78 protein-coding genes, 1 tRNA gene and 1 pseudogene (1 of these 80 only partly in view) are annotated in these 115,343 nt (G+C 45.3%); 56 read left to right on the top strand and 24 right to left on the bottom strand.

Annotation, left to right across the window (positions count from 1 at the left end; genetic code table 11):
- Nucleotides 1–371 precede the first annotated feature (371 nt).
- The 13 genes from DW039_RS08700 to DW039_RS08770 all read left to right on the top strand — a co-directional run bounded on the left by DW039_RS08700 (nucleotide 372) and on the right by DW039_RS08770 (nucleotide 24,076).
- Nucleotides 372–2,381 carry a tetratricopeptide repeat protein gene (locus tag DW039_RS08700; RefSeq protein ID WP_057089245.1) on the top strand — a complete coding sequence of 670 codons (2,010 nt, stop codon included), beginning with the start codon at nucleotides 372–374 and terminating at the stop codon, nucleotides 2,379–2,381.
- 644 nt (nucleotides 2,382–3,025) lie between these two features.
- On the top strand, nucleotides 3,026–5,914 hold the full coding sequence (locus DW039_RS08705) for a DUF6035 family protein (RefSeq protein ID WP_057089242.1): 2,889 nt from the start codon (nucleotides 3,026–3,028) through the stop codon (nucleotides 5,912–5,914).
- 58 nt (nucleotides 5,915–5,972) lie between these two features.
- Nucleotides 5,973–6,371, top strand: a complete 399-nt coding sequence (locus tag DW039_RS08710; RefSeq protein WP_120381868.1) for a hypothetical protein — start codon at nucleotides 5,973–5,975, stop codon at nucleotides 6,369–6,371.
- 165 nt (nucleotides 6,372–6,536) lie between these two features.
- The gene (locus tag DW039_RS08715; protein ID WP_057089238.1) at nucleotides 6,537–8,960 is read left to right on the top strand and encodes a sel1 repeat family protein; all 2,424 of its coding nucleotides are present in this window, start codon (nucleotides 6,537–6,539) and stop codon (nucleotides 8,958–8,960) included.
- Nucleotides 8,961–8,990: 30 nt separating this feature from the next.
- Nucleotides 8,991–9,785 (top strand): ADP-ribosylglycohydrolase family protein, encoded by a 795-nt coding sequence (locus DW039_RS08720; RefSeq protein WP_117866977.1) that lies wholly within the window; start codon nucleotides 8,991–8,993, stop codon nucleotides 9,783–9,785.
- Nucleotides 9,786–10,386: 601 nt separating this feature from the next.
- Nucleotides 10,387–12,978 carry a type I restriction-modification system subunit M gene (locus DW039_RS08730; RefSeq protein ID WP_117866976.1) on the top strand — a complete coding sequence of 864 codons (2,592 nt, stop codon included), beginning with the start codon at nucleotides 10,387–10,389 and terminating at the stop codon, nucleotides 12,976–12,978.
- Between the two features lie 4 nt (nucleotides 12,979–12,982).
- Nucleotides 12,983–14,203, top strand: coding sequence for a restriction endonuclease subunit S (locus DW039_RS08735; RefSeq protein WP_120381870.1), 1,221 nt, complete (start codon nucleotides 12,983–12,985; stop codon nucleotides 14,201–14,203).
- Nucleotides 14,204–14,220: 17 nt separating this feature from the next.
- Nucleotides 14,221–15,225: a virulence RhuM family protein gene (locus DW039_RS08740; protein ID WP_117866974.1), complete on the top strand. Its 1,005-nt coding sequence runs from the start codon at nucleotides 14,221–14,223 to the stop codon at nucleotides 15,223–15,225.
- Between the two features lie 35 nt (nucleotides 15,226–15,260).
- A complete protein-coding gene (locus DW039_RS08745; protein WP_117866973.1) occupies nucleotides 15,261–19,592 on the top strand; it encodes an HsdR family type I site-specific deoxyribonuclease in 4,332 nt (1,443 codons plus the stop codon).
- Nucleotides 19,593–20,015: 423 nt separating this feature from the next.
- Nucleotides 20,016–20,513, top strand: a complete 498-nt coding sequence (locus DW039_RS08755) for an HU family DNA-binding protein (protein WP_117866972.1) — start codon at nucleotides 20,016–20,018, stop codon at nucleotides 20,511–20,513.
- Nucleotides 20,514–20,705: 192 nt separating this feature from the next.
- Nucleotides 20,706–20,963: an OadG family protein gene (locus tag DW039_RS08760; protein ID WP_005826326.1), complete on the top strand. Its 258-nt coding sequence runs from the start codon at nucleotides 20,706–20,708 to the stop codon at nucleotides 20,961–20,963.
- A 39-nt stretch (nucleotides 20,964–21,002) separates the two neighbouring features.
- Nucleotides 21,003–22,841 carry a biotin/lipoyl-containing protein gene (locus DW039_RS08765; RefSeq protein ID WP_005826327.1) on the top strand — a complete coding sequence of 613 codons (1,839 nt, stop codon included), beginning with the start codon at nucleotides 21,003–21,005 and terminating at the stop codon, nucleotides 22,839–22,841.
- Entirely contained in the window at nucleotides 22,841–24,076 is a 1,236-nt protein-coding gene (locus tag DW039_RS08770) for a sodium ion-translocating decarboxylase subunit beta (protein ID WP_005826328.1), read from the top strand. Before DW039_RS08765 ends, DW039_RS08770 begins: the two co-directional genes overlap by 1 nt.
- Before the next feature lie 90 nt (nucleotides 24,077–24,166).
- Here DW039_RS08770 and DW039_RS08775 read toward each other — a convergent pair whose 3' ends face one another.
- The 6 genes from DW039_RS08775 to DW039_RS08800 all read right to left on the bottom strand — a co-directional run bounded on the left by DW039_RS08775 (nucleotide 24,167) and on the right by DW039_RS08800 (nucleotide 34,700).
- A complete protein-coding gene (locus DW039_RS08775; RefSeq protein WP_117703692.1) occupies nucleotides 24,167–25,441 on the bottom strand; it encodes a TolC family protein in 1,275 nt (424 codons plus the stop codon).
- A 34-nt stretch (nucleotides 25,442–25,475) separates the two neighbouring features.
- Complete coding sequence (locus tag DW039_RS08780; protein WP_009036568.1) at nucleotides 25,476–28,505, bottom strand: efflux RND transporter permease subunit; 3,030 nt, start codon at nucleotides 28,503–28,505, stop codon at nucleotides 25,476–25,478.
- A 50-nt stretch (nucleotides 28,506–28,555) separates the two neighbouring features.
- Nucleotides 28,556–29,608 carry an efflux RND transporter periplasmic adaptor subunit gene (locus DW039_RS08785; protein WP_009036569.1) on the bottom strand — a complete coding sequence of 351 codons (1,053 nt, stop codon included), beginning with the start codon at nucleotides 29,606–29,608 and terminating at the stop codon, nucleotides 28,556–28,558.
- Between the two features lie 157 nt (nucleotides 29,609–29,765).
- A complete protein-coding gene (locus tag DW039_RS08790; protein ID WP_005826334.1) occupies nucleotides 29,766–32,084 on the bottom strand; it encodes a family 65 glycosyl hydrolase domain-containing protein in 2,319 nt (772 codons plus the stop codon).
- A gap of 224 nt (nucleotides 32,085–32,308) precedes the next feature.
- Nucleotides 32,309–33,676 carry an MFS transporter gene (locus tag DW039_RS08795; protein ID WP_005826335.1) on the bottom strand — a complete coding sequence of 456 codons (1,368 nt, stop codon included), beginning with the start codon at nucleotides 33,674–33,676 and terminating at the stop codon, nucleotides 32,309–32,311.
- Between the two features lie 19 nt (nucleotides 33,677–33,695).
- A complete protein-coding gene (locus DW039_RS08800; protein ID WP_005826336.1) occupies nucleotides 33,696–34,700 on the bottom strand; it encodes a LacI family DNA-binding transcriptional regulator in 1,005 nt (334 codons plus the stop codon).
- A gap of 225 nt (nucleotides 34,701–34,925) precedes the next feature.
- Here DW039_RS08800 and DW039_RS08805 point away from each other — a divergent pair, with 225 nt between their 5' ends.
- The 15 genes from DW039_RS08805 (at nucleotide 34,926) to DW039_RS08880 (ending at nucleotide 66,386) form a co-directional block, all read left to right on the top strand.
- The gene (locus DW039_RS08805; protein ID WP_243635020.1) at nucleotides 34,926–38,774 is read left to right on the top strand and encodes a two-component regulator propeller domain-containing protein; all 3,849 of its coding nucleotides are present in this window, start codon (nucleotides 34,926–34,928) and stop codon (nucleotides 38,772–38,774) included.
- Nucleotides 38,775–39,048: 274 nt separating this feature from the next.
- Nucleotides 39,049–42,117 carry a TonB-dependent receptor gene (locus DW039_RS08810; protein WP_165853108.1) on the top strand — a complete coding sequence of 1,023 codons (3,069 nt, stop codon included), beginning with the start codon at nucleotides 39,049–39,051 and terminating at the stop codon, nucleotides 42,115–42,117.
- A 36-nt stretch (nucleotides 42,118–42,153) separates the two neighbouring features.
- Nucleotides 42,154–43,752: a RagB/SusD family nutrient uptake outer membrane protein gene (locus DW039_RS08815; protein WP_309401738.1), complete on the top strand. Its 1,599-nt coding sequence runs from the start codon at nucleotides 42,154–42,156 to the stop codon at nucleotides 43,750–43,752.
- Nucleotides 43,753–43,770: 18 nt separating this feature from the next.
- Nucleotides 43,771–44,940, top strand: coding sequence for a SusE domain-containing protein (locus DW039_RS08820; protein ID WP_117703695.1), 1,170 nt, complete (start codon nucleotides 43,771–43,773; stop codon nucleotides 44,938–44,940).
- 28 nt (nucleotides 44,941–44,968) lie between these two features.
- Nucleotides 44,969–46,078, top strand: a complete 1,110-nt coding sequence (locus tag DW039_RS08825; protein ID WP_117703696.1) for a glycosyl hydrolase 53 family protein — start codon at nucleotides 44,969–44,971, stop codon at nucleotides 46,076–46,078.
- Between the two features lie 77 nt (nucleotides 46,079–46,155).
- Nucleotides 46,156–47,331: a glycosyl hydrolase 53 family protein gene (locus DW039_RS08830; RefSeq protein ID WP_117703697.1), complete on the top strand. Its 1,176-nt coding sequence runs from the start codon at nucleotides 46,156–46,158 to the stop codon at nucleotides 47,329–47,331.
- Nucleotides 47,332–47,359: 28 nt separating this feature from the next.
- Nucleotides 47,360–49,837, top strand: coding sequence for a glycoside hydrolase family 2 TIM barrel-domain containing protein (locus tag DW039_RS08835; RefSeq protein ID WP_120381872.1), 2,478 nt, complete (start codon nucleotides 47,360–47,362; stop codon nucleotides 49,835–49,837).
- Nucleotides 49,838–50,556: 719 nt separating this feature from the next.
- Entirely contained in the window at nucleotides 50,557–53,586 is a 3,030-nt protein-coding gene (locus DW039_RS08840) for a TonB-dependent receptor (RefSeq protein WP_057281759.1), read from the top strand.
- A 20-nt stretch (nucleotides 53,587–53,606) separates the two neighbouring features.
- The gene (susD, locus tag DW039_RS08845; RefSeq protein ID WP_009036582.1) at nucleotides 53,607–55,283 is read left to right on the top strand and encodes a starch-binding outer membrane lipoprotein SusD; all 1,677 of its coding nucleotides are present in this window, start codon (nucleotides 53,607–53,609) and stop codon (nucleotides 55,281–55,283) included.
- Between the two features lie 39 nt (nucleotides 55,284–55,322).
- Nucleotides 55,323–56,495, top strand: a complete 1,173-nt coding sequence (locus DW039_RS08850) for a SusF/SusE family outer membrane protein (RefSeq protein ID WP_009036583.1) — start codon at nucleotides 55,323–55,325, stop codon at nucleotides 56,493–56,495.
- A 34-nt stretch (nucleotides 56,496–56,529) separates the two neighbouring features.
- Nucleotides 56,530–57,987, top strand: a complete 1,458-nt coding sequence (locus DW039_RS08855; RefSeq protein WP_009036584.1) for a DUF5115 domain-containing protein — start codon at nucleotides 56,530–56,532, stop codon at nucleotides 57,985–57,987.
- A 100-nt stretch (nucleotides 57,988–58,087) separates the two neighbouring features.
- Nucleotides 58,088–59,188 carry a glycosyl hydrolase 53 family protein gene (locus DW039_RS08860; protein WP_016273191.1) on the top strand — a complete coding sequence of 367 codons (1,101 nt, stop codon included), beginning with the start codon at nucleotides 58,088–58,090 and terminating at the stop codon, nucleotides 59,186–59,188.
- Between the two features lie 69 nt (nucleotides 59,189–59,257).
- Nucleotides 59,258–61,147: a glycoside hydrolase family 13 protein gene (locus tag DW039_RS08865; protein WP_009036586.1), complete on the top strand. Its 1,890-nt coding sequence runs from the start codon at nucleotides 59,258–59,260 to the stop codon at nucleotides 61,145–61,147.
- 727 nt (nucleotides 61,148–61,874) lie between these two features.
- Nucleotides 61,875–63,635, top strand: a complete 1,761-nt coding sequence (locus DW039_RS08875) for an AAA family ATPase (RefSeq protein ID WP_009036587.1) — start codon at nucleotides 61,875–61,877, stop codon at nucleotides 63,633–63,635.
- Between the two features lie 171 nt (nucleotides 63,636–63,806).
- Nucleotides 63,807–66,386, top strand: a complete 2,580-nt coding sequence (locus tag DW039_RS08880; RefSeq protein WP_117703700.1) for an alpha-amylase family glycosyl hydrolase — start codon at nucleotides 63,807–63,809, stop codon at nucleotides 66,384–66,386.
- Nucleotides 66,387–66,398: 12 nt separating this feature from the next.
- Here the strand turns inward: DW039_RS08880 and DW039_RS08885 are convergent, their stop codons facing one another.
- Entirely contained in the window at nucleotides 66,399–67,382 is a 984-nt protein-coding gene (locus DW039_RS08885) for a GNAT family N-acetyltransferase (RefSeq protein ID WP_087332737.1), read from the bottom strand.
- A 93-nt stretch (nucleotides 67,383–67,475) separates the two neighbouring features.
- Here DW039_RS08885 and DW039_RS08890 point away from each other — a divergent pair, with 93 nt between their 5' ends.
- From DW039_RS08890 to DW039_RS08910, 5 genes are all read left to right on the top strand, one after another.
- The gene (locus tag DW039_RS08890; protein WP_005826354.1) at nucleotides 67,476–68,012 is read left to right on the top strand and encodes a nitroreductase family protein; all 537 of its coding nucleotides are present in this window, start codon (nucleotides 67,476–67,478) and stop codon (nucleotides 68,010–68,012) included.
- 2 nt (nucleotides 68,013–68,014) lie between these two features.
- Nucleotides 68,015–68,350 carry a hypothetical protein gene (locus tag DW039_RS08895; protein ID WP_087332736.1) on the top strand — a complete coding sequence of 112 codons (336 nt, stop codon included), beginning with the start codon at nucleotides 68,015–68,017 and terminating at the stop codon, nucleotides 68,348–68,350.
- A gap of 4 nt (nucleotides 68,351–68,354) precedes the next feature.
- Nucleotides 68,355–69,152 carry a Rossmann-like and DUF2520 domain-containing protein gene (locus DW039_RS08900; protein ID WP_087332735.1) on the top strand — a complete coding sequence of 266 codons (798 nt, stop codon included), beginning with the start codon at nucleotides 68,355–68,357 and terminating at the stop codon, nucleotides 69,150–69,152.
- 79 nt (nucleotides 69,153–69,231) lie between these two features.
- A complete protein-coding gene (locus DW039_RS08905) occupies nucleotides 69,232–69,762 on the top strand; it encodes an HAD family hydrolase (RefSeq protein WP_005826358.1) in 531 nt (176 codons plus the stop codon).
- 73 nt (nucleotides 69,763–69,835) lie between these two features.
- Entirely contained in the window at nucleotides 69,836–70,417 is a 582-nt protein-coding gene (locus DW039_RS08910; RefSeq protein ID WP_008663872.1) for a Maf-like protein, read from the top strand.
- On the opposite strand, the gene DW039_RS08915 is transcribed toward DW039_RS08910, so the two are convergent.
- From DW039_RS08915 to pheS, 6 genes are all read right to left on the bottom strand, one after another.
- On the bottom strand, nucleotides 70,414–72,606 hold the full coding sequence (locus DW039_RS08915) for a tetratricopeptide repeat protein (RefSeq protein ID WP_117703701.1): 2,193 nt from the start codon (nucleotides 72,604–72,606) through the stop codon (nucleotides 70,414–70,416). The genes DW039_RS08910 and DW039_RS08915 overlap by 4 nt on opposite strands.
- A gap of 81 nt (nucleotides 72,607–72,687) precedes the next feature.
- Nucleotides 72,688–73,713, bottom strand: coding sequence for a porin (locus DW039_RS08920; protein ID WP_005826362.1), 1,026 nt, complete (start codon nucleotides 73,711–73,713; stop codon nucleotides 72,688–72,690).
- Nucleotides 73,714–73,787: 74 nt separating this feature from the next.
- Complete coding sequence (pgk, locus tag DW039_RS08925) at nucleotides 73,788–75,047, bottom strand: phosphoglycerate kinase (protein ID WP_085929901.1); 1,260 nt, start codon at nucleotides 75,045–75,047, stop codon at nucleotides 73,788–73,790.
- Nucleotides 75,048–75,135: 88 nt separating this feature from the next.
- Entirely contained in the window at nucleotides 75,136–75,810 is a 675-nt protein-coding gene (gene nth / locus DW039_RS08930) for an endonuclease III (protein ID WP_005826369.1), read from the bottom strand.
- Entirely contained in the window at nucleotides 75,807–77,003 is a 1,197-nt protein-coding gene (locus tag DW039_RS08935) for an MFS transporter (RefSeq protein ID WP_005826370.1), read from the bottom strand. The genes nth and DW039_RS08935 overlap by 4 nt, the downstream gene beginning before the upstream one ends.
- Nucleotides 77,004–77,109: 106 nt before the next feature.
- Entirely contained in the window at nucleotides 77,110–78,144 is a 1,035-nt protein-coding gene (pheS, locus tag DW039_RS08940) for a phenylalanine--tRNA ligase subunit alpha (protein WP_016273196.1), read from the bottom strand.
- A 356-nt stretch (nucleotides 78,145–78,500) separates the two neighbouring features.
- Between pheS and DW039_RS08945 the strand changes: the two genes are divergently transcribed.
- The 4 genes from DW039_RS08945 (at nucleotide 78,501) to DW039_RS08960 (ending at nucleotide 87,151) form a co-directional block, all read left to right on the top strand.
- Entirely contained in the window at nucleotides 78,501–81,143 is a 2,643-nt protein-coding gene (locus DW039_RS08945; protein ID WP_117703703.1) for a zinc-dependent metalloprotease, read from the top strand.
- A 43-nt stretch (nucleotides 81,144–81,186) separates the two neighbouring features.
- Complete coding sequence (locus DW039_RS08950) at nucleotides 81,187–84,480, top strand: SusC/RagA family TonB-linked outer membrane protein (protein WP_005826375.1); 3,294 nt, start codon at nucleotides 81,187–81,189, stop codon at nucleotides 84,478–84,480.
- A gap of 19 nt (nucleotides 84,481–84,499) precedes the next feature.
- The gene (locus DW039_RS08955) at nucleotides 84,500–85,837 is read left to right on the top strand and encodes a RagB/SusD family nutrient uptake outer membrane protein (RefSeq protein ID WP_120381873.1); all 1,338 of its coding nucleotides are present in this window, start codon (nucleotides 84,500–84,502) and stop codon (nucleotides 85,835–85,837) included.
- A gap of 117 nt (nucleotides 85,838–85,954) precedes the next feature.
- Complete coding sequence (locus DW039_RS08960) at nucleotides 85,955–87,151, top strand: MFS transporter (protein WP_005826377.1); 1,197 nt, start codon at nucleotides 85,955–85,957, stop codon at nucleotides 87,149–87,151.
- Here the strand turns inward: DW039_RS08960 and DW039_RS08965 are convergent.
- Nucleotides 87,079–88,001: pseudogene (locus tag DW039_RS08965) on the bottom strand (urea transporter). The gene DW039_RS08960 and the pseudogene DW039_RS08965 sit on opposite strands and share 73 nt — an antisense overlap.
- A 94-nt stretch (nucleotides 88,002–88,095) precedes the next feature.
- Nucleotides 88,096–88,169, bottom strand: a tRNA-Ala gene (locus DW039_RS08970).
- A gap of 103 nt (nucleotides 88,170–88,272) precedes the next feature.
- Between DW039_RS08970 and DW039_RS08975 the strand changes: the two genes are divergently transcribed.
- The 7 genes from DW039_RS08975 to DW039_RS09005 all read left to right on the top strand — a co-directional run bounded on the left by DW039_RS08975 (nucleotide 88,273) and on the right by DW039_RS09005 (nucleotide 96,113).
- Nucleotides 88,273–88,578 (top strand): DUF4286 family protein, encoded by a 306-nt coding sequence (locus DW039_RS08975; RefSeq protein WP_005826379.1) that lies wholly within the window; start codon nucleotides 88,273–88,275, stop codon nucleotides 88,576–88,578.
- Nucleotides 88,575–89,144, top strand: coding sequence for a crossover junction endodeoxyribonuclease RuvC (ruvC, locus tag DW039_RS08980; protein WP_005826381.1), 570 nt, complete (start codon nucleotides 88,575–88,577; stop codon nucleotides 89,142–89,144). Before DW039_RS08975 ends, ruvC begins: the two co-directional genes overlap by 4 nt.
- 34 nt (nucleotides 89,145–89,178) lie before the next feature.
- The gene (gene pulA / locus DW039_RS08985) at nucleotides 89,179–91,176 is read left to right on the top strand and encodes a type I pullulanase (protein ID WP_035449519.1); all 1,998 of its coding nucleotides are present in this window, start codon (nucleotides 89,179–89,181) and stop codon (nucleotides 91,174–91,176) included.
- A gap of 10 nt (nucleotides 91,177–91,186) precedes the next feature.
- Nucleotides 91,187–92,659, top strand: coding sequence for an ATP-binding cassette domain-containing protein (locus tag DW039_RS08990; protein WP_034532826.1), 1,473 nt, complete (start codon nucleotides 91,187–91,189; stop codon nucleotides 92,657–92,659).
- Between the two features lie 102 nt (nucleotides 92,660–92,761).
- A complete protein-coding gene (gene fsa / locus DW039_RS08995; protein WP_005826385.1) occupies nucleotides 92,762–93,418 on the top strand; it encodes a fructose-6-phosphate aldolase in 657 nt (218 codons plus the stop codon).
- Nucleotides 93,419–93,533: 115 nt separating this feature from the next.
- Nucleotides 93,534–95,432 carry an LTA synthase family protein gene (locus DW039_RS09000; RefSeq protein ID WP_035449516.1) on the top strand — a complete coding sequence of 633 codons (1,899 nt, stop codon included), beginning with the start codon at nucleotides 93,534–93,536 and terminating at the stop codon, nucleotides 95,430–95,432.
- 3 nt (nucleotides 95,433–95,435) lie between these two features.
- Nucleotides 95,436–96,113, top strand: coding sequence for a phosphatase PAP2 family protein (locus DW039_RS09005; RefSeq protein WP_005826387.1), 678 nt, complete (start codon nucleotides 95,436–95,438; stop codon nucleotides 96,111–96,113).
- Between the two features lie 10 nt (nucleotides 96,114–96,123).
- Here DW039_RS09005 and DW039_RS09010 read toward each other — a convergent pair whose 3' ends face one another.
- Together DW039_RS09010 and DW039_RS09015 are read right to left on the bottom strand one after the other, a co-directional pair.
- Nucleotides 96,124–98,721 carry a carboxypeptidase-like regulatory domain-containing protein gene (locus tag DW039_RS09010; protein ID WP_120381874.1) on the bottom strand — a complete coding sequence of 866 codons (2,598 nt, stop codon included), beginning with the start codon at nucleotides 98,719–98,721 and terminating at the stop codon, nucleotides 96,124–96,126.
- Nucleotides 98,722–98,740: 19 nt separating this feature from the next.
- The gene (locus DW039_RS09015; RefSeq protein ID WP_008663855.1) at nucleotides 98,741–99,607 is read right to left on the bottom strand and encodes a GLPGLI family protein; all 867 of its coding nucleotides are present in this window, start codon (nucleotides 99,605–99,607) and stop codon (nucleotides 98,741–98,743) included.
- 198 nt (nucleotides 99,608–99,805) lie between these two features.
- Here DW039_RS09015 and DW039_RS09020 point away from each other — a divergent pair, with 198 nt between their 5' ends.
- The 3 genes from DW039_RS09020 to DW039_RS09030 are packed head-to-tail and all read left to right on the top strand — an operon-like array spanning nucleotide 99,806 to nucleotide 103,210.
- Nucleotides 99,806–101,260 (top strand): sensor histidine kinase KdpD, encoded by a 1,455-nt coding sequence (locus DW039_RS09020; protein ID WP_035449511.1) that lies wholly within the window; start codon nucleotides 99,806–99,808, stop codon nucleotides 101,258–101,260.
- Nucleotides 101,261–101,298: 38 nt separating this feature from the next.
- A complete protein-coding gene (locus DW039_RS09025; RefSeq protein WP_005826392.1) occupies nucleotides 101,299–101,982 on the top strand; it encodes a response regulator transcription factor in 684 nt (227 codons plus the stop codon).
- A gap of 58 nt (nucleotides 101,983–102,040) precedes the next feature.
- Entirely contained in the window at nucleotides 102,041–103,210 is a 1,170-nt protein-coding gene (locus DW039_RS09030; protein ID WP_008663850.1) for a mechanosensitive ion channel family protein, read from the top strand.
- On the opposite strand, the gene DW039_RS09035 is transcribed toward DW039_RS09030, so the two are convergent.
- A complete protein-coding gene (locus tag DW039_RS09035; RefSeq protein ID WP_005826396.1) occupies nucleotides 103,207–104,265 on the bottom strand; it encodes an endonuclease/exonuclease/phosphatase family protein in 1,059 nt (352 codons plus the stop codon). The genes DW039_RS09030 and DW039_RS09035 overlap by 4 nt on opposite strands.
- Before the next feature lie 39 nt (nucleotides 104,266–104,304).
- Nucleotides 104,305–105,762, bottom strand: coding sequence for an aminoacyl-histidine dipeptidase (locus DW039_RS09040; RefSeq protein ID WP_008663847.1), 1,458 nt, complete (start codon nucleotides 105,760–105,762; stop codon nucleotides 104,305–104,307).
- Between the two features lie 238 nt (nucleotides 105,763–106,000).
- Between DW039_RS09040 and DW039_RS09045 the strand changes: the two genes are divergently transcribed.
- The gene (locus tag DW039_RS09045; RefSeq protein ID WP_005835814.1) at nucleotides 106,001–106,234 is read left to right on the top strand and encodes a hypothetical protein; all 234 of its coding nucleotides are present in this window, start codon (nucleotides 106,001–106,003) and stop codon (nucleotides 106,232–106,234) included.
- Nucleotides 106,235–106,259: 25 nt separating this feature from the next.
- Nucleotides 106,260–106,862: an OmpH family outer membrane protein gene (locus DW039_RS09050; RefSeq protein WP_005835815.1), complete on the top strand. Its 603-nt coding sequence runs from the start codon at nucleotides 106,260–106,262 to the stop codon at nucleotides 106,860–106,862.
- A 136-nt stretch (nucleotides 106,863–106,998) separates the two neighbouring features.
- On the opposite strand, the gene DW039_RS09055 is transcribed toward DW039_RS09050, so the two are convergent.
- From DW039_RS09055 to DW039_RS09070, 4 genes are all read right to left on the bottom strand, one after another.
- Nucleotides 106,999–107,769 carry a copper homeostasis protein CutC gene (locus tag DW039_RS09055; RefSeq protein WP_008663843.1) on the bottom strand — a complete coding sequence of 257 codons (771 nt, stop codon included), beginning with the start codon at nucleotides 107,767–107,769 and terminating at the stop codon, nucleotides 106,999–107,001.
- A gap of 85 nt (nucleotides 107,770–107,854) precedes the next feature.
- A complete protein-coding gene (gene rny, locus DW039_RS09060) occupies nucleotides 107,855–109,393 on the bottom strand; it encodes a ribonuclease Y (RefSeq protein ID WP_005835816.1) in 1,539 nt (512 codons plus the stop codon).
- 125 nt (nucleotides 109,394–109,518) lie between these two features.
- Nucleotides 109,519–109,809, bottom strand: coding sequence for a cell division protein ZapA (locus DW039_RS09065; RefSeq protein ID WP_008663838.1), 291 nt, complete (start codon nucleotides 109,807–109,809; stop codon nucleotides 109,519–109,521).
- A 14-nt stretch (nucleotides 109,810–109,823) separates the two neighbouring features.
- On the bottom strand, nucleotides 109,824–110,117 hold the full coding sequence (locus tag DW039_RS09070) for a hypothetical protein (RefSeq protein ID WP_008663836.1): 294 nt from the start codon (nucleotides 110,115–110,117) through the stop codon (nucleotides 109,824–109,826).
- A 554-nt stretch (nucleotides 110,118–110,671) separates the two neighbouring features.
- Between DW039_RS09070 and DW039_RS09080 the strand changes: the two genes are divergently transcribed.
- The 5 genes from DW039_RS09080 (at nucleotide 110,672) to DW039_RS09100 (ending at nucleotide 113,400) form a co-directional block, all read left to right on the top strand.
- Nucleotides 110,672–111,046: a DUF2141 domain-containing protein gene (locus DW039_RS09080; RefSeq protein ID WP_008663834.1), complete on the top strand. Its 375-nt coding sequence runs from the start codon at nucleotides 110,672–110,674 to the stop codon at nucleotides 111,044–111,046.
- A 15-nt stretch (nucleotides 111,047–111,061) separates the two neighbouring features.
- On the top strand, nucleotides 111,062–111,685 hold the full coding sequence (locus DW039_RS09085) for a hypothetical protein (protein WP_008663832.1): 624 nt from the start codon (nucleotides 111,062–111,064) through the stop codon (nucleotides 111,683–111,685).
- Nucleotides 111,682–112,464, top strand: coding sequence for a hypothetical protein (locus tag DW039_RS09090; RefSeq protein WP_008663830.1), 783 nt, complete (start codon nucleotides 111,682–111,684; stop codon nucleotides 112,462–112,464). Before DW039_RS09085 ends, DW039_RS09090 begins: the two co-directional genes overlap by 4 nt.
- Nucleotide 112,465: 1 nt before the next feature.
- Entirely contained in the window at nucleotides 112,466–112,756 is a 291-nt protein-coding gene (locus tag DW039_RS09095; protein ID WP_005835827.1) for a transcriptional regulator, read from the top strand.
- A 65-nt stretch (nucleotides 112,757–112,821) separates the two neighbouring features.
- Nucleotides 112,822–113,400 (top strand): MTA/SAH nucleosidase, encoded by a 579-nt coding sequence (locus tag DW039_RS09100; protein ID WP_008663826.1) that lies wholly within the window; start codon nucleotides 112,822–112,824, stop codon nucleotides 113,398–113,400.
- A gap of 4 nt (nucleotides 113,401–113,404) precedes the next feature.
- On the opposite strand, the gene DW039_RS09105 is transcribed toward DW039_RS09100, so the two are convergent.
- A complete protein-coding gene (locus DW039_RS09105) occupies nucleotides 113,405–113,764 on the bottom strand; it encodes a YbaN family protein (protein WP_008663825.1) in 360 nt (119 codons plus the stop codon).
- 35 nt (nucleotides 113,765–113,799) lie between these two features.
- On the opposite strand from DW039_RS09105, the gene DW039_RS09110 reads away from it, so the two are divergent.
- Nucleotides 113,800–114,672 (top strand): pyridoxamine kinase, encoded by an 873-nt coding sequence (locus tag DW039_RS09110; protein ID WP_005826422.1) that lies wholly within the window; start codon nucleotides 113,800–113,802, stop codon nucleotides 114,670–114,672.
- A 14-nt stretch (nucleotides 114,673–114,686) separates the two neighbouring features.
- A protein-coding gene (locus tag DW039_RS09115; protein ID WP_008663824.1) for a phosphodiester glycosidase family protein crosses the window boundary here: on the top strand, nucleotides 114,687–115,343 show its 5' portion. It continues 177 nt past the right edge of the window; the window shows 657 of its 834 coding nt (coding positions 1–657); it begins with the start codon at nucleotides 114,687–114,689; the stop codon falls past the right edge of the window.

Below are 115,343 nucleotides of genomic sequence, written 5' to 3' on the forward strand. Positions count from 1 at the left end.
CCCCCCCCCCCCCCCCCCCACACACACACACACACTTCAGAAGGTGTTCTGTGAGGGGATGGACTGTGACGGTTTGATGGCTTGAAGCGGATGTTTTTGGGTTTTGAAATGTTGTTACAAAATGAAATTCGGGGATGTAATTTTCAAAACATTGCTATTCATAGTTTTCTTTCTCTTTTGTATCTACGTTTAATAGAAGAATATCAGATGATGATTTTGCAAGCCTTGCAAAACTTGCTGTTATTTGTTATATTATAGTACCTTTGCTACATTAAAATAAGTAAAGGATTCTACTTCATTGTACAATTTTTAAGATTGTACAATGACTATATGTAGCAGTTCTTTAATTAATTGTATAGGTAGAAATGGGTATGATACAGTTGATAATAGGTGCATGGACACTCCTCATGATATTTGTTTTGTGTTTTGAAGATTGTCGGGCGTATCTGAAGAATATAGTAGAATCTTTAATATACGAATGGAACTCGCTATATAAAGATACAAAAGATGAAAAGGGAATCTGCTTGGCATGTTTCTTGATGTTGTTTATTACTTTAATTCTTTTATTTTGTTGTCTGTTGTTTTTCCCATTGTTGCCTCTTCTTTCTGTATGCTTTGTTTTTAGGAATTTTAGAAACAATGATACGGATGATACATGGTTAAGAGAGCAACAAGAAAGGGAGGAAAACTATCGGCAGAAATGGAATAAGTTCAAGAGGTTTCATTATCCTGGGAAAGTTTCTTTTGAATTTGATGCGGACACTTACATTTATGTAGAAAATCGTTATGACGATAGTTTGAACCAATGTATCCGGGAGAATTTGGATGAAATAAAAGCCATTTTTCGTCAAAACGGTTTTCGTTTTATTTATTTGCCTCAGTGGAAACCTGATACTTCTTTGAATAGTTTGGCTAATTTGACAGAAGAGAGGAATAGGGACATTGAGAATTTTCTGGGTTCAATGACCACAGTGGAATATACAAAATTGCTTTGTAAAGTACTGCATCTTGATTGGGCAGAGATGGAAAGTGGTATCTTTCATTTTGCTTGTTTCATGTATGACTCCACACCCGGCATGTGGAACATAGTGCGAGAGAGCCGTTTCACACTTTATCCAATGCAGGGAATGACAGAGGATGGTTGGGAGACTTTCTTCTTGGACTATTGCGCTTTCATAAAAGAGGATCGGCAAAGGTCTCATGGAGGTCTTTGTATGTCTGTGGTGTCGAATTTGCAGGGAGGAGAACTTTATGAGAGTATAGGAGAACCACAACAAGAATTTGCAGACCATGAATTTCCCATTGTTATGAAAAATATTGCAGAAAACATTAAGAAAGAGATTGAAATTCTGAAAGGTGCAGGCTATTATGAGTTATTGTTGCACACATTAGAAACTGAGACTTTAGATGAGTTGAAGAATGTAAAGGTGATTCCAGAGCTGAGCAGACTTCAGATTACGGATGAATTCAAGATTCGCTTACTTGATTATGATAAGGAGGTGCGGATGACCCCTTTGCAAAAGACACTGTACATATTTTATCTGCGCCATCCGGAGGGAGTAGAGTTTAAAATGCTGTCGGCCTACTATGATGAACTGTTGGCTATTTATAAAGTGCTCTCCAATAGAGAGGATGCTGAAAAACAGAAAGAGTCCATCCGTCGCTTGGTAAATGTAACGGATAATGCGATAAATGAGAAATGTTCACGGATTAAGGAAGCTTTCTTGAAAGTAGCGGATGATTTCATTGCCAGGAATTACTATATCGTATTGGATAGACATGAATATAGAGGAGAAGGGAATAAGAAGAACTCTATATATGTGGAACTTCTGAAGAAAATTATGCTTTCACGCGATTTGATTATTTATCCGAAGGAAATTTCTGATATTGAAGTCTTGGTACCGGAGGAGAGAAAGAAAGTTATAAAAGAGGAATTGGAAGAAATGCGGGAGCAGTATTGCGCATTAAATGGACTGTTCTTCGATAAATCCTATCCTAAAGGTGCGTTGATAGAAAAATATACAGCGTTTATCAATCTCAATCCAAAATATTATGCCGCTTATCGTGACCGTGCCATTCTTTATACACATATCGGTAAATACCGTGAGGCGGTTGCTGATAATCAGTTGTTGATAACGCATAATGAAAGAGTATGGTCGGATGCTATTATCAATAAGGCGGAAGCACTGTTTTTCCTGAAAGATTATGATGAGGCTTTGAAAATTGCCAATCATTATTTTGCAATATGTGAAAAGCCGACAGCAGAATGTTATCGTATCAGAGCGGAGATATTCAGAAAGCTGAAAATGAGTGATGAATATAAAGCGGATATGAGGGAGTCTAAGCGTTTGCGAAAAGAAGAGAAAAATAGAATATGGTAAGTTTGAATGCTGTGTAAGAATGTTTGTATTGGGCGTTGCTGTATAAGTGGTTGGAGTAGTATATTAATAGTTATCAATAAATAGATTGGACGGTGGCTATGATGGTTGTCTCAAGAAAATATTTGTAGGAGCTAAAAACTTACTCTAATTTTCTTTTTCGTGAAAGAAAATGTTTAAGTTTGCGGATGAAGCACATGGTGATGTCCTTCAATGTTTTTTAGAGATAAAATTGTAAGAAGCGTTGTGCTTGTTCTTGTGACTGAAAACCTAGGAAATTTTCAAGAAAACATAAGAATGGCATAGTATGTTTCCTACGCTGATTCAGCGTGGGACTGCTGTCCATCTATTTATGTTTTCAGGTTTTCCTAGGACCTTCAGTTACAGATAGTGGGTACGTAGTTCCACGTTTTTGTTTGTATAAATGTTTTCTTAGGGGCTGGGAAGATGTAAAATCTAATCGTATGAAAGTTAAAAAACTGGTGTTTGATGGTCAAGAACTTGCAATGTTATTTCAAGTATTTGCGAAAAAATGCTTATTGGGTATTGTGAAAGGGATATGTATAGTACTTTATTTTTTTATTTAAATCAGTCTTATAAACAATAGATATATTATTTAAATGGTATAATTTAAAAGGTGGGTGATTATGGCAGACTATATGAAGAATATTGTAATGGGGCTTCTAAAGAGAGTTTTTAAGATTGATATCAAAGGCATTCAGTTACAAAACAAAGTGTTGTCAGATAAAACGAAACAATTGTTGGAGGAAAATGCAACGTTGGAAAACAAAGATAACATTCTAATAAAAGAGAATACTGTATTACAAAATGAAAAAAAACGTTTGTTGGATGAGTTGAATAGTAATATAAATGAATCTCAACAGTTACAAGAAAGTGTTAGTTCATTAAAACAGGAATTGACATTAACAAAAGAAAAAGTTAAATCTTTGGAGTTACAGAGCCAAAACCACATAATAGAAATTGGGAAAAAAGATAATACTATTAAAGAACTGCAAGCAAATATTCAAGCGTTAGAATCTGTAGATGAAGATAATGAAAGAATATCTGATGAACAGATGCAAGACCAAATAGACAGCTTGAAGATGCAATATCAAAATCTCAAAGAGCAATATGACAGTATAAATAAAAAGTATAAGGATTGTAAGGCTGAAATTTGTACTAAAGATGCAATAATTGACATTTTGAATAAAGAGAAAGTCGAATTGCAAAATAAGATTTCTGGATTGAACAAGTCAGTGTCTACGATAGAAAAAGACAATAAGGTAAAAACAGGTAGCGAAGAACAGAAAATAATAGTAGGTGAAGGTTCTATGATAACAATAGGACCAATAGGAAATACAGATTTAGGTTATGTTGATAAAACTAAACGTACCATAGATACTGTTATTGATACTGACACTGGTTTAGAAATAAGTGCAAGAGATTTTTTTGCTCAACCGGAGAACGCGATTTTTAAAGTTAGAACTGAATTGCAAAAATCAATATATTTGAGAAAACCTAAATTAGTATGCAAATATTGTCGTCAGGCAGTTAAAATATCAGGTCGGAAGATAGAACGTGGTAAAGCTAGTTTCTTTTCACATTTTAAAGATAGTGATGAATGTGATTATAAAACAACGACAGGAAGAACAAGAAGGGATATTAATAGAGAAAAATATGCCCGATGTAATGAAGGGGAGCGTCACAAAAGATTAAAAACCAAAATTGCTGAACTCTTGGAAATGACTCCTGGTGTTTCGGACGTAAAAGTAGAAAAAAACATTATAGGAAATCACCCTATACTAAATTGGAAACGTCCTGATATTTTAGCTAGTTTTAGGGGACAAGAAATTGTATTTGAATTGCAATTAAGCACAACCTTTGTCAGTGTAATTGCAGAAAGGGATTTGTTCTATCGGCTAAATAAGAAATTCATTATCTGGGTTTTTAATTTTGATGAACAAGATGAACACGTCAATCTGGATAATATGATGGCAAAAGATATTTATTATAATAATAAAATGAATGTTTTCATTTTTGATAGAGAAGCTCAAAAGGAAAGTGAGGAAAGAGGTGAACTCATTTTAAAGTGCAATTGGTTAAAGGCAGATGGGAGTTGGGAGTACCTGAATGAGAATTCTTCAAATGGTTTGGGTGGAACATTTGTCTGTCTCTCTGATTTACAATATGATAGCACATATAAACCGTATTATTTTGATGCAGAACAGAGATATATTGAAGCGCATCCTGAATTTCAATCGAAAATTTCAGATATTGAGAAAGAGAATAAAAGAGTCCTTGAAGAACTGGATGAATTATGGCGACAAAAACAAGAAGATTTGAAAACAGAAGATAAGTTGGAACGCTTATCAGAAGCATTTGAGTTGGATGCCATAATGAAAAGTACTCAAAGATATGTAATTGGAAAGAAAGATGGAAAATGTGGATTGATTACATTCGATGGCGAAATAAGAATAGCTTTTGAATATGAATTAATTACTCCTCACACAGGATGGTATGAAGGAACGAAAGATGGGTTACATGATTTGTTCGACAATAACTATACTCTTCTTAATGTTGGAATAAGGCGAATAGAAAAATTCAATCCTATAGGTAACAAATATGTAAAGGAGACAGATGGTGCATTACTTTGGGGAATTATGAAAAAGGGGGTTCCTTTAACGCCAGCTTGTTATTCCCAACTGGAGATATGGTCTTCAGACAAAATTATAGCTATGCGTAATGGATTATATTGCATTGTGGATTTTCAAGGGAATGAGATTTTAAGTAATTATGATTATATCAGTGAGTTAAACGCTGATAATATAGCAAATGTCAAATGTGATGGTTGTAATGGTTTTATAGATAGTAATTGTAAGAGCTTGAAGGAGAAGAGTAGAAGATTGGATAATGGAATGGAGAAATTTCTTCAAATGGATAAATGGGGGATTGAACGTGAAGATGGCTCGATAGTTGTTCCCGGTAAGTATGATGAAATAGGTTCCTATAAAGATAGACTTGTCGGGGTTAGTGGTGTCTCTTTTTCTATTATAGATGAAAAGATAGATGCAGATTGCCCCGTAAAAGTTGAATATATATCCAGAAATGACAGAAAGATGTTAATCTTCAAACTTGGTAAACGGGAAGCTCTTATGAATCTTCGTCAACAAAATAAAGCTCGAAATTTGGGATTGCAGCCTCAAAATATGAAAGAATTATATTTTTCATTTGTTAATGTCGAAAGGTCATTGCTATACCTAAGTGCTGTTCCTGTGAGAGGAGAAAAGCAACAAATAAAAATTGAAGATAAAGATATACCATTCGGAACAATTTATACAGGAAGATTCCTTTATAAGAAGAAGGATGGTGTTATCATACGTGCGTTAAATGGGATAAAGATATTTCTGCATAGTTCGAATTTGGGTAAATATACGGTAGAAGAACTTGAAAAGAGTAAATCTATAACACTTAAAAAAATAGGTTATGACCAATTCTATAAGAAACATATTTGGGAAATAATATCAATCCTTTCGTGAGAAGTAAAGACTTAATTTTTAGATATTTAATCATATTAATAAAATAGGAGATATAAAAATGGAAAAACAAAATTTAATTATGGATGATGAAATGGTAATGCACGAAACTATTGCTAATCAAGTTTCTATTAGTGAGCAAGAAGATGCATACGCAGCACTTGAAGCAAAGTATAATAATGTAGAAGAAGGGGTTGAACAAGATTTGTTAAGAGCGCAATTTGATAGGGTAGATGAAGATTTTGAAGGGCAAGATATGCTTGCTGTTCAATTAGATGGAGTAGAAGATATGGTAGGAATTGTTCCTGGATTTGTGGAAGAACTTGAAGATAATGTAATAGAGGAGAATTATATTGAGGAGGATGATTCTGATGGTTGGGGAAGTATTGATGATAATCCTTATTACAATGATAATTTGGATATGGATCAACAATCTCCGGAGTTCTGGGATAATCTTTAAATGTATGTATTAAATATGGATATTGGTGATGTTATAGTTTAACGTGAATTCGAGGTAGAGCAAATCTTTTGGAATCATTACTTTTGTTACAAGATTCTGAATTGGATTGGAATGCATTAGAGGTGATAGGAATTTGCAGAAATTACAAATTTATATAAATATATTATGAATATTTGGTTGACTATAGGCATCGCGTATGTTATTCTTACGTTATCAGCAATAGTATGGATTATTGTAGGACATGTCAAGCATAAGAATGCTAAACGTGTTGATGACGATGATGATGATGATTTATTTGGCAAAACTCCAGCTTTATGGGTAAGAATCTTAATCTCACCTCTATTGCCTCTATTGGTATTGACATTACCTCTTTTTGCAGTAGCATTGCCTTTTATTGCAATAAGCGCATTAAAAAAAAGGTATTATAGAAATCGACCAAAGCCCTTATCTTCGAGAGACAGAAGATTGTATCCGGTTTATGAAGTGCGAGATGTTACTTCAGATAGGGTTGTGACCTTGTCTCAATATAATGAAACTCATAAAACAGCTTTTACTTTGGATGATGTATATGGAAAAGGTTTTGAGGAGAAACGTTCTCAGAAGGATAAGGATGCGATGGAGATAGATAGGCAAGGATTGCTGATTGAAGATTCCTTGCCTAATGATATATATACTGAGATTGCAAAGAAACTTGCGTTTTGCAGATATAATCAGGATTTTTCTACACTAAGGCCTTTCCTATCAGAAAACGTAAAACTTATTATTTATAAGCACAAAGAACTAAGTGGTATTGCTGATTTTGAATCATATTGGATAGATAAGGAAAAGCGGCTAAAGCATGATTGTATCAATGTACGCACAAGTATCAAATTTTGCAATTATTATAGTCATGTAGCAGTGTACGACCAAATAGAGGGTTATAAACCGATGTATATTCTTTTTAGAGTTAAGGATGATATTGTAACCCATGTGGTGTGTGCGCCTAATCCATTACAAGATCCAATAGTTAGGTATTGGAGTTTTAAACGGTTACCGTTTGCGTATGACTATATTATGGATAATGTGCAGGAACAAATACCGGGTGAGCCCAAAAGACTTCCTTGCTTGAAGTGTGGCATTTCATCAGAGGGGCTTGTATGGTATAAAGTAAATATAGACCTTAGTCCACTATCTTATGCCGGTGTTGTGTCTGTATGCGAGAACTGTCGGAAAGTGGTTGAATTCTACCCCGATGTGTCGATTGACAACGGAGAAGTTCAAGGACAAAAGATTGATAAAGTAGAAAATAAGGTTAGACAGGAGGATGTGTTTATTTTGTCTCAGCTCATAACGAGAAACTTGTATTTTGATAATCCGTTAAAAGATACCAAGTATTTTGATAATCTTGATAAAAACTATGTAGTGGATTCAGGGAACAGGGCTTTTGCTGATTTTTCGGTATGTAAACCTTGCAGTCTTGCCGAATGTGCAGGAGATTTTAATGAGTTCATGCTTTCTCATCTCTTCAAAAAGAATATTCAATTTTATAATGACATAAAGGCTTGTTATGTGCAAGCATACAATGATGGAATCTATGAAGTAGCAAACAATATAGGCATTCTTTTGCTGAATTGCGAAAATAATATGGATGAAGGGGTGAGATGGTTACGTCTTGCGGCATCAAATGGTTCTAAGAATGCTATGCAAAATACCTTCAGTGTATTATGGGGCATTGGTGATTTTGAACATGCTATTGAATATCTATTGAAAGTTTGTGAAGAACCTTGCCCTTCTATTCGCTGCTTGTGGAATTTGGCCGTTTTATATATACTTGGAGAACGACAAAAAGGAAACACACTCATTAAAGATGTGGGCAAAGGAATCTCTCTCTTGAATCAGATTATAGAGTATGATGTGTTGGAGAGTGACGAGAAAGAAATCGAGGAGATGCGGATGAAGGCGAAGAGCCTTGTCCGCTTAATCAAAAATAGTAATGAGTATGGTTGGATAGGTTACGCATTTCATAGGTATTTGAAATCTCTGCATGAAGAAACAATGCCGCCTAATGGATATAATCATGACGTTTTATCCATTTTGGACGAACTGACTTTTAATGGAATACTGAAAATATATTTTGCACGGCATGTCAGTATAGGAGATAATTCTTGGTTTTATATTGATACCGGTCATTCAACAAAAGCATTAGAAAAGAGACTTTTAATTGAAAAAGTAGGTGCTACATGTTCAGAAATGAGTGCATGGCAAATATATTTGTTGACAACAGCATCAACGGTTTTGCCAGCTTTTTGGCATGGCAATTATGAGAACAGGCAATATGTCTTCTCAAAATCAGACATCTCTAACCTTTCAGGTTTTTGTCGGGAAAATATATTCTCAAAGGTCGATATTTCGAATATAGCCGATGATATTCTACCAGGGGTTGAACTAATAGGAAACATGGCTAAAGTCAGGTGCTGTTATTGGAATGATTGGAAAGGATTAGTTCGAGAAACAGTGAGCATAAACTTCAATGATAGGAAAAGGATTCGCATTAATAAAGAAGTTGAATCAGAAGTCTTGTACAAATATAATTGTGGTATACGCTTTTGATACATTGGAGGTATAAAAAAGATTGAAGCAATGAATACAGAAGATATTTTGTTAGGAGCTATTGCCGGAGACATAATCGGTTCTGTCTATGAATTCTCGCCCGTAAAAGAGTGGAATTTCCCGTTGTTTACTGAAGCATCGAAATTTACCGATGACACCGTGATGACAATTGCCAATGCAGATTGGCTATTGACGGGCGATAGTCTTTTAGGTATCATGCAGGATTATGGAAACCGTTATCCATTAGCCGGGTATGGTAGTAGTTTCATCCGTTGGCTATGGGCTGATGACCCACAGCCTTACAATAGTTGGGGAAACGGTTCGGCCATGCGTGTCAGCCCTGTGGGGTGGGCTTTTGATACATTGGAGGAAACGTTGGTTGCGGCAAAGCGGAGCGCGGAAGTAACGCACAATCACCCTGAAGGGATAAAAGGGGCGCAGGCTACGGCGGCTTGTGTCTTTTTGGCACGTACGAGCAAATCCAAACAGGAGATAAAGAAGTATGTAGAGGAAACGTTCGGTTATAATCTTGACCGTACCTGCAATGAGATAAGGGCTACTTATAGTTATGATATTTCTTGTCAGGGTACCGTACCGGAATCTATCATTGCTTTTTTGGAAAGTACGGACTATGAAAGTGCCATTCGGCTGACCATTTCTTTAAGAGGAGATGCGGATACGATGGGGGCTATTACGGGTGGCATTGCGGAAGCCTATTATGGTGGTGTGCCTACTGCCATAAGGGAAGAGGTACTTAAAAGACTGCCTGATGAGTTTGTGACGGTAATGAGAGAGTTCTCGATTACAAAATTAAAATGTAAATGATGTCATATTGTAAGGATGATGCAGGCAGATGGCAGGCTGTTTGCCGATGGAGAGACGCTGGAGGGGGTGATTGGAAGCTGCTGAGAATTATAGATTCTTCAAGAATCTCGAAGAATCAAGAAGATTTTAGCTGCACTTTCGTCTGCGAATCAGGCATCACTTTTCGATTAAGGGGCTTGCTTTAGCCTAAAAAGAAACTCGACCACTGAAAATCGGTAGCCGAGCGATTTGAAATATGTATTTCTTTACAAATCAATTGCAAAAAAAGAACGTTTTGCAGTGGGTGTTTGTTTCACTCACTGAACGAACATGATTGAGTCAGGGACTGAAAGGCATTCAGTCCCTGACTCAATGCCTTTCAGTCCCTGACTCATTGTGCCCCCTCTCAGAAGGTGCTCTGAATGGGGTGAGGGAGGTGGGGAATTGGCATGGGACGTGGATGGTAAAAAATGTGGATGTAATTTTTGACTTGCTTTCCCGAAAGCATGAACTGCCGGCGGCTGTTTTATAAAATCGGTCGGCAAAAAGCAACTAAAAATTGCTTTTGTTCCCGTTTATCCGTATTTTTGTTGGTAAAAAAGATAATTAAGACATTGGATATATGAATAAGCAACAGCTTGCAAATAAAATATGGGCCTCGGCCAATAAGATGCGTTCTAAAATAGATGCCAATGAATATAAGGATTACATTCTTGGACTTGTGTTCTATAAATTCCTGTCAGACTATGAAGTGGACTGTCTTCGTCGTATCGGATGGAATGATGATGACATGACGGCTCTTGTAGAGGATTATGAAGACCCGGAAGCAACAATGATGATTGCTTATTGTAAAAATAACATTGGCTATTTTATTGAATATAAATACTTGTTCGGTACTTGGCTGCTACCCAACTCTGATTTCAGTGTGGCAGACCTTAGTGCCGCGTTGAATAGCTTCGACCGACTAATCAGTCCAAACTACAAGCATGTATATGCCAACATCTTCAAGACGCTACAAGCCGGATTGAGTAAATTGGGGGAGAATCCTTCTTCTCAAACCCGTGCTTTGAAGGATTTGATTAAGCTCATTAAAGACATCCCTACCGATGGCAGTCAGGATTATGACGTGCTGGGCTATGTTTATGAGTATCTCATCAGTAATTTTGCAGCCAATGCCGGAAAGAAAGCTGGTGAATTCTATACTCCTCACGAGGTGGCGATACTGATGTCGGAGATTGTAGCAGAGCATCATAAGGATAAACAGCAAATTGAAATATATGACCCGACAAGTGGTTCCGGTTCTCTGCTGATTACCATTGGTAAATCCATTGGCCGCCATATCGCCGATAAAAACCAAGTGAAGTATTATGCTCAAGAGCTGAAGGAGAATACCTATAACCTTACCCGAATGAATCTCGTGATGCGTGGTATCAAGCCAGATAATATTGATACCCGTTGTGCTGATTCTCTGGATGAAGACTGGCCTTTGCAAACCATAGGTAGTGATATTGGCAAACCACTCTATGTGGATGCGGTTGTGTCAAATCCGCCTTATTCGCAGCATTGGGATGCCACGGATCGTGAACTCGATTCTCGTTTCAAGAATTATGGAGTTGCACCTAAGAGTAAAGCCGACTATGCTTTCTTGCTTCACGAACTGCATCATCTCAAACCCGATGGCATTCTCACCATCGTACTGCCTCATGGAGTACTTTTCCGTGGAGATGTGGACGCAGATAGCGAAGGAGAAGGGAAAATTCGCCGGAATCTTGTTGAGACCAATAATATAGATGCCATTATCGGGCTGCCGGCTAACATCTTTTTTGGAACAGGTATTCCTACGCTGATTATGGTCTTGAAGCAGCATCGGGATAGTGACGATGTGCTTATTGTCGATGCTTCCAAAGGATTTGTCAAGGAAGGCAAGAACAATAGACTCCGTGCCTGCGACATAAAGCGCATTGCCGATGCCATTCGTGAGCGTAAGCCTATTCCTGGTTTTTCTCGTCCGGTAAGCCGTGACGAAATCCGGCGGAATGGATATAACCTCAATATTCCCCGTTATGTGGATTCTTCGGAGGCTGCCGAACAATATGATATCTATGCCACTATGTTTGGTGGCATTCCCGAAAGCGAGATAAATCAATTGCAGACCTATTGGGATGCGTTGCCTTCACTTCGTGCAGACCTTTTCCAGCCCAAGGAGGACGGTAGTCCGTATGCCGCGGTGAAGAGTAAAGATGTGGCCGAGATTATTGAAGAGAATGCGGATGTGTGTAATTTGAAGCAAACCTTTGCGAATGCATTCTCCGATTTTAGCAATGTACTTCACAGCCGACTGATAACGAATGTCAGTACTGTAAATGAACAAAATGAGCAAGACGATATAGCCGACGATATATTTAATCGCCTGAAGCCGATTCCTCTGGTGGATAAATACGTCGCTTACCAAGCTCTTTCAGATAATTGGCAGGTGATAGCGGGCGATATAGAGACTATACAAAGTGAGGGAATTGATGCTGTGCGGGTGGTAGAGCAGGCTTATAAACTTGTGAAGAAAGGCGATGAAGAGATAGAAGTGCCCGATGGATTGAAGGGGCGTATATTGCCGTTTGAATTGATACAACATGAAAAGTTTCAAGCTGAACTTGATGCTATCAGTGAAAAGCAAGCGGAAGTAGAGGAAATTGCATCCTTGCTTGAAGAGCTGCGTGACGGCTTCACCGAAGAAGAAGGGCAAGCCTATCTGGATGAAGATGACAATACCAAGTTCAATAAGAATGCCATAAAGGCCGATGCCAAAGCTAAAGGCGATGAAGTGGAACCGGAAACCAAAGCTAAACTGAAAGAGATTGTAAGTTTATGGGATAAAATCACTAAACTCAATAAGAAAATCAAAGAGGATAAAGCTGTATTGGTACAACTTACTATTGATGCCATAGAACATCTAAGCAATGAAGATATAGAGTTCTTCCTGCACAAGAAGTGGATTGACCCGGTGTGTGGCGGCATTAATGGCACATTGTCATCTGTCTTTTCTGCTCTTGAAAAATCAGTCACGGCACTGGAAGCAAAGTATGCCTTGTCATATAATGAAATTGAAAATAATATTGTTGATGCTCAAAAAGAGCTATCGGGATTGATTGGGCAGCTTACGGGTGATGAGTTTGCGGTGAAGGGTTTGCAGGAATTACAGAATAGATTAAAGGATTGAGGAGATGGCAGAACCGAAAATAAGATTTAAGAATCATCATTCTGATTGGGAAAGAACCGTAGTTGATGATGTTTTTGAATTACGAAATGGATATACTCCATCAAAAAATGTAAATCAATATTGGGAAAATGGAGTAATTCCATGGTTTAGGATGGAAGATATACGCGCCAATGGAGGAATATTGTCCGATTCAATTCAACATATCACTCCTCAAGCTGTTAAAGGAGGCGGTTTATTTGTTCCATATTCCATTATTCTTGCGACAACTGCGACAATAGGTGTTCATGCAATGATAATTGCTGATTCGCTTGCGAATCAGCGATTTACGAATTTCTCAATTCGTAAATCGCTGATTGATAAATACGATTCGTATTTCATATACTATGCATTTTATAAGATTGATGAATGGTCTTTGAAAAACACTAATTCAGGAGGTCTGCTTTCTGTTGATATTAAAGGATTATTAAAACAACCATTCCTTACCCCATCTAAAACCGAGCAACAACAAATAGCCTCCTACTTTAAATCATTAGACGTTCTTATCCAATCAACCACGAAGAAAATAGCTTCGCTCAAACAATTGAAATCTGCTTCTCTTATTTCTATGTTTCCACAAGCAGGAGAAACGAAGCCTCGTGTCCGCTTCAAAGGGTTTGAGGGAGATTGGGAGAACATAAATCTATCTGAAGTCTTTATAGAAAGGCATGAAATAAGCACGATTACAGAAAGCTTACCTCAGCTCTCTTTTACTATTGCTGAAGGTGTTATTAAACCAGAAGACCGGAAATCCAATAAACGAGATTTCCTGATAAAGGATATAGATACAAAAAAATATTTGGTAACCTACCGAGATGATATTATTTATAATCCTGCTAATGTTATATATGGTGCAATTCATAAGAATAGCCTATGCAACGGCGTCGTTTCCCCTATCTATAAAATATTCTATACAGATCAAAATGCAGATTTCATGGAATGTATAGTAAGAAAACCTTCATTTATACAAGAAATGACAATCTTTATGGAAGGAACCGTAAAGAAGTTGAAGACCCTAAAGCCTGAGTCTTTCTTGAAAATGTCTGCCTATATATCACCATCTCTTGAAGAACAAAAAAAGATTGGTGACTTCTTCCACTCACTTAATATTCAAATCACCTTAGAGACTCAACGACTTGATAAACTTAAGCAAATAAAGTCAGCCTGCTTGGATAAAATGTTTGTATAACGAAACAATTCAATAAAATGGAAGAAAAGGAAAAGAGCAATATCATCATCTATCAGAGTGAGGACGGACAGACACACATAGAGGTGCGAATGGACGAAGATACCGTATGGTTAACCCAACAACAAATGAGCGACCTTTACCAGACGTCTCGAACAAATGTGGTAGAACATATTAAGCACATTTATGAAGATGGTGAACTTGTAGAAGAAGCAACCTGTCGGAAAATCCGACAAGTTCGGCAAGAAGGAACACGCATGGTTGAAAGAGAAATACCTCATTATAATCTTGATATGATAATATCTTTAGGGTATCGAATAAATTCAATTCAAGCCACTCATTTTCGTCAATGGGCAACGGCACGTCTTAAGGAATATATCATCAAGGGTTTCACTATGGATGATGAACGATTGAAACAAACGGGAGGAGGAGGTTATTGGAAAGAGCTGCTCGACCGCATACGCGACATTCGTTCATCAGAAAAAGTGATGTATCGGCAGGTGCTCGATATTTATGCTACGGCGATTGACTATGACCCACGTTCTGAAGTATCCATCGAATTCTTCAAAATAGTGCAAAACAAACTGCATTTTGCCGCTCATGGGCATACGGCCGCCGAAGTGATTTATGAACGGGCGGATGCAAACCGACACATGATGGGACTGACCTCTTTCAAGGGAGACCATCCTACATTGCGCGATGCCAAAATAGCGAAGAATTACTTAAGTGAAGAAGATTTGAAAGTTCTGAATAATTTAGTTTCCGGATATTTCGATTTTGCCGAAGTGCAAGCCATGAAGCATCGGACTATGTATATGAAAGACTATATTCAGCATCTTGACGCAATCCTTTCTTCTACGGGAGAACAACTCTTGAATGGTTGTGGAACCGTCAGTCATGGGCAGGCCATGGAAAAAGCGGAAAAGGAATATAGGAAGTTTGATGTCCGTACGCTCTCTCCCGTAGAGCAAGCCTATCTGGATAATATAAAGATATTGAACAAAAAAGTTAAAGGAAAGAAATAGTCTTGTATGTATAACCTATAAATGCCCAAAGCTATATGCCAAACGACAATACGCAATTCTTCATCAAAGAAAGTGTTTTTGAACAGGCACTTGTTGATTTACTTCCCCACCACGGCTGGGAGAAGGAGGTAATGATGCAACCCGGTGAAGCAGATCTGATACAAAACTGGGCCAACATAATCTTTGATAATAATAGAGACATCAACCGGCTTGGCAATGCTACGCTCACCACAAGTGAGATGCAACAAGTCATCGACCAAGTGAATAGATGTGACAGTCCGTATGCCATGAACAGACTTATTAATGGCGGGCAGGTATGTATCAAACGTGATAATCCTGCGGATGTGAATAATTGTGGTAAAGAGGTATATCTCAAAATATTCGATGCTCGTGAAATCAGTGCCGGACAAAGCCGTTATCAGATAGTGCGCCAGCCTCGTTTCAGAGCTTCACACCCTTTAGGTGGAGACCGGCGAGGCGATGTGATGTTATTGATCAATGGTATGCCTGTTATCCACATTGAACTGAAACGTTCAAAAGTGGATGTGAGCCAGGCTACTTTTCAGATCAAACGCTACACCCACGAAGGTGTATTTGGCAGTGGCATTTTTAAGATGGTACAGATATTTGTTGCAATGACTCCTGAAGAGACGCTTTACTTTGCCAATCCCGGACTGGAAGAAAACTTCAAACCTGAATATTATTTTCATTGGGAGGACTTCAACAATGCCATCGTCAGTGATTGGCGAAGAGTTGTATCCGATCTGCTAAGTATTCCTATGGCTCACCAGCTTGTGGGATATTACACCATTGCGGACGATAAAGACAAGACGTTGAAAGTACTTCGCAGTTATCAATATTTTGCAGTCAGCAAGATAAGTGATGTGACCCATAAAACCAATTGGGACACGCACCAACATCGTGGAGGCTTCATCTGGCATACAACAGGGTCTGGTAAAACCATGACCAGCTTTAAATCGGCGCAACTGATAGCTAACTCAGGCGATGCGGACAAAGTGGTATTCCTTATGGATCGTATTGAACTGAGCATACAGTCACTTGATGAATATCGTGGCTTTGCCGGAGAATCTGATGTAATACAAGACACACAGAATACTGCCATTCTGGTCAGCAAACTGCAAAGTACTGATAAGGATGACCGCTTGATTGTGACCTCTATCCAAAAGATGTCGAATGTCAACAGCGAACACGGCATTTCACAGGCCGAAATAGACAGCATCGGACGTAAACGATTGGTATTTATCATTGACGAATGTCATAGAAGCGTATTTGGCGATATGCTTATCGACATTAAGAATACATTTCCTCGCGCGTTACTCTTTGGCTTCACCGGTACGCCGGTGTTTGAAGAAAATGCCCACAACGAAATCATGACTGAAACGCTTTTCGGCGATATGCTTCATAAATACACCATTGCCAATGGTATCCCCGACCATAACGTACTTGGATTTGACCCTTATCGCATAAACACCTACGATGAGAACGAACTACGCGAAAAAGCTGCATTTGCTCAGTTAAGAGTGAAGCGCATTGAAGAGATTGAAGGTGATGAGGAGAAAATGGCAATCTACAATAAATTTGTCAATGAGTTGCAGATGCCCAAAACTTACACTGAAGGCGGTGAGACAAAACATGGTATAGAATATTATCTTCCCAACGATATCTATCAACAGCCCATTCATCACCAAGCCGTAGCGGCCGATATTATAAAAAGTCGTAGTCGGCTAAGCAAGAACGACAAGTTTCATGGAATACTGGCTACACAAAACATACCGGAAGCTATAGCTTACTATAAACTATTCAAAGAGCAATATCCCTCGTTGAATGTGGTAACTGTGTTCGACAATAATATAGACAATTCCAATGAAGGAATCGCCAAGGAAGATGCATTGCTGGAAATACTTAAAGATTATAATGATAAATATCACACCTCTTTTCAGCTTTCTACTTACGCTAAATATAAGAAAGATGTGGCTAAACGATTGGCTCACAAAAAGCCTTACCTTGGCATAGAGCATGACCACAATCAGCAGATAGATTTACTCATTGTGGTTACGCAGATGCTTACCGGCTACGATTCAAAATGGGTGAATACGCTCTATGTGGATAAGCTGATGAAGTATGTGGATATCATCCAAGCTTTCTCGCGCACCAACCGCTTGTTTGGACGTGATAAACCTTTTGGCATTATCCGCTACTACACATTCCCATACACTATGCAGCAGAATATTAACGATGCGCTTGAGGTATATGTGGATCGCCCGCTTGGTGTGTTTGTAGATAAGTTGGAAAGTAATTTGGTTAATATCAATCAACGTTTCCTGCATATACGCGACATATTCCAATCACACCGGATAGCCAACTTTGAGCGGTTGCCCGATACTCGTGAAGACCGCAATATGTTTGCTAAGGACTTCAGTCAGATGACTCATCTACTCGAAGCGGCTAAACTGCAAGGATTCTTATGGGATAAAGTCGAGTATGAATTTCAACATGGTGATACTTATACTCATGTAAGAATGGAGCTTGATGAACAGACCTACTTGATTTTGTTACAACGCTATCGCGAATTGTTTGAAGGTAGAGAAGGTGGCGGTGAAGCCAACGATTTCGACTATCCTATCGATACTTATATCACCGAAACCGGTACGGGCACCATAGATGCAGAATATATCAACTCGAAGTTTGTGAAGTTCATCAAAAACCTTTATACCGCCGGTCCTGGCAGCGAACTTACGAAAGAGGCCTTTAAAGAGCTACATAAAACATTCGCCTCACTTTCGCAGAAAGACCAACGAACGGCAATGGTGATACTGCACGACATTCAATCGGGTGATTTGCATCTTGCCCCAGGCAAAACTATCTATGACTATATCGCAGAATATCAACTCCGTGAGCTACACAAGCAGATAATGATTTTAGTAGAAGCTACAGGTATAAATGCCAGTCAGTTGGAACATATCATGAACAGAGGCATTACGGAACAAAACTTAAATGAGTATAGTCAATTTGATAATCTGAAGTTAACCTTGAATATGGCTAAGACTCGTGAGTTCCTTACCAAAACAGAAGGTTCGGAAGTTCCTGCACGCATGGTCATGCCCAAAATTGATAAGATACTTAGAGAGTTTATCCTTGACGGAAGCTGTAGAGAGCGTATCTTAAAAGCTTATCTGAATGGAGATGAAAATTACTCTACTGATACAATCAATCAGGAATCATTAACGGAACAATCCGTTGAGGTTTTAGAAAATTCACAAGAAACCGAAAGAGAGCAATCTTTCGACATTGATGTCGTAAAAGCAAAAATAAAAGATATATTGACAACGACTTTAAGTGGAGTACTTCCGCAAATGCGTCCCATAGAAGAGGTGTTAAATAGCGTATTCTATGTGATTGGCAAAGAATGCGTCGAATCGCTTGACAATGTAGGGTTGTTCATCAATAGGGCTTTTAATAATCTATATGGAAAGAAAGTAACCATAGTAGATAAGTTTGTGGCATTCAATCTGCTTGTGACCAAATATGAAGCCTACCTTAAAAAACTATATTACTTGATGCATAACAGTGATGTACCTGCACGAAACGAAGGTGAGGATGTGACATGGAAAAATGTAATTTATGCTCATAGATGCCTTTGGAACTTGAAATTTAGTACCGATGCAGCTAAACTGCAATTGTATCAATACCTGATGTTGATTAAGGGCTGGCGTAATGATGAATCGCATATTTCGCCTACTGCTTCTGAACAGAAAGTAGATACTGCAATTAGTATAATCATTTCAATGTATTTCTATGTTACAGGAATCTCTATCACAGATTTGGAAATGGCGGGTCATGATGTAAGTGAAATAATTGCACCTGAATCTATATCTATATCACATCATTGTTGTAGACTTTATTCCGTTACTAACGATGGAAGATATTCCGGTATAGCTGCAGAATCTATTGATGTCAGAGAATTGCCGGAAGAAAAGCGAATTAAAATACTCAAGAAATGCATTGTTAAACTTCTGGGATATGATCCTAAGAAATCGGCCTTCTCCAAGCAACGGCACTGGGAGGCTATTTACCGTATAGCAGCTGATAAAGGATTCATTATTGATGGTGATTATGCTTATTTTAAAAGCATTATTGATGGAATGCAATTGTCAAATATTCCTGTACCTTTTAATACGGACTTATTGGAACGATTAAATCAAGGTATTTATGCAAAAAATATTAGAGATTGGTCATCTGAAGGTCTTGACGGGAAAAAACTTCAGGAGTACAAAGACATTAAAAACTGTGCCGATGCGTTCAACAGAGTGGTAGACGAAACTACTCAGCAAAAAGAGAATCTTTAAAAAGACAATGGTAGTGGTTGAAGAATACGATAAAGATTTGAAATATTCATTGTCTGCATTGATTATACAATTATGAATGGTAATATCTTTGTTGTAGAGACTGTCTTGAATGCCACCGTTCACTATCAGTATTTTACGTCCTCTGCCTGTAGAGATTACCACAAAAAGATTGTTTATTTCGCTTTATTGCCTTTTCTTCCTTGTAGAGATGCCGCTTTTGTAATGCCTTGTTTTTAAGTGGTTTATGTAAATAGGTTGTAGATGCCATTTTCTTGTTTTCCCTTGTTTCTCGCCTTAACTTTGCAACATCGAATTTGAGAAAAGCGGATGCTGAATCGTTGAGGCCTCACGACGAAAACCTCCGCTTCTTGGGTGAGACAAGAGAAATCATATATACATTATTAATCATTTAAAAACATTATTATGGCATTTTACAAGAAATTTCAATCAAAACTGAATGATTTGTGGTATCCGAAAGCAATTACTACCGGTGTTCCTATCACTACGGACAAGGTAGCAGACAAACTGTCCGTCCTCTCTACCGTAACCCGCGGTGACACGTATGCCGTGCTGAAAAACTTGGGAGGCGTGATGGCTGACTATATGGCTATGGGACGTACAGTGAAGTTGGAAGGGGTCGGAACATTCTACTATACCGCTGCTACGAACAAGAAAGGGGTTACTACGCCTGATGAGGTAAATTCCGCACAGATTAATGGCATACGGGTACGTTTTATTCCCGAAGTGAAACGTAGCAGCAGCAAGCAGATTACTACCCGTTCGATGGTGGATGTGGATGTCGATTGGACGGATGTAGAGAAACTTGCCAATGGCACTACTACCGGCGGCAATCCCGGCGGTGAGGACACAAACAATCCCGGCGGCAACGACGGCGACCAGGGCGAGAACCCGTTGGGCTGATTCTCCTTCCTTGAAAATAATTGATGACTGACACCGTTTTATGCTAAAAGTTTCCCGTACCGCCTCATTGGTTGTGCGGGAAGCTTTACTTTTTAGCATCTTTTATCATTCTTCTCTGCCTTTCTTTAATGGATTATCGCTAATTTCGAGCGATTTTTCGTAAATTCGGCTGAATAACTAATAATTTATAATATGGAAAACTTGAATACAGCACTTCTGCTGATGGTGGTAGGTATGGCAACAGTCTTCGCTATCCTGCTGATTGTTATTAACTTAGGAAAAGCTCTTATTGCATTGGTGAATAAATATGCGCCCGAAGAGGTGACACCGGCTAAAGCTGCGGCAAATGGTCCCGCACCTGTCCCCGGTAATATTCTGGCAGCTATCAGTGCAGCCGTAACAGTAGTGACACAAGGTAAGGGTAAAGTTGCTAAGGTAGAAAAAATCTGAAATAATAATCTTATATAAAAACACACCGAATAATTTAGTATGAAAAAAGAAATTAAATTCAGCTTGGTATTCAGGGACATGTGGCAGAGTGCCGGAAAATATGTACCCCGTGTTGACCAGCTGGTGAAAGTAGCTCCCGCCATCATCGAGATGGGTTGTTTTGCGCGCGTGGAAACCAATGGCGGAGGTTTTGAACAAGTAAATCTGCTGTTTGGGGAGAATCCGAATAAAGCCGTGCGTGAGTGGACGAAGCCGTTCCATGAAGCCGGTATCCAGACTCACATGTTGGACCGTGCCTTGAATGGTCTCCGCATGAGTCCTGTGCCTGCCGATGTGCGTAAGTTGTTCTATAAGGTAAAGAAAGCGCAGGGTACGGATATCACGCGTACCTTCTGCGGTCTGAACGATACCCGCAATATCATCCCTTCTATTGGCTATGCACACGATGCCGGAATGATTTCCCAATGCTCGCTCTGCATCACCCATTCACCCATCCATACCGTAGAATACTACACGGAGATGGCACTGAAGCTTATCAAGGCAGGTGCCGACGAAATCTGCATCAAGGATATGGCAGGTATCGGACGTCCGGTTTCTTTGGGCAAGATTGTGGCCAATATCAAGGCGGCGCATCCCGATATTCCTATCCAGTATCATAGTCATGCGGGTCCCGGTTTCAATATGGCAAGTATTCTTGAAGTGTGCGAAGCGGGTTGCGACTATATCGACGTAGGCATGGAGCCGCTTTCCTGGGGTACGGGACATGCCGACTTGCTCAGTGTGCAGGCCATGCTGAAGGATGCAGGCTTCCAGGTGCCCGAAGTCAATATGGAGGCATATATGAAGGTACGCGCACTCATCCAGGAGTTTATGGACGACTTCCTTGGCTTGTACATCAGCCCGCGCAACCGCCTGATGAACTCCCTGCTGATTGGTCCCGGACTGCCGGGTGGCATGATGGGCAGTCTGATGGCAGACTTGGAATCCAATCTGGAGTCCATCAACAAATACAAGGCAAAACGCAACCTGCCCTTCATGAAGCAGGATGAACTGCTCATCAAGTTGTTCAACGAAGTGGCATATGTTTGGCCGCGCGTGGGTTATCCCCCGTTGGTGACTCCGTTCAGCCAGTACGTCAAGAACCTTTCCATGATGAACGTCATTGCTATGGAGAAAGGCAAGGAACGCTGGGGTATGATTGCCGATGACATTTGGGATATGCTGTTGGGCAAGGCAGGTAAGCTGCCGGGTCAGCTGGCTCCCGAAATCATAGAGAAGGCCGAACGCGAAGGACGCAAGTTCTTCACCGGCAATCCGCAGGACAACTATCCCGATGCTCTGGACAAGTACCGCAAGCTGATGAAGGAGAACAAGTGGGAACTGGGCGAGGACGACGAAGAGCTCTTCGAATACGCCATGCACCCGGCTCAATACGAGGCTTACAAGAGTGGCAAGGCCAAGCAGGACTTCCTGGAGGATGTGGAGAAACGCCGTGCCGAACGTGACAAGTCTCCGCTGGACGATGCCAAACCCAAGACGCTCACTGTGCAGGTGGACGGTCAGGCTTACCGCGTGACGGTGGCATACGGTGACATCGACCTGCCCGCTTCGGCCACCGAAAAGGTGACAGCTCCCCCCGTAGGCGAAGGTCAGGACGTTCCGGCTCCGCTCGAAGGCAAGTTCTTCTTGACAAAGAATGCGCAGGAAACCCCGTTGAAAGTGGGTGACAAGGTGAAGAGTGGCGACCTCCTCTGCTATATCGAAGCTATGAAGACATACAATGCCATCCGCGCAGACTTTGATGGAACGGTTGTTGCCATCTGTGTCAATCCGGGTGACTCTGTTTCTGAAGATGATGTATTAATGAAGATAGGATAATGGAAGATATATTTGCAAAACTCTATGATATGACGGCCTTCAGCAACATCATTGCTGATCCGTCGTTCCTCGTGATGTATGCCATCGCTTTCATCCTGCTTTATTTAGGTATCAAGAAACACTATGAACCATTGTTGTTGGTACCCATCGCTTTCGGTGTGCTCATTGCCAACTTTCCCGGCGGCGAGATGGGGGTGATTCAGGCAGATGAAAACGGAATGGTCATGGTAGGCGGGGTGATGAAGAATATTTGGGAGATGCCGTTGCACGAGATTGCGCACGACCTCGGACTGATGAACTTCATTTATTATATGCTGATTAAGACCGGCTTTCTGCCGCCTGTTATCTTTATGGGTGTGGGTGCGCTGACAGACTTCGGTCCGATGCTCCGTAACTTGCGTCTCTCCATATTCGGTGCGGCTGCGCAGTTAGGTATTTTCACCGTACTGCTTTGTGCTGTGATGATAGGGTTCACTCCGCAGGAAGCAGGTGCGTTGGGCATTATCGGTGGTGCCGATGGTCCTACGGCTATCTTTACTACCATCAAGCTGGCTCCCCATCTGTTGGGACCGATTGCCATTGCTGCTTATTCTTATATGGCGCTGGTACCGGTCATCATTCCGATGGTGGTGAAGCTGTTCTGTACCAAGAAGGAATTGATGATTAACATGAAGGAGCAGGAGAAGCTGTATCCTTCGAAAACCGAGATTAAGAATCTGCGTGTATTGAAGATTATCTTCCCGATTGCAGTGACTACGATTGTTGCTTTATTTGTGCCCACAGCAGTACCTTTGATTGGTATGTTGATGTTCGGTAACTTGATTAAGGAAATCGGTTCGGATACAAGCCGCTTGTTTGATGCTGCTGCTAATAGTATCATGAATGCAGCTACCATCTTCTTAGGATTGAGCGTTGGCGCCACGATGACCAGTGAGGCATTCCTGAATTGGACGACTATCGGTATTGTGATTGGTGGTTTCCTGGCATTTGCATTGTCCATTACGGGAGGTATTTTCTTTGTGAAGCTGTTCAACCTATTCAGCAAGAAGAAGATCAATCCGCTGATTGGTGCTACCGGCCTGAGTGCCGTACCCATGGCAAGCCGTGTCTGCAATGAAATAGCAACGAAGTATGACCCGAAAAACCATGTGCTGAATTACTGTATGTCCAGTAATATCTCCGGTGTAATCGGTTCGGCTGTTGCGGCGGGTGTGCTGATTTCATTCCTGGGATAAACGGTCAGTAAGAAAAATATAAAGAAACTCCGGTATGGCTTTGTAAAGCTATGCCGGAGTTTTTTTGTATGTTTTTCTTTGAGGGGCATTTCATTCACTAACCACCTTCCAATATTCAGCCATCGCCATCTTCTCCGCCAGATACGCATCAATCAGGTTGGTGTGTGCCTGCGTCCACGAGAGTTGTGCGGACAACACATCTGCCATGCTGGCTTTTCCTTCATTATAAGAGAAGGTGACAAGGCCCAGATTCTCTTCGGCGAGTGTTATATTCTCCCGGGCCGTCTTGACTTGCTGTTCAGTTTCCGTCAGTTTTGTGGTGGCTGCGGAGAGCTCTTCCAGAATATTGTCCGTTACATAGCTTTGTTGCAGCTTCTGTATGCCGATATAGGCTTTCTGTTGGCGGTTTGTCTTGAAGCGGGCTCCCCAACGGAAGATGGGGATGCTGACGTTGACCCCTGCGACGGGAGTATGAGGTACATCCTGCCCCATATAGGCGATTCCCGTATCCCAACCGGTGGCGAGGAACATGCTGACTTGTGGGTTGTAGCGGCTGAGGGCAGCATGCCGTTGCGCTTCACTGCGGGCGATGTTCACGGAGGTACTGGCATATTCTGCCCGGCGGGGCAGCACATCATCCAGGCCCAAAGGGATGATGGGAGCAGTCGGTATATCTATTTCGGCTATGCTGTCTATGGGAGCGTCCGGTTCCGAGCCCATAAGGATATTCAGTTTTTGCAGGGCAAGGGTATGGTTTTGGCGTGCCTTGATGTACTGCAATTCGGCTTCCTTACGTCGGGTGGAAATCATCAGCAAGTCTGTGCGGCTGATGGCACCGTCATCAAAGCGGTCTTGGATGATGTCGTACTGCTGTTGTACAATATCCTGAAAGGTAGCCGCGGCTTTCAGACCGGCACGGGCGGCAGAGGCATTCCAATAGACGGCGTCACTTTGATAGTGTATCTGGTCGAGGGTCAGCTCTGTGGTAAGTTGGTCCAGTGCCTCTTCGGCTTGCGCCACTTTCTTTTGGGCTATTAGGGAACCTCCGGTATAAAGCGGCTGCGTCAAGGTGGCAAGTGCCTGATAGGTATAAGGGTGGTAGTCTCCTTTCGGACTGTTCCATTGGTCCAGATGATTGAGATTGGCGGTACCCTCGGCGGTGATGTCAATCTGGGGCAGGAAACCGGTGGAGGCAATCTTGCGTGCCTCGGTACTGGCGAATGTTTTCAGATGCTGTTGTTTCAGAATCTGGCTGTATGCTTCTACCTTGTCGCGGTATTCTTCGCGGCTCAGATATGCTTGTTGTGCCCCGGCATTCAGTCCTGAGCACAGTAATGATAGAATAAGTATATTTGTTTTCATCATTCAATTGGTAAACTGTAAATTGTTGAATGTTCTCTCACTTGATTTTATGAATGGCGCAATAAGCCACCGGCAGCACGAATAGTGTCAATGCCGAGGCTACCAGCAAACCACCCATGATGGTTGCCGCCATGCCGCCGAACATGGCGTCGAACAATAACGGCAACATTCCCAGGATAGTGGTACCCGATGCCATGGCCACCGGGACAATACGGGTGGTCGTTGCACTGATAACGGCTTCACGCGGTGCTTTTCCGGCAGCGGTTTCCGTATCAATCTGGTCCACCAGCACGATGGCATTCTTGATATTCATTCCAATCAGCCCCAGCAAGCCGAGGATGGAGAAGAAGTCGAATGATTTCCCCAATACCACCAGTCCCAGTACAATACCTATAAAGATAAGCGGCAGCATCAGCAGGATAACAATCGGCTTCCGGTAGCTGCGGAACAGAAACAGCAAGGTGACGAACATAAGGAAGAATGTCAGCGGCAGGTTAGCTGCCAGTGCGGCATTGCTTTCTGCCTGGCTTTCCTGCTCTCCGAAGTATTTCATGGTGTAACCTTCGGGCACATCAATCTCTTCTTGCACTTGCTTCCATATACGGTTGAAGGCGGCAATGGCATTCACACCGCGGCGTGGGTCGGCCTGCGCCATCATCACCATCTGCCGGTTGTAGTCTTTCACATTGGAGAACTTGTACTGGAAGTCGAACCGGCTGACGACTTGTTCCAGAGTGGTTGTTTCGCGTGCAGTGCCGAATACGGGGAGTGTACGCAAGTCGTTGATGCGGAAAGAGTCGATAGTTTTATCCTTCAACAGAACGGGAAGTACCTGGTCTCCTTCCCTGTATTCCCCAAGTGTCATGCCGTTCGTACCGATCTGGATACTCTGTGCCATGCTTTGACGGGAGATACCCAACGGTTGTGCACGCTCCTGACTGTAAACGGGATGCCATACCGGTATCTTATTGCCCCAGGAGTTGCGCACGTTGATAAGTTCGCCGTCACGGTGCATGATGTCCAGAGCCTTGTTGGTCAACATGACCAGCGTATCCGTGTTATTGCCGATGAACCCGATTTCAATGGCGGCATCTACAGCAGGAGAGAGTTTGAACAACATGGTACGGGTGATGGCATTGGGATAGTTGGCCTTCATGTAGGCATCAAGGTTCTCTTCCTGCTTCTTGGTATATTTGCTGTCCGTTACTTCCACCAGGATATTGGCGAAGTTAGGTTTGGGACCGACGGAAGTGGAGGCCAGATAGTAACGCAACGGTGTGCTGCCGAATGTGACGGATACCCGTTTCACTTCCGGCTGCTGCATCAGATGCGCTTCCACCTTTTTCATTTCGGTTTCTACTTCGCGGATGCTGTACCCGTCCGGATAGAATACATCTGCCCGAAAGTAGGGCTTGTCCAGAGAAGGGAAGAAGTTCTGGGGCATCAGCCCCATGACGATGAGGGAGAGGATGAACAGTGCTGTAATGCTTCCAAGGGTCAACGCCTTCTTGCGTATCAGTGTGCTGAGGATGGAGGCGAATTTATGGTAGAAAGGCTTGTCGTATGGGTCCTTGCTACCATCTTTAGCCTTTGCTTTCAGTATGAAGTTGCCGAATGTAGTGGTTTGTGTCAACGCCAGCACCCAACTTAATCCCAGGGAAATGGCCAACACTACGAATAGCGGTTTCACGATTTCGGCTACGGAAGAGGGAGCCAGATACAGTGGCAGAAACGAACAGATGGCAATGAACGTTGCTCCCAGCAATCCCCATTGGGGACCGGTGGCACCGTCTATCAGCGCTTTTCGGCGGTCGATGCCGCGGGCAATGGCAATTTGGGCATTATCTGTCACCACGATGGCATTGTCCACCAGCATTCCCATGGCTATGATGAATCCGGCGAGGGAGGTCCGGTTCAGACCTACGCCAAGAAACGACATAATGAGCAGTGTGCCTCCGATAGAGAATATAAGGGAAGAGCCAATCAGTACTCCTGCACGCATGCCCATCACCAGCATGATGATTACAATCACAATCAGGATGGATTCTATCAGATTGATGATGAACCCGTTGTTGGCTTCTTTGGCAATCACGTTTTCGGGATACAGACTTTCCAGTTCCAGCCCCACGGGGATGAGGGGCATGAGTTCGGCAAGCCTCCGGTCTACCAGTTCACCGGTTTTTACCACATCCTTTGTCGGGTCGGTGGAGATGCCGATACCGATGGCGCGCTTTCCGTTGACGTGCATGATATTGCCGGGAGGTTCCATGTATCCCTTTTCAATGATGGCGATGTCACCCAGCTTGACTTGTCCGCCGGAGGTAGTGATAACCTGGTTGCGGATATCATCGACAGTCGTGTAGGTACCGTTGGCCACAATGCGTAACTGTTGTTCTCCGGCGCTGATTTCACCCGTATTGATAATCTGGTTCTGCGATTGTAGCAGGCTGGCCAGCTGCTTGGGGTCGATACCCATTCCTGCCAGCTTGTTTACGGAGATGAATATATGGATGACCTCTGTCTGTGTACCGAAAAGGGCTACCTTCATCACACCGTCTGCCGTGATGACTTGTGTCTTGATTCGTTCCGCCCAGTTTCTCATTTCTTCATAAGAGAAACCGTCGTCACCCACCAGGCCGTAATAGATGCCGAAAACGTCTCCAAAATCATCCGAGACGGTCGGTACAGAAGAGCCTGCGGGCAGTTGGGGCTGTATATTGAGCACTTTACGCCGCAGTTCGTCCCACTTCTGCGGAATGGATGCGGCAGAGAGTGACGGTTGCAGTTCGAAGGTTATCTTGGAGAGTCCGTACATAGACTCTGACTTTATCTTGTAGACGCCGCTCATCGACTGTATTTCTCGGGAGATGGGTTCGGTGACGAGCCGTTCCACTTCTGCCGGCTCCGCTCCCGGGTAGCGTGTCATGATGACTGCCGACTTGATGACGAAAGGTGCGTCTTCCTTCTTTCCCAACCTGCCGAATGACAGTATACCGCCGATAAGCAGCACAGCCAGAAAGAAGTAGACTATCTTCGTGTTGTCTAATGAATATTGGGCTAGATTCATAATGAATATTTTTTAGATAAATGGGGAATGTAATGTGCCAATGTGATTAATCACATTAGTACCTTTATTGCTTCTCCTTCTGTCAGCTGGTATACTCCGGCCGTCACAACGGTTTCTCCCGGTTCCAACCCTTTAGAAATAAGCAGGTTTGCCTCTCCCGTTGGAGAATAAACGGTCACTTCGCGGCGACTGACTTTATTACCTTCCACCACCCATACATACGTTTTCCGGTTTTCACTGTCGCCAAATACGGCGCTTAACGGTACATTCATCAGCTTTTCTTCCAGAAAGGGAGCGACATCCGATGCCAGCTTTATTTTGCATGTGAATCCCGGTTTTACGTCATAACGTGTACGGTCAAAGTGCGGGTCGTCAATTGTTATTGTCACCGGAATACCCGTCCCTGCTGTGGAGATGTCAAGATACTCTTCCAGTCTGGCATCGAAAGCCTCTGTGGGGTAGCTGTCGAACACCACCTTGAACTTTACGTCCTTGGCACGGAGCAGATAGAGATAATCATCCGGTACGGTGAACTTGATTCGTAGCTTCTGTGTATTTACCAGCTGTACAACCCCTTCTCCTGCATTGACACGCTGATAGTTCTCTACCAGCCGTTTTTCGATGGAACCCTCGAAAGGGGCTGTCAGCCGCGTATCCCGCATATTGTTGCCGGACAACTCGTAAGTGGATTTTGCTTTCTGATAGTTGGCTACGCTGATTTCGTATTCCTGCACGGAGATAGCCTGGCGGCCAAGCAGCCGTTTGTTACGTTCCACTTGTGCGGCAGCTGTTTCGTAGGCAGCCTTGTCGGCTGCATATTGCAGGGAGATGTCGCGTGGGTCGATGGCGGCAATCAGTTGCCCCTTTTTTACCCGCTGTCCCTCTACAACCGGGAGGCTGATGATTTGTCCGCTGACGCGGAAGGCAAGTCTCACATATTCCACGGCTTCCACTATTCCGGAGAAGTCTTTGCGGATAACCGACTGTGAACTGACTTGCGCAGTCTTCACCGGTCGGATAAGGGTATTGCTACCCTTTTGTTTTTGCCCGCACGACGTGATGAGCAACGCCATGACCAGGGCGAAAAGAAACATTTTTTTCATTGGTAAACAAGTATATAGTTATTCGTTCAGGTATATATAAAAACATAAAACCGGGAAAACAACCAAATGTTCTCCCGGTTATAGGATAAATGATGATTTAATGTGCCAATGTGCTAATTGGCTGCGCAATGTTTATGCTGCGCTATCACGCCGCAGGTCATTGGCACATTGGCATATTAATTTTCAATTCCGTCCCCCGTTCCAGCGTATATGGGTGTCCGTAGACTTGTATGTCCACTTTGCTGCCTGCTGTAAGCGAGATTTCGATTTCTTTTCCTACCCGTATGTGAAGTGTGTTTTTCAGATAATTCACCTTGAATGAATAGCTGTCCCATTTTTGCGGTATGACAGGGGAGAAACACAACGTCTCCTTCAGCACCTGCATACCTGCAAATCCGCGTACAATGGCCAGCCAGCTGCCGGGCATACTGGTTATGTGCAGACCTTGGTCTGCTTCGTTGTTGTAGTCGTCCAGGTCAAGCCGTGTGGCATGCAGGAAAAGCTGGTAAGCTTTTTCCACTTTGCCGATGCGTGCAGCCAGGATGGAATGGATGTGGGGAGAAAGGGAGGATTCGTGTACGGTCATCGGCTCATAGAACTCGAAATTGCGGCGGACGGTTTCCGTGTCAAAATAGAAATAATAGAGGTAAAGTCCGAGCAACACGTCACTCTGCTTGATGTAGCAAGAGCGCAGAATGCGGTCCCATGACCAATGTTGGTTGATGGGGCGTTCTTCGGCAGGAATGTTATCTGTACTTTCCAGTACTTTATCCATATAGCCGTCATTTTGGATAAAAATACCCCGTTCCTTGTCTTCCGGCAGATACATGTGTTCGATGATGTCTCTCCACCGGGCACTTTCCTTCACTTGGTCGAGATTGGTGATGCGGCGTATGTGGGCATATTCATCTGGATATTGCTGTGCCACCATTTCCAGAAAACGGAGGGTCATCTTGAGGCACTGTATACAGGAATAGTTAGTGTACCAGTTGTTGTCCACATTGTTTTCGTATTCATCCGGGCCGGTAACCCCCAGTATGACATATTTCTGTTTGGGTTGGGAGAAGGATACCCGTTGTCTCCAGAAACGGCTGACGGCAATCATTACTTCCAGGCCATATTTAGCGATATAGTCCATATTGCCCGTCAGCGCTGCATGCTGAACGATGGCATAGACAATGATATTGTTACGGTGGATTTCCTCGAAGGTTATTTCCCATTCACTGTGGCATTCCTCTCCATTGTTGGTTACCTGCGGAAACAACGCTGCACCGTCCTTGAAACCCAGTTTACGGGCGTTTTCGATGGCTTTGGGAAGCTGGTTGTACCGATATGCCAGCAAGTTCTTTGCAATCTCTTTGGGAGTGGAGAGCAGAAAAAACGGTACACAACACAGTTCCGTGTTCCAATAAGTATTTCCGCCATATTTTTCTCCGGTGAATCCTTTGGGGCCGATGTTTAGGCGCGGATCATCTCCCCGGTAAGTCTGATACAGTTGGAATATGTTGTACCGGATACCTTGTTGCGCTTCCGGGTCCCCTTCGATGACGACATCCGTTTCGTCCCAGATTTCCTGCCAGGCCCTTCGATGCTCTTCTACCAGCGTATTCCAGCCTATGCTCTTGGCTTCGCGTGCCTCGGCCACGGAGTGTTCCACCAATTCACTCCGTTCGTGGTAGAGAGAAGAAGCGATGGCGGTGTATTTGATGAGTGTCACGTTGTCTCCGGGTTTCACGTCGGCACCTACGCTGAAACCGGTCTGCTTTTCCTTTTCTATCCGTATGGGGTTGGCAGTGGTTTCCTTGTTGTTTTTGAAGAATTGGTAAGTCATGGCGTAGCACACTTGTGCATCTTCCCGGCGGGTCTGTGTCCAGAGATAGGCACAGCTGCTGGTAGAACCGGAACGCAGTATGTTCCATATTTTCAGGTTTGGCAGATCGGCATCGTCTACTATATTCCCGTCAAGGATGGGCACGAGTGAGATTCTGCCGGTATAGTTGATGGAAGACACGCTGTACTTGATGAGACAGAGGTTGGGTCTTGCCATATTTGTGATATGCTCTACATGGATGCGGAGCTGGTTTCCACGAGGAGACGTCACCTCCATGTCCCGGTAGGAGATACCTTCCTTCATATCCAGGCGGCGGTTGAAGCTGTCGACATCCCAGCCTGCCAAATCGAGTTCCTCATCGATGAGGCGCAGGTTGATGCGGCTCCAGTCGGCAGCCTTGGGTATACGGGTGTAATATGGTGGAAATCCGTTCTTCCACCATCCTACGCGGGTTTTGTCCAGGAAAGTGATGCCGGCCACAAATGAACCACGGTAACTGTCACTGCTGTAAGGCTCCTCAAAATACCCTCGTTGCCCGAAACGTCCGTTTCCGAGGCTGAATATACTTTCCGACATCCGTTGACGGTCGGGGTGGAATTGGTCTTCGATGATGTTCCATTCATCGGTCTTGAGGTATTTTTTCATGGCGACGTGTTTTCTGTAGTTATCGCCGTAAAGATACGCAATATGCGGAAATAAAAGAGAAAAGTGAGGACAAAAATAGTGAAAGGGGAAGGGAGGGGATTAAAAAAGATAATATAGCACACAGATGACACAGATAAGGCAGATGAACACGGATTATTAGACAAACTTATCCGTGTTCATCTGCCTTATCTGTGTCATCTGTGTGCAGAAGTAGGAGCTTGGTTCTATTTCTCTCCCTTAGTCTCTTTAATTAAATATACACAGAAAGCACCTATTATCAGCATCACTCCTGCCAATACAAGCATATTGATTTCGGGGGGCAGTACTCCTTTGGGAGTAAACAAGGACAGAATACTGCCGCCCAAAGCTGCCGCAATAATCTGTGGAATACAGATGGTACCATTGAAAAGACCTAAGTAGGTACCCATATGTCCTCCGCTCAGTGCATTGGTCAAGATGGTGAACGGCAGTGCCAGCATGGCAGCCCATGCACAACCTATCAGCAGGAAGGAAATGAACAACATATACGGATTGTGCATAAAATAGGTGGAAATGAAACCTATACCTCCCAGAACAAGGCTGAGTGAGTAGACGCGGCGGCGGTCCTTGAACATCGGTATGCAGATGGCCCAAAGCACAGAGCCGATGGCTTGCACGGCAAACAGTACGCCTACCCAGTCGGCGGCATTCTGATATTGCAGGCTCTTGGTGTCGAGTACTACTTTGGTCACACCATCTACCAGGTGCTCTACTGTAGGAGCGTCAAAAGCATTGGCAGCGATGCTGCCGTTGGTATAGGTCCACATGAACATAAAGGCAAACCAGCAGAAGAATTGTACCAGTCCGATAGTCCAGAATGCTTTCGGAGCCTTGATGAGCAGCTTCAGCATGTTGGTCTTTTCATGTTCCTCTTCTTCGGTGATGCCGTGATACTCTGCATATTCGGCAGGCGGCATCTCTTTTACTTTGACCGAAGTGTAGATAACGCAGAAGATAAGGATGGCTGCTCCGATGTAGAATGAGTAAATCACCGAGTCGGGGATTACTCCTTGGGGAGCTGTATTGCTGATGCCAATCCATGCAAAGATGAACGGGAAGAGATAGCCTACCAGGCTGCCTGCATTGCAGAGAAAACTCTGGATGGAGTAGGCGAGCCCTTTTTGTTTCTCATTCACCATGTCACCCACCATCATTTTGAAGGGTTGCATGGCCATATTGATGGAGGTGTCGAGGAACATCAGCGATACCAGTCCGAAAATCATGGCTGTACTTACTGCCATGCCGAAGCTTCCGGCATTGGGTAGCAGGCACATGACGAGTACGGCCACCAACGAACCTATAAACAGATAAGGGATGCGCCGTCCGAAGCGTGTCCAGGTCTTGTCACTGGCGGCTCCCACAATGGGTTGTACAATGATACCTGCCAACGGCGGTAATATCCAGAAATAACTCAAATTATGCGGGTCTGCACCCAAAGTGGAAAAGATACGGCTGATGTTTGCACTCTGCAAAGCATATGCAATCTGTACGCCGAAAAAACCAAAGCTGATGTTCCACAGCTTCCAGAAACTTAAATCGGGTTTTACTTTCATGATGGTTTAATATGTTTTATTATTTCGTAGTTCCTCTTATCACCAGATTGGTACGTACTATCTTGTTGTTGCTTTTCTCTTCTCCCTCCAGCTTTCCGGTCAGAATGCTGAAAGCGCTTTTACCTACTTCCTCGCCATGCTGCTCCACGGTAGTCAGCTTCGGGTCGGTGCTTTGCGCAATGGCTCCGTCGGTGAATCCGCAGATGGATACTTCATCGGGAACTTTTACGCCGACCAGTTTGCAGGCATACAGTATGCCCGAAGCTGTCTCGTCGTTGATGGCAAAGAAACCGTCAGGGCGGTCTTCGCTTTCCAGCAGGTCGGGAGTGATGGAGATGGCACGTTCACGGGTGTCGCACAACAGAATCATGCTGTCGTCCACCGGAATTTTATACTTCTTCATGGCATCCAGGTAGCCGTTCCGGCGATTTTTGGTAATCTCCAGGTGGGGAGCCGCACCATAGAAAAGGATACGCTTGCATCCGGTCTGTATCATGTATTCCACGGCGGCAAAGGAGCCGGCATAATCGTCCACCACCACTCGCTCGGTTTTCAGCCCCGTGCAGATACGATCGTAAAAGACGATGGGAATATCGTTGTTCAGTAGCTCCTGGTAATGGTCGTATTGGGAAGTGTCCTTGGCAAGTGAAGCGATGACTCCGCAGACACGGGCGGCAAGGAAAGAATGCACAATCTTCACTTCCTGCTCGTACGATTCGCTGCTCTGCGCCACTATGATATTATATCCGGCATTTGCCGCCGCTTTCTCAATTCCGCTCAATACGCAGGAAAAGAAGTGGTGTACCAGTTGGGGGACAATGACGCCGATGGTATTGCTGCGGCTTGCGCGGAGATTTACGGCCAGTACATTGGGCTTGTAGTTATGTTCGCGCGCATAGGCATGGACAAGGTCACGAGTTTCCTTGCTGATGTCCGGATTGTCTTTCAGCGCTCTTGACACGGTGGAAGGGGAGACATTCAGCGCCCGGGCAATATCCTTGATGGTAATCTGCGGTTTATTCATGGTATAGTTTTGAGGACAAAGATAAGGTAAACTTCCCTAATCCGATTGCAAAAATAACGTAATATGGTAAATTGTGCTTATTCGTTGAGGTTTATCGGGTTGTAAGTTTGTGCAAACGATTGCGGTTTCTTATCTTTGTCCGGACCTTTAATGAATATAACCTTGAGTATGTACAAATATATTCTTTTTGTTTTTATACTTTTACAGACTGTCCTTCCTTGCCATATGTGGGCACAGAAGCCCGATTACCGGTTGTTTCAGAATATCAGTTTAGGGACAGAGGCATCTGTCATCAGCTGTTTTCTGCAAGATACACAAGGACTGATATGGATAGGTTCGGATAAAGGTCTGTTCAGCTATGACGGCTATTCCACCCAACCGCATTTCATTTTTGGCGAACGTAGCAATACGCGTATTTATTGCGGAGAAGTAGTAGACAGTACCTATCTTTATCTGGGAGCAGACAACGGGTTATTGATATACAATTACCGGACAGATACTTATGAGGAACCGGGAATTGATTTTCCGACGGACATCCGTACACTGGTGATGTACGATGGGTTGCTGTGGTTGGGCACACTGAACGGGCTGTATACGTATCATCCACAGACCCGTGAGATTTCTTCCGTAAAAGAAGGTATCCCTCATCAGACAATTTACTCTCTTATCCATTCTTCAGACCATCAGCTTTACATTGGTACCTATAATGGCTGTTGCCGCTATACATCCGTTACCGGACGTTTTGAAATGATAGAACTACCTGCTAGCAGGAATAAAAGTAATCTGTTTGTAAACTCTTTGTTGGAAGATGCGGTGAGGAAATGTATTTGGATAGGTACGGAAGGATGTCTTTTCAAATATACTCCTGCCGACGGGCAAATACAGAGAATTGATGCTTTTCATGACAATTCTGTCAAATCAATGGCTTTGGATGGATATGGGCAATTGTTGGTGGGGACAGACAATGGACTGTACATATACGGAGAAGATTCACCTTTACAGCATATCGTGCATGATTCGCGGAACCTCCAGTCACTGTCCAACAACATTGTATGGACTGTTTATGCGGATTGTGAACGGAATATCTGGCTGGGGACGGACTATGGCATATCCATGGCACGTTGTAAAGAGACATTACGCTATGTTCCCATATCGCGGATTACCGGGACGGGGGAAGGAAACCAGTTTTATTCCATGTTGCGTGATGTGCATGGTAATTTTTGGTTTGGGGGAACAAATGGACTTATCCGTTTCACGTTTTCTGAGGAGGAAAGGCCGGAAGGCCGGGTGCCGGGAAAGGGCAGGGATGTTACCTGGTACAAGATGGGAGATAAGAATTTTCCTTTGACCCATAACCGGGTACGACAGTTGTATGAAGACCGGGACGGATACCTTTGGGTGGCAACAGACGGGAGCATCAGCCGCTATGATGAGGAAAGCCGCCAGTTTATACCTTATAGTATAGTAGACAGTACCCGCCGCTACAATACTAACTGGGCATATGGCCTTTTCGAAGACAAGAATGGAAAGTTATGGGTAGCTACTTGTTTGGGCGGTATTTTTGTCGTGGACAAACATAAACTGCTGCATGCCTCTACACACCCATATGTAGCCGAAGGAACCTATTCCATACACAATGGTTTGTCGGGTATGTTCATCAACCAGATGGTTCCCGACAGTGAAGGAAATGCACTGGCCCTGCTCAGTAGTGCCAACAGTGTTGAGAAAATAAATTCTTCTACCAATAATATTACCCATATTGCTTCAGGAGAGTTCAAGGAGGGGCAAAGGCCCAATTTTGTCTTGTGTGCCGAGGATGGTTGTATTTGGATTGGCTTTCCCGGTGGAGTAATGCGTGTGGAGCCTTCGGATAATAGGGTAAAGGTTTTGCCGTTCGATGCTTTCAATCATTATGAAGTGCTTTCCATGATAGAGGCTGAAGGAAAGATATGGATATCCACTACTGACGGATTTTGGGTGGCAGACCAGCGGACATTGGAAGTGCGACGCCTGAGTATTGCCGACAAACGTTTTACCAGCTTGTTCTTTGATAGGAAAGAGGGTGAACTATACTTGGGCACAGCGGATGGCTTTGCCATTTCCTCCCCGGATGCATTGCTGGCGGAACATCCGGAACGCCCGTTATTGCTGACAGCCCTTTATGTGAATAACCGGCTTTATTTGCCCGGTTCGGAGAAAAACTGCCGGAGCATCCGTCTTATGGAACAGATAAACTTGGAGTACAACCAGAATAATCTTGCTTTTGAACTGTCGGATTTGCCTTACTCGCTGGAGGAGAAAAGCAGGATTGTATATCGTCTGGAAGGGGTAGAGCGTGAGTGGACTCTTCTGGCTCCCAATACCAACCGCATCATTTATAATAATCTGGATTATGGAAACTATCGGTTAATGGCAAGTAAGCTGGATTCCTATGGCAAACCCTTTGAACAAATATATAGTCTGGATGTCCATATCCTTCCACCATGGTACTATACTTCGTGGGCGAAGGCATTTTATATGCTGTTATGCTGCGCTTTGATTGTTTGGACCATTCACTTTTTCCGTGTGAAAAACCGCTTGAAGCTGGAACATTTGGAAAAGGAGAAGATTTTGGAACAGTCGCGTGCCAAACTGGAATTCTTTACCAATCTTTCCCATGACCTCAAGACACCTTTAAGTATGATTATTGCCCCTATCAGCAGGATGTTGCCGGAAATTAGGAATCAGCAGGAGAAGAAGCAGCTCGAATTGGTTCAGCGCAATGCCATGAAACTGAATTCATTGATTCATCAAGGGCTGGACTTGAACCGGGTGGATAGCGGCAATAGGACTTTATTGATTTTATCACAGATAGAACTGGTCTCTTTTGCACGTGATTTGCTTGCACTCTATACAGAAGGAAAAATGAAGGAAAAACAGCTCGCTTGTGAATTTCGGACGAATCGGGAACAACTATACATTCAGATGGATGCCATCAAGTTGGAGTCTGTTTTGGATAATCTGCTTTCCAATGCTGTAAAATATACGCCGGAAGGCGGAACCGTTACTCTTTCTTTGGATGCTCCCGAAGGTGGGAGGGAGGTGTATATTTCTGTGGCAGATACCGGTACCGGAATACCAGTTCAGGACCAACCGTATATTTTCCAGCGTTTCTTCCAATCATCCAAGACTGCGGGAAAAAATGAGGGAACTGGAATCGGACTTTATTTGGTGAAAACCTATACGGAATTGCATGGTGGCAATGTTCGGCTGATGTCAGAGGAGAATGTTGGTACTACGGTAACCTTGACTTTGCCGGTTGTGAATCAAGAGCAGACAGCTCCGGTAGGGGTACCTGATTCATCACCGGATATTCTTTCACCGGATGCTCCTCTTGTATTGATTGTAGATGATAATGCGGAAGTGGCGGAATTCATTTACCAGATTCTGCATGCCAAATATCGCTGTCGTGTGGCAGAAAATGGCAAATCCGGATTGGAGCTTGCCATGGAATTGCTGCCCGATTTGATTGTTTCGGATGTAATGATGCCTGTAATGGATGGGTTAGAGATGGTACGGCGTTTGAAAAAACATATCCCTACATCCACCATCCCGATCATTCTGCTGACGGCTAAGAGTGATAAGGAGACAGAACTTGAGAGTATACAGTTACACGTTGATACCTTCATAGCCAAACCTTTCGAGCCGGATATCCTGCTCTTGCGGGTAGAGCAGTTACTCTCCAGCAAGCAGACTCATGAGGCCAAGGCGCGTATGGAGGTACTTGCTACTCCGAAAGCGATAGAGGCCGTTTCGTATGACGAGAAATTTCTGGCAAATGTCACCCGCTTGATAGAAGAGCATATTTCGGATTCCGAGTTGAATGTGAATACTCTTTGTGACTGGGCGGCGACCAACAACAAGCAGATGTACCGCAAACTGAAACAGCTGACGGGAATGACCCCTGTGGAATATATCAAGTCCATCCGCATGAAAAAAGCAGCCATGTTGTTGCAGCAGAAAAAGTTTACAGTGGCAGAGGTAATGTATATGGTAGGCTTTTCCAATCACTCTTATTTTTCTAAATGTTTTTAGGCAGAGTTCGGACTTCCCCCTAAACAATACGCGGCGGAATAATGCCGCTTTTACAAGGACAAACCCTCATCAGAATATATCTGGTGAGGGTTTGTCCTTTTTTTATCCTCTTATGTCCGATATCTGCTTTCGGGGAAAATGATGTTGCTCTAAATTTGCCGGTGAAAGGCAAGACTTGAATTTGATAGCGGAAGAATAGACTCCTGGTTACAGATACTTTCTTACGTACAAATATACAGATAATTGATATTGTTAACTTTAATTTATTGAATGCATGAAGCAAGTTAATCTTAGAATCTATCGGATGATTCTGCCCTTAATCCTAGGGCTATTCTTGTCAGTAGGCACTTATGCACAAAGCATCACTGTGAAAGGGCATGTTAAAGATGCCCTGGGTGGAGTGATAGGTGCAAGTGTAGTAGAAAAAGGAAATACCACAAACGGGACTATCACCGATCTTGACGGTAATTTTTCACTGAATGTACCCAAAGGTTCTACTTTGGTAGTTTCTTTTATCGGTTATAAGACTCAGGAGGTGGTTGCAGCTTCCAGTGTAGTCGTGACCCTGCAGGAAGACAGTGAATTGTTGGATGAGGTTGTGGTCATCGGTTACGGTGTGGCTAGGAAAAATGATTTGACCGGGTCTGTAACGGCAATTAAACCGGATGAAATGAACAAGGGGCTGACGACATCTGCCCAAGACATGATGCAAGGCAAGATTGCCGGTGTCAGTGTTGTCAACAATGGTGGTGAGCCGGGTGGCAGTGCCACTATTCGTATCCGTGGCGGTTCTTCATTGAATGCCAGTAATGACCCGTTGATTGTAATTGACGGACTTGCCATGGATAATTATGGAGTGCAAGGAATGTCCAATCCGTTGGCTTTGGTGAATCCGGCTGATATAGAGAGTTTTACTGTGTTGAAAGATGCTTCGGCTACAGCGATTTATGGTTCCCGTGCCTCCAATGGCGTTATCCTGATTACTACTAAGAAAGGACAGAGTAACTCTAAACCTCGTATTTCTTATAATGGTAATGTGTCCGTCAGCATGGTTACGGACAAACTGGATGTACTGAATGCCAAAGAGTTCATGAAACTTGTACAGAACACATATGGTTATTCTGATGAAGAGTTTCTGGCGAGTGCGGAATATCAGGCATTAGGATATACGAATGCTCAGGGCGAGCATCTTTTTGCCGATACCGACTGGCAGGACGAGATTTATCGTACGGCAGTCAGTACCGACCATAATATCACTGTTTCCGGTGGATTGAAAAATATGCCTTATCGTGTTTCCCTGGGCTACACCAATCAGCAAGGTATCCTGAAAACATCAAGTTTTGAGCGTTATACAGCCAGTGTGAATCTTTCCCCTTCTCTTTTTGATGAGCATTTGAAGGTTAACTTCAACGCAAAGGGCATGTATTCTGTGACAAGCTATGCCAATACCGATGCCATTGGAGCTGCCACTTCAATGGACCCTACCAAGCCGGTTTATGGCGGGACGGAATTTTATGATAAAAACTTTGGTGGATATTGGGAATGGCCCGAAGCAGTAGACTGGAAAGATTCTGAATGGGGATACAACATCAATACTTTGGCTACGGCCAATCCCGTCGGGATGCTGAATAACCGTTCGGATAAAGGAAAGTCAAAAGTGCTGATGGGGAACATTGAACTGGATTATAAGATTCATGGTTTCGAGGATTTGCATTTGCATGTCAATGGTGGTATGGATGTGGCAAGCGGCAAGTCCAACAAGAATTACAACCGTTTTGACCTTGACAATTATTATTATGGACGTGTCGGTTGGAATACACAAGATACATACAATTTGTCATTGAACATGTATGCACAGTACATGAAGGACTTCGGGAAAGCGCACCATTTTGATATCATGGCCGGTTATGAATGGCAGCATTTCCACAAAGAGACAGATTACTATTATTATGGAACTTACCCTGATACGAACCTTGAACATGCCGGTGAAATCTATAATCCGTCAGAAAATACACTCTACAAGACGGAGAACTATCTGGTTTCTTTCTTTGGCCGTATGAACTACTCTTTACTCGACCGTTATCTGCTGACCTTCACCTTGCGTGATGATGGCTCTTCCCGTTTCTCCAAAAAGAACCGTTGGGGATTGTTCCCGTCCGTTGCATTGGCATGGAAGGTGAAGGAGGAGGGTTTCTTGAAAGATGTGGATGCTGTTTCCGATTTCAAGTTTCGTGCAGGTTATGGTATCACCGGACAGCAGGAAGGCATTGGCGATTATACCTATTTTGCTTCATATACCCCCAATTCGGAAGGAGCATATTATCCGGTTTTGGGTAATGGCATCACTTACCGTCCGGATGCCTATAATAATGACTTGACCTGGGAAAAGACCACTACTTATAACATTGGGGTTGATTTGGGATTCCTGGACAACAGAATCACTGCCAATTTTGATTATTACTATCGCAAGACGAAGGATTTGATTAATGATGTTTATGTAGCTGCCGGTTCCAATTTCAAGAATAAGGTGACGAGCAATATCGGTTCACTGCATAATAAGGGTTTTGAATTTGCAGTGACATGGAGAGCCATTCAGCAGAAGGATTGGCGTTGGGAGTTGGGATTCAATCTGACACACAACACTAATGAAATAGACGAGCTGGTGAAGAGTACAGGTGACAAATACATCATTCGTCATGGAGGAATTGCCGTTGGTGATAGTGGTTCCAATGGAATCAAGGGATATTCCGTAGGCGAAGCTGTCTCTGCCTTCTACACCTATCAGCAAGTCTATGATGAGAAAGGCCAGCCGATAGAGGGCGAATTTGTAGACCGTGACAATAATGGCATCATCAATGACAACGACCGTTATTTCTATAAGAAATCAGACCCGGACGTATTGATGGGACTTTCCTCGAAATTGATTTATAAAAATTGGGATTTTAGTTTCTCGCTGCGTGCCAGTCTGGGTAATTATGCTTATAATGCTGTTGAATGTAGCCGTTCTGATTTGTCGGTTACCGGTATTTATTCGGGCAATGCATGGCACAATGTGCCTCAAATGTCACTGGCCAAGAACTGGAAGAAAGTGGATGCCTTGGATGCCCTTTCTGATTATTTCATCCAGAATGCCTCTTTCTTGAAGTGTGACAACATTACGCTGGGCCATTCTTTCGACAAATTGTTCGGGCAGAAAATCAGCGGGCGTGCTTATCTCACGGCCCAGAATGTGTTTACGATAACCAAGTACAAAGGTCTGGATCCTGAAATCAACGGTGGATATGATGGCAGTATCTATCCTCGTCCTCTGGTGGGAATTTTCGGACTCAGCCTTAATTTTTAATCCTTTAAAACTAAAAATAGTATGAAATTCAACAATATGAAATCATTAATTCCGGTTGCTGCCTTTACACTTATGATAGGGTTTTCGTCTTGTGTGGGAGATTTGGATGTAAAGCCTATCAATCCGCAGCAAACCATGACTTTGGATCAAAATGCTCTTTTTAACAAGATATATGCAAGTTTCTGTTTGACCGGACAGACCGGCCCGAGCGGTAATGCGGATATTGACGACATGGACGAAGGACGTTCAGAGTTTTTCCGCATGGCATGGAACCTGAATGAGCTCACTACGGATGAGGCACACTGGATATGGCTCACAGATACCGGTATGGATGAAATGCTCCACAATTCTTATGGAGCGAGTGCCGCATTCTCTATCGGACTATATTATCGTCTTTATTTTACTGTCACGTTGTGTAACTTCTTCTTGGAGCAGATTCCGGATGATGGCGGTACGTCTTCCATGCAACGTGCGGAAGTCCGTTTTATCCGTGCTTTACAGTATTATTACATCATGGACTTGTATGGTAACGCAGCATTTACGGAAGAAGTCTCTTCTGAATTGGCAGAACGCTATACACGTACCCAGTATTTCGATTATATTGAGAAAGAACTGAAAGAGTGTGAGGCTGATATGGCAGAACCGGGACAGAATACTTATGGGCGTGTTGACAAGGTGGCTGCATGGAATTTGCTGGCCCGTCTCTACTTGAATGCTGAGGTTTATACCGGTACTGCCCAGTGGCAGAATGCCATGGATTACGCAGAAAAGGTGATAAACAACGGGTATTATCATCTGTGTACGGAGGGAGCTACCAATCCGGTGACCGGTGAGGTTTATTCCGCCTATCAGATGCTTTTCCTGGCAGACAACAATACGAATGGGGCACAGTATGAAAACATTTTTCCGATACTCTTTGACGGGGTTACTACAAAAAGCTATGGTGGGATGAATTTTCTGGTTCTTGCCACTTATAATTCAACAATGGATGTTACGATTCCTTCCGGCACGAATTGCAGCTGGGGAAAGTGCGCCCGGGTCCGCAAGCAATTGCTTGACAAGTTCTATACGGCAACTCCTCCTGCGGGAAAGACGGTTGCGGAAATGACAGCTCCGGCCAATGATGACCGTGCTCTTTTCTATGGTGACGGCTTTTCCGCTTCCATTAAAGACGAAACGGATGCGACTGCAGGTTTTGCATGTGTGAAGTTTCGTAATGTCCGTTCGGATGGACAATCCAATCAGGTGGTCGATTATGTAAATGCAGACCTTCCTTTTTTCCGTGTTGCTGAGGCTTATTTGATTTATGCAGAAGCTTCTACCCGTTTGAACGGGTCTAATGCGGATGCAAAGGAGAAAATCAATGAACTTCGTTCCCGTGCCAATGCTGCCCAGAAGAATCTATATACGTTGGATGATATTTGTGATGAGTGGGCGAGAGAATTCTGGTTTGAAGGCCGCCGCCGCATGGATTTGATACGGTTCAATAAATATGCCGGTCAGGCATCCTATAAATGGGAATGGATGGGAGGCACTTATGAAGGTGCGCAATTCAGCAATATCAGAGCGATTTTTGCGCTTCCTGAAAACGATTTGGCGAACAATTCCAACTTAATTCAGAATCCGGGTTATTAATCAAAAAAAGAACAGAATATGAAAAGATATTTATTCACTTTGTTGTTGGTGGGATTGGCGATGTTCACTGCATGTACAGATGATAGAGACTCCAATCCGACAGTACAGCAACCCAGTACTTTCGAACTGAATATGCCTGCTTTAGGAGGCGGTGTATATGACTTGGCTAACACAGACTCCATTAGGTTGACCTATGAACAACCAGACTATGGTTATACGGCTCCCGTCAAGTATTATGCGCAGATTTCTGTCTCCGGTACCTGGAATGACGCCACTTCTGCAGAAGCGGATGACGCTACATATATCGAAATGGACGGCTCTGTTACAGTATGTGAGTTTGGTGCGGCGGCTGATTTGGTGAACAAAGCTATCATGAAATTGGGCAATTATACTGACCCGAGCCAACTGCCTGCTGAGGGGATATCCTTGTACGTGAGAATGAGGGCAAGGCTGAATGCCGGTTACGAGTGCTATTCAAATGTCATAGAACTTTCTGTTGCTCCCTATTATGTAGCTTTGGTATCAGCTGCTCCGGAACTGTGGTACCTGATTGGAAGCTGTATCGGTGATGGTTCTTGGGGAAGCGAAGTAGGTACGGGAGTCATTCCATTGTCACCGGTGGAAGGTGCCAAGTATGATGATGTGACGGGTAAGGGAGAATTGACCTATACCGGTTACTTCCCGTCCGACAAAGGTTTCAAGATTGTAAGGGTGCCCGGTGAGTGGGATGACCAGTGGGGAGCTGATGGAGGTGACTTCAACAAACCGCGTCTCAAGGATGCCGATGGTGAGGGAAGTGATTTTTATGTTCCTGCCAGTGGATATTATAAGATTTCCTTGAACACGAAAGAGAACACTCTCTCCATCGTTGCCACTGATGAACCGAAAAATGTTTATGATGGATTATTGATTTCCGGTGACTTCAACGGTTGGGGTACTGATACGAAGATGATTCCCGTAAATACGGTTGAAGGTGTGGTCAATCATGTCTGGAAGTATGAGTTGGATGCGACAAGTGGAGATACCACGGCAAAATTCTTATATGCTGGATGGACCCCCAACTGGGGAGCTTCCACTTTCCCATATGGATTCGGAGTGAACGGAGGTGCCAATATTCCGGTAGTTGCCGGCAAATACGTAGCTATCCTGAATGACATTGACGGTTATTATCATTTCTTCAGCAAATAATTAATGAAATAATAAGGTAAGATTCGATATGAAGAAAAAAGTATTGTTTTCAGGAATTCTGCTGGCTTTCCAAGTTTTGTTGGGGCATGCCCAGCAGCGTCTTTTGGGGGGAGATATTTCTTTGCTCCCCTCTTACGAGGCGGCAGGAACTGTATATAGAAATGCAGTTGGAGAGCCGGTTGCTCCCCTTGACTTTTTCAAGGAACAAGGTTGGAATGCTGTTCGTGTACGGCTTTTCGTTGAGCCTTCCAAAGCCTCCGCGGAGCATAAGGGAGAAGGAGTATGCCAGGATTTGGATTACGTAACCAAATTCGGACAACGGATAAAGGATATGGGTTATCAGTTCATGCTCGACTTTCATTATTCCGATACATGGGCTGACCCGGGGAAACAGTTCATGCCGGACTGTTGGCTGGATGCCGAAACGGCCTCATTGCCTGACAGTGTGTACCGATACACTAAAAACACCCTTCGGTCTATGGTGGAAGCCGGTGCATGTCCCGATTTGATACAAGTAGGAAATGAGATAACGAATGGGATGATGTGGCCTGCTGCCAAAGTCGATCCGTTGGGAAGTGATAACTGGGATTTGTTAGTGAGACTTTTGGAAAGTGGCGCCAGGGCTTGCCGTGAAGTCTGTCCCAAAACAAAGATAATTATCCATACCGAGAAAGCCGGCGAATGGAATAAAACCAAGACCTACTACAATCGTCTGCAGCAGCTTGATTATGATATTATCGGACTCAGTTATTATCCTATGTGGCACAAGGCGGTGGGGGTACTTGCCGCTACGCTTGATTCTTTGGCAGTCCACTTCCCGAATAAGGAGGTGATGATAGTGGAGACTGCAGCTTATTATTCGCACGAGAATGACAGATGGGCAAAAAGTGCGGACGAATATTCCGAGTTTTATCCGGTCAGTGCAGAAGGGCAACGTATCTTCACTCGTGAGCTGGTAGCTGAACTGCGCCGTCATGCCAATGTAACCGGGCTGTTCTGGTGGTTTCCCGAGGAGAATGCCAGTGGCAATACTGTGACGGAGGGATGGTTGAACCGTGGACTCTTTGATAACCATACGGGAAAGGTGCTTCCGGCAATGGAAGAGCTCAGACGGTTTGTACAGCCGATTGACCGTTGATTTCAAATTATTGGGAACCTCATCCCTTAGTAAATGTGCTAAATTATTATATTTGCGGAAATAATTAAGATAACGCCATGAAACACATGAAGTTTTTGACTTTCTTTTTTTGTATTGCCTTTGCCGTATTTGCATGCAGCAGCAATAATGAGACAGACCCCAACGCAGGTGGACTTCCCGATAAGGAAGAGCCTCTTACTACGGACTTTGCTAAAGGTGCCGACATAGGCTGGTGCACCGAATATGAATCCAAAGGATACGACTTCTACAATGCTAAAGGCGAGAAGCGTGAATGCACGGCTTTGATGAAGGAGCTGGGACTCAATGCCATCCGCATTCGTGTATGGGTAGACCCGAGCGACAACTGGTGCAACACTGCCGACGTGGTGGTGAAGGCCCAAAGAGCCAAAGCGCTGAATATGGATGTGATGATAGATTTCCACTACAGTGACTGGTGGGCAGACCCCGCCCAGCAGAATAAACCTGCCGCATGGGTTGGTAAGAATCTGGCGGACTTGAAGAAAGCTCTCAGCAACCATACGGTGAGTGTGCTTCGGGAACTGAAGGCGGTCGGTGTCACTCCCAAATGGGTGCAAGTGGGCAATGAAATCCGTCCGGGCATGCTGTGGGATAAAGACAAGGCTTTGAGCGGCGCATCCTATGACGTGAAGGAATCCGACTTGAAAGATGCTCCGGCAAACGCTTCTTCCGAGGTGGTATATCCCATGAATTGGGCCAATCTCGGCGCATTTATCACTACCGGATATGATGCCGTGAAGTCGGTCTGCCCCGATGCCATCGTCATTGTTCACCTGGACAACGGATGGGACAATGGTTTGTTCAACTGGTTTTTCGACGAACTGAAGAAGAACGGAGGCAAGTGGGATATGATAGGTATGTCACTCTATCCTTACTGGTCGCGCGATGCCAAGCCGGAATATACAGCGGCTGATGCCGTTATTACGGACTGCATCAAAAATATCAAAGTGGTAAGTGCGAAGTATAACTGTGATGTGATGGTGGTGGAAACCGGTATGGAGTGTGCCGACGACAAAGGGAACCTGGCAAGTGCTTCCGTACTGGCAGAAGGGAAACGCCAACTGGCCCGTGTCCTGAAAGAGTGCAAAGAGAATACTGACGGACGCTGCAAGGGTGTGTTCTACTGGGAACCGGAATGCAGGCCGAACCAATATCGGCTGGGGGCATTCACTGAAGACGGCCGCCCCACTGTGATAATGGATGCTTTTAAATAATTATATTAACAAAATCTTTTAAAGAAGAATGAGAAAGACAATACTTATCTTTTCCTGCTGCGCCTTTTTTGCCTTGGCGGCAATGGCGCAGCGTACAGAAGCATTGTTGGAAAAGAACTGGAAGTTCACCAAGGGAGATGTTCCCGAAGCAACACAAACAAATTTCGACGACAGTAAGTGGGAAACAGTGACCATTCCTCATGATTGGGCCATCTTTGGTCCGTTCGACCGCAACAACGATTTGCAGGAGGTAGCGGTTACGCAAGACCTTGAAAAGCAAGCTTCCGTAAAGACCGGGCGTACCGGAGGGTTGCCTTATGTGGGTGTCGGTTGGTATCGTACGGCTTTTGATGCTCCTGCCGACAAGCAGGTCACTCTGGTTTTCGATGGTGCTATGAGTGAGGCTCGGGTCTATGTCAATGGGAAAGAAGCTTGTTTCTGGCCTTTCGGATATAACTCTTTTCATTGCGATGTTACCGGTTTGCTGAATGCCGACGGTAAAAACAATGTGCTGGCTGTCCGTCTGGAAAACAGGCCCCAGTCCTCCCGTTGGTATCCGGGGGCGGGATTGTATCGCAATGTCCGCCTAGTTACTACGGAACGTGTCCATGTTCCAGTTTGGGGTACACAGCTCACCACACCGCATGTTTCTGCTGAATACGCTTCCGTGCGTCTGCGTACTACAATACGGAATGCCGGTGATGCGGATGTTCGTATTTCTACTGATATTATTGCGCCGGACGGTAAGATAGTAGCCCGTAAGGATAATAGCCGGAAAATTAATCACGGACAGCCATTTGAGCAGAATTTTCTGATAAATGCTCCGTCTCTGTGGTCCCCTGAGACACCTTATTTATATAAGGCAGTATCTAAGATTTATGTAGATGGCAAACAGACTGACGAATATACCACGCGTTTTGGTATCCGCAGCATTGAGATTATAGCTGATAAGGGATTCTTCCTGAATGGTAAGCACCGTAAATTCCAGGGGGTATGCAATCACCACGATTTGGGCCCGTTGGGTGCGGCTGTCAATGTGGCTGCTCTTCGCCGTCAGTTGACATTATTGAAGGATATGGGATGTGATGCAGTCCGTACCTCCCACAATATGCCTACACCCGAATTGGTGGAACTCTGTGACGAGATGGGCTTTATGATGATGTTGGAACCTTTCGATGAATGGGATATTGCCAAATGTGAGAATGGTTATCGCCGCTATTTCAACGAATGGGCAGAAAAGGATATGGTAAACATGCTGCATCATTATCGGAACAATCCTTGTGTGGTAATGTGGAGTATAGGAAATGAGGTTCCTACCCAATGTAGTCCCGAGGGCTACAAAGTGGCTTCTTTCCTGCAGGATATTTGCCATCGCGAAGACCCTACACGCCCCGTTACTTGCGGTATGGACCAGGTAACTTGCGTGCTTGCCAACGGGTTTGCGGCAATGATTGATGTACCCGGTCTTAATTATCGGGCTCACCGTTATGTGGAGTCTTATGAGACTCTTCCACAGAATATTGTGCTTGGTTCGGAGACGGCTTCCACTGTAAGTTCTCGTGGTGTCTATAAATTTCCCGTACAGAAGGGAGCTAGTGTGATGTATGATGACCATCAGTGCTCCGGTTATGATGTGGAGTGTTGTTCCTGGTCGAATCTTCCCGATGAGGATTTTGCTTTGTCTGATGATTATGACTGGACAATCGGACAGTTCGTCTGGACGGGCTTTGATTATTTGGGTGAGCCTTCTCCTTATAGTACGGATTCCTGGCCCAGCCACAGCTCCGTTTTCGGTATCATAGACTTGGCAAGCCTCCCCAAAGACCGTTTCTATCTGTACCGCAGCCTATGGAACAAGCAGGCAAATACCTTGCATGTCCTTCCGCACTGGACGTGGCCGGGCAGGGAAGGGGAGAATACTCCGGTTTTTGTTTACACCAGCTATCCCAGTGCCGAACTGTTCGTCAACGGAAAGAGTTATGGCAAACAACGGAAACTTACTGCTGATGAAAGCCGTGCTTTGGAAGGTCAGGACTCCCTTGCTTTGCAGCGTCGCTATCGCTTGATGTGGATGAATGTTCCTTATGAACCGGGCGAAGTGAAAGTGGTGGCTTATGATGCTTCCGGCAATCCTGCAGAAGAAAAGGTGATTCGTACCGCTGGCAAGCCCCATCATCTGGAGCTGGTTGCCGACCGCACCCACTTGTCTGCCGATGGTAAGGACCTGGCATATATCACAGTCCGTGTCGTGGATAAGGACGGTAACCTTTGTCCGGCAGACAGCCGCATGGTAAACTTCTCGGTGAAGGGTGCCGGAAAATATCGCGCTGCTGCCAATGGAGATGCTACCAGCCTCGATTTGTTCCATCTGCCCAAGATGCCGGCTTTCAGCGGTCAGCTGACGGCTATTGTGCAGAGTGGCGAGCAAGCCGGTGAGATCGTGTTTGAGGCAAGGGCTAAAGGATTGAAGTCCGGAAAGCTGGTACTTTATACTTCAGAGAAATAAATAGCACTATTTGCTTCCACTCTACCACACCTGCTCTGTAACCCTTTGTTCATCGGTGTTTGAGGTGCGGTGGAAGCAACAGAAAAAGGTGGAAGCAAATTTTGCTTCCACCTCTGTTTTTAGGGCCGACATGATGTTAACTTGTTGTAATGTAACAAGTTAATATCATGTCGGCCATTTTGTTAATATCGTGTTAATGGCATATTAATATTGTGCAGACACGTTATTCATATCCTGAAAGTATGTTGCTTGGTTTATACATGCATGGCATTTCTTCAGTAAAAGCTTTGTGTTTCTTTTGTTTTGTCTTGATGTTGTGTAGTACTTAACGGTCGTAAAGCGATTTGTTGACGGCCGTAAAGCGATCTGCCAACGGCCATCAACAAATCGCCTAACGGTCGTTAGGCGGTGAAAATCTCTGTACTTCAGCAGAATAAACATATATGTTATGTGCAAGAATGCCACATGTAGAGTGGAGAGAAGCGCTGTATTATGATATATCAAGTGATTTTTCTATCTTGTGCAACCGCATGCAATCGTTTGCACTGTTCGTTTCCCACATTTTACACTCTCTTTATACTTTATTAAAGTAATAAAGCATATTTTTGTTGCGTCATGCTTTGGGTACTTGAAAGACGTTAGAAAGCGAAAGTACGAAAATTATTTTTCGAATAATATATATAGGTAATTAATATTGTTAACTTTAATTTATTAAATGCATGAAGCAAGTTAATCTTAGAATCTGTCAAACGATTCTTACCCTAATGTTAGGGTTATTCTTGTCTGTAGGCGCTTATGCACAGAACATCACCGTGAAAGGGCATGTAAAAGATGCTTTGGGTGGCGTGATAGGCGCGAGTATAGTGGAAAAAGGGAATGCTACAAATGGTACTATTACCGATTTGGATGGTAATTTCTCATTAAATGTTCCGAAGGGTTCCACTTTGGTTATTTCTTTCATCGGTTATAAAACTCAGGAAGTGGCTGCGGCTCCCAGTATCATCGTAACTTTAGTAGAAGATAGCGAATTGCTGGACGAAGTTGTTGTTGTGGGCTATGGCCGCACTAAGAAAGATGACTTGACTGGTTCGGTTACTGCTATTAAACCGGATGAACTCAGTAAAGGTATCACCAACAATGCGCAGGATATGTTGGTCGGTAAAGTTGCCGGTGTGGACGTTATCACTGCGGGAGGTACCCCGGGCGCCGGTGCGCAGATTCGTGTACGTGGCGGTTCTTCTCTGAATGCTTCTAATGACCCGCTGATTGTAATCGATGGTTTGACTATCGATAACGAAACTCCGAAAGGCATGAGTAATCCTTTGGCGATGGTCAATCCGAACGATATCGAGACTTTCACCGTTTTGAAGGATGCTTCGGCCACTGCCATCTATGGTAGCCGTGCATCCAATGGCGTTATCATCATTACTACGAAGAAAGGTAAGAGCGGATCTGCTCCCAAAGTATCCTACAATGGTGACATGACCATCTCTATGGTCCAGAAAAAGTATGATGTGCTTGATGGCGATGAATTCCGCGATCTTATTAATAACATGTGGGGCGACAAAGCCGGTGAAGTCGGTATGGGCAAGGCCAATACCGACTGGCAGGACTTGATTTTCCGTACAGCCATCTCTCACAGCCACAATGTATCGGTGTCCGGCGGTTTGAAGAACATGCCTTACCGTTTGAGTGTGGGATATAATTCTTCTGACGGTATCGTCGAAACCTCTTGGATGCGTCGTGCCAATGTCGGCTTGAGCCTTTCTCCCTCTTTCTTTGACAATCATCTCAATTTGAAGATTAATGCCAAGTATATGTACGAAAAAGACCGTTATGCTGATGCAGGCGGTGCGATAGGAGCAGCCCTCTCAATGGATCCTACGCAGCCTGTTTATTTCGACGCTGATGATGAGCGTGCTCCTTTCTTTGGCGGCTATTTCCAGCATACGCAGGCACCCAAGGACCTCAATCCCGAGTGGAAATATACTAATAACCCCAACGCTCCCCAGAATCCCTTGGCTCTGCTGATGCTCAAAGAAACGAAAGCTGTAGCCAATGACTTTACGGGTAATTTTGATGTGGATTATAAGGTACATGGCTTTGAGGATTTGCGTCTGCATGCAAGTTATGGAGGTCAGTACACAGAGAGCAAGCAGGACGATATAACTTCTAAATATGCTTATAGCCCCAACTACTACGGTTGGAACGGCGTGACTCAGACTTATAAATATAGTATCACTGCCAATGCTTATGCCCAGTATGTGAAAGAAATCGGTGCACATAACTTTGACATTATGGTTGGTGGTGAAGAGAGCCATTTCCACCGCAGTGGTTATGACTACGGGCAGGGTACCGACCCTTACAATGGTGAACCTCATGACGCTAAGCTGAGAGAAGAACAGGCATGGGCCACTCACAGTTCTTTGGTTTCTTACTTCGGCCGTTTGAACTATACTTTACTCAACAGATACATGCTTACGGCTACGTTCCGTGCCGACGGTTCCTCTCGTTTCTCTGATGACAACAGATGGGGTTACTTCCCTTCAGTGGCATTGGCATGGAAAATCAATGAAGAGGCATTTATGAAAAAGCTTACCTGGTGGAACGAGTTTAAGCTTCGTCTGGGTTGGGGTATGACCGGTCAGCAGGATATCAAAACTGACTTCGGTTATGAAACTCATTATACTTCAAGCGACTCTTTTGCCCAGTATCCCTTTGGTGATACTTACTATGGTACAATGCGTCCATCGGCTTATAACCCCGACTTGAAGTGGGAGACTACTACTACTTATAATGCTGGTTTCGACCTCGGCTTTTTGAACAACCGTATCACTGCTAATATTGATGGTTACTATCGTGAAACGAAGGATTTGCTGAACTCCATCACTATTCCTGTTGGTATGCAGTTCGGTTCTCAGTTGACCAAGAATATCGGTTCGTTGAAGAATTATGGTGTGGAATTCTCCATCAATGCAAAACCCATTGTTACAAAAGATTTCACTTGGGATGTAAGCTATAATGTCGCTTGGAATCACAATGAGATTACTGACCTGGTAGATGGTGAAGCCGGCTATTATGCATGGGCCGGAGATAAGATCGGTCGTGGTAACAATACTTTGATCCAGGCCAATACGGTAGGTGAATCGACTAATTCATTCTTTGTGTATCAGCAAGTATATGACGAGAATGGCAAACCCATTGAAGGTATGTATGTGGACCGTGATGGTAATGGACGTATTGACAATGGCGACCGCTATTTCTACAAGAAACCCTCTGCCGATGTCATCATGGGCTTTACCACTAAATTCCTCTATAAGAATTGGGATTTGAGCATGTCTTTCCGTGCTTCCCTCGGTAACTATGTTTACTATGACTTTTTGTCCAACCGTGCAGTGGTCAGCCAGTCTGGTCTGTATTCCAACAGTGCTTTGCACAACTCTACTCCCGAAGCTGTGGCATTGGGCTTTACAGGTGTAGGAGCCGGCAACGACAACTATTTGAGTGACTATTTCGTACGTAATGCTTCCTACTTGAAGTGCTCCAACATTACTTTGGGATATTCTTTCCCCGCACTGTTCAAGGTCGCAGGTCATGAAACATGTTCCGGCCGTGCATTCGTTACTACTCAAAATCCATTCATTATATCCAAGTACAAAGGTATCGACCCTGAAGTGGCAAGCGGTATCGACTCCAATCCTTATCCACGTCCTTTCAGTATTCAAATTGGCTTGAGCCTGAATTTCTAATCCGTTAAATGTATATAAAGATGAAACATATATTTTTGAAAACAGCCCTTGCCGCCCTTCTGATAGGTGGAGTGGCAACGTCGTGTATCAACGACTTGAATATTTCGTCCATCGACCCGCAATCCAGTTCGTCTTATGAAGATATGGAATTGCTGGCGAAAGTTTACAGTACGCTGGGCCTGACAGGGCAAAAAGGTCCTGCCGGTAGTGGCGATATCAGTAGTGATGAAGGTGAAAGTGGATTTTACCGTACTACATTCAATTTGCAGGAACTCTGTACTGATGAATGTCTTTGGGCTTGGCAGACTGACACCGATATTCCTCAAATCACCAATATCGACTGGACGGCTTCATCTCCCCGTGTGCAATGGACATTCCAGCGTTTGGCTTTTGACGTGACACTTTGCAACTTCTATCTTACTAACACTGAAGATAAGGCTGATGACCCCAATTACAAACTTTATCGTGCTGAGGTTCGTTTCCTGCGTGCTCTTCATCTGTGGTATTTCCTTGACCTTTGGGGCAAAGCTCCTTTCAAGACTACATACGACATTTACGAGTTGCCGGTAGAGAAGGCCGGTAAAGACCTTTACGACTGGATTGACCAGGAATTGACCGATATAGAACCGCAGCTTGCTGAAGTGGGTGAGTTCAATAATTCCGCCAATTTTGGCCGTGCCGACAAGGGAGCTGCTTATATGCTTCACGCCCGTTTGGCCTTGAACTCGGAGGTTTATACTAAAGGTGCCGTGAAAGATTACCAGAAGGCTATCGACTATTGTAACTTGCTTGATGGAAAATACGAGCTTTCTAAAGCAGAGAAGAATGGCTATACCGGCTACGAACAGGTATTTATGGCCGACAACGATCAGAACGTACAAGCCATGAAAGAAATCATTCTACCCATTCGCCAAGATGGTGCCAAGACAAAGTGTTATAGTGGTGCCAACTATTTGGTAAGTTCCACTCGTATCACCGGAATGCCCTATATAGGTACTTCCAACGGCTGGAGTTGTAACTTCTCTCGTGCTGCTTTGGTTAAGAAATTCTTCTCTACTATCGAGGATTGTCCGCTTGCTACTGAGGCTGCTCCCAAAGATGCTACCGAAGCTGATATTATTGCGCTTGATAAGGCGGCAGGTACTACAACCAAAGATGTGCAGGCGAAAGCGAATGATGACCGTGCATTGTTCTATTCCGGTTGCGGTGGCGGACTCCGCAAATTGCAGGCCGATCAGATTGCAGGCTTCAATTCCGGTCTTTCTATCGTGAAATGGAGCAATATCCGCACAGATGGTGCAGCCACCTCACACAATGAATTCCCTGATGTGGACATTCCTTTGATTCGTTATGCCGAAATGTATCTGACCCGTGCCGAGGCTAAGTTCCGTTTGAGCGGTGACCCACAGCAGGCTCGCGATGATATTAAAGTTTTGCGCGACCGTGCAGGCGCTTCTACTCCAGCCACCATCACCGAACAATATATCATTGACGAATGGTGCCGTGAGTTCTATATGGAAGGCCGTCGTCGCAGTGACTTGATTCGTTTTGGCCTTTTCACAGGTGATGGGTACCTCTGGGATTTCAAGGGTGGTGTAGCCGAAGGCAAGAGCGTGGAAGATTTCTTCAACGTGTATCCTATTCCGGCTGATGACATCAATGGTAATAAGAACTTGACTCAAAACCCGCGTTACTAATAGAATAATTGTCGAATTTATTAAAATCGAAACAATAATATGAAAAAAATATTGTTAAGAATGTTGCTTCCCGTCCTTGCATTGGTGTTGGTCACCTCTTGTGAGAAGGATATAGATAGCAATCCTACATTCCACGAAAATACTACAGGATTTGTATTGAATATGCCTGCCAACGCAGCCAATAATGTATTGGACTTGCTGACTGCCGATGAACTCACTTTTACTACCAGCCAGCCGGATTATGGTGGTATACCTTTGAGCGTTAACTATGATGTGGAGATTTCCTTTGACGATTTTAGCGCAGAAGAACCTGTGTATAAGGTAGTGACAAGTTCCACTTCTACTTCCATCAAAGTGTCGGGCAAGAGAATGAACGATGCTGTAGTTACTATGTTCCAGGATGCTAATGAAGGTGTGGAATATCCTTCTAACGAGGTGAAAGACCTTTATGTGCGTTTGCATGCTAACGTGAATAAGTTGGAGTTGGGCAGTTGCTACTCTAACGTAATCAAACTGCAAGTGAAGGCTACCTATCAGGCCCCGAGCATCACGTTGCCCGAAAAGTTGTTCATTGCAGGTTCTGACATTGGTGAAGCTTGGAAGACTTGGAAGCCGTTTGCCGGTGTGTTCGGTCTGGACGGTAATTATTTTACAGTGGTATATATTGCCGACGGAGGCGCTTTCAAATGGGGTACTTTCGCTGAACAATGGTTGGGCTATGCCGATGTGAAGACTTACGCTGACGAGGCCGGAGCCGGAATCTCGGATGATGGTGGTAACATCAAGTTTGCAAAAGGTGGCTGGTATACACTTTGCTTCAAGGCTAAGATTAACGGTGAAGCCATTGACTATACTCTGACCGTATATCCTGCGGCTCTTTATATCATTGGTAATGCTACCGGTGGATGGGATGAAGCAAGTCCTGCCTTGCAGTTGACGGCTCCTGCCGATGGTAGTGGCATTTGGGTGTCTCCGGCATTTGTAGGCGGAGGCGAAATGCGCGCTTACGTAAAAGCTGGTACGTTCGAGTGGTGGCGCACAGAGTTTACACTCTTCGAAGGTAATGTATTCTGGCGTAATCTCAACATTCCTGACAGCTGGGCCAACGACAAGGGCTCTGATTACAGTGTGGTTCCTGCTGCAGGCCAGAAGCTGTACGTCAAGTTCGGTACTCCGGGTGTAGATGCCAACGAAACGGGTGAGGTGAAATAACCTGAATGATAATCTATTTTAAAAGAAAAACATTATGAAGAAAAATCAAATACTCGCAGGTATGTTCCTTGCCGGAATTACCTTAGGTGCTTGTACGGATGATTATACGGATTGGGCTAACCCCCAATCCAATTCTCCGGAGGATGCTGCTGCCAAATATGAGATTAATTATGCGGCGGGTACTGACGCTGCCATTGTGATGGACGATGTATATGCCAAATACGCTGATGATGCAGAAGGTCTTAAAGTAGATTCGGTTGTGATTGCTTCATTGTCAAGCAGCAATGCGAATATAGCTTCCATTGCCTTCAAAAGCGTAAATGTGAATGGCGTCGCCATTGATGCAGCGTTTAAAGACGGGAAGGTTAAGGTAAACACGTTGGAACTTGACTTGGCTGTTCGAAAAGCTTTTAACAGCCGTGCCCACGTGGAGCGTACTCTGGATGTAAATGTGGATGCCGCAGCCAAATTGACTACCGGTGAGGCTGTATCTACATCGGGTACTGCACAGGTGAAGTTGACTCCGGTTACTACTCCCGCTATCAGTGAGAAGGGATATTGCATGATGGGTGATTTCCAGAAATGGAATGCAAATGAACCTATTGTGATGGAGAAGATTGGGGATGGTCTTTACAAGGCAGTTGTGACAACTACTGCCGAGAAGTCTTGGTTCAAGTTCTATCGTGCTTACGATACAACGAATCCTTCTTGGGACGACGACATCAATCCCGGTGTATTGGGAACTTTCGAAGATGGCGATGTGGCGACTGAAAACTTCCTGACGTGGGTTGGCGATCCTTCTTGCCCCAGCCCACAAGCACCTGCCATTAGCGGCATCAATGATTTTATAGTTACGCTGGATGTTGTCAACATGAGCTTTAAAGTTGCCATCAAGACAATCGACCTCTTTATGACCGGCAGCAACTATGGTTGGGGTGATACATGGAAACAGTTAACTCCGATTCATAGTGCCGAAGGCGAATTCTGGACTATTGTATATCTGGAAGCTGGCGAACAGATTAAGTTTGCTCCGCAAGCCGGTTGGGGAAATGACTTTGGTGGCGAGGCAACGATTAATGACGAAGCCGGTGCCGGCTTGACTGCTGATGGCACCAATCTGTTAGCTAAGAATGCCGGTTGGTACTTACTGCACGTAGTGAACACAACCGACCGCATAGTCAATGTGCTTGCTCCGAATATTTATCTGATTGGCGGTACTGCTGCTGATGGTAAATGGGAGGTTGCAGACGTTAACAAGTTCACCGTTCCTACGGGAAAAGACGGCGAATTCGTTTCTCCCGCCTTTGGCGCTGCCGATGAAGTGCGTATGTGTGTGAACTTTGGCGGTTACGACTGGTGGAAGACTGAATTCATCGTTCTCGATGGAAAGATTGTATATCGTGGTAGTGGTAATGATCAAGAACGAGTAAAGGTTGCTGCCGGTCAGAAAGCTTACTTGAACTTTACTGACGGCATAGGTTCTTTCAAATAATCTTTTTTTTAAATAAGAATAAAGCCCTTTTTCTCGCAATGGAAAATACGAGGAAGAGGGCTTTTATGTTTTCGTTAAACAATCATTTACAGATATTGATATGAAGACTTTTAGATTAATGTCCACTTTGTTTTTTCTGTTTGTATTGTGCTTGGGAATTCATGCACAGCAGCGTCTTCTTGGTGGGGACATCTCTTTGTTGCCAAGTTACGAAGAAGCAGGAACCGTATATCGTGACGAAGCAGGAAAAGCTGTCGCTCCCCTCGAATATTTCAAGGAAGAAGGTTGGAATGCCATTCGTGTACGTTTGTTTGTGGAACCGGACAGGGCTTCGGCAGAGCATAAGGGAGAAGGCGTGTGTCAAGATTTGGATTATGTGATGAAACTGGGGCAAAGAATAAAAAAAGCCGGGTATCAGTTTATGCTTGACTTCCACTATTCTGATACGTGGGCCGACCCTGGCAAGCAGTTCATGCCGTATCGTTGGAAAAATAGCGGTGTAGCATCGCTTCCCGACAGTGTCTATCAATATACCAGAAAAAGCCTTGAAGTGATGGTGAAAGCCGGTGCATGCCCCGACTTGATACAAGTGGGGAATGAGATAACCAACGGGATGATGTGGCCTGCGGCGAAGGTGGAGCCGCTTGGAAAGGATAACTGGGACATACTTGTAAAACTATTGGAGAGTGGTGCCAAGGCCTGCCGTGAAGTATGTCCACGGGCAAAGATTATTATTCATACAGAGAAGGCGGGCGAATGGGACAAGACGAAATCTTATTATAACCATTTGCGACAGCTCGATTATGATGTTATCGGACTTAGTTATTATCCTATGTGGCACAAAGCGGTGGGAGTTCTTGGTGCTACGCTCGATTCTCTCGCTGTAAATTTTCCCGATAAGGAAGTCATGATTGTGGAAACTGCCGCCTATTATTCGCATGAGAAAGACCAATGGGCAAAGAGTGCGGACCAGTATTCTGAGTTTTATCCCATCAGCACTGAAGGGCAACGTATCTTTACTCACGAACTGGTAGCCGAATTGCGCCGTCATGCCAACGTGACCGGCCTATTCTGGTGGTTTCCCGAAGAAAATGCCTGCGGAAATACGGTGACGGAAGGTTGGCTGAATCGGGGGCTTTTTGATAATCGCACTGGTAAATCGCTTCCGGCGATGAAGGAATTCAGTGGGTTTATCCGTTAACTTCATCCAAAGTCGTCAATGGATTGAATTGTATTCTAATTATAATGAACGCGCAAATCTAAAATAGATATGAAAACCAGATATTTTATTGCATTATTCGCTTTATGCTTGTGCCAATGGAGCGCTGCATGGCAAGGTTTATCTTCTGCTGATTTGGTGGAAGTAAAATCCACATCTTCAATAAAAGTAGAACCGGCCTTTTGGTGGTGCGGTATGAAAAATCCCCAACTGCAATTGATGGTTTATGGTGATGATATAGGCGCTTACAAACCTGTCATTAATTATCCGGGAGTTGTGCTGAAAAGTGTGCATCCAATGGAAAGCCCCAACTATCTGGTATTATACTTAGATGTGGAAGAGGCAATGCCGGGGAAGTTCGATATTGAGTTTGTGAAAGGAAAGAAGAAACTGAACTGCTCTTATGAATTGAAACAACGTCAAGGAAATGGTGATGAAAAGGTTGGATTTAATTCTTCTGATGTTGTTTATCTATTGATGCCGGATCGCTTTGCTAATGGCGATGAAAGCAATGACCAAATAAAAATGAATTATCCCTATGCTGTAAATCGTAAAGATGTCAATGCCCGGCATGGCGGTGATTTGGCGGGTATTATGCAACATCTTGATTATTTGGATAGTTTGGGAGTTACTGCCATCTGGACAACACCCGTGTTGGAAAATGATATGGGAGAAGGTTCTTATCACGGTTATGCCGCAACTGATTATTATAAAATAGACCCTCGGTTGGGGACAAATGAAGATTATGTCCGGTTGGCAGAGTGCCTGCATCGGCGTGGAATGAAATTGATAATGGACATGGTCTTCAATCATTGTGGAAGCAAGCATCCTTGGTTGCTTGACCCGCCAATGCATAATTGGTTTAATAATTGGGATAAGGACAAATATGTTGAGACCAATCATGATAAAACCGTCTTTTTTGATCCTTACGCCTCGGATATAGATAAGGAGGAGATGACAGATGGCTGGTTCGTTCCCACAATGCCCGACTTGAATCAGAGGAATCATTTTGTGGCTGATTATTTAATTCAGAATTCAATATGGTGGATTGAATATGCCAATTTGGATGGTGTACGTCAAGATACATATGTATATCCCGATCCGGACATGATGGTACGTTGGTGTCGAGAAGTGTTTGAGGAGTATCCCAATTTCAATATTGTGGGCGAAGTGATGATTCCTAATAATACGGTTGGTGCTGCATATTGGCAACAAGGCAGTTTGGTTAATGAGAAGGCCGATACGGGACTAAAGTCTGTGATGGATTTCCGTTTAAGGGAAGTGGCAAGTAAGGCTTTTCATGAAGAAACCTCCTGGAATACCGGTCTGCAACTCGTTTTTGAACATTTGGCTTATGACTTTTGCTATTCTGATATTAATAATGTGATGCGTTTGCTTGAGAACCATGATTCTGATCGTTTCTTATTGGAAACTCCGAGTTCTTTGGATGCCTATAAGCAGGCAGTTGTCTTGTTATTGACAATTCCTGGCATTCCGCAATTGTATTATGGGCAGGAACTGTTGATGACTGGTACTACAAAAATTGATTTTGGATATATACGTCCGGATATGTCGGGAGGATGGAAAGAAGATGCACTCAGTGTTTTCGAAGAGAGTGGGAGAACGGCTATACAGCAAGAAGCTTTCGGTTTTATGAAAAAGTTACTGCATTGGCGTAAGGGGAATGATGTTATTTCCAAAGGCAAGATGAAGCACTTTATGCCTCGCAACAATATATATGTATATGAACGTTCGTACAATGGGAAAAGTATATTGGTCGTGATGAATGGGGTAAATAAAGAGGTCGATTGGGATTTGGCTCATTATAAGGAGGTAATAGGAAATAAAACCGATGCAAGGAATGTGCTGACAGATACTGATGTGAAGTTAGGAGCAATTATCCGACTACAACCGAAAGAAGTGCTTATGCTTGAATTATGATTGCGTTGCGGATCAAATACTTTGTTTGTCTTGCTTCAGAAGACATTTTCAGGGCCAGCTAAGAGTTGAATGCAGTTTTACCCTCATGCTCTCATAATGTACTGCATCCCTTTATTCATCGGGCATATAGCTATGAGAGTAACCATGAGGGCAAGGCGTTACTATGCTTGATTACAGATGTTTGTTGTATTAAAACACCTTGTATGTCAACAGTTCACTATAGTGAGCGTTATTGTTCACGTAAATGAATAGTTCGGCTTACTGCCGAAAATGTGTGTTTTTGCACAAAACTCATATCAGAAATGTGAGAAAGTTCACGTTTCTGATATCAAAAACGTGAAATGCTATGTTTGGAAGAGAAGTATTTAAGCATCTGTCAGCATGGAAAGCAGACTTTGTGACATCTTTAGAACGACGAAAGATTCCTAACGAATTATCCGGCAATTATCTTTTTTGCATGGAAAAAGAATCAATTCACAGACAACGAATCTGCTGAATATTCCGTTATTCTTGGCAGACAAAACGAAAGAACTGCTTGCCATGCAAATTTTCCGTAACCTTACTGCTGTTTTCCATCTTGTTTATAGCCCTATGTAATCCTTGAGCAGGGCAATGACTCGAAAATCTGATGGCATGAAGAAGATAAAGTTTATTTCTTTTGTTATCTTTGTGTCGTTAACGGCAGAAAAGGACGGATTAAATAGAAAAAATAGCAGGAGGACAGCAGATGGACCCATTGAAATACATAGTACCCGGCAGAAAGAGACTTCCCTACGGCATGATGAACTTCGCGGATATCCGCCAAGACAATTATTATTATGTGGACAAGACCCGCTTCATCCCCATGATAGAGGAGGCGGACCGCTTCTTCTTCTTCATCCGTCCGCGCCGCTTCGGCAAGAGCCTCACGCTGAATATGCTGCAACACTACTACGACGTGCGCACCCGCGACAAGTTCGAAGCCCTTTTCGGTGACCTGTACATCGGGCAACACCCCACGCCGAGCCGCAATAGCTATCTGGTGCTCTATCTCAACTTCTCGGGCATCAGCGGCGAGCTGAACGACTACCGCAAGGGGCTGGACGCGCATTGCGGCATTACTTTCGAGAACTTCTGCAAGATATACGCCGACCTCCTTCCGCAAGATACTCTGGAAGGACTGCGTGCGGTGAGCGGAGCCGTGGAGCAGTTGGATTACCTCTATCAGGCTTGCGCACGTGCCGGACAGGATATGTATCTCTTCATCGACGAGTACGACCACTTCACCAACGCCATCCTTTCCAGTCCCGAAAGCCTGCACCGCTATACGGATGAGACGCATGGCGAAGGCTATCTGCGCTCTTTTTTCAACAAGGTGAAAGCAGGAACTTATTCCAGCATCAAGCGTTGCTTCATTACCGGCGTAAGCCCCGTGACGATGGACGACCTGACCAGCGGTTTCAACATCGGCACCAACTACTCCCTCGCGCCGAAGTTCAACCAGATGATGGGATTCACCGAGGAGGAGGTGCGCGGAATGTTGGCCTATTATTCAGCAAACAGCCCCTTCCACCACAGCGTGGACGAGTTGATAGAGATGATGAAACCGTGGTACGACAACTACTGCTTCGCGCAGGAATGCTACGGTGAAACCACGATGTACAACTCCAATATGGTGCTTTACTTCGTCAAGAACTACATTGATGATGGCAAAGCACCACGCAACATGATAGAGAGCAACATCCGCATTGACTACGAGAAACTGCGTATGCTCATCCGCAAGGACAAGGAGTTTGCCCACGATGCTTCCGTCATACAGACTCTCGTGAGTCAAGGCTTCATCACCGGTGAACTGAAAGACAGCTTCCCTGCCGTCAGCATCACCAATCCCGACAACTTCATCAGTCTGCTCTACTACTTCGGAATGCTCACCATCAGCGGCACGTATAAGGGAAAGGCAAGGCTCACCATCCCCAACATGGTGGTGCAGGAACAGCTCTATACCTATCTGCTGAATACTTACGACGATGCCGACCTGAGTTTCAGCAGTTACGAAAAGAGCGAACTTTCCTCGGCTCTGGCTTACGACGGCGACTGGCAATCCTACTTCGGCTACATTGCCGACTGCCTGCACCGCTATGCCTCGCAGCGCGACAAGCAGAAAGGCGAGTCCTTCGTCCACGGCTTCACCCTTGCCATGACTGCGCAGAACCGTTTCTACCGTCCCGTCTCCGAGCAGGACACGCAGGAAGGTTATGTAGATATTTTCCTCTGCCCGATGCTGGAAATCTACTCCGACATGAAGCACAGCTACATCGTAGAACTGAAATATGCCAAGTATAAGGATTCCGAAACCCGTGTGGAGGAACTTCGCCGGGAAGCCATCGCCCAGGCCGACCGCTATGCCGATACGGAAACGGTGAAGCGTGGCATCGGCGCCACCCGGTTGCATAAGATTGTGGTGGTGTATAAAGGTATGGAAATGCGTATCTGCGAGGAAGTAGGTTGATTGGCTACAAAAGTTTGTCATTCAGCTTTCATAAAACATGGTGGTACGGGAACATTTGCTTGCCATGCAAACGTTTCCGTAAGCTTGCTGCTACTTTTCTCTTGCGTTAATCGGTTTGCCCTTTCTTTTCCGGCTATATTTGTGAAGTGATAACTTTGAATACTTCATATTATGAAAATTATCAATCAACGTAAGATTTCTGTTTTATGGCATTTAATATGCTTCAGTTTAGTGCTGGCATTCACGGCATGTAGTGACGATAAAGAGGAGTTACAGGAGTATTTGACCCCTGCTTCTGGTAGTGAATCAATCTTTGAGCAAGGTTTTAGCTTTGGTGAAGCTGCTTCTTCGCAAAGCGTCAGTTTTGAGGCCGGGCAGCAGTGGACAGCCGAGCTGAGTGGTGAAGATACCGGTTGGTGCAACATCAGTCCGGCAAAAGGTACGTCCGGGAAAGCTACGATTATGGTTTCTGTCGGCAAGAATGAGACAGGGAAAGCGCGGACGGCACAATTGAATATTGTATCCGGTTCGAAGAAGAAAGAAATATCTGTCACTCAGGCTGCCAATGCGATTGTAGCTCCGGATGGTTTGAGTTTTACACCGGCAGCACCGGATGCCGACCAGTCCCTTGTAATTACTTTTAAAGCGGATGCAAAGTCTGCTCTCTATGGGCATAAAGGAGATGTGTATGTGCATATTGGTGTGGTCAGTGAAGGAACTTGGCTGTTCGTTCCGGCAGAGTGGACGGAAAACAAGGATAAATGTAAGATGACTTCAACCGAAGCCAACGTATGGAGCATTACGCTGAGCCCGAATATCCGGGAATGGTTTGGAAGCGGGAAGACACCGGTGAACCGGCTCGGAATAGTGATTCGCAGTGCAGACGGCAATAAGAAAGGGATAGAATCGGATTCCTTTGTTGAGGTGACCGACACAAAATATGAAGGTTTTGTTCCTGGTGAAATTAAAACTGCAGCAGTGCCGGCCGGTATGGTCGAGGGTATCAATGTAGTGGATAATTCTACGGTGACACTGGTACTTTATGACAAAGATGCGAATGGGAATCATAAGGACTTTGCCCATGTAGTGGGCGACTTCAATAACTGGACATTGGGCAATGACGAAAAATCGCAGATGTATCGTGATGATGCTTCCGGATGTTGGTGGATTACGTTGGCGGGGCTGGATGCTGGCAAAGAGTATGCTTTCCAATATTATGTAGGTACGAAGGCGGGTGAAGTGGTTCGCCTGGCTGATGCCTATACGGAAAAGATTCTTGATCCTGATAATGATAAATATATTCCGGCTTCTACCTATAACGAAAGTATGGCTTATCCTGAGGGAGGAGTAGGAATCGTTTCGACCTTCAAGATACAGAAAGACAGTTATAACTGGAAGGTCAATGACTTTAAAATAGCAAATCCTGAGCAATTGGTGATATACGAATTGCATCTACGTGACTTTACCGCCTCCAGCGACATCAATGGTGCAATGGGCAAGCTTTCTTATCTGAAGGCTATGGGAGTCAATGCCATCGAACTGATGCCGGTGCAGGAGTTTGACGGAAACGACAGTTGGGGGTATAATCCTTGCTTCTTTTTTGCGATGGATAAGGCTTATGGCACAAAGGCCATGTATAAGCAGTTTATTGACGCTTGCCATGAGGCGGGTATGGCAGTTATTCTGGATGTGGTCTATAATCACGCTACAGGAAACAATCCGCTGGCTAAACTTTATTGGGATGGTGATAAGACTGCAAAGAATAATCCATATTTCAATGTGGAAGCACCTCATCCTTATAGTGTGTTCCATGACTTCAATCATGAAAGCCCGTTAGTGCGTAAGTTTGTGAAGCGCAATCTGCAATTCTTGTTGAAGGAATATAAGGTGGATGGGTTCCGCTTTGACCTGACGAAAGGATTCACACAGACTTCTTGTACTGAAAGCACGGCATCCAATTACGATGCAAGTCGCATTGCCATCCTAAAGGATTATAATGCTGCCATCAAGGAAGTGAAAGAGGGCTCTTATGTTATCCTGGAGCATTTCTGTGATTCAAAGGAAGAAAATGAACTGGCTGCAGATGGCATGCACTTATGGCGCAACCTGAATAATGCCTATTGTCAGTCGGCTATGGGATATGCTGAAAATAGTTCTTTTAGCAGCCTTTATGAGAAAACACCTGCATGGGTAGGTTTTATGGAAAGTCATGATGAAGAACGCGCAGCTTACAAACAGTCGCAATGGGGTGAAGGTATACTGAAAACCGACCTTGATGCTCGCATGAATCAGTTGGCGCTGAACACTACATTCTTCCTTACTGTTCCAGGTCCTAAGATGGTTTGGCAATTTGGAGAGATGGGATATGACATTTCCATTGGGGAGAATGGACGTACGGGCAGGAAACCGTTGCATTGGGAGTATCTGGAGAATACTGACCGCAAGGAGCTGCACGATGTTTATGCGGATTTAATGAAATTGCGTAACGCCCATCCGGAATTGTTCGATTCAAGTGCCATCTTGACATGGAAGGTCGGAGTTTCTGATTGGGACAACGGTCGTTCATTGTTGGTCGAAAGTGTAACGGGCAAGCAGCTGGTTGTTATGGGCAACTTTACGCATAATGCGGTTGATGTAGCTTTCCCGGCAACAGCTGGTAACTGGACCAATTATTTTACCGGAAAGAGTGAAACAATAAATACACAGGTCAATGTACCGGCTCATGGATATGTAGTCTACACTAATTTCTAATTTCGGTAAAAATCATTCATACATCTTTATCAGCACCCGATTCAGCCAGTTCCAACGGAAACGGAACCAGCGTCGGGTGCTGCTTTGTTTTCCCCCGAAGCGGAGAACGAACTCACGGTAGCCATGCCTGCGGAAGGGAAGTCCCACGTCCATGAACTCTAAGTGGCGGTATCCGCGTTGTTTGGCATCATCCAGTGCTTTCCATACGGCAAGAATCCCCGGATATTGCAGGGCATAAGTCTTGCGCATGCCACCAGAGAACCATAGATAGGCGCTGTCATCTGAATAAATGCATGCGCTGCCACCGATAATCTTCTCCTTATAAATGACGATGAAGATTTTGCTTTGCTGCCCTTTTGTCAACTGGTTTTCGAGATGCTGAAAGAACTTGATGCTGGGGAAGTGGCGCCGTATCTTGGAAGAATATACGTGGCGCAACATCTGGGCAAAACAGAGAATCTCCTCTTTGGTACGTGCTTCCCGTACTTGGGCGCCGTTTTTGAGCCCTTTCTTTATTTGCCGGATACGTGACGGGCTGAAACGCTCTTCCACCTTTTCGACGCTGTGCAGCGAGTTGCGTACCCGCAGCCAATTGATGGCGATGTATTGGTTGTCTCGGAAAGATTTGTATCCGAACATGGCATTTTCCAGGTTGCGGAACTCGATGAGAAAAGAATCGCGCAATGCTTCATTGGTAAGCCTTTGCAGCATGTCACTGAAGATAATCTCTTTGTCTGCCTCGTTATTGAAATATTCTCCCGTACCGTACACCTCACATCTTTTGATGATGCCGGGTGGAAACATGCGGACACTTTTACGTATGGCGGCAAGCAGTTTCGCAACGGGCTTGTCATCTTCGGATGCCACAATGAGTATGGGGGTATACCCCGGAGTTGCCTCGTAGATTCGGAACAACTCTGTGGAATGGAAGGTGTTGGTGCCTGGCAGGTCAGGAACCTTGCTCCCACGGTAATATGTAGTGAGTTTCAAAGGCATGGTCTGCAAATTTAAAAAATAATCTCGTATCTTTGCAAAAATTATTGTTAATGTGTCGATGTGCACATTAGCATATTAGCACATAAAATCATTATGGAAAGTTTCAGTGAATTGATAAAAGCACGCCGCAGCATGCGGAAGTTTACAGAAGAAGAATTGACACAAGAACAAGTCGTTACTTTGATGAAAGCAGCCCTGATGGCACCCACGTCGAAACGCAGCAATGCATGGCAGTTCATAGTGGTGGACGAGAAGGATAAATTGAAGGAATTGTCCTATTGCAAGGAGCAGGCATCGCAGTTTATTGCCGATGCGGCACTGGCAGTAGTGGTTGTTGCCGACCCGCTGGCAAGCGACGTGTGGATAGAAGATGCCTCCATTGCTTCCATCTACCTGCAACTTCAGGCCGAAGATATGGGGCTGGGAAGCTGCTGGGTGCAGGTGCGCGAACGTTTTACGGCTTCCGGTATGCCTTCCGGCGAGTATGTGCACGAGGTGTTGGATATTCCTTTACAGCTGCAGGTGCTTAGTGTTATTGCTATCGGCCATAAGGGGATGGAGCGCAAGCCTTTCAACGAAGACAATCTGCAGTGGGAAAAGATACATATCAATAAGTACGGAGGAAAGTAACAGTGAGTGCAGCAAAAGCAAACAATAACCGTGATACATATAAGGCCACTGCCATCACACTGATTGTATTCGGCATTCTTTACTTGGTGGACAAATTGGTGCATTTTTCTGCAATCGGCTTGCCGTGGGTGATGAATAAGGATAATTTTCTATTGTATACCGCAGTGATTTTTCTGCTGTTCAAGCATGACAAGTCAGTGGGATTGGTATTGATAGGTTTGTGGCTGATATTGAACTTCGGGTTGATAACTGCCTTACTCGGTACGATGTCCGCTTATCTGCTGCCGTTGGCGTTGCTGGTATTAGGGACTATTCTGTATTGGTTGGCAACAAGATAAGCGTATGGCAGGAAGAAGTATAGAAGATACGTCCATTGCCTTTATCGGTGCCGGAAATCTGGCTACTAATCTGGCAAAGGCTCTTTATCGGAAAGGGTTTCGTATTGTGCAGGTCTACAGCCGTACAAAAGAATCGGCGCAGGAATTGGCACAGACGGTGGAAGCTGCATATACCACGGAGCTGCAGGCGGTTACGAAGGAGGCACAGCTTTATATCGTTTCGCTGAAGGACGCGGCTTTTGTAGAATTATTACCCCAGATTGTTTCTGGAAAGGAGAATGCTTTATGGGTGCATACAGCCGGCAGTATTCCTATGAATATTTGGCAGGGGCATGTAGTGCGTTATGGAGTGCTTTATCCGATGCAGACTTTCAGTAAGCAGCGTGAAGTGGATTTTGGACAGATACCGTGTTTTGTGGAAAGCAACTCGGAAGAGGATGTGCAGCTTCTGAAGGACATTGCTTCTGCCCTATCGGAAAAAGTGTATGAAGCAAGTTCTGAGCAGCGCAAAAGTTTGCATCTGGCGGCTGTGTTTACGTGCAATTTTACCAATCACATGTATGTGTTGGCTGCTGAACTGCTGAAAAAGTACGGGTTGCCGTTCGAGGCAATGCTCCCCTTGATAGACGAGACGGCCCGCAAGGTGCATGAGCTGGAACCGCTTGCCGCACAGACAGGACCGGCTGTGCGCTATGATGAGAATGTCATTGACGAGCATCTGCGGATGCTTGCCGATGAGCCGCAAATGCTGGAACTATATCGGGAGATTAGCGAGAATATACATCGGTTGGCAATAAGATAACCGGATGCCGATGCTTGCCTCTTTTGAACTAATGTTTTGCTGCATATAGGTATATTATAATGAACAAGAAAAAAGTGCAATGAGTACCATAAACTATGATTTGAAAAAGATAAAAGCCCTTGTTTTTGATGTGGACGGTGTGCTGAGTGCCAATGTTATCCCTATGAGTTCGGAGGGTGAACCTCTGCGTACGGTCAACATAAAGGATGGTTATTCCCTGCATCTGGCCGCTAAGCAAGGTGTGTTGCTGGGTATAATTACGGGTGGACGTACAGAAGCAGTCCGCAAGCGTTTTACTTCTTTAGGTTTTGAGGATGGAAATATCTATATGGGTTCTTCTGTTAAAATCCATGATTACCATGACTTCCGTGACCGTCATGGCTTGAAGGACGAGGAAATATTGTATGTAGGTGATGATATTCCCGACTTGGAGGTGATGCGTGAGTGTGGTTTGCCGTGTTGTCCTAAGGATGCTGTGCCTGAGGTAAAGGCTGTGGCTCGCTATATTTCGTATGCAGAAGGCGGTTATGGCTGTGGTCGCGACATTGTGGAACAGGTATTGAAAGTGCAAGGGCTTTGGATGGCAGATGAAAAAGCTTTTGGTTGGTAGGATGGCAGGCAAATTAATAATTAAAAATTAATAATTAAAGTGAGGCGGCTCGCTTTTGTAATATAGTAGGCTGATGTTGGATAATCTGAAGAAATATAAGGTGATTCTTGCCTCTAACTCTCCGCGAAGGAAAGAATTGCTGGCTGGTTTGGGAGTGGAATATGAAGTAAGAACTTTGCCCGATGTGGACGAGTCTTATCCCGAAACGTTGCGGGGAGCGGATATTCCTCTCTACATATCCAGGGAAAAGGCAGATGCCTACCGTGATATGATGCATCCGGACGAATTGATGATTACAGCAGATACCATTGTCTGGCTGGATGGACAAGTTCTCGGAAAACCCAAGAATAGGGAAGAAGCTATGCAGATGTTGCGCGACATGTCCGGACGTACCCATGAAGTGTTTACCGGTGTATGCATCACTACCACTGAGTGGCAACGCAGTTTTGCGGCGGCAACAGAAGTGCGTTTTGCCAAACTGAACGAAGAGGAAATTGCCTATTATGTGGACAAATACCACCCCATGGATAAAGCCGGAGCTTATGGTGTACAAGAGTGGATTGGATTCATCGGGGTGGAAAACATATCCGGGAGTTACTATAATATAATGGGGCTCCCCGTACAGAGGCTGTACAGGGAGTTGTTGGAGGTCTAAACCAGATCCATCATTAGAGGGATATCTTTTTCACTGATTCCTTGTCTGACAAGTGTTTCTTTGTCTTTACCGAACATTTCTCTAAAAATCTCCTGCCCGCCATATTCCAAAGCTGCTTTACTGTAAAGTTCTGCAGCTTTTTCTATTTTGCCCGTTCTCCAAGCAACATGTCCGGCATTGAGATAGTCTGCTGCGAGTGGTTTGGAGGCGAGTATCTTTTCGTAATACTTCATTGCTTGCTCATACTTGCCGTTGACAAACGAACACCAGCCTATAGCACGCCATGCTTTGATACAATTGCTTTCGATGAAATCAAGCTTGAAGAAATATTGCAGAGCCTCTTCATATCTTTCCAGTTCGGCAAGGCAGCTTCCGGCGTAGAAAAGGATATTATGGTTTTCCGGCTGGATTGCCTCCACTTTCTTGTAGTATTCCAGTGCAGAGGCAAAGTCCCTTATCTGCCTGTAGCACGTAGCGAGATGGCGGATTGTCCAGACATGGTCGGGCTTTAGTACATCGGCTTTCAGGTAGGCGTCTATCGCTTCCTTATACCTCTTTTCCTTTTGCAGGCAATAGCCAGCCTTTTGGAAAATGTCTGCATTTGCATGGTTCAAGGCTATCAATTCCTTATAAAGCTCCAATGCTTCTGCCGGGTGTTCTTTGCGGAAGTGGAAATCGGCGATGGTAATCAGCAGCTCGGGTTTGCACAGAATCTCTTTGAGTGCCGGGATACGGTGCAGGGCAATCTCTTCCTTGAAGATGTCACGGAACTCGTGTCTGCGCTGGCTTAACTTGAAGAAACGGTATAAGTCGTGGACATACTGGTTGCTGATGACATCCGGTCGTTCGGCATACTGCCGTAAAGCGGAAGATTTGCTTTCGTCCATGAGTGCATCCAAATCCTGGGAAGTCATCTGGCTGAGCATCATCGTACGCTGTGACTGTGGTATATGTGCCATTGTAAAGCAAAGGGAATACTTGTCACTATTGCAGAAGAAACCGGATTGGAGGATAAGGGAGAGGATGGCATTGTCTCCGGTAGGCTTGAATCCGAATTCCTTGATGATGCTGGAGTGATGCATGTCGAACGGATAGAACCAGTTGTACGGTTCCTTAAAGAACGGATAAGTCTTGAGTTGTGCAAACGTACTCATATAGACGTCAGCGCCTTCCAGCTGTAATTCGTTCATCTCCCGTATCTTGTCTCCCAGTCCGGAACTTTCAAAAGCTTTCTCCCAATCCGGATTAAGATCGTTTTCCTCAGGGTTCTCTTCAAAACCGAACTTCATGTTACGCATGATGTTCACATTCCTCATCATCTCCGGAATGATTTCTTCACGCATCTTTTTGTCTATTTTTTCCGTTTCCTGGCTACGGAGTAGCTCGATGTAAATACGGTTCAGTTGCTTGCCGAAACTGCTGTCTTCGTTGAGCAGGGAAAGGCGGGCTGTCAATTCGGGATAAAGCGACAGACGGGTGGGATGAAAAAGAAGTGCGAAAGCGATACCTACCAACGCCCGTTGGTTTACTTGCGTATTTGCATGCGTTACGGCGTCCAGCAACCATGAGAATTTGCGGGTATCGAAGCATTCCATCAGACTGAGCATGACGGCACTGGTGAACAGGCACAAATCATTGACGGGAAGCATTTCTGATTCCAGTAATCCTTTGGCTTGCTGTTCGTCTTCTGCAGACCAGTCACTGTTACTCCATGTGGAAAGGAAAAGAACCTGGGCGGTTTGTTCGTGCCGTTGCAGTACGGCGTCCATGCCTTGGTTATCCGGCATCAGCTGACAAACGGCCAGGTCATCAGGGAAAGATTCCAATACCTTCTGCAGTGCGGCAATATTGTATTCTTTGGGGAGGCGTTCCCGGTTATTGCGCAGGGAATGGTAATAGTGCGTGGAAACTCCGTCAAGGAGAGACAGACGTGCCTGGTCAGCGACTTCCCAAGTTTCGGTCAGAATCTGGCGATATAGTTTCTGTCGTTCAGGATCGTCGATTCCCTGGCGCATGTATTGCAGCATGTACTGATAGGATGTCTGAGCTTGTTCCAAGCGGTTGCGGAGTGTCCAGTCACCGCTGTTCCAAAGAAAGGCTTCCAGTTGGGATTGTGCTTCCTTCAGCCGTTGCTGCTTGAGTAGAGTAACGATATGCTGATATTGTTCTTGTATGGCTTGTTCGTTCATAAATCAGTCTCTTTTTGGGTATGTATCTTATAAAACTACAAAAAGGATGCCAAAAAGTTCATAAATTTCCATTTCCCCAGCTCAGAAACGAACTTGCAACTGTGCTTGAAGCAGGTTTGAGTTTTCTCCTTTATGGCGGTTACAGTATGTATACTGGGCTTGCAGACGGCATTTGGGATAGAACCAATACTGTACACCTGCTACATAATTGGTCTGTTTATCGGAAATAGTTTTATTTTTGTTGAAATAGTCATAAGAGGCTATTACGTCAAATTTGGGAAGCACATGGGCAGATACGGTTGCATAGTAACCGTCACTTTTAACGTGTCCGTCTTTTCCGGCCAAGTATTCTGTACGTACATCTACGGATTTTGTTTTGATGGTGGCACCTGCCGACCAGCGGTTTCGGGTGTAATTCTCTCCTATGGCTATGTCTGGATTAATGGAAGAAACGGCTACGGCGCATCCTTTCCCTTTAACAAAGGAACCGCCGACGGACAACCATTTCAATGGATGTACCATAAGGCTGCCTACAATATCTTTCTGATTGTTTTTATCTTTTAGGTTGATGCCTTGTCCGTTCATGATGGCAAGGTTATAAGTCATCAAAGAGTCGAACAAGTCTCCATAAATTAACAATCCCATATCACGACCGCTTGCAGAGCCATACAACGGATCACTGCCATTGATACCGGCCAGGTAATTGACGGCTTGAGAATAACAGTTTATTAATTCGACAAAGCAGGGAGACATCGGGTTCTCAATGGTATACATGGTTTTGAACTGTCCGATACGTGCTGTGAGTTGAGGGAGAAAGCGGTATTCCGTGTAGGCTTCCAGAATTTTTCCGGTATTGGCAAAGCTGTACATGAAGTAAGCCGACCATTTATCGGTGATTTTACCGCGCGCCATAAAGATAACTCTCTTTATATCGAAAGTATTGCTGGTACCTTCGCCCGCATCATCGTATGTATATCCCACTTGGGCATAGCCGGAGAGTGAAATGCGGTCTTTTAAAGTGTTGACTACATCATTCAGACAAGCATCTTGTGCTTTCAGGATGCATGTGGCTGATAAAAGGATGCAGGATAGTAGAATTCGTCTCATTATAGGGATGGATAGTAGTAAAAAAGGCAACCCTTTTTTCAAAGAGCTGCCTTTGGGTGTTATTTTGCTTGTTTTTATTCGTTGATAGCAGCGATACCCGGAAGGATTTTTCCTTCGATTGCTTCAAGCAATGCACCGCCACCGGTAGATACGTAAGACACGCCGCTTGCCAAGCCGAACTTGTTGACACAAGCTACAGAGTCACCGCCACCTACGAGTGAGAAAGCACCGTTCTTGGTAGCTTCTACGATAGCTTCGCCTACAGCGCGTGAACCGTGAGTGAAGTTCTCGAATTCGAATACACCCGTCGGACCGTTCCAAAGGATAGTCTTGGAGTTCTTGATGACATCTGCAAAGATCTTTTCAGTCTCAGGACCGATATCAAGACCTTCCCAGCCATCAGGAATTTCGTCAACCGGGCAGAACTTGGTGTTGGCATCGTTGGAGAAAGAATCGGCAATCTTGGCATCAACAGCCAAAACAAGGTTTACGCCTTTTTCTTTTGCTTTCTTCACCAGGTCAAGAGCCAAATCCAGTTTGTCATCTTCGCAGATAGAAATACCGATTTTGCCGCCCATGGCTTTGGTGAAAGTATAAGTCATACCGCCGGCAATAATCAGGTTGTCTACCTTGTTCAGCAGGTTTTCAATGATTTCAATCTTGGAAGAAACTTTGGAACCACCCATGATGGCAGTAAACGGACGTTGGATATCGTTCAAAACTTTATCAACAGCCTTTACTTCTTTTTCCATCAGGTAACCGAACATTTTGTTGTCCTTGTCGAAATATTTAGCGATCAATGCAGTAGAAGCGTGTGCACGGTGAGCGGTACCGAAAGCGTCGTTTACATAGCAATCTGCATAAGAAGCCAATTTCTTGGTGAATTCTTTCTGGCTTTCCTTAACAGCAGCTTTGGCAGCCTTCTTTTCTTCGTCTGTAGCATCTTCAGCCAAACCGCGGGGTTTGCCTTCCTCTTCAGCGTAGAAACGGAGGTTCTCGAGCAACAACACTTCACCCGGTTGCAGAGCAGCAGCCTTTACGGCAGCTTCTTCGCCCATACAGTCGTTAGCAAATTGCACCTCAACACCCAACAACTCTTCGAGATGCTTCAGAATGTGCTTCAAGGAGAACTTGTCAGCCGGGCCTTTCGGACGACCGAGGTGAGAACCGATAATTACACTACCGCCATCGGCCAAAATCTTCTTCAATGTAGGAAGAGCGGCACGCATACGGGTATCATCTGTAATGTTGAAGTTTTCGTCCAAGGGTACGTTGAAGTCCACACGAACGAATGCCTTTTTTCCGGCAAAGTTAAATTGATCAATTGTCATAATACTCTATTTTATTTAAAAGTGTTACTAATTTCTTTTTAGTGAGCGCAAAGTTAGCATTTATTTCTTTTTTTTGCTATGAAACCGTTGTTTATTCTTTGTCTTTGCCGCTCTCTTTGCTAACTTTATATTTCTGGCAGTAATATTTGCACATTAATTGCAAACCGCAGGTATCACATTGTGGAGTACGTGCCTGGCATACATAGCGACCGTGCAGGATAAGCCAGTGGTGAGCTATGGGGATGTCTGTTTCCGGTATATGTTTTACCAATTCTTTTTCGACACTGAACGGAGTTGTACATTTATCTGATACGAGACCCAGGCGATGGCTGACGCGGAACACGTGTGTGTCTACTGCCATAGCCGCTTTATTGAAAACAACGGATTGGATGACATTGGCTGTTTTGCGGCCTACGCCGGGCAGTTTTACCAGTTCTTCAAGGGTATCGGGTACCTCACTGTTGAATTCTTTCACCAACATCTGTGCCATGCCTACAAGATGTTTAGCTTTGTTGTTGGGATAGGAGACGCTGCGGATATACTCGTATACCACGTCGGGAGTAGTAGCGGCGAGTGCTTCGGGAGTAGGGAAGTCCCGGTAAAGGGCGGGGGTAATCATATTGACGCGTTTGTCCGTACATTGTGCAGAGAGAATAACTGCTATCAACAGCTCGAACGGATTGTCATAATGCAACTCTGTTTCGGCTACGGGAACGTTCTCCCTAAACCAAGCAAGGATTTTTTCATAACGCTCTTTCTTTCTCATCTTAATTTGTTTTTATGATAGTGAGGAGATACTTTCAGATTGAAATAGAAGATGGAGATAACCGTGAGGCAGGCTCCGAAAAAATATGCCATATCGAATGAGGTAATCTGTGCGATATAACCTCCTGCTGTCAGACCTATACCAATGCCTACATCCCATGAAGTCAGGTAGGTAGAGGTGGCTGTTCCGCGCTGGTTGTTGGGGGCCAGGTTTACGAACAGCGTATTGAAGGCGGGGAACATCGTCCCGAAGCCTACTCCCAATAGGAGGGCAACCATAAAAAACAATATGTTTGTCAGTTCCGGGACGGTCTTCATCAGTAGTCCGCAAGCGGACAATATGAAGAAACAGCTACATACCAGATATAGTCCTAAAGTTATGACTTGGGTGATACGTCCTTTATCCACTTGTTTGCCGGAGAACATACGGGACACTGCCATGCCGACGGCCATAAAAGTAAAAAACAATCCGGAATTCAAGGTAATTCCTATTTCTTTGGCATACATGGCTACATAAGTGCTTGTCATGCCATATGGTATGGAGAGCAATAGCAGTGCGATTCCTGCCGGGATACCTTTCAGCAGCACAAAGCGGTCCAATGAGATAGGTTCTCGTTTGACTGGTTGTTTGGGTGGGGTCTTGACGAGGCATGCGGCAACAAAACCGATAGTTCCTGATATGAGCGAGCAGGCAAAAATCGTTTCAAAGGAATATATGTCATGCATGAAAAGACCAATCATCGGGCCGAAGCTCATGGCTGTATTGTTCATCAGTCCATAATATCCTACGGCTTCACCGCGACGGGACGAAGGGGTAATGTCAATCACAATTGTATTTCCCGCTACGGTCACCATTCCAAATGCAAGGCCGTGGACAACCCGCAACATGATGAATAAAGATAGGACTCCCGCTAACATGTAACCTGCGAAAATGGTGATAAAGATGAAATATGCCACCAGATAAAGAGGCTTGCGGGCCAGTGTGTCGAGCAGGTATCCCGAAAATGGGCGTATGCAGAGCGAGGCAATGGTGTAGCATGACAAGATGACACCTACTGCTGCATTTCCGGTATGGAATACCTCAGTTAGGTAGAATGGAAGAACCGGTAGTATCAGATAAAAGGCAAAATACAAAAGGAAATTGGCAGCCAGGATAAGGCAATAGCCGGAGGTTACAAGTTTGTCTTTTGCCATAGCGAAAAATAGTGGTTAGCGATGAGTGGTTAGTGATGGGTGATTAATGATATGCTGAAAATGCGCAACTTATTAATCACTAATCACTAACCGTTATTCACTATATTTAGTAAGCGCTCTCGAATTCTTTCAAGAAGCGTGTGTCATTTTCAGAGAACATACGAAGGTCTTTCACTTGGTATTTTAAGTTGGTGATGCGTTCGATACCCATACCCAGGGCATATCCGCTATACACTTTGCTGTCTATTCCGTTCAGCTCCAATACATTCGGATCTACCATACCGCATCCCAAAATTTCTACCCAACCCGTGTGCTTGCAGAAGGGGCAGCCCTTGCCGCCGCAGATGTTGCAGCTGATGTCCATTTCGGCACTTGGCTCGGTGAAGGGGAAGTAGGAAGGACGCAGACGAATCTTGGTGTCACTGCCGAACATCTCTTGCGCAAAGAGCAATAAAGCCTGCTTCAGGTCGGTGAAAGATACATTGCGGTCTACGTACAAGGCTTCTACCTGATGGAAGAATGCGTGTGCGCGGTAGCTGATGGCCTCATTACGGTATACACGTCCCGGACAAAGTACGCGGATAGGAGGCTGCGTGGTCTCCATAACACGGCTTTGCACGCTGGATGTGTGTGTGCGAAGAATGATGCTGTGCGATACGTTTTCTGTATCATTTTCGATGAAGAATGTATCCTGCATGTCGCGTGCCGGATGGTCTTCGGCAAAATTCATGGAGGAGAATACGTGCCAGTCGTCTTCCATTTCCGGTCCGTCGGCGATGTTGAATCCCATACGGGCAAATATATCGATGATTTCGTTTCTCACGATGGAAAGCGGATGGCGGGTTCCTAATTCTACCGGGTAGGCTGAACGGGTCAAGTCAATATCGTCACAGCCGGTATCCTGGCTTTCGAATTGTTCCTTCAAGGCGGCAATCTTTTCTTGTGCTTTGTTTTTCAGTTCGTTCAAGCGCATTCCCACCTCTTTTTTCTGTTCGGCGGCTACATTGCGGAAATCTGCCATTAAGTCATTGATGGCTCCTTTTTTACTGAGGTATTTGATGCGGAGTGCCTCTAATTCCTCGGCGTTAGCGGCTTTCAGCGCCTCTACTTCCTGCAGAAGCTGATTGATTTTAGCTATCATATCGTTGTTATCTTATTTATTTTCTAAGTTAAAAACGGTGCAAAGATACAATATTATCATTGTTTTGCCGCCAATTGGGGAAGATTATTTGGTGTCAGTGGTACAAAATTTCATGTGAAGAAGAAATGATAGAGGATGGGAGAAAAAATGATATATATGTAAAAGTCTTCATATTGTTTATGGAAAAAACATAAATGAGCGTTGTTTAGTGACTTTTAAAATATACTTTTCGTATCTTTGCGCCCCGTTTACCGTTCTATGGAGGTAGAACAAACTGGCGGTTGGTATTTATTAACATACGTCAAAGAGAGAGAGTTAACGGAGTAATTGTTGCATTAAAGTTAGAGTTTGAATTGATGAAATTGAAGACAATCCTGCCAGTCGTGGCAGTTGCGGGAGTACTCATGTGTGAGCCTGCCGTATTGTTGCATGCCGGTACATCTGATTTTGCTTCTCCCGAAGCTATGGGATGGTTCCGTAAGAAAAAGAAGAGTGAAACCAAGGACAGCGTTCAATCCAAGAGCGACTACGAGAAATTGACAGGTTCCGGTGCTATTGCCCGCAAGGGAATGTTCAATGTTTACCAGAAGAAGAGCGATTATTACTTTGAAGTGCCGGCAAGGCTGCTGGGATGTGATATGCTGGTAGTAAATAAATTACAGCGTGTTCCTTCCGAACTGAATGAGGCAGGTGTGAACCGTGGTACGAATTACGAAAATCAGATGGTGCGTTTTGAATTGGACAAGGCTGCCAACAAGCTGTTGGTACGTCAGAGCCGTCCTCTTCCGTTGGCGCCGGATGAGGATGCCATACGGCAGTCCGTACTGGATAATTATATTTCTCCGCTGATAGCCGGTTTCAAGATTGAGGCATTCAATAATGACTCTACCATGATAGTGGTCAAGGTCAACGATATTTATGATGGTACAGAGACGAGTATCAATAATGTCTTTACGAATATCAACCTGGGAACTTCGGCCATCAAGAATCTCTCCCGCATTTTATCTATCAAAGCTTTTGAGAACAATGTGGTAGCCACTTCCGAGTTGACAACTAAGGTGACCGAGGGAACAACGACTGTGTTTGTTACGGTCGAAGTCAGTTCCTCTCTGTTGCTGTTGCCGGAGAAACCTATGATGGGACGTCTGGATAGTCCGCGCGTAGGTTACTTTACCAATCCGTTGTTGAATTACAGTGACGGTCAGCAGCGTGTAGACAAGAAACCCTTCATCACCCGCTGGCGTCTGGAACCGAAACCGGAAGACCGGGAGCGTTACCTTCGCGGTGAATTGGTGGAACCGGCCAAGCCGATTGTGTTCTACATCGAGAACTCCACTCCCCGTCGTTGGCGGAAATATATCAAGCAGGGAATCGAGGATTGGCAGGCTGCTTTTGAACGTGCCGGATTCAAGAATGCTATCATAGCCAAGGAACTGACGGACAGCATGAATGTGGATAAGGATGACGTGAACTACTCCGTGCTGACCTACGCCGCCTCCACCAAAGCCAATGCCATGGGCCCCTCTATCCTCGACCCCCGTTCGGGCGAGATATTGGAAGCGGACATCATGTGGTGGCATAATGTGCTGGGCATGCTCCAGGAATGGATTACAGTGCAAACCGGTGTCGTACGTCCCGAAGCAAGAGGAGTAAGGCTGCCGGATGAGCTGATGGGCGATGCCATGCGCTTTGTGGCATGCCACGAGGTGGGGCACTCGTTGGGCTTGCGCCACAATATGATTGCTTCCTGGACTTTTCCGACAGATTCCCTGCGTTCCAAAACATTTACGGATCGTATGAATACCACTTCCTCCTCTATCATGGACTATGCACGTTTCAACTATGTGGCACAGCCGGGTGACGGTGTTACGGCGCTTTCTCCCCATATCGGTCCGTATGATATGTTTGCCATAGAATACGGCTATCGTTGGTATGGTAAAGAAACCCCAGAGGCAGAGAAGGACTTGCTTGCCGACTTCCTGAGCCGTCATACAGACCGTTTATATAAATATAGTGAGGCGCAGGATGTACGTGATGCCGTAGACCCGCGTGCGCAGAATGAAGATTTGGGCGATGATGCTGTCCGCTCATCTCTGCTGGGTATTGAGAACTTGAAGCGTATTGTTCCTCAAATCATCCAATGGACTACTACTGGCGAGAAAGGACAGACTTATGAAGAAGCTTCCCGCCTATACTATGCGGTTATCAACCAATGGAACAATTACCTCTATCATGTATTGGCAAACATCGGTGGTATCTATATAGAAAACACCGTTGTGGGCGACGGACAGAAAACCTATACTTTCGTAGAAAAAGAAAAGCAGCAAGCCGCCCTGAAGTTTCTGCTGGACGAAGTGCTGACCTATCCCAAATGGCTGTTCGACACGGAAGTTGGAGAGTACACTTACTTGCTGCGCAACACTCCACTGGGCGTAGTGGAGAATGCACCGACACAAGTGTTGAAGAATGCCCAATCCTATATCCTTTGGGATTTGCTGGGCAACAACCGCCTGATGCGTATGTTGGAGAACGAATCGGTGAACGGCAAAAAGGCTTTCACGGTGGTAGAGCTGATGGATGGCCTGCATCGCAACATCTTTGCCACTACGGAACGCGGTGCCTTGCCGGACGTCATGACACGCGCCTTGCAGAAGAACTTCGTAGATGCACTGATTACAGCAGCTGCCGAAAGCGAAGGAGTGAAAATAAACAAAAAACTGATGGACAACCACTTCTTGCTGGACCATCAGACTGCCCTTTGCAGCTGTGACGAGCATGCCGGTAAGACTTTGGATGCCGACCGTATGGGTGCACACCGCGAACTGAACTTCTACGGTTCGCAGATAAACCGCGTATCTGATGTCATCTCCGTGAAGCGTGGTGAGTTGCTTCGCATCAAAGAATTGCTCCAAAATCGTCTGGGTGCATCGGATATAGCCACTAAATATCATTATAAGGATTTGATTTTGCGTATCAATACTGCATTAGGAGTAAAGTGATTTTTCTTTTCAATAGAGTATTAATTAATTTTATATGTAACGCATGAAAAAACGTGTATTAATCGTTTTGCTATGCTTTGTAGGAGCTTTGTCATCTGCTTTTGCTGCAGAGAAAAAAGTCCAGGGCGTAGTAATATCTTCAGAGGATAACCTACCGCTTATCGGTGCTTCCGTTTATGTGACTGCGGAAGACTTGAAAAAGGCGGGGAGTGCTCAGACTACAATGGGGGTCATCACTGATGTGGATGGTCAGTTCTCTATCGCTATACCTGCGGGGATAACCCGTTTCTTTTGTAGCTACGTGGGATATGACGTATTGGAAGTGAAGCTTGTTCCGGGAAAGGAACATTATGAAATAACACTTCATGCATCTTCCCAAATGCTCGATGCCGTTGTTGTGACGGGTTACCAGACAGTGGAGCGCCGCAAGCTGACGGCAGCGGTATCCAAACTGGATATATCGGACGAGACCATCGGTGCAGTAAAAAGTATCGACCAGGCACTTGCCGGACAAATTGCCGGACTTTCTGTCAGCCCGACTTCCGGTGCTCCGGGTGCTCCGGCAAAGATACGCATTCGCGGTACTGCTTCATTGAATGGTACACAAGACCCTTTGTGGGTGCTGGACGGCATTCCTTTGGAGGGAACGGATGTTCCCGAACCGGATGAGCTGAATGACATCACCAACATGAAGCAATCTTCCATTGCAGGCCTGAATCCGGCAGATATTGAGAATATCACCATCCTGAAGGATGCGGCAGCCACTGCCATCTATGGTGCGAGGGCAGCCAATGGCGTCATTGTGATTACAACAAAGAAGGGTAAGGTCGGTAAACCGGTTATCAATTTCTCGTCCCGGTTTACCTATACTCCTACATTGAGCCTTGACCGGTTGAACTTGCTGAACTCAGCGGAGAAAGTAGGATTGGAAATGGATATGATCCGTAATAACTATTCTCCGGACAATCATAAAGGAGGCGTATATAATATTCTTTCCAATTACAATGAGTTGTCTGCTTTTCAGAATGGAGGATGGGATGCCTTGAGCAGTGATACACAAGCTGCCATCAACCGTTTGAAGAGTGTTAATACAAACTGGGGAGATATCCTTTTCCGCGATGCTTTCAGCCAGGAATATAACTTGAGCCTTTCCGGCGGTACGGAAAGGGTTACGTATTATACCTCTTTCGGCTATTATAAAGAGGATGGAAATGTGGACGGTGTGGGTATGGACCGTTTCAACTTGGTAGGAAAGACTTCCTATAAGGTGAACAGTATACTGAAAGTGGGTGCCTCCATGTTTGCCAACCGTCGCAAAAATACCAATTATCTGACAGATGCATACGGTATGTCGAATCCCGTGTTCTATTCACGCAAGGCTAATCCGTATTTTGAACTTTATGACAAGAATGGCAACTATAATTACGACTACGATATTCAGAACAACACTGATAAGGATTTAGGATTCAACATCTTTGAAGAACGGCAGAACACGTCTAATGAAAGCGTGGTGAATTCTTTTTCATCTATATTTGATGCGGAGTTACGGTTCAATGACAAGTGGAAGCTGACTTCCCAGTTTGGCTATCAGTTGGAAAAAACTTCCAGAGAAGAAATAGCGGACTGGGAAAGCTATGCCATGCGCTATTACTATAAGTTGAGCGAATACTCCCAAGGTGGAGAAACCAAACACTTTCTGCCCGAAGGAGGTATGCAGAAGTCTTATGAAAACTCCAATTCACAGATTACTTGGAAGGCGATGGGAGAATATCGCGACAGCTTCAATGATATTCATGAACTGGAAGTGATGGCAGGTACCGAACTGCGCAAGACTTGGTACGAAACCTTGTTCTCGGCAGGGTATGGCTTCGACCGCAAGACGTTGACCACCAAGCCGGTGATTTTCCCCAACGAAAGTTACGCCACGTCTTTCCCGCTCCATCAGACGACGTATAAGGAGAATGCTTATGTGTCTTTCTACTCTACGGCCTCCTACTCTTTATTGAATCGCTACACGGTGGGAGGAAGTATCCGTTTTGACGGTTCCGATCTTTTCGGTGTGGATAAGAAGTACCGCTATCTTCCTCTTTATTCTGTCAGTGCCTTGTGGCGTCTGTCACAAGAACCGTTTATGCAGCAGGCCAAGTGGGTAGATAACCTGGTGTTCCGTGCATCTTACGGTCTGCAGGGAAATATTGACAAGAATACTTCTCCGTTCTTGTTGGGTACATATCGGTCGGAGAGTATTTTGCCCGGAGTATCGGAAGATGTAATTATCATTAATTCCGCTCCCAACAAGAAGTTGCGTTGGGAAAAGACGCAGTCTGTCAATGCCGGCTTTGATTTTTCTGTATTGAACCAGGCTATCAATCTGAGCGTGGACTATTATTACCGTAAGGGTACCGATTTGATAGCTTTGCGCATGCTTCCTCTGGAGACGGGCTTTACTTCAATGAACGTCAACTGGGCAAGTATGGAGAACAAAGGTGTGGAAATCAGCTTGTCTACCCGTAACATAACGACAAAAAACTTCTCCTGGTACACAAATTTCAATTTTGCCTATAACGGTAATAAGGTATTGCAGGAAAACATACCGGAGCAGCAGACCACTCCGGGACGTGAAGGCTATCCTGTAGGGGCAATTTTCGCACTGAAGACTGCGGGAGTGAATAAGGAAACCGGTAATATGATGTTCTATAATCCGGAGGGAGAGAAAGTGACCTTGAAGGAGCTTTACCGCCTGAAGGACGAGTGGGGGATAGGTATTGCCTCTTCCGATGTAACTGCAGCCGAAGAGAGAACCTTTTATTCGTATATCGGGAGTAGCGATGCTCCTTATACGGGAGGTTTGATTAATACCTTCAGCTATAAAAACTGGGAGCTGAATGTCAATTTCTCTTTGACGTTTGGCGGGTACGTACGTACGCAACCCTCTTATGACATCATCAATCCGGATTATGGCAAGAACTATAATGCGGATGTGCTGAACCGCTGGACTCCGGAAAACCCGAATGCGGAGCTTCCGGCATTTATGCTGAGTGCTTCCAACCCGGAAGAGTACTCCTGGTATGATTCTAAAACCATCTGGAGAGATTTGGATATCTGGGTGAAGAAGCTGAACTACGTACGTTTGCAGAATCTGCGTCTGGGTTACCGTATCCCTGAGCTCCTGACAAAGCGTTTGGGAATGAACTCGGCAACGGTATCTATTGAAGGACGTAATCTCTTCGTGTTTGGTTCGGGATATAATAACTACATGGATCCGGAGTCGATGTACAATCCTTATGCAACTCCCGTACCCAAGTCGGTTACATTCAGTTTGAACTTGAATTTCTAACTTCAAAAGCAGAAAGAAAATGAAGAAAACAATAAGTCTGATGATAATGGCCTGCATGCTTCTGCTTGCGGCATGCGACAACTATCTGGATATACAGCCTACCGGTAGTGTCATTCCCAATTCTTTGGCTGAGTATAGAGCCTTGCTTGCCCGTTCTTATAAGGACGTGAGTAAATTCAGTGACCGGGGAATGGCTTGTTTCCGTTCCGACGAGATGCAGGTTCGGGATAATGAATATGACCAAAATTATTATATGGATATAGAGCGCTGGAACGACCTTGCTCCCAATGCCTATACCTCATCGTTTGAATGGGCCAAGTATTACAATGTGCTTTTTATTGCCAATCACGTTATTGAGAGCAGAAGTGATATTAAGGAAGGCACTGAGGAAGAGATAAATCAGCTTGTAGGAGAAGCGTATATGCTCCGTGCTTATGTACATTTCTTATTGGTAAATCTTTATGGACAGCCCTATACTAAGGAGGGAGCTTTGGATACCAAATCGGTACCGCTGAAATTGGATACGGATTTAGAGAAAGTCCTGAAACGCAATACGGTGGAAGAAGTTTATACTTCCATCCAAGCAGATATTGACGAGGCACGCAAACTGGTCATGAAGGCAGAATGGGAACAGAGATATTCATATCGTTTCAATGCGGCTTCGGTAGAGGCGTTTCAATCACGCGTATCCCTTTATAAGGGCGAGTGGCAGGCGGCTTGGGATGCTGCTGAGGCAGTGCTTGCCGTGAAGTCTGTATTGGTAGATTTGAATGATGCCGCTGCAACTCTTCCTAACAGTTATAATTCCGTGGAAAATATTACTCCACTGGAGACACCTCTGAGCAGTACAATCAATGGGGCTGCTCTGGCTACTCCGGTTTTTCTCTCCCTTTATGCTGAGAACGACCTTCGGCTGGACAAATATTTTGCTGAAACGGATGAAAAAGGTTTCCGGAAGAATAAGAAGGCGGGAAGCAATAACTACTTGTGTACTTTCCGTGTGGGTGAAATATATCTGACGGCTGCTGAGGCTGCTGCCCGACTTGGAGAACTGTCTCAAGCACGTACTCGCCTGCTGGAACTGATGCGGAAACGTTATGCACCGGAGGCCTACGAAGCGAAATCCGTTGTTGTCAATGCCATGGATAAGGAAGCGTTGGTACAGGAAATATTAGATGAACGTGCCCGTGAACTTGCTTTTGAAGGACATCGCTGGTTTGACCTTCGTCGTTCCACCCGTCCGCGTTTGGAGAAAGTGCTTGATGGTACGCGTTATGTACTCGAAGAGAATGATGCCCGCTATACATTGGCCATTCCGAAAGAAGCCATAGAAACCAATCCGGGATTGCTGAACTGATAAAGATAAAACTCCCCGATTCTGTATTGACGAGAATCGGGGAGTTTTGTCTTTATGTGGATTGGATATGTATTTTTTACGTACCTTTGCACCGTTTTTTGTAATAGACAGTATAAGATGATACAGAATCAGAGACCTCCTATCCGTAGAATTGCTTTTCCTATTCTTATAGCATTGAGTATTTCGCATTGTTTGAACGATATGCTGCAATCGGTTATTTCGGCAGTATACCCTTTGTTCAAGGAGGATTTATCCTTGAGTTTTGCCCAGATTGGTCTGATTACGTTAGTGTATCAGATGTCGGCGTCCGTGTTTCAGCCTCTAATGGGATTGTTCTTTGATAAGCGCCCCATTGCCTGGTCATTGCCGATAGGTATGGGCTTTACTTTGGTCGGTATCATGAATCTGGCTTTTGCTACTAATCTGTATTGGTTGCTGGCTTCGGTATTCATTGTGGGTATCGGTTCGTCTGTACTCCATCCGGAGGCGTCACGTATTACTTTTCTGGCTTCCGGCGGAAAACGCGGACTGGCGCAGTCTCTGTTTCAAGTGGGTGGGAATTTGGGAGGCTCGCTTGGACCGTTACTGGTGGCTTTGCTGGTAGCTCCTTACGGGAGGCATCACATTGCCTTGTTCACGGTTTTTGCCTTGATTGCCATCGTGGTGATGATTCCTATATGTCGTTGGTTCCGTTCCTACTTGAACCACATCAAGAAACGCCCGATGCTTGTGGCAGGAAAGATAGAACGCCCTCTTTCCTCAAAGATGACGGTGTTTGCCATAAGTATTCTGCTGATACTTATCTTCTCCAAATATATCTATATGGCAAGTTTGACGAGCTACTATACATTCTATCTGATCCATAAATTTGGTGTTACTGTTCAGGCTTCACAGCTTTTCTTGTTTGTCTTCCTGGTAGCCACTGCCATCGGAACATTGGTGGGAGGTCCCGTAGGTGACAGGGTAGGACGTAAATATGTCATCTGGGCTTCCATTCTTGGAACGGCTCCATTTAGTATGATGATGCCTCACGTAGGGCTTGCATGGACAGTAGTGCTGAGCTTCTGTGTCGGTCTGATGCTTTCTTCCGCTTTTCCTGCCATATTGCTGTACGCCCAGGAATTGCTACCCAATAAGCTGGGGTTGATTTCCGGGTTGTTCTTTGGTTTCGCTTTTGGAATTGCCGGTATTGCTTCGGCTGTATTGGGAGGCATGGCTGATAAATATGGTATAGAGGCTGTTTATAATGTATGTGCCTTTATGCCTTTGTTGGGGTTGGTGGCTTGCTTTCTGCCTAATTTGAAGAGGAGATAAAGTTTTTTTATTCCCATTGTCAGCCATACGGAAAGAACGAAAGGTGCGGTCAATGTAATAATTCCCCAACTCATTCCCACAATTTGCAATACAACAGAGAGTAAAACGGAACATACAGCCCATATAAGCTCATCCAGCTTTTACCTCCTAAAGCAATGGCACACAATACGCCATTATATCCCATCAGGCCTATATTCAAAGCTTCGGAATCTGCTCCCAATAATATGGCTAGGGGGAGGGGGAGAAGTACCCCCAATATGGTATATACTGCTGCATTCCGAGAATTCACGAGAATGCCTGCAAGGAAAAATAGTCCGGTCATTATGTTTCCTTGAAACATCACCTGGCCTATACTCATACTGAAACATTGTAAGTAATTTATGGAGGAAGAAGCAGGTGTTTCTGTATCAGAGACGAGTAGCATGTCAGGCATCAGCCAACTGCACAATCCCAGCAGCATCCATACAGAAAGGATAAAAAGGGTAGTGAATCCGGGCAACATGCGTTGCATGTTGAAAAACCGTGCAATGTAGGTAGATGCACACGAGGCAATAGCCATTAGTATCAAGGAATTTACAGTCAGATGCATAAAGACCCCTACGGCTATTCCTACCAGTGTACCGTTAAAACCATATAATCCATTTTTTATATCATCACGGTCATATCCTGAGATACGGCCTGTCGATGTACTTATTATGTTGCCACTTACAGCCAATAGGCCCATTTGCCATGAATTCAAAAAGATTCCAATCAGCATCAATAATCCGGACAATGCATTGTTTTGGAACATGACTTGCCCTATGCCACGTCCTAAAATAAGTAATGACTTGTGTGTAAAAGCTTCTTTCATGAGTTGTCGAATGAAAATGGACTATATGTAAATTTATAGCTCGTTAATACGTACAAAAAAAACGATTAGACTAATCTAACCGTTTTAATTTTTGTGGAGCGTATGAGACTCGAACTCATCACCTCGACACTGCCAGTGTCGCGCTCTAGCCAGATGAGCTAACGCCCCGTTGCCAACGTTTGCAGGCTTGCTTTCGTTTTTGATGGTGCAAATATAATGCATTATTCTGAAATAATTGCTATGTTTGCGAAAGAATTTGAAAAAATAAGTTATGCTGATATATAATACCACTTATCATGTAGAGGAAGGAGAAGACAAAAACTTCCTGATATGGATGCAGGAACACTATCTTCCCGAGGTAGAAAAGAACGGAACATTGTATGCTCCACGTATAGCCCGTATCTTGAGTCATATTGAAGAAGGAAGCATCTGCTATTCTGTTCAGTTTGAGGTGGAAAACTCTGCCAAACTGCATCGTTGGCATCAAGAGCAAGGAGTGAAACTGAACGAGGAATTACTGAATATCTTTAAAGATAAAGTGATTGGCTTTCCTACATTGATGGAGGTAATAGTGTGATACAACCGGTCAAAGAGAAAATAATATTGGGTATAGACCCTGGTACCACCATTATGGGGTATGGAGTATTGCGTGTGGCAGGTGTCAAGCCGGAAATGATAGCCATGGGAATTATCGACCTCCGCAAATTTGGAGACCACTATCTGAAGTTACGCCATATTCATGAACGGGTACTGAGTATCATAGAGAGTTATTTGCCTGACGAGCTCGCTATTGAGGCCCCTTTCTTCGGAAAGAATGTACAGTCCATGTTGAAGTTGGGGCGTGCGCAAGGCGTAGCAATGGCAGCTGCTTTGAGCAGGGATATTCCCATTACGGAATATGCTCCTTTAAAAATAAAGATGGCTATCACCGGAAACGGACAAGCATCCAAGGAACAGGTGGCGGACATGTTGCAGCGTATGCTGCATTTTCCTAAAGAGGATATGCCTACTTTTATGGATGCAACGGACGGGCTTGCTGCTGCCTATTGTCACTTTCTGCAGATGGGGCGTCCCACGGTGGAGAAAGGCTATCATGGCTGGAAAGACTTTATTGCCAAAAATCCGGATAAGGTGAAGAAGTGATAAGAATTGAAATGTAGAATCTAAAAATAATATCATGAAATTGAATGAACTTGCTATCATTGGAGTGGCTGCAACGACGATTGTAAGCTGCACTCCCGCGAAGACGGAGTATGCTTCGTACGAACTTTACCCTGTCCGTTCGGGTAGTCTGACAGAGATGGAATATACACCTGCTGCCACGCAATTCACATTGTGGGCACCTACGGCAGATGAAGTTCGCCTGATGTTGTTCGAAGCAGGAGATGGAGGGCATGCCTATGAAACTATTTCAATGGAACCCTCTGAAGAAGGAACTTGGAAAACTAAAGTTGAAAAGGACTTGATGGGTAAATTCTACACATTCAATGTGAAAATCAATGATAAGTGGCTGGGGGATACTCCGGGTATCAATGCCAAAGCTGTAGGGGTGAATGGAAAACGTGCCGCCATCATCGACATGAAATCCACGGACCCCGAAGGATGGGCAGATGATAAACGTCCGGCATTGGCCTCTCCTGCCGATGTGATTCTTTATGAAATGCACCATCGTGATATGTCCATCGAACCGTCGTCGGGCATTGAGCATAAAGGAAAGTTCCTGGCACTGACAGAACAAGGAACGGTAAGTCCCGACAAGCTGGCAACCGGCATTGACCATCTGAAAGAATTGGGGGTGACACATGTACATCTCCTTCCGTCTTATGACTATGCCTCCGTTGATGAGACAAAGCTGGACGAGAACAAGTATAATTGGGGATATGATCCGCAGAATTACAATGTGCCTGATGGCTCTTATTCTACCGACCCCTACAAACCGGATGTTCGTATCCGGGAATTCAAGCAGATGGTGCAGGCTTTGCACAAAGCAGGTATCCGTGTTGTTCTGGATGTGGTGTATAACCATACTTTCAATACATCCGACAGTAATTTTGAACGTACAGTGCCGGGATACTTTTACCGTCAGCGACCAGACGGAACGTATGCAGACGGTTCGGCTTGTGGCAATGAAACTGCCAGCAACCGTCCGATGATGCGTAAATACATGATAGAGTCTGTATTACATTGGATTAATGAATATCACATTGACGGATTCCGTTTTGACCTGATGGGTATTCATGACATCGAGACAATGAACGAAATCCGTAAGGCGGCAACGTCTGTAGATCCGACTATATTTATATATGGTGAAGGATGGGCGGCATCGGCTCCACAGATGGCGGAAGATTCTCTGGCAATGAAAGCCAATACTTATAAGATGCCGGGTGTTGCTGCTTTCTCTGACGAAATGCGTGATGCTTTACGCGGTCCGTTTAATGACAATCATCAAGGTGCTTTCCTTGCTGGATTGCCGGGAGGAGAGGAGAGCATAAAGTTTGGTATTGTAGGAGCCATCAGGCATCCGCAAGTAAATAATGACTCTGTGAATTATAGTAAGGCTCCGTGGGCGGAACAACCTACACAGATGATCAGCTATGTTTCCTGCCATGATGATATGTGCTTGGTGGATAGGCTGAAAGCAAGTATCCCGGGTATTACTCCCGTAGAATTGGCAAAGCTTGACAAACTGGCGCAAACAGCCGTATTCACTTCCCAAGGTGTACCGTTTATTTATGCCGGTGAGGAAGTGATGCGTGACAAGAAGGGAGTACACAATAGTTTTGAGAGTCCCGATTCCATCAATGCGATTGATTGGAGACGAAAGGCGGAGCATGCAGATGTATTTGCTTATTATAAAGGGTTGATACAGCTTCGTAAGAAGCATCCGGCTTTCCGTATGGGTGATGCGGATTTGGTGCGTAAGCATTTGGAATTTCTACCGGTTGACGGCAGCAATGTGGTGGTTTACCGTCTGAAAGAAAATGCCAACGGTGATGCATGGGGAGATATTATACTAGTCTTGAATGCCCGTAAGGAGCCTGCCAAACTTACCGTACCCGAAGGTAAATATACAGTGGTCTGCAAGGATGGCTTTATCAATGAACAAGGTTTGGGCACACTGTACGGCCCCGAAGTTGTTGTTCCGGCCCAATCGGCACTGATTATGTATAAATGATGATTGGATGATGCAACAACATACAATACACATAGCGGGGGGCGTAGTACGCAACCCGCTTGTTCGTTTGACAGAGCCTGTCACCCTTGATTTCCTGGCAGGAGAACACATTGCCATTGTAGGACCGAACGGAGCCGGAAAGAGCCTCCTGGTGGATATGCTGACGGAAAAGTATCCTTTGCGTGATGGTGAGCTTACCTATGATTTCTCTCCCTCCCTCACGAAAACTGCCTATGACAATATCAAATACATTGCTTTCCGTGATACTTACGGTTCTGCCGATGCCAATTATTACTATCAACAGCGTTGGAATGCCCACGACCAGGAGGATGCTCCGCTAGTACGCGAAGTGCTGGGAGAGGTAAAAGACGATGTCTTGAGGCGGCAGCTATTTGAACTTTTCAGCATAGAGCCGATGCTTGACAAGAAAATCATTCTTCTCAGCAGTGGGGAGCTGCGCAGGTTTCAGTTGACTAAAGCTTTACTGACTGTTCCCCGAATTCTTATCATGGACAATCCTTTCATAGGGCTGGATGCGCCTACCCGTGAACTGCTTTTTAATTTGCTGGAGCGGCTTACCCGGCTGGGCGAGTTGCAGATTGTCCTTGTGCTTTCCATGTTGGATGACATACCTTCATTTATTACACATGTTGTGCCGGTAGAGGACATGAAGGTGGGCGAAAAGATGGAACGTGAGGAGTATGTGCAGGCATTCTGTGCGGGCAATCAGATGCGTATTCAGGAAGAGGCCGGAGCGTTGGAGGAATTGCAGCGGTGTATTCTCGATTTGCCCTACGAACATGCGAATTTCACTTCGGACGAAGTGGTGAAATTGAACGGGGTTAGCATCCGTTACGATGACCGTACCATTCTGAAGGAGCTGGATTGGACAGTGATGCGTGGTGAGAAGTGGGCGCTGAGTGGCGAGAACGGTGCCGGCAAGTCTACCTTGCTTAGTTTGGTTTGTGCGGATAATCCGCAGTCATACGCCTGCGATATCAGTCTTTTCGGACGGAAGCGCGGAACGGGGGAGAGTATTTGGGAAATCAAGAAACACATCGGTTATGTCAGTCCGGAAATGCATCGTGCTTATCTGAAGAATCTGCCTGCCATAGAGATTGTCGCTTCCGGTCTGCACGACAGCATCGGATTGTATAAACGTCCTCATGCCGAACAGATGTCGGTATGTGAGTGGTGGATGGAGATTTTCGGTATTGCCGCCTTGAAAGACAGTCCTTTTCTGCAACTCTCCAGCGGGGAACAGCGTCTGGCATTATTGGCACGTGCTTTTGTCAAGGACCCGGAACTGCTGATATTGGATGAACCGCTTCATGGACTCGATACATACAACCGCCGTCGGGTCAAGAAGATTATAGAGGCATTCTGCCATCGTCGGGATAAAACGATGATTATGGTAACCCACTATGAGAATGAATTGCCGCAAACAATTACTAACCGTTTATTCTTGAAGCGAAACCGCTGACCAGATAATAATTAGTCAAGCAAAGATAATAAAGGACTAGCAGGAACCATTTATGGTGTAAATCGTTATATTTGTAATATCAACCATCTAAACATTTATATCATGAAGTTTTTTATTGATACGGCAAATTTAGAACAGATTCGGGAGGCCTATGACTTGGGCGTACTCGACGGAGTTACCACTAATCCTTCGCTTATGGCAAAAGAAGGTATCAAAGGAGTGGAGAACCAGCGTAAGCACTATGTGGACATCTGTAATATTGTGCAAGGCGATGTGAGTGCCGAGGTGATAGCTACCGACTATGAAGGCATGATTAAAGAGGGTGAAGAATTGGCAGCCTTGAATCCGCATATCGTAGTGAAGGTGCCTTGCATTGCAGAAGGTATCAAGGCCGTTAAATACTTCTCGGGCAAAGGTATCCGTACAAATTGTACTCTGGTATTTTCTGTCGGTCAGGCATTGCTTGCAGCCAAGGCAGGTGCAACGTATGTTTCTCCGTTTGTGGGGCGTCTCGATGACATCTGTGAGGATGGCATTGCATTGGTTGCGAAGATTGTAGAGATGTACCGTTATTATGGATATACCACCCAGGTACTTGCCGCCTCTATCCGTCATACGGCACATATCATGCAGTGTATAGAGGTGGGTGCTGATGTGGCTACTTGTCCGCTTTCGGCCATTAAGGGTTTACTTAATCATCCGCTGACCGATTCCGGTCTGAAGAAGTTCCTTGAAGATTACAAACGCGTGAACGGATAAACTTAAAATATCCTATAAGCCTATCTTTCAATGTAATTATTGACTAATATTGGTGAGAAATAGAATAAAAAGATTTATTTTTGCACCTTATATTTAGATATACAATAAGGCACCGATGAAAGATAGGCTCATAGGATTTATTAAGACATACTGCTTGTTTGTCTGCATTTTTGTGTTGCAGAAACCACTATTTATGCTGTTTTACAAATCGCTGTATCCGGATGCCTCGTGTGCGGACTGGTTCAGTGTCATTTGGCATGGGTTACCTTTAGACCTATCTCTGGCTGGTTATCTGACAGCTATTCCCGGTTTTCTTTTCATAACCTCTGTATGGACACTTTCTAAATCCCTTCATCGCATCTGGTGCGGCTATTTCCTCTTCATTTCAGTACTTATCTCCATAATTTTTACTGTCGATTTAGGATTATACGAGTATTGGGGGTTCCGTTTGGATGCTACTCCGTTATTCTATTTCTTTTCCTCCCCTAAAGACGCAGTGGCCAGTGTCAGCATTTGGATGGTGCTGGGGGGAATTGTGGCAATGGCTGTTTATGCTGTCGTGCTGTATGCTGTTTTCTACGGCATCTTGCTGCAGAAGAAGCTGTTGCTGCGGATGAAACTGCCTTATCGTCGCCTGAAGGTGTCAGGTATATTGTTGCTGATGACGGGGTTACTGTTTATTCCTATCCGTGGAGGCTTTACAGTATCTACCATGAATGTGGGGAAAGTCTATTTCAGTGCCGAGCAGCGTCTGAACCATGCAGCTATCAACCCTGCATTCAGTCTGATGGAATCTCTTGCCAAGCAGAAGGACTTCAGCAAGCAGTACCGTTTTATGGAAGCTGCGGAGGCCGACCGGCTTTTTAAAGACATGCTTGAACCCGCAGGTGCCGGTGGTCAAACGGAAGAGACAGATTCTGTGCTGCAACCTGCCGATTCACTGCATACTTTATTCAATACTCAGCGTCCCGATGTACTCTTTGTGATTCTTGAGAGTTTTTCCTCCAGGTTGATGACAGCTTTGGGAGGTGAGCCGAATATTGCCGTCCATCTGGATAGCTTGAGTAAGGAAGGGGTGCTCTTTACGAACTTCTACGCCAACAGTTTCCGTACGGACCGTGGGCTGGTGGCTATCTTGAGTGGCTATCCTGCCCAGCCCACTACTAGTATTATGAAGTATCCCCGTAAAACGCAGTCCATTCCTGCCATTGCAGGCAGCTTGCGGAAGGCGGGTTATGGTACCAAGTATTATTATGGCGGTGATGCCGACTTTACCAATATGCGTTCCTACCTGATGTCATCAGGCTTTGAAGACATTGTTTCCGACCAGGATTTTCCCGTAACGGAACGTTTAAGTAAGTGGGGGGCGCACGACCATCTCGTATTCAACCGTCTGCTGGAAGACTTGAAAGCCGAAGCTGCCGAAGGAACTGCCGAAGAGAAAACTCCTCATTTCCGTGTCTTGCAGACCTCCAGCAGCCACGAGCCTTTTGAAGTACCTTTCCGTCGTCTGGAGAATGACCGGCTGAACGCCTTTGCCTATACGGATAGTTGTGCAGGCGATTTTGTAAGACAGTTCCGTGAGCTTCCCCAGTGGAAGAATACGGTGATTGTGTTTGTTCCAGACCACTTGGGAGCTTATCCCGAACATATCGACAATTTGTCGGTAGAACGCTACCGGATACCTCTGTTGATGGTGGGCGGTGCTGTCCGAGAGCCGAGGCGCATTGACGTCTATGGCTCGCAACATGATATTGCAGCCACGTTGCTGGCTCAATTGGCGCTGCCCCATGATGAGTTTGTTTTCAGTAAAGATATGCTTAATCCCGCTTCCCCTCATTTCGCGTTCTTTACCGTACCCGATGCTTTCGGTATGGTGACAGCGGACAATCAAGTGATATTCAATTGCCAGGCGGGTACTGTGGTAGTGGATGAGGGCACAGCAAAAGGGAAGAACCTGCCGTTGGGCAAAGCCTATTTGCAAAAATTATATGATGATATAGCCAAAAGATAACGTATGACAGCACTTATGGACGCCTTGCAAGGGGCAATAGATGTAGACACAAACATATTTTTTTCCATCAATCGGATGCACAACATGTATTTCGATTATTTTATGAGCGCTTATAGCGGTAAGTGGGTTTGGATTCCCATGTATGCTGCCATCTGGTATGTGATGTTGCGCAATTTTCATTGGAAGGTCACACTGTTTTGCATGATAGGCCTTGCGCTCACCATTACTTTTGCCGACCAGGCATGTGCCACTTGGATACGTCCCTATGTGGAGCGTATGCGTCCTTCTAATCTGAATAATCCCATTTCGGAGATGGTGCATATCGTCAACAATCATCGTGGAGGGCGTTATGGTTTTCCTTCGTGTCATGCCGCCAATACCTTCGGATTGGCGTTTTTCCTGTTCTTTCTATTCCGCAAGCGGTGGCTTACTCTTTTCATTATGGCCTGGGCGTTGCTGACGTGCTATTCGCGCGTATATCTCGGTGTGCATTATCCGGGTGATTTGTTGGCAGGGACTATTGTGGGGCTGATTGGTGCCTGGCTGATTTACCGCTTGTTTGTGAAGGTTAGCGGATATAAGCGTGTCGAGCATGTCACTCATGTCTATGCTCCTATATGGGTAGGGTTGCTGACGATAGCGGGGATGCTGGTTTATGCCGGAATACGGATATTGTTGTAGATGACAGTCTTTAGAACTGATAACCAGCAGTCACCATAACCTCCCGTGGACGGATATTCAACCGTGAAGTATAGCTTTGTGTGGCCGAGTAGGTAGTATAGGCATACTCTTTCTTGTTGAACAGATTGCTGAGGCTGGCTTCCACTCTCCATTTCCTTGTCTTATAAATGAGTGATGCGTCTACAAACAGTGTGTTGAGATGCGTATCGCTGTTTAAATCGTTCCGGTAATGTTCTCCGGAAAGGCAGAGGTCGACGTGCCCGATGCTGAATGTGAGGTGCATACGCTGTACGAAGTCCAGTAGAGGAGCAAGGTGCGCGTCGTTCCCTATTTTACTGCCGCCATAGCTGATTGTGGCATGATATTCGGCTTCGAAAGCTTCGGCGGGCGACCATATCAGTTTGGGTTCCATCTTAAGATAGTCATAACGGTATTTTTGAGGCGGGCCGTTTCCGGCTGTTTCCGTTTGTGGAGTGAGGGCGTCTGTATCTGAAACCCGTGTCAACTGCCAGCCGGTATTGCGGCTCAGTTGTAAGTCAAGTGAGGTTTTCAGATTCCAGTCGAAAAATCCCTTGGAGAGAGTGCTGAGCAGGAACCAACTTTGTGTACTGTTGGAATGTAGGCGAAGGGTGTGGACAATGCGGTTTTCAGAGATACTCTGTTCATTCAAGGTGTTGTAGTGTACATGCCGGTAGGACAAAGTGGCGGTGGCGAAAAATTCCTGCACGGTATTCTTGTATTCTCCATAAAGGTTGTATTGTTGGCGTATACTGACGGGGAAGAGGCCGTCAGTGTTTTTCCAGGTACGGTAGTCTGTCCGATAGGTAAAAGGGCAGAGGTCTGTGACATCTCCTGCTGAGCGGTGTAAACTGCCGTAGAGGGAAATTTTCCAATGGTAGTCCGGCTGATAGCGCAGATAGAGTGACGGATTGAAAAAGAGAAAAGAACGCTGTTGCGAGAAGTAGCGCTTATAGCTGAGAGGGAGTGACAGACTTCCCTGCCACTTGCCTTGCTCCAATTGGAAGTAGGAGGAGAGGTAGGGAGAAAAACTGGATGCGCCAAATGTTTCCATTCGGGTGGAATGGTACTTTACCGATGCCCATTCGCCCTTTATACCGGCGGTGTATTGCCGGGTGAAACCGTTGTGTTTTCTTAGGTGGCTGGCCTTATTGTCGTTGTAAAGGCTGTGCTGGATGAATTTGTCTTTCCCGTCGTGTAGTGACAAGGAGGAGGGTAGATAGGCATACTGTGTGGCAGAATTGAACTTCCATGTGCTTTTCTCTCCATTGCGGATAAGGCTGAAGAAATTCTTTGCCGTAAACTGGGAGGTGCGCATCGTTTGCTGCAACTCGTGGGAGGTGCCGCGGTTCGTTTCACTTTCTGCCAGGAAGCGGTTCGACAGATAGTGGATGGTCTTGTTATCCTCATAGTGCATTTCCATATGGGCGGCATCGTTCTGCAGGCAGTAGTGGTAGGCTTCATCCATGCGTATGGTGTCATCGGGCTGGTAGTAGACTTGCGAGTTGCCCCGTTGCTGGGTAATCCGGTTATGGGTATATCCGGCTTGCAGGCGCAGGGAACGTTCGTCGTTCCATTTATACATGCGGTTGGCGTTCAGTGTATGGGTTTCGTTGAAGAGCAGCCGTTGCTTGTCGAGGGGAGCGCTGATGCCCGGTTGTACCAGAAAGCCGTGCAGGGGAATCTGTTGGGATGTGTTGTTTGTCAGTATATGTTGCTCACGGCTAAGGTCGGTACCGTTGTTGTTGCTCTTGTAGCCGTAGATGCTTTGCTTGCCTTTACCCAGTTGGAGGGCATTGGCGGCGTTTTCCCAAAGAAGCGTTCCTTTGTCCCTCTTCGTTTGTGCCGTTCCGGTCGTTTCTTGTGTTCCATCGCTCCAGCCTGCACCCAGGGTACCGTTGACAATCCATTGGTCGCGTGCCTGTGGGTCGAGTTTCAGGTTCAGGGCTATTTCATCCGAACTGAGTTTTCCTTTCAATGCCTTGACCGATTGGTAGTTCTCCATAATTTCTGCCGATTTTACGGCTTTGGCACTGAGGTTGTTGTTGATTTGGCTGTAGCGTCCACCCGTCACGTCCATACCCTCCACAAAATAGTGGTCGATGGCTTTACCTTTATATTTCACCTGCCCGTTGTCGTCAATATCCACACCGGGGAGCTTTTTCAGAACATCCTTGATGTGTACGTCCTTGGAAGAGGCAAACTCTGCCAGATTATACCTTACGGTATCTTTCCTGCCATGAATGCGGCCGGGACGTATTTGGACTTCTTTTAGTGCAATGGCTTCGGGATGCAGACGAATATGGAGTGTTCCTGCTGCCGATATGTTGCGTATTTCCCGTCTATAGCCCAGCAGTGATACGCTGACTTGCAGGTTGCCGTTGTATTTCCATGGCAGGGAATATCTCCCCCGGGCATCGGTCAGGGCGTAATCTATCATGGTGCCGTTTCGCAGCACACTAATCATTACGGCTTCCAGCGGTTGTCCGGTTTCTTCGTCCGTTACCAAGCCACTGAGAGACTGTGCATGCGCTGTCATTGCAAACAAGGCAAGGATTGGCAGCGAGAGTTTCTTGAAGTGTATATCCATTGGAGTTCGATGGGATGAATCAGTCAAGTTCCAGCGGATTGTGGGCTATATTCTTCGGCTTCCTGGCTTCATTGCCCTGGTTGTCGCGTATGGTGATACGTACGTTAGGCGTGTTGCCCATAATGAATCCTACCGGGTCGGCATAGTATCTTTCGTGGATTTTGTTGTACGCCTTGCGGTTTACGGGTTCATAATCTTTTCCGTTGAAGAGGATAGGTCGGTAGGAATGGCATTGCTCCATACCGGTGCAGGTAAAGAGATAATGCCCCCTGTTGTCTTCTGCTTTCAGTATCAGTCCGGGCAGTCCGAACAGCTTCCACGGCCCTTCGCTGGAGGAAATCTCCGGACTGTACCAGACAATCCATCTGCGTCCCTTAAACACGCATTCTGCTTTTTGGCAGAGATACGAGAGGATGGTTGCCGTGTCTGTCTGCAGCGTCCACTGTGGGCACTCTTCCGGTTCCTCGCACCGGAGTCTGTTGATGTCTCCGGCAATTTCATCCAGTGTGGTCACTTTGCCTACGGGGTATCTCTTGTAGGTCTGTTCGTTCAGCTTGCTTTTTCCGAACTGTTTGGCGTGTTCAATCATCGTTTCTTGCGAGGCGTTATTGGCAATGTCGGCAGCAAATACCGAGTCGCCCACATACTTTGTGTAACTGTAGAACTTGGAGCATTTCTTGCCGATTTCCAACATCATGGTTTCCTGGAAACGCTCTTCCGACAGTGTGTCCGTACAGCCGTCCACTTCATACTGCACCATGAGTACAGTCTGGTCTATGGTATCTTTTCTGAACGTCTTGCCGGAGCCGATTTTGATGTTAAACTGTGCGCAGGCGGTTGTGGTGGTTATCAACAGCATGGCGGTGAGTAGAATCTGCTTTTTCATACTTTTTCGTTGTTAGGAATTACTGTTTCGAGGACGTGTCATGTGTCCTGTCGTCGCAAATCTATGCGGAATTTGTCTTTCCGGAGTGAGAAAGTTATTACTGAAATGTTACTCAAATGAGAATAGCCGCCTCGCGCGTACCTCTGATTGGAGGAAACCCTTACCTTTGTATAGTATAAAAGAAGAACAGACTCTGAGATGGAAAAACGAATCAGAATAGTATGGGCATTGTCACTGATATCCATGCTGCTACTTGTAGCAGGGCAGGGATATTGGTTGTGGAACCAGTATCAGTATAAGAATGAGGAATATGAAGAAGAGATACACCGCCTTGTCATGGATGCCGTGGCAGTGAACGACTCTATCCGGCGTGAACAGCCGAAGAAAGTGTTCAACAAGCCTAATATATCCTTTTTCAACACCAATGTGGACATGCATACGGATAGGGATTCATTGACCAACAAGCTCAAAGAGCGCTATACGCGTACGTTTGTGGTGGGGGCCATGGCAGATAAATCCGTTCTATCCACGGCAATGAAGGATAGTATTGTCTATAAGGACAAGATTGTGATACATGGCGAAGACAAGCTGCTTTTCAACATGAGCTTCAGCGAGGCGATAGTTGCTTATCAGTTGCAGATAGATGTCCCTTTTACGTTGCAGCGCTTCGATTCGGTGCTGGCGACTAAACTGGACGGCATGTCTTTCACTACCGGACTAGTCACGCCGCGCGACAGCCTCTATCAATGGGTGGAAACCGTAGAACGGCTGGGGAGTGATTTGCATCCGGTCATCCGTCTGGTTTATCCTTACAATCCGCTGAAGCGGGAGTTGGTACAAGTGGATGTGCAGGTGATGCCGCATACTCTTTTGCTCCGTATGGGCTGGCAACTTCTGGGCAGCTTGGTATTGATTCTTCTGCTGTCTGTCTGTCTGCTGTTCCAGATAAAGACCATTTTGAAGCAGCACCGTGTGGACGAGTTGAGGAAAAGCTTTGTCAACACCATGATACACGAGTTGAAACGTCCCGTGCAGGCCTTGAAGATGTGCGTCTCTTTTCTCAATGACAAAACAATGCGTACCGACGAGCAGGCCATGGATGAAGTGGTGCGTGATTCCGTTTCCGAGCTGGACAACCTTTCCGCCTACCTCCGGAAGCTGCGCGACATGACCCGTGCTGACGATGAGCAGACACAACTTTCCCTCAGTACTTTCGATTTGAAACCGGTTGTGGAGAAGTTGATACGCCTGCAGCATGCTCCTGGAGGAAAACAAGTATCTTTCGAGACACATTTCACGGACAACCTGCTGGTTACGGCCGACCCCGTGCACATGGCAAATATCATCAGTAATCTGATGGAAAATGCCGTGAAATATTCGGGAAGCTCCGTCAGTATCCGGGTAGAATGCCGCCTGCATGGCCACGAGCTCACATTGAAAGTTTCCGATGACGGCATTGGTATCCCTGTTTCCGAGCAGGGACGGGTATTCGATAAGTTTTACCGTAGCAGCAACTTGCCTGACCGTTCCTTGCCGGGCATCGGTTTGGGGTTGAGTTATGTCAAGTTGTTGGTTGAGGCTCATAGGGGAACCGTCTTTCTGACCAGTCAGATTGGGAGGGGGACGACGGTGGAAATAACCATTCCACAATAATCTGCACAGATGGATATCGAGAATATAAATAGCAACTCATGAAACCACTGAAAATTCTTTTTGCTGACGATGACCTGAAGTATTCCATGCTTCTGAAACGCTTCCTGGAGAAAGAGGGTTATGAAGTGACCTATGCCGGAAATGGTCTTATCGCCCTCGACCAGTTTCCTCTTGTCAAACCGGACCTTGTCTTGCTTGACATCAATATGCCCGGGCTCAATGGCTTTGAAGTGGCAAAACGAATCCGGGAGGCGGACAAGCATGTCCTCATCTTTTTTCTTTCCGACCGCAGCGACAAGGCTGACCGCCTGCAAGGATTCCAACTGAAGGCGAACGATTATCTTGCCAAACCTTTCTATCCGGAAGAGCTTACGGCGCGTATCCGCGAGCGTTTCACTTCGCAGTTGTCCGGCGTGGCAGAGGATGAGATGTATGCTTTCGGCCATTCCGTATTCAATTACAGTACGAACGAGATTCGTACGGGAAATAGTAAGGTGCTGATTACTTCCCGTCAAGCCGATATCCTTCGCTTGCTTGCGCTGAATGTGAATAAGACTGTCAGTCGCGATACGTTGCTGGATGCTGTGTGGGGCACTGCCTCGTATGCCAACTCCCTTGCCTTGAATGTACAGATGTCCTATCTGCGGCGGTCGCTAAAAAACGACCCGAGCGTGAGGATTGAGTCGTTGATGAAAAAAGGGTATATGCTTGCCGTTCTCTGAAAACATCTTTATCTTTGGATTGTTATACAAACAAGACATTTCAAAAAAAAGAGAGCTTATGATGAGTTTAGGAGGATGGATGAATAAAATCTTGATAGGTTGGGGGATAGACCCGAAGTTTGCCGATATGTTTGACGAGACGATTATTGCACTGCTGATGGTGGGGCTTTCGATAGGGCTGGACTATTTGTGCCAGGCAATCTTCGTTGGCGGTATGAAGCATTATACCCGACGCTCTCCCCATCAGTGGAATACGTTGCTGATGAAACGCAGGGTGATACACCATTTGATACATATTCTGCCGGGAATCCTCATCTACTACCTGCTGCCCATGGCCTTTGTGCGTGGAAAGGAGATGCTTGAGTTCTCACAAAAGGTGTGTGCTGTCTATATCATTGTGGCGGTGCTGCTTACTATTAACGGCTTGTTGCTGGTACTGCTCGATGTTTATAACATGAAGGACAAGCAGAAGAACCGTCCGCTGAAAGGCTTCGTGCAGGTATTGCAAGTGCTGCTGTTTTTTATCGGAGGTATCATAGTGGTTTCAGTGCTGATAGGCAAGTCTCCTATGACCTTGTTTGCCGGTCTGGGCGCATCTGCAGCTGTACTGATGCTGGTATTTAAGGACAGCATTCTGGGGTTTGTGGCCGGCGTGCAGCTCTCTGCCAACGACATGTTGCGGATAGGGGACTGGATAGCGCTGCCGGGTGGCGTTGCCAATGGAGTTGTAGAGGAGATTACGCTGAACACGGTCAAGATACGCAACTGGGACGAAACCATCTCGACCGTACCACCGTATACCCTGGTGAACAACTCTTTTCAGAACTGGCGCGGCATGCAGGAAAGTGGCGGGCGACGGGTAAACAAGAATATCTTTCTGGATATGACTACCCTGAAGTTCTGCACTCCGGAAATGCTGGATAATATCCGCAAGGAAGTCCCCTTGATGGCCGACTATCAGCCAGCAGAAGAAGAGGTGCCAACCAATGCGCAGCTCTACCGTATCTACATCGAACGCTATTTGTGCAGCCTGCCGGTGGTGAACCAGGAGATGGACTTGATTATCAGCCAGAAGGAACCCACGACGTATGGGGTACCCATCCAGGTATATTTCTTCTCTCGCAACAAGGTATGGAAAGAGTACGAGCGCATTCAGTCCGACATCTTCGACCACTTGCTGGTGATGGTACAGAAGTTTGACTTGAAACTGTATCAGTATTCCGACTAATATATCAACCGGAACTCCGCATATACAGGCAAGTGGTCGCTGTATCCTCCTTGATACTTCATCCCGTAGTAGGTGCGGAAGGGTTGCTGCCCTCCGTATTTCTTGTCTCTTGTCAGTAGGAAGGGCAGGCAGAATACGTCTGCCTTTGCTTCCTCTGTATATAGCGGTGCGTGTTCTTGCAGCAACGTACCCGATACGATGATGTGGTCCAGTAGTCCCCATTCTCCTTGATACTTGTAGCTGCCGAAGTGCTTGCGTGTTTTGGCTTTTCCTGCCAGTAGATGGTAAAGTTTTTGTGGACGTAGAGAGTCTTGCAATGTTGACGGTGCTGCTGCCTCCAACACCTCCTTTACCGATTTATTCTCCGGATAATCGTTGAAATCCCCTAAAAGGACAATTTGCGGATGTCGGCGTATCGTGTATAGGCTGTCTATGGCATGCTTCACCTTTCGGGCAGCCAGTAGCCGGTAAGGTTCAGACTCTCTTGCCCCTCCCGAACGGGATGGGAAGTGAGCTACCAGTACATCAAGCGTATCCCGGTTCAGCAACAATCCGCTGACGTGAAGAATGTCCCGTGTGGGACGGCTATTCTTCCGGGGCTTGTCTACGGGGAGGCTCTGATAGGAAAGCAGTTTGAAAAGATTACGTTGATACAACAGCGCTACGTCGATGCCGCGTTTGTCGGGAGATTGTGTCATCACATACCGGTAGTCTGCTTCGCGCAAGGCAGAGTAGCGGGTAAGGTCGCGCATCACACTGTCATTCTCCACCTCACACAAGGCAACAAGGGCGGGCGGCGTCCATCCTCCGGTGGCGATGATGACGCGGGCTATATTATCCAGTTTCTTTCTGTATTTAGAGTAATTCCAATGTCGGGTGGCATCCGGCAGGAACTCGTAGTCATTCTTTAGTGTGTCATGTCGGGAGTCGAATAGGTTTTCTACATTGTAGCTTACTATCCGAAACGTGAGGGTATCTTTTCCTTCTTGCCCGTACAGACTGATGTACGGGCAGAGAAGGAAGAGTATAACTCCTATCTTATGGATAACGTTCATACAAACGATTCCCGTTCCCCTTTAAGGAACGCGGGATATTTATTTCACCGGAATGTGCTTCAGTATATCCAGCAGATGGTCCCAGAACTTCTGTACGGTAGGAATCAGCATCCGTTCGTCGGGAGAGTGCACACCCTGCAGGGTAGGTCCGAAGGAAATCATGTCCAGTGCCGGGTATTTGTCAAGGAACAGTCCGCATTCCAAACCTGCATGGATAGCTTTTACCTTGGCATCTACACCGAACAAACGTTTGTAGGACTCAACAGCCACTTCCAGGATTTCTGAATGCGGGTTGGGCTTCCAGCCCGGATATCCGTCGCCGAAGGATACGGCTGCTCCACCCATTTCGAATACAGTACGCACCATATTGGCAATGTCTTGTTTGGAGGAGGCGGTAGAGCTGCGCTGGCTGGTCTCGATGCGGATGATATGGCCGGATTTCATCTTTACGGAGGCCAGATTGGTGGAGGTTTCCACCAGCCCCGGAATGTCTTGGCTCATGGCATACACACCGTGAGGTGCGGCATAGATGGTTTGCAGCAAGCGCTTGGCGGTATCTTTGTCAATGGCTTTGGGACGGGCTGCTTCCGATTCGAGTACGAATTGGAGGTCCGGGTCAACGACGGCATATTCTGCCTCCACTTCGGCGGCAAAGACATTCAAGTCTGTGCGCAGGGCATGCTTGTCGGCATCGGGTATGGCAATTACCGCGTGTGCTTCGCGGGCAATGGCGTTGCGCAGGTTACCACCGTCTATTTCGCAAAGGTACATGTCGTACTTCTGGGATGCCTGGCTCAGGAAGCGGTTCAGCAGTTTGTTGGCATTGCCGCGCCCCAGGTGTATGTCGCCGCCGGAGTGTCCGCCTTTCAGCCCCTTTACCTGCACTTTGCAGCAGAAATACCCTGTCGGTACGTCCACTTCCCGGTAGGTGAATTCGGCAACGGAATCTATACCTCCTGCACAGCCGATGAAGAGCTCGCCTTCATCCTCGGAATCGAGGTTCAGCAGAATGTCTCCGTTCATGAAGCCTTCTTTCAATGCAAAGGCACCGGTCAGTCCGGTCTCCTCGTCCACGGTGAAGAGGCATTCGATAGGACCGTGCTCGATGCTGTCGTCGGCAAGGATAGCCAGTTCGGTGGCTACACCGATGCCGTTGTCGGCTCCCAAGGTTGTACCTTTGGCTTTCAGCCATTCACCGTCAATTTCGGTTTCGATAGGGTCGGTCAGGAAGTCGTGCTTCACGTCGTTGTTCTTTTCACATACCATGTCGATGTGCGATTGAAGTACGACAGTCTTGCGGTTTTCCATACCCGGAGTAGCGGGTTTCTTTATCAGAACGTTTCCGGCTTCGTCCACCTTCGTTTCCAACTTATGTTTTTCTCCGAATGCTTTTAAGTAAGCAATGATTTTCTCTTCCTTCTTCGAAGGGCGCGGCACTTGGCAGATTTCCTCAAAATAGTGAAATACACCAGCCGGTTTCAAGTCTTTTTTTTCCATAATTATCTGAATTAGCGGCTGCCTTACATGTGTTTATGCAGCCTTCATTATCAATTGTCAAATATCAATTCTCCATTAAATTAACCACTTATTGCTAAATATGGTTAAATTGATTGACTATTTTATTCCCCTTTCTCTTTTTTTAGAGTAAAAAAGGCGAGTTAGTCCAACCAAAGCCCTATATTTGCACCCACAAAAATAGTAAAAACACTATTTTCATGTAACAAAATTAATGGAAATGCTTGATACAATATTGATAACTCTGTTAATAGTTGCTATTTGCATTGTTTTATTGGGTGTGAAGGTCTTTTTTGTGAAAGGCGGGAGATTCCCTAACGGGCATGTCAGTGGCAATAAGGCAATGCGCGATAGAGGTATCGGTTGCGTGCAGTCGCAGGATAGGGAAGCGCAACGCAAGTCCCGTTTTTCCATTGATGAACTGGAAAAAGCCTTAAACGATAGTATGAACTAATTTTAAAAAACAATATTTATCAATTATGAAGAGATTAAACTACCTCATGAACGGTCTGGCAGCTCTCGCACTGATCGTTTTATTTGCTCAATGTGCCGGCAATACTGATAAACAGACGACAAGCGCTCCTGCACAAGCCGGCGGATTATCGGAAATGAAAATTGCTTATGTTGAAATAGATACGCTTTTGGCAAAATACAACTATTGCATAGACTTGAATGAGGCTATGGTGAAGAAGGGCGAGAATGTCCGTCTGACATTGAACCAGAAAGCCAGCGAACTGGAGAAGCAGAAGCAGGAATTCCAGACAAAGTATCAGAACAACGCTTATCTTTCTCAGGAGAGAGCACAGCAGGAATACAACCGCATTGCAAAGTTGGAGCAGGATTTGCAGAACCTGAGCAACAAGCTGCAGTCTGAGCTGATGAGTGAGAATGAAAAGAACAGCCTGCAACTGCGTGATTCTATCAATGCTTTCCTGAAGGAGTACAATAAGACAAAAGGTTACAGCATGATTATCAGCAATACGGGTTTTGACAACCTGCTCTATGCAGACAGTGTCTACAACATCACCCGTGAGATTCTGGATGGTCTGAATGCAAGATACTCTTCTCCGGTGAAGAAATAATATTTATCCTATGATATAAAAAAGGATGTGCTGAAAAGTACATCCTTTTTTTATAGGCCTCTCCCCCGACCCCTCCCCCGTAGGGAGGGGAGTTTTGAAGTGTTTGTATTTTGTAGGACTATCTCTGTCCCCCTCCCTACGGGGGAGGGGCTAGGGGAGAGGCTTTTAATGCTCCGATTGTACGCTTTACCCGCTCCGCAGTAGTGATGGTGTGTGTGTATTCATCAATATGTACCGTTCCTCCCATAGAGACGGCGGAATTGTGATAGAGCATGGAGCTTTCGATATTTTCCCTGGCGGAGAAATGAAACTCGCGGATACCGGTTTCTCGGGCAATGTGGGCTATGTTGGCTTCATTCACCCCACAGCCTGCCAATAGAATGATTCGGCCTGATGCTTGTTGTTGGAGCTCTTTCAAAAGGGGAATGCCTTGCTCTGCTGTAGATTGCTGTCCGGAAGTTAGGATGCGGTTGCATCCTAATGCGATAATATCTTCTATTGCTTTTTGTGGATTTCTGCATACATCGAAAGCACGGTGGAAGGTGACGGACATCCCTTGTGAGGCTTTCATAAGCTGCTCCATCAATGGAATGTCTACATCTCCTTCTGCCGTCAGGCAACCGAACACGACTCCGTCAGCGCCTAGGCGGCGGGCATTCTCTATGTCTTTCAGCATGATGCGCTGTTCGGTGGAGGAGTAAAGGAAGTCTCCTCCACGGGGACGGACAATGATATGCAATTTGGTCTGCTGCAATACTTCCCGTGCGATGAGGATATCGCCGTATGAGGGGGTTGTCCCTCCCTCGGGGATGCCTGCGCATAGTTCCACCCGGTCTGCTCCGCCGGCTTGTGCGGCAATACAACTCTCTACGGAGTTGGCACAAACTTCAAACTGATAATCTTTCATTTTGTAAAGTTATGGTTGTGGTGCAAAAATAAGAAAAGGGTGAATACGAATTCACCCTTTTCTGCATTTATTTTCTTTTCTGATGTTACTTTGCGTAGCTCACCGCACGTGTCTCACGGATAACGGTAATCTTCACCTGACCCGGATAAGTCATTTCGTCCTGAATCTTCTTGGCGATTTCACCGGAAAGGTTCTCCGTCTGCTTGTCGTCAATCTTGTCTGCACCGACAATGACACGCAACTCACGGCCTGCCTGGATGGCATATGTCTTTGTCACTCCCGGATAGGACATGGCCAGTTGCTCAAGGTCGTTCAGGCGCTTGATGTATGCTTCTACAATTTCGCGGCGTGCTCCCGGGCGTGCTCCTGAAATGGCATCGCATACTTGTACGATTGGGGCCAGCAGGCTGGTCATTTCCACTTCGTCGTGGTGGGCACCGATGGCGTTGCAGATGTCTGGCTTTTCCTTGAACTTTTCTGCCAGCTTCATACCATAGAGTGCATGCGGCAATTCCGGTTCCTCATCGGGTACCTTACCTATATCATGCAGCAGTCCGGCACGTTTTGCTTTCTTCGGGTTGAGTCCCAGCTCTGATGCCATCACAGCGCAAAGATTGGCTGTCTCGCGTGCATGCTGCAAAAGGTTCTGGCCGTATGAAGAACGGTATTTCATCTTACCGATAATGCGGATAAGTTCCGGATGCAGACCGTGGATGCCCAGGTCGATAGTAGTACGTTTACCGGTTTCGATGATTTCCTCTTCTACCTGCTTGCGTACTTTGGCAACTACCTCTTCGATGCGTGCCGGGTGGATACGTCCGTCTGTCACCAACTGGTGCAATGCCAGGCGTGCAATCTCACGGCGAACCGGGTCGAAAGCTGACAATACGATAGCTTCCGGAGTATCGTCTACCACAATTTCCACACCGGTGGCAGCTTCCAGGGCGCGGATGTTGCGGCCTTCGCGACCGATGATACGTCCCTTGATTTCATCTGATTCGATGTGGAATACAGTTACCGAGTTTTCAATGGCTGTTTCCGTAGCCACGCGCTGGATGCTCTGTATCACGATGCGCTTGGCCTCTTTGCTTGCCGTCAGCTTGGCGTCGTCCATGATGTCGTTAATGTAGGACTGGGCCTGCGTTTTGGCTTCTTCCTTTAGGGATTCTACCATGCGCTCTTTGGCTTCTTCGGCAGAAAGTCCGGAAATGGCTTCCAGCTTTTCTATTTCCTGGCGCTGCATGTGCTCCAGTTCTTCTTTCTTCTTGTCTACGATGGACAGTTGGGCTTCCAGATTTTCTTTCACGGCTTCTGCTTCCATCTTCTTGCGCTGGATTTCTTCCTGGCGTTGGTTCAGTACCAATTCACGTTGTTTCAGCTTGTTTTCTGCCTGCTGTATCTTTTGGTTACGTTGGGCCACTTCTTTTTCCAAGTCTGCCTTCTTGTTCAGGAATTTTTCCTTTACTTCCAGCAACTTATTTTTCTTAATCACTTCCGCTTCCGCTTCCGCATCTCTCAGGATACCGTCGTATTTGTTTTTCAGCCCGTGCTTGAAGAACAAGTACGAGGCAAACCCTCCGACAATGAAGCAGGCAATGGATAATACTATTGTAACTACTGTCATTTTATTAATTTGTTTTTAGTGTATAAATAAAAAAGCACTGCATAAAAGCTTGCTTTGATGAAGGGCAAACTTTTGTACAGTGCGCGAATTTCTCTCTTTTACCGACCCGACGGAGGGATTGCAGCTTATTGTTCCTTGAAATAGGTCTCCAATACCTCTGTCAGTTCCTTTATTTTGGTGGTATAGGGTTCAGTATCATTACGATCCTTCAACTGAAGGTTTTCTAAAGCGAACTGATAGGCCACCATGGCTATAATTCTCTCTAGAGATACATTCAGATAATGCTCCCGATACGCATTGAGCCTGATATCTACCTGCTTGGCGGCTTCTCTTACCATTTCCTCGTCCTCACGGTTGATTGTGAGAGGGTAGGAGGCTCCTGCCATCTGCAGGTTTATCTTTATCTTATCGTTCATACATCCTCTTCTCTTTATTCATTCAACAAAGCGATGCATTTATCGACTTCACGCACTAATTTGGACAATCGCAGTTTCGTCTCTTTCACGTCGCTGCCGTTAAGGCTGATTGTCGTAGCTGTTTTTAGGTTCGTGTAGTTAAGTTCCAGTTCCCGGTATTCAGCTTGTACCTTCCCGTATTCCTCCTCTTTGGCTTCAAGAAGTTGCTTTAGCTCAGCATTTTCGCGTTTTAATTCATCGTGCAGATAGATTAAATGCCGCAGTCTGGCTTCAAAGGTACTTAATAGCTTCTTTTCTTCGTCTGTCATCACTACACCAAAATTGTACACAAAAATACAATTTACTTGGAGATTACAAAAACTTTTCGGAGAAAATGTGTTGTAGAAGTGCCGAAATAACCGAAATGGCCTATGAAAGCTTGGTTTCGGGGGATTGAAAAGGGGTGGACTGTTTATCAAAAGATAGGATATGTGGATAGGTGTGGGACTATTGGTTTTCTGCAAGGATTCTCTTCCTTTCTTTTCAAACGCTTAGTATTTCTGTTGCTAACTATTAATCGTCCGACAGTTGTTGAATTATCGTCCAACAACTGTCGGACGATAATTAGACATATGTCGGACGATAATAAAACGGTTATCGGACGATTAATAGTTAGTAAGGCAGGAATTACTTTTTGCTGTTTTCGGAACTACTGCTTGGGAATGATTGGAATAACCTACAGTAAAGGAGGATGCAAAGAAATAAATAAAATAATTTATATAATAGTTTGGTTTATAAAATAAACTAATTATATTTGCATTGGAGTTCGAACCTAAAAAGTGTTTTTATTAATATGTGTGTAACTTTAAAATGAAGTGTGATTATGAAAACAATGGGTTATAAAGGTATGGTAATCGTTCTTTTTAGTATGTTTGTAGTGGGTGTGTCGGCGCAGAGTGTTCTGACGCTGAAAGTGACGAATGTTCCTTCTGCCAAGGGGAAGCTGATGGCGGCTACCGACAAGGGGCAATATAATATGGTGGATGCCGCTGTGAGCGATGTCGTGCTGGAGCTGAAGGATGTGCCTGCGGGCAAGTGCAAGATTTACGTCTATCACGATGAAAACGGTAATTACCAGCTCGACAGAGAGGACGGAGTACCGATGGAGTATTGTGCCATTGTCGATTGGGAGGTAAAAGAAAATACGGAGACGGTGGTTGTGCCGTTGGTGGATGTCCGAAAGGGAATGAAGAAGTAATCATATGGTATAATTATGAAAGATAAAGAATTGAACGAGAAAGAGAGTTTGGAACTTATCGCTCGAATGATACGCAATACGCGTCGCAACCTGGATACGGGTAGCGGAAATAGTTTTTTAGTGTGGGGATATGTAGGTGTGTTGGTGACTTTGGCCGTATGGGCAGGTGTCACGTTTACGGGTAATCCTGTCTGGATGTGGGGATTCTGGGGGATTCCGGTTGTGGGGTATCTGTTGATGTTCCTCTTATTGCGTAAGCGGCAAAAACCTGTGAAGTTTTATCTTGACAAGATACTGGAGCGGGTGTGGGGGGTGTTCGGGATGGTATGTATGATGGGGGTGCTGGCGGCAACGGATGCCGGACGTTACGAAACTATTCTGCCTTTGTGTGCCATCTTCTTCTCGTTGGGCAGCATCATTACGGGCTGCATCATTCGCTATACTACGTTTTTTATCTTCCCGCTGTTTGGCTTTTTATGGGGGCTGAAGAATTTGTTGTATACTTGGGGAGAAGTGCCTTTCCTCTCATCCCTGCTTTGGTTTGTCGGTGTACTGGTATTTTCGCTGATTATTCCCGGGCATATACTGAATTATAAGGCGCGGAAAGAAAATCGAAACGGAGAGTGGGGTGAAGTATGATGACACGAAACAGTGCTTTAGACAAATTCCTGCTTTCCCGAAAGTTTATTGTGTGTATAATTGTTTTGCAATTTATTCTATTGCCGATTGCTACTAAAGGATTTCGGTGGGAGAACATCGGTGATCTGATAATTTATACCTTGAGCCATGCACTTATACAAGGGATGTATCCTTATGCGTGGACTTTTCAGATTGTTTCCCTTGTCATGCTGATGCTGCTTGTGCTTTGGCGCGTGACGATGTCGCGCTGGTTTATGTTTTATGTGGGAGGTTGCTATGTGCTGTATGCCATTGTACAGAATGTGGCAGTAACAGATAAATCTGGTTTCAGCATGGTGACGGTCAATGTGGTGATGATGCTCTTGGTTGCCCTGCTTTGGATGAGGGAAGCCTGGCGGGGGAGCAGCATGCTGACCTTCGGCAATCTGAACCGAAGGACAGCATGGCTGATACCCGTGGCACTCTTTTGCCTATGGTGGCCTATGGACATGATGCGTGGCGCAGAACCCGATTTCAGCCCGATACATCTGTTTGCCGGAGGCTCGGCGATGGCATTTTGTCCGATGACTCCGGTTTTTCTGGTCCTGCTTCTATTGAGTAAAGAAAATATTGATTTAACTTTGCTGCGGGTAACGGCGTTGGTGGGGTTTATCATTGGCTGTTATAACATGGGCAATTTTGCAACCGATGCAGGGTTTTATTTGGGATTGTATCACCTTCTTTTGGTAGGAATATCTCTCTATGCATTGTTGAAAAGTAAACGGAAGAATAAAATTTGATATGTTTAAAGAACTGAACCCTTTGCTTCACAGTGAACTGCGGCTTGCGGTGATGTCGTTGCTCATCAGTGTCGAGGAAGCGGATTTTGTCTATATCCGTCAACAAACGAAAGCTACGGCAGGAAACCTCAGTGTGCAGTTGGATAAGCTCAGCAAGGCGGGTTATGTGGAGATAACAAAAACTTTTAAAGGAAAAATGCCTTGTACACTTTGTAGGATTACTCCGCAGGGAGTGGATGCCTTTGAAGAATATATAGAGGCGTTGAAATCTTATCTGGTGGGAAAATTATGATTTTCCTGAGAATTTGATGGGATTGATGGAAAATGGCAGTGTCTGATTAAAAACAATGAATTGATATGAGAATCTTGGTTACTTATGCCGTACAAGGCGAATTTACTGAATTGAAATTTCCCGGACTGATAGGGGAGGAAGAGGTGCAGATTGGCTATCTCCGTACCGGCGTGGGAAAGGTGAAATCGGCTTTTTATCTTTCTGAAGCGATAAACCATGCGCAACCGGACTTGGTGGTCAATGTAGGTACGGCAGGGACTATCTGTCATCAGGTAGGAGATATTTTCGTATGCCGTCATTTTGTGGACCGTGATATGCAGAAGCTGGTGGAGCTTGGTATGGAGCATGAGATTGATTCAACGGATTTGTTGTCCCAAAAAGGATATTGTTTGCACTGGCCGGCAGGTGGTGTATGCAATACGGGGGATACTTTCCTGACAGAACTCTCGGATGTGTCCGGTGATGTTGTGGATATGGAAGCCTATGCCCAGGCTTTGGTATGTCGTGCCAAGAATGTTCCTTTCATTTCGGTGAAGTACGTGACGGACATTATCGGACAGAACTCCGTGAAACATTGGGAAAACAAGCTTGCCGATGCCCGGAAGGGGTTGGGAGAATTCTTCGAGAAGTTAGGAGGAGTTTAGCACATCATTTCAACGTCTTGAATGACAGTATATGCCAAGTCACCCCCACAGCGACAAGGAACAATGCTATCTTTATTTCTGTTAGTGGAATCAGGAAGAAGATGCAGTAAACCATTGTTCCCCACATCAGCAGTAGGGAGATGATTTTGGCACGTAGAGGGATGGCTTTGTTCTCGCGGAAGCTGCGGATGTAGGGACCGAGGCATTTGTGGTTCAGCAACCATTGGTACAGTCTGGGTGAGCCTCTGAAATAGAGTGCTGCCGTGAGCAGCAGGAAAGGCGTAGTGGGCAGCAACGGCAGGAAGATGCCGATGATGCCGAGTGTCAAAGAAACTGTTCCCAAAATGATGCAGACGGTTTTCATGCGGCAAATGTAGGAAAAATAATAATATAGATAATATGTATGCGAATAAAGTAAAGAAGGTTGTTGCCGTCCACGACTTGTCGGGAGTCGGACGGGTGTCTCTGACGGTGGTCATTCCCATTCTTTCGTCTATGGGTTTCCAGGTGTGTCCGTTGCCTACAGCCGTATTGTCGAGCCATACCCAGTATCCGGAATTCTCTTTTCTGGACCTGACGGATGAAATGCCGAAGATTATTTCCGAGTGGAAGAAGCTGGAAGTACAGTTTGATGCCTTTTATACCGGCTATCTGGGTTCTCCGCGGCAGATACATATTGTTTCTGACTTTATTGATGACTTCCGCCGACCGGACGGTCTGGTTGTGGTAGACCCGGTGTTGGGCGATAACGGACGGCTTTATGCGAACTTCCACGAGTCCATGATTGATGAAATGAAACATCTCATCACCAAGGCCGATGTCGTTACCCCCAATCTGACGGAGCTGTTCTATCTGCTGGGTATTCCTTATAAGGAGATGAATACGGATGAGGAATTGAAGTCATACCTTCGCCAGCTTTCCGATTGTGGTCCCGAAGTGGTGATTATTACCAGTGTGCCCGTACGGGATGATAAGCATAAGACGTCCGTGTATGCCTATAACCGGAACGGTAACCGCTACTGGAAGGTTACGTGTCCTTACCTGCCGGCCCATTATCCCGGAACAGGGGATACGTTTACCAGTGTTATCACCGGGGCACTGTTGCAAGGCGACAGTTTGCCCATTGCCCTGGACCGTGCCACGCAGTTCATTCTGCAAGGTATCCGTGCTACTTTCGGATACGAGTACGACAACCGTGAAGGTATACAGCTTGAAAAGGTGTTGCATAATCTCGACATGCCGATTCAAATCTGCAGCTATGAATTAATTTAAACCAATCTCATCTTATGAAAAAGAAAATATTCTTGGCAGTGTTTCTCTGTTGCGGCATGTTTGCAGCAATGGCGCAGACTGCTGCCGACTCTCTTGCCATCGTTTCTGCCGATTGGCAGACTGAGCCCCTGCAGAAAGGGATGCTTTATAAAAAGGCAGTATTCAGTTCTTTGTATGGAGTTCCTCAGGAAGTGTCTATTTTTGAAATATCCCCGAAGCGCTACCGTTTCGATGTGCTCGTCCACAATCCCAAGGAGGAGACCAGTATAGCCGCCCGGCATGCAGGTGCGGTGGCGGCCATCAATGGCTCCTATTTTGATATGAAAGCCGGAAATTCCGTCTGCTATCTGCGTAAGGACGGGGTGGTGATAGATACTACCTCTACTGGGGTTCTGGCAACAGTGTCCAATGGAGCTGTACTTATAAAGAAGGGCAGGCTGGAACTGATTCCCTGGAGCAAGCAGGAAGAAAAGGCATGTACTTTGAAAAAAGGCACTGTGCTGGCTTCCGGTCCTTTGATGCTGAAGGACGGGCAAGTGTGCGACTTGTCCGGGACTAACCGGAATTTTGTAGATACCAAGCATCCCCGCAGTGCTGTGGCGCTGACAAGAGAAGGAAAAATCCTGCTTATTGTCGTTGACGGACGTCGGAAGGGAAAAGCGGAAGGCATC

Origin of the sequence: Bacteroides sp. AF39-16AC (assembly GCF_003602735.1) — a bacterium.
In the GTDB taxonomy this organism is placed as follows: domain Bacteria; phylum Bacteroidota; class Bacteroidia; order Bacteroidales; family Bacteroidaceae; genus Bacteroides; species Bacteroides uniformis.

Coding starts and splice junctions, on each gene's coding strand:
- DW039_RS08700 (WP_057089245.1), top strand. CDS start 372: ATGATACAGTTGATAATAGGTGCATGGACACTCCTCATGATATTTGTT.
- DW039_RS08705 (WP_057089242.1), top strand. CDS start 3,026: ATGGCAGACTATATGAAGAATATTGTAATGGGGCTTCTAAAGAGAGTT.
- DW039_RS08710 (WP_120381868.1), top strand. CDS start 5,973: ATGGAAAAACAAAATTTAATTATGGATGATGAAATGGTAATGCACGAA.
- DW039_RS08715 (WP_057089238.1), top strand. CDS start 6,537: ATGAATATTTGGTTGACTATAGGCATCGCGTATGTTATTCTTACGTTA.
- DW039_RS08720 (WP_117866977.1), top strand. CDS start 8,991: ATGAATACAGAAGATATTTTGTTAGGAGCTATTGCCGGAGACATAATC.
- DW039_RS08730 (WP_117866976.1), top strand. CDS start 10,387: ATGAATAAGCAACAGCTTGCAAATAAAATATGGGCCTCGGCCAATAAG.
- DW039_RS08735 (WP_120381870.1), top strand. CDS start 12,983: ATGGCAGAACCGAAAATAAGATTTAAGAATCATCATTCTGATTGGGAA.
- DW039_RS08740 (WP_117866974.1), top strand. CDS start 14,221: ATGGAAGAAAAGGAAAAGAGCAATATCATCATCTATCAGAGTGAGGAC.
- DW039_RS08745 (WP_117866973.1), top strand. CDS start 15,261: ATGCCAAACGACAATACGCAATTCTTCATCAAAGAAAGTGTTTTTGAA.
- DW039_RS08755 (WP_117866972.1), top strand. CDS start 20,016: ATGGCATTTTACAAGAAATTTCAATCAAAACTGAATGATTTGTGGTAT.
- DW039_RS08760 (WP_005826326.1), top strand. CDS start 20,706: ATGGAAAACTTGAATACAGCACTTCTGCTGATGGTGGTAGGTATGGCA.
- DW039_RS08765 (WP_005826327.1), top strand. CDS start 21,003: ATGAAAAAAGAAATTAAATTCAGCTTGGTATTCAGGGACATGTGGCAG.
- DW039_RS08770 (WP_005826328.1), top strand. CDS start 22,841: ATGGAAGATATATTTGCAAAACTCTATGATATGACGGCCTTCAGCAAC.
- DW039_RS08775 (WP_117703692.1), bottom strand. CDS start 25,441: ATGATGAAAACAAATATACTTATTCTATCATTACTGTGCTCAGGACTG.
- DW039_RS08780 (WP_009036568.1), bottom strand. CDS start 28,505: ATGAATCTAGCCCAATATTCATTAGACAACACGAAGATAGTCTACTTC.
- DW039_RS08785 (WP_009036569.1), bottom strand. CDS start 29,608: ATGAAAAAAATGTTTCTTTTCGCCCTGGTCATGGCGTTGCTCATCACG.
- DW039_RS08790 (WP_005826334.1), bottom strand. CDS start 32,084: ATGAAAAAATACCTCAAGACCGATGAATGGAACATCATCGAAGACCAA.
- DW039_RS08795 (WP_005826335.1), bottom strand. CDS start 33,676: ATGAAAGTAAAACCCGATTTAAGTTTCTGGAAGCTGTGGAACATCAGC.
- DW039_RS08800 (WP_005826336.1), bottom strand. CDS start 34,700: ATGAATAAACCGCAGATTACCATCAAGGATATTGCCCGGGCGCTGAAT.
- DW039_RS08805 (WP_243635020.1), top strand. CDS start 34,926: ATGTGGGCACAGAAGCCCGATTACCGGTTGTTTCAGAATATCAGTTTA.
- DW039_RS08810 (WP_165853108.1), top strand. CDS start 39,049: ATGAAGCAAGTTAATCTTAGAATCTATCGGATGATTCTGCCCTTAATC.
- DW039_RS08815 (WP_309401738.1), top strand. CDS start 42,154: ATGAAATCATTAATTCCGGTTGCTGCCTTTACACTTATGATAGGGTTT.
- DW039_RS08820 (WP_117703695.1), top strand. CDS start 43,771: ATGAAAAGATATTTATTCACTTTGTTGTTGGTGGGATTGGCGATGTTC.
- DW039_RS08825 (WP_117703696.1), top strand. CDS start 44,969: ATGAAGAAAAAAGTATTGTTTTCAGGAATTCTGCTGGCTTTCCAAGTT.
- DW039_RS08830 (WP_117703697.1), top strand. CDS start 46,156: ATGAAACACATGAAGTTTTTGACTTTCTTTTTTTGTATTGCCTTTGCC.
- DW039_RS08835 (WP_120381872.1), top strand. CDS start 47,360: ATGAGAAAGACAATACTTATCTTTTCCTGCTGCGCCTTTTTTGCCTTG.
- DW039_RS08840 (WP_057281759.1), top strand. CDS start 50,557: ATGAAGCAAGTTAATCTTAGAATCTGTCAAACGATTCTTACCCTAATG.
- susD (WP_009036582.1), top strand. CDS start 53,607: ATGAAACATATATTTTTGAAAACAGCCCTTGCCGCCCTTCTGATAGGT.
- DW039_RS08850 (WP_009036583.1), top strand. CDS start 55,323: ATGAAAAAAATATTGTTAAGAATGTTGCTTCCCGTCCTTGCATTGGTG.
- DW039_RS08855 (WP_009036584.1), top strand. CDS start 56,530: ATGAAGAAAAATCAAATACTCGCAGGTATGTTCCTTGCCGGAATTACC.
- DW039_RS08860 (WP_016273191.1), top strand. CDS start 58,088: ATGAAGACTTTTAGATTAATGTCCACTTTGTTTTTTCTGTTTGTATTG.
- DW039_RS08865 (WP_009036586.1), top strand. CDS start 59,258: ATGAAAACCAGATATTTTATTGCATTATTCGCTTTATGCTTGTGCCAA.
- DW039_RS08875 (WP_009036587.1), top strand. CDS start 61,875: ATGGACCCATTGAAATACATAGTACCCGGCAGAAAGAGACTTCCCTAC.
- DW039_RS08880 (WP_117703700.1), top strand. CDS start 63,807: ATGAAAATTATCAATCAACGTAAGATTTCTGTTTTATGGCATTTAATA.
- DW039_RS08885 (WP_087332737.1), bottom strand. CDS start 67,382: ATGCCTTTGAAACTCACTACATATTACCGTGGGAGCAAGGTTCCTGAC.
- DW039_RS08890 (WP_005826354.1), top strand. CDS start 67,476: ATGGAAAGTTTCAGTGAATTGATAAAAGCACGCCGCAGCATGCGGAAG.
- DW039_RS08900 (WP_087332735.1), top strand. CDS start 68,355: ATGGCAGGAAGAAGTATAGAAGATACGTCCATTGCCTTTATCGGTGCC.
- DW039_RS08905 (WP_005826358.1), top strand. CDS start 69,232: ATGAGTACCATAAACTATGATTTGAAAAAGATAAAAGCCCTTGTTTTT.
- DW039_RS08910 (WP_008663872.1), top strand. CDS start 69,836: ATGTTGGATAATCTGAAGAAATATAAGGTGATTCTTGCCTCTAACTCT.
- DW039_RS08915 (WP_117703701.1), bottom strand. CDS start 72,606: ATGAACGAACAAGCCATACAAGAACAATATCAGCATATCGTTACTCTA.
- DW039_RS08920 (WP_005826362.1), bottom strand. CDS start 73,713: ATGAGACGAATTCTACTATCCTGCATCCTTTTATCAGCCACATGCATC.
- nth (WP_005826369.1), bottom strand. CDS start 75,810: ATGAGAAAGAAAGAGCGTTATGAAAAAATCCTTGCTTGGTTTAGGGAG.
- DW039_RS08935 (WP_005826370.1), bottom strand. CDS start 77,003: ATGGCAAAAGACAAACTTGTAACCTCCGGCTATTGCCTTATCCTGGCT.
- pheS (WP_016273196.1), bottom strand. CDS start 78,144: ATGATAGCTAAAATCAATCAGCTTCTGCAGGAAGTAGAGGCGCTGAAA.
- DW039_RS08945 (WP_117703703.1), top strand. CDS start 78,501: ATGAAATTGAAGACAATCCTGCCAGTCGTGGCAGTTGCGGGAGTACTC.
- DW039_RS08950 (WP_005826375.1), top strand. CDS start 81,187: ATGAAAAAACGTGTATTAATCGTTTTGCTATGCTTTGTAGGAGCTTTG.
- DW039_RS08955 (WP_120381873.1), top strand. CDS start 84,500: ATGAAGAAAACAATAAGTCTGATGATAATGGCCTGCATGCTTCTGCTT.
- DW039_RS08960 (WP_005826377.1), top strand. CDS start 85,955: ATGATACAGAATCAGAGACCTCCTATCCGTAGAATTGCTTTTCCTATT.
- DW039_RS08975 (WP_005826379.1), top strand. CDS start 88,273: ATGCTGATATATAATACCACTTATCATGTAGAGGAAGGAGAAGACAAA.
- pulA (WP_035449519.1), top strand. CDS start 89,179: ATGAAATTGAATGAACTTGCTATCATTGGAGTGGCTGCAACGACGATT.
- DW039_RS08990 (WP_034532826.1), top strand. CDS start 91,187: ATGCAACAACATACAATACACATAGCGGGGGGCGTAGTACGCAACCCG.
- fsa (WP_005826385.1), top strand. CDS start 92,762: ATGAAGTTTTTTATTGATACGGCAAATTTAGAACAGATTCGGGAGGCC.
- DW039_RS09000 (WP_035449516.1), top strand. CDS start 93,534: ATGAAAGATAGGCTCATAGGATTTATTAAGACATACTGCTTGTTTGTC.
- DW039_RS09005 (WP_005826387.1), top strand. CDS start 95,436: ATGACAGCACTTATGGACGCCTTGCAAGGGGCAATAGATGTAGACACA.
- DW039_RS09010 (WP_120381874.1), bottom strand. CDS start 98,721: ATGGATATACACTTCAAGAAACTCTCGCTGCCAATCCTTGCCTTGTTT.
- DW039_RS09015 (WP_008663855.1), bottom strand. CDS start 99,607: ATGAAAAAGCAGATTCTACTCACCGCCATGCTGTTGATAACCACCACA.
- DW039_RS09020 (WP_035449511.1), top strand. CDS start 99,806: ATGGAAAAACGAATCAGAATAGTATGGGCATTGTCACTGATATCCATG.
- DW039_RS09025 (WP_005826392.1), top strand. CDS start 101,299: ATGAAACCACTGAAAATTCTTTTTGCTGACGATGACCTGAAGTATTCC.
- DW039_RS09030 (WP_008663850.1), top strand. CDS start 102,041: ATGATGAGTTTAGGAGGATGGATGAATAAAATCTTGATAGGTTGGGGG.
- DW039_RS09035 (WP_005826396.1), bottom strand. CDS start 104,265: ATGAACGTTATCCATAAGATAGGAGTTATACTCTTCCTTCTCTGCCCG.
- DW039_RS09040 (WP_008663847.1), bottom strand. CDS start 105,762: ATGGAAAAAAAAGACTTGAAACCGGCTGGTGTATTTCACTATTTTGAG.
- DW039_RS09045 (WP_005835814.1), top strand. CDS start 106,001: ATGCTTGATACAATATTGATAACTCTGTTAATAGTTGCTATTTGCATT.
- DW039_RS09050 (WP_005835815.1), top strand. CDS start 106,260: ATGAAGAGATTAAACTACCTCATGAACGGTCTGGCAGCTCTCGCACTG.
- DW039_RS09055 (WP_008663843.1), bottom strand. CDS start 107,769: ATGAAAGATTATCAGTTTGAAGTTTGTGCCAACTCCGTAGAGAGTTGT.
- rny (WP_005835816.1), bottom strand. CDS start 109,393: ATGACAGTAGTTACAATAGTATTATCCATTGCCTGCTTCATTGTCGGA.
- DW039_RS09065 (WP_008663838.1), bottom strand. CDS start 109,809: ATGAACGATAAGATAAAGATAAACCTGCAGATGGCAGGAGCCTCCTAC.
- DW039_RS09070 (WP_008663836.1), bottom strand. CDS start 110,117: ATGACAGACGAAGAAAAGAAGCTATTAAGTACCTTTGAAGCCAGACTG.
- DW039_RS09080 (WP_008663834.1), top strand. CDS start 110,672: ATGAAAACAATGGGTTATAAAGGTATGGTAATCGTTCTTTTTAGTATG.
- DW039_RS09085 (WP_008663832.1), top strand. CDS start 111,062: ATGAAAGATAAAGAATTGAACGAGAAAGAGAGTTTGGAACTTATCGCT.
- DW039_RS09090 (WP_008663830.1), top strand. CDS start 111,682: ATGATGACACGAAACAGTGCTTTAGACAAATTCCTGCTTTCCCGAAAG.
- DW039_RS09095 (WP_005835827.1), top strand. CDS start 112,466: ATGTTTAAAGAACTGAACCCTTTGCTTCACAGTGAACTGCGGCTTGCG.
- DW039_RS09100 (WP_008663826.1), top strand. CDS start 112,822: ATGAGAATCTTGGTTACTTATGCCGTACAAGGCGAATTTACTGAATTG.
- DW039_RS09105 (WP_008663825.1), bottom strand. CDS start 113,764: ATGAAAACCGTCTGCATCATTTTGGGAACAGTTTCTTTGACACTCGGC.
- DW039_RS09110 (WP_005826422.1), top strand. CDS start 113,800: ATGTATGCGAATAAAGTAAAGAAGGTTGTTGCCGTCCACGACTTGTCG.